This is a genomic window from Virgisporangium ochraceum, from assembly GCF_016863655.1.
Classification (GTDB): domain Bacteria; phylum Actinomycetota; class Actinomycetes; order Mycobacteriales; family Micromonosporaceae; genus Virgisporangium; species Virgisporangium ochraceum.
The window spans coordinates 1-85,141 of sequence record NZ_BOPH01000003.1 but is presented as its reverse complement, the minus strand read 5'-3'; the positions used below and the strand labels follow the sequence as shown (position 1 = coordinate 85,141).

Annotated in this window: 68 protein-coding genes, 4 tRNA genes and 2 pseudogenes; 50 read left to right on the top strand and 24 right to left on the bottom strand. The window is 70.7% G+C overall.

The features are described from left to right. Nucleotides 1–747, top strand: a 747-nt coding sequence (locus tag Voc01_RS01830; protein ID WP_203925449.1) for a VOC family protein, incomplete at its 5' end; no start/stop codon positions are given. Here Voc01_RS01830 and Voc01_RS01825 read toward each other — a convergent pair. Beyond that, a complete protein-coding gene (locus Voc01_RS01825) occupies nt 748–1,737 on the bottom strand; it encodes an aldo/keto reductase (RefSeq protein WP_203925448.1) in 990 nt (329 codons plus the stop codon). It lies immediately after the preceding gene. A gap of 27 nt (nt 1,738–1,764) precedes the next feature. Between Voc01_RS01825 and Voc01_RS01820 the strand changes: the two genes are divergently transcribed. Then, nucleotides 1,765–2,475 (top strand): DUF72 domain-containing protein, encoded by a 711-nt coding sequence (locus Voc01_RS01820; protein WP_203925447.1) that lies wholly within the window; start codon nt 1,765–1,767, stop codon nt 2,473–2,475. Here the strand turns inward: Voc01_RS01820 and Voc01_RS01815 are convergent. Further along, a complete protein-coding gene (locus Voc01_RS01815) occupies nt 2,472–4,640 on the bottom strand; it encodes a sensor histidine kinase (protein WP_203925446.1) in 2,169 nt (722 codons plus the stop codon). The two genes, Voc01_RS01820 and Voc01_RS01815, sit on opposite strands and share 4 nt — an antisense overlap. A gap of 63 nt (nt 4,641–4,703) precedes the next feature. Here Voc01_RS01815 and Voc01_RS01810 point away from each other — a divergent pair, with 63 nt between their 5' ends. Next, a complete protein-coding gene (locus tag Voc01_RS01810; protein ID WP_203925455.1) occupies nt 4,704–6,191 on the top strand; it encodes a fused MFS/spermidine synthase in 1,488 nt (495 codons plus the stop codon). 81 nt (nt 6,192–6,272) lie between these two features. On the opposite strand, the gene Voc01_RS01805 is transcribed toward Voc01_RS01810, so the two are convergent. Beyond that, nucleotides 6,273–7,196 (bottom strand): putative endonuclease domain-containing protein, encoded by a 924-nt coding sequence (locus Voc01_RS01805; protein WP_203925445.1) that lies wholly within the window; start codon nt 7,194–7,196, stop codon nt 6,273–6,275. A 176-nt stretch (nt 7,197–7,372) separates the two neighbouring features. Between Voc01_RS01805 and Voc01_RS01800 the strand changes: the two genes are divergently transcribed. From Voc01_RS01800 to Voc01_RS01790, 3 genes are all read left to right on the top strand, one after another. Further along, nucleotides 7,373–8,059 carry a response regulator transcription factor gene (locus Voc01_RS01800; protein WP_203925444.1) on the top strand — a complete coding sequence of 229 codons (687 nt, stop codon included), beginning with the start codon at nt 7,373–7,375 and terminating at the stop codon, nt 8,057–8,059. A gap of 38 nt (nt 8,060–8,097) precedes the next feature. Further along, nucleotides 8,098–9,465, top strand: a complete 1,368-nt coding sequence (locus Voc01_RS01795; protein ID WP_203925443.1) for a sensor histidine kinase — start codon at nt 8,098–8,100, stop codon at nt 9,463–9,465. A gap of 564 nt (nt 9,466–10,029) precedes the next feature. Next, on the top strand, nt 10,030–12,219 hold the full coding sequence (locus tag Voc01_RS01790; RefSeq protein ID WP_203925442.1) for an MMPL family transporter: 2,190 nt from the start codon (nt 10,030–10,032) through the stop codon (nt 12,217–12,219). Between the two features lie 63 nt (nt 12,220–12,282). Here Voc01_RS01790 and Voc01_RS01785 read toward each other — a convergent pair whose 3' ends face one another. Then, a complete protein-coding gene (locus tag Voc01_RS01785) occupies nt 12,283–12,495 on the bottom strand; it encodes a DUF3072 domain-containing protein (RefSeq protein ID WP_203925441.1) in 213 nt (70 codons plus the stop codon). Nucleotides 12,496–12,576: 81 nt separating this feature from the next. On the opposite strand from Voc01_RS01785, the gene Voc01_RS01780 reads away from it, so the two are divergent. The 10 genes from Voc01_RS01780 to Voc01_RS01735 all read left to right on the top strand — a co-directional run bounded on the left by Voc01_RS01780 (nt 12,577) and on the right by Voc01_RS01735 (nt 30,137). Further along, nucleotides 12,577–16,635: a PDDEXK-like endonuclease domain-containing protein gene (locus tag Voc01_RS01780; protein ID WP_203925440.1), complete on the top strand. Its 4,059-nt coding sequence runs from the start codon at nt 12,577–12,579 to the stop codon at nt 16,633–16,635. A 259-nt stretch (nt 16,636–16,894) separates the two neighbouring features. Next, nucleotides 16,895–17,989 carry a cyanophycinase gene (locus Voc01_RS01775; RefSeq protein WP_203925439.1) on the top strand — a complete coding sequence of 365 codons (1,095 nt, stop codon included), beginning with the start codon at nt 16,895–16,897 and terminating at the stop codon, nt 17,987–17,989. Nucleotides 17,990–17,991: 2 nt separating this feature from the next. Beyond that, nucleotides 17,992–20,676 carry a cyanophycin synthetase gene (cphA, locus tag Voc01_RS01770; RefSeq protein WP_203925438.1) on the top strand — a complete coding sequence of 895 codons (2,685 nt, stop codon included), beginning with the start codon at nt 17,992–17,994 and terminating at the stop codon, nt 20,674–20,676. 60 nt (nt 20,677–20,736) lie between these two features. Beyond that, complete coding sequence (locus tag Voc01_RS01765; RefSeq protein WP_203925437.1) at nt 20,737–22,353, top strand: serine/threonine-protein kinase; 1,617 nt, start codon at nt 20,737–20,739, stop codon at nt 22,351–22,353. A gap of 129 nt (nt 22,354–22,482) precedes the next feature. After that, the gene (locus Voc01_RS01760) at nt 22,483–23,715 is read left to right on the top strand and encodes an FHA domain-containing protein (RefSeq protein ID WP_203925436.1); all 1,233 of its coding nucleotides are present in this window, start codon (nt 22,483–22,485) and stop codon (nt 23,713–23,715) included. Further along, entirely contained in the window at nt 23,715–25,799 is a 2,085-nt protein-coding gene (locus Voc01_RS01755) for a RecQ family ATP-dependent DNA helicase (protein WP_203925435.1), read from the top strand. The genes Voc01_RS01760 and Voc01_RS01755 overlap by 1 nt, the downstream gene beginning before the upstream one ends. A 37-nt stretch (nt 25,800–25,836) precedes the next feature. Beyond that, entirely contained in the window at nt 25,837–26,586 is a 750-nt protein-coding gene (locus Voc01_RS01750; RefSeq protein ID WP_373873775.1) for a DUF8832 domain-containing protein, read from the top strand. Nucleotides 26,587–26,653: 67 nt separating this feature from the next. Next, a complete protein-coding gene (locus Voc01_RS01745; RefSeq protein ID WP_307781552.1) occupies nt 26,654–27,379 on the top strand; it encodes a helix-turn-helix domain-containing protein in 726 nt (241 codons plus the stop codon). Nucleotides 27,380–27,446: 67 nt separating this feature from the next. Further along, entirely contained in the window at nt 27,447–27,923 is a 477-nt protein-coding gene (locus tag Voc01_RS01740) for a hypothetical protein (RefSeq protein WP_203925432.1), read from the top strand. A 1,152-nt stretch (nt 27,924–29,075) separates the two neighbouring features. Beyond that, nucleotides 29,076–30,137 (top strand): S8 family serine peptidase, encoded by a 1,062-nt coding sequence (locus Voc01_RS01735; protein ID WP_203925431.1) that lies wholly within the window; start codon nt 29,076–29,078, stop codon nt 30,135–30,137. Nucleotides 30,138–30,144: 7 nt separating this feature from the next. Here the strand turns inward: Voc01_RS01735 and Voc01_RS01730 are convergent, their stop codons facing one another. The 3 genes from Voc01_RS01730 to Voc01_RS01720 all read right to left on the bottom strand — a co-directional run bounded on the left by Voc01_RS01730 (nt 30,145) and on the right by Voc01_RS01720 (nt 33,973). Next, nucleotides 30,145–31,278, bottom strand: coding sequence for a class I SAM-dependent methyltransferase (locus Voc01_RS01730; protein ID WP_203925430.1), 1,134 nt, complete (start codon nt 31,276–31,278; stop codon nt 30,145–30,147). A 17-nt stretch (nt 31,279–31,295) separates the two neighbouring features. Beyond that, a complete protein-coding gene (locus tag Voc01_RS01725) occupies nt 31,296–32,174 on the bottom strand; it encodes an MBL fold metallo-hydrolase (protein WP_373873774.1) in 879 nt (292 codons plus the stop codon). 167 nt (nt 32,175–32,341) lie between these two features. Beyond that, nucleotides 32,342–33,973: a DEAD/DEAH box helicase gene (locus Voc01_RS01720; protein WP_203925429.1), complete on the bottom strand. Its 1,632-nt coding sequence runs from the start codon at nt 33,971–33,973 to the stop codon at nt 32,342–32,344. 498 nt (nt 33,974–34,471) lie between these two features. On the opposite strand from Voc01_RS01720, the gene Voc01_RS53945 reads away from it, so the two are divergent. Continuing rightward, entirely contained in the window at nt 34,472–35,260 is a 789-nt protein-coding gene (locus tag Voc01_RS53945) for a ferritin-like fold-containing protein (RefSeq protein WP_203925428.1), read from the top strand. A 53-nt stretch (nt 35,261–35,313) separates the two neighbouring features. On the opposite strand, the gene Voc01_RS01710 is transcribed toward Voc01_RS53945, so the two are convergent. Further along, on the bottom strand, nt 35,314–35,541 hold the full coding sequence (locus Voc01_RS01710; RefSeq protein ID WP_203925427.1) for a DUF3107 domain-containing protein: 228 nt from the start codon (nt 35,539–35,541) through the stop codon (nt 35,314–35,316). A 90-nt stretch (nt 35,542–35,631) separates the two neighbouring features. After that, nucleotides 35,632–36,270, bottom strand: a complete 639-nt coding sequence (locus Voc01_RS01705; RefSeq protein ID WP_203925426.1) for a TetR/AcrR family transcriptional regulator — start codon at nt 36,268–36,270, stop codon at nt 35,632–35,634. A 102-nt stretch (nt 36,271–36,372) separates the two neighbouring features. Here Voc01_RS01705 and Voc01_RS53940 point away from each other — a divergent pair, with 102 nt between their 5' ends. Genes Voc01_RS53940 through Voc01_RS01680 form a run of 5 tightly spaced genes read left to right on the top strand, consistent with a single transcriptional unit; the run spans nt 36,373 to nt 44,038 of the window. Then, the gene (locus Voc01_RS53940; RefSeq protein ID WP_203925425.1) at nt 36,373–40,137 is read left to right on the top strand and encodes a hypothetical protein; all 3,765 of its coding nucleotides are present in this window, start codon (nt 36,373–36,375) and stop codon (nt 40,135–40,137) included. 33 nt (nt 40,138–40,170) lie between these two features. Further along, entirely contained in the window at nt 40,171–41,148 is a 978-nt protein-coding gene (locus tag Voc01_RS01695; RefSeq protein ID WP_203925424.1) for an alpha/beta fold hydrolase, read from the top strand. Between the two features lie 21 nt (nt 41,149–41,169). Next, entirely contained in the window at nt 41,170–41,958 is a 789-nt protein-coding gene (locus Voc01_RS01690) for a DUF3152 domain-containing protein (RefSeq protein WP_203925423.1), read from the top strand. Nucleotides 41,959–42,001: 43 nt separating this feature from the next. Continuing rightward, nucleotides 42,002–43,180, top strand: a complete 1,179-nt coding sequence (gene moeZ, locus Voc01_RS01685) for an adenylyltransferase/sulfurtransferase MoeZ (RefSeq protein ID WP_203925422.1) — start codon at nt 42,002–42,004, stop codon at nt 43,178–43,180. A gap of 51 nt (nt 43,181–43,231) precedes the next feature. After that, the gene (locus Voc01_RS01680) at nt 43,232–44,038 is read left to right on the top strand and encodes a prenyltransferase/squalene oxidase repeat-containing protein (RefSeq protein WP_203925421.1); all 807 of its coding nucleotides are present in this window, start codon (nt 43,232–43,234) and stop codon (nt 44,036–44,038) included. On the opposite strand, the gene proB is transcribed toward Voc01_RS01680, so the two are convergent. After that, nucleotides 44,035–45,123 carry a glutamate 5-kinase gene (proB, locus tag Voc01_RS01675; RefSeq protein WP_203925420.1) on the bottom strand — a complete coding sequence of 363 codons (1,089 nt, stop codon included), beginning with the start codon at nt 45,121–45,123 and terminating at the stop codon, nt 44,035–44,037. The two genes, Voc01_RS01680 and proB, sit on opposite strands and share 4 nt — an antisense overlap. 147 nt (nt 45,124–45,270) lie before the next feature. Between proB and Voc01_RS01670 the strand changes: the two genes are divergently transcribed. The 4 genes from Voc01_RS01670 to Voc01_RS01655 are packed head-to-tail and all read left to right on the top strand — an operon-like array spanning nt 45,271 to nt 48,912. Further along, complete coding sequence (locus Voc01_RS01670; protein ID WP_203925419.1) at nt 45,271–45,579, top strand: MGMT family protein; 309 nt, start codon at nt 45,271–45,273, stop codon at nt 45,577–45,579. Nucleotides 45,580–45,613: 34 nt separating this feature from the next. Next, nucleotides 45,614–46,939 (top strand): MFS transporter, encoded by a 1,326-nt coding sequence (locus tag Voc01_RS01665; protein WP_239159861.1) that lies wholly within the window; start codon nt 45,614–45,616, stop codon nt 46,937–46,939. Continuing rightward, nucleotides 46,933–48,381 carry a pyridoxal phosphate-dependent decarboxylase family protein gene (locus tag Voc01_RS01660; RefSeq protein WP_203925453.1) on the top strand — a complete coding sequence of 483 codons (1,449 nt, stop codon included), beginning with the start codon at nt 46,933–46,935 and terminating at the stop codon, nt 48,379–48,381. Before Voc01_RS01665 ends, Voc01_RS01660 begins: the two co-directional genes overlap by 7 nt. 15 nt (nt 48,382–48,396) lie before the next feature. Continuing rightward, complete coding sequence (locus Voc01_RS01655) at nt 48,397–48,912, top strand: NADH-quinone oxidoreductase subunit B (RefSeq protein ID WP_203925417.1); 516 nt, start codon at nt 48,397–48,399, stop codon at nt 48,910–48,912. On the opposite strand, the gene Voc01_RS01650 is transcribed toward Voc01_RS01655, so the two are convergent. Together Voc01_RS01650 and Voc01_RS01645 are read right to left on the bottom strand one after the other, a co-directional pair. Next, entirely contained in the window at nt 48,913–49,392 is a 480-nt protein-coding gene (locus Voc01_RS01650; RefSeq protein ID WP_203925416.1) for a Uma2 family endonuclease, read from the bottom strand. Then, the gene (locus Voc01_RS01645) at nt 49,385–49,798 is read right to left on the bottom strand and encodes a Uma2 family endonuclease (protein WP_203925415.1); all 414 of its coding nucleotides are present in this window, start codon (nt 49,796–49,798) and stop codon (nt 49,385–49,387) included. The genes Voc01_RS01650 and Voc01_RS01645 overlap by 8 nt, the downstream gene beginning before the upstream one ends. Nucleotides 49,799–49,970: 172 nt before the next feature. Between Voc01_RS01645 and Voc01_RS01640 the strand changes: the two genes are divergently transcribed. The 3 genes from Voc01_RS01640 to nuoH are packed head-to-tail and all read left to right on the top strand — an operon-like array spanning nt 49,971 to nt 53,159. After that, on the top strand, nt 49,971–51,272 hold the full coding sequence (locus tag Voc01_RS01640) for a DUF2252 domain-containing protein (protein ID WP_203925414.1): 1,302 nt from the start codon (nt 49,971–49,973) through the stop codon (nt 51,270–51,272). A gap of 26 nt (nt 51,273–51,298) precedes the next feature. Next, nucleotides 51,299–52,195 (top strand): NADH-quinone oxidoreductase subunit C, encoded by an 897-nt coding sequence (locus Voc01_RS01635; RefSeq protein WP_203925413.1) that lies wholly within the window; start codon nt 51,299–51,301, stop codon nt 52,193–52,195. Between the two features lies 1 nt (nt 52,196). Next, nucleotides 52,197–53,159, top strand: a complete 963-nt coding sequence (gene nuoH, locus Voc01_RS01630; protein WP_203925412.1) for an NADH-quinone oxidoreductase subunit NuoH — start codon at nt 52,197–52,199, stop codon at nt 53,157–53,159. A 185-nt stretch (nt 53,160–53,344) separates the two neighbouring features. Here nuoH and Voc01_RS52715 read toward each other — a convergent pair whose 3' ends face one another. The 3 genes from Voc01_RS52715 to Voc01_RS01615 form a co-directional block, all read right to left on the bottom strand. After that, complete coding sequence (locus Voc01_RS52715; protein WP_239159860.1) at nt 53,345–53,557, bottom strand: PDDEXK family nuclease; 213 nt, start codon at nt 53,555–53,557, stop codon at nt 53,345–53,347. A 588-nt stretch (nt 53,558–54,145) separates the two neighbouring features. After that, nucleotides 54,146–54,700: a Uma2 family endonuclease gene (locus Voc01_RS01620; protein ID WP_203925411.1), complete on the bottom strand. Its 555-nt coding sequence runs from the start codon at nt 54,698–54,700 to the stop codon at nt 54,146–54,148. Between the two features lie 196 nt (nt 54,701–54,896). Then, a tRNA-Tyr gene (locus Voc01_RS01615) sits at nt 54,897–54,980 on the bottom strand. A gap of 146 nt (nt 54,981–55,126) precedes the next feature. Here Voc01_RS01615 and Voc01_RS01610 point away from each other — a divergent pair. Together Voc01_RS01610 and Voc01_RS01605 are read left to right on the top strand one after the other, a co-directional pair. Then, nucleotides 55,127–55,621, top strand: a complete 495-nt coding sequence (locus tag Voc01_RS01610; protein WP_203925410.1) for a YajQ family cyclic di-GMP-binding protein — start codon at nt 55,127–55,129, stop codon at nt 55,619–55,621. 50 nt (nt 55,622–55,671) lie between these two features. Continuing rightward, the gene (locus Voc01_RS01605) at nt 55,672–56,361 is read left to right on the top strand and encodes a VWA domain-containing protein (protein ID WP_203925409.1); all 690 of its coding nucleotides are present in this window, start codon (nt 55,672–55,674) and stop codon (nt 56,359–56,361) included. Nucleotides 56,362–56,628: 267 nt separating this feature from the next. Here the strand turns inward: Voc01_RS01605 and Voc01_RS01600 are convergent, their stop codons facing one another. From Voc01_RS01600 to Voc01_RS01575, 6 genes and pseudogenes are all read right to left on the bottom strand, one after another. Beyond that, entirely contained in the window at nt 56,629–58,029 is a 1,401-nt protein-coding gene (locus Voc01_RS01600) for an NADH-quinone oxidoreductase subunit N (RefSeq protein WP_203925408.1), read from the bottom strand. Beyond that, nucleotides 58,019–59,470 carry a complex I subunit 4 family protein gene (locus tag Voc01_RS01595; RefSeq protein WP_203925407.1) on the bottom strand — a complete coding sequence of 484 codons (1,452 nt, stop codon included), beginning with the start codon at nt 59,468–59,470 and terminating at the stop codon, nt 58,019–58,021. Before Voc01_RS01595 ends, Voc01_RS01600 begins: the two co-directional genes overlap by 11 nt. Further along, complete coding sequence (locus Voc01_RS01590) at nt 59,467–61,317, bottom strand: NADH-quinone oxidoreductase subunit 5 family protein (protein ID WP_203925406.1); 1,851 nt, start codon at nt 61,315–61,317, stop codon at nt 59,467–59,469. Before Voc01_RS01590 ends, Voc01_RS01595 begins: the two co-directional genes overlap by 4 nt. Next, nucleotides 61,314–61,640 carry an NADH-quinone oxidoreductase subunit NuoK gene (gene nuoK / locus Voc01_RS01585; RefSeq protein ID WP_203925405.1) on the bottom strand — a complete coding sequence of 109 codons (327 nt, stop codon included), beginning with the start codon at nt 61,638–61,640 and terminating at the stop codon, nt 61,314–61,316. The genes Voc01_RS01590 and nuoK overlap by 4 nt, the downstream gene beginning before the upstream one ends. Before the next feature lie 8 nt (nt 61,641–61,648). Further along, nucleotides 61,649–62,143 (bottom strand): annotated as a pseudogene (locus Voc01_RS01580) (NADH-quinone oxidoreductase subunit J family protein); the annotation flags it as partial. After that, nucleotides 62,143–62,637, bottom strand: a pseudogene (locus Voc01_RS01575) (NuoI/complex I 23 kDa subunit family protein); the annotation flags it as partial. The pseudogenes Voc01_RS01575 and Voc01_RS01580, both read right to left, overlap by 1 nt. On the opposite strand from Voc01_RS01575, the gene Voc01_RS01570 reads away from it, so the two are divergent. Further along, nucleotides 62,591–62,782 carry a hypothetical protein gene (locus Voc01_RS01570; RefSeq protein ID WP_203925402.1) on the top strand — a complete coding sequence of 64 codons (192 nt, stop codon included), beginning with the start codon at nt 62,591–62,593 and terminating at the stop codon, nt 62,780–62,782. The pseudogene Voc01_RS01575 and the gene Voc01_RS01570 overlap by 47 nt on opposite strands. A gap of 27 nt (nt 62,783–62,809) precedes the next feature. Here the strand turns inward: Voc01_RS01570 and Voc01_RS01565 are convergent, their stop codons facing one another. After that, a complete protein-coding gene (locus Voc01_RS01565; protein ID WP_307781551.1) occupies nt 62,810–63,568 on the bottom strand; it encodes a DUF899 domain-containing protein in 759 nt (252 codons plus the stop codon). Between the two features lie 65 nt (nt 63,569–63,633). On the opposite strand from Voc01_RS01565, the gene Voc01_RS01560 reads away from it, so the two are divergent. Next, entirely contained in the window at nt 63,634–64,176 is a 543-nt protein-coding gene (locus Voc01_RS01560) for a GntR family transcriptional regulator (RefSeq protein WP_203925400.1), read from the top strand. On the opposite strand, the gene Voc01_RS01555 is transcribed toward Voc01_RS01560, so the two are convergent. Next, nucleotides 64,177–65,436, bottom strand: a complete 1,260-nt coding sequence (locus tag Voc01_RS01555) for a TerD family protein (RefSeq protein WP_203925399.1) — start codon at nt 65,434–65,436, stop codon at nt 64,177–64,179. An 85-nt stretch (nt 65,437–65,521) separates the two neighbouring features. Then, entirely contained in the window at nt 65,522–67,396 is a 1,875-nt protein-coding gene (locus Voc01_RS01550; RefSeq protein ID WP_203925398.1) for a PAS domain S-box protein, read from the bottom strand. Nucleotides 67,397–67,580: 184 nt separating this feature from the next. On the opposite strand from Voc01_RS01550, the gene Voc01_RS01545 reads away from it, so the two are divergent. The 17 genes from Voc01_RS01545 to Voc01_RS01465 all read left to right on the top strand — a co-directional run bounded on the left by Voc01_RS01545 (nt 67,581) and on the right by Voc01_RS01465 (nt 85,083). After that, entirely contained in the window at nt 67,581–67,943 is a 363-nt protein-coding gene (locus Voc01_RS01545; RefSeq protein WP_203925397.1) for a hypothetical protein, read from the top strand. Nucleotides 67,944–68,375: 432 nt separating this feature from the next. Next, complete coding sequence (locus Voc01_RS01540) at nt 68,376–70,904, top strand: putative bifunctional diguanylate cyclase/phosphodiesterase (RefSeq protein WP_203925396.1); 2,529 nt, start codon at nt 68,376–68,378, stop codon at nt 70,902–70,904. A gap of 90 nt (nt 70,905–70,994) precedes the next feature. Then, a tRNA-Thr gene (locus Voc01_RS01535) sits at nt 70,995–71,067 on the top strand. 14 nt (nt 71,068–71,081) lie between these two features. Continuing rightward, nucleotides 71,082–71,154: transfer RNA gene (locus tag Voc01_RS01530), tRNA-Met, on the top strand. Between the two features lie 61 nt (nt 71,155–71,215). Continuing rightward, nucleotides 71,216–71,383, top strand: a complete 168-nt coding sequence (rpmG, locus tag Voc01_RS01525) for a 50S ribosomal protein L33 (protein WP_203925395.1) — start codon at nt 71,216–71,218, stop codon at nt 71,381–71,383. 89 nt (nt 71,384–71,472) lie between these two features. Beyond that, complete coding sequence (locus Voc01_RS01520; protein ID WP_203925394.1) at nt 71,473–71,919, top strand: MaoC family dehydratase N-terminal domain-containing protein; 447 nt, start codon at nt 71,473–71,475, stop codon at nt 71,917–71,919. A 1-nt stretch (nt 71,920) separates the two neighbouring features. Then, nucleotides 71,921–72,328, top strand: a complete 408-nt coding sequence (locus Voc01_RS01515; RefSeq protein WP_203925393.1) for a MaoC family dehydratase — start codon at nt 71,921–71,923, stop codon at nt 72,326–72,328. A 109-nt stretch (nt 72,329–72,437) separates the two neighbouring features. Then, a tRNA-Trp gene (locus tag Voc01_RS01510) sits at nt 72,438–72,510 on the top strand. A gap of 140 nt (nt 72,511–72,650) precedes the next feature. Then, nucleotides 72,651–73,199 carry a preprotein translocase subunit SecE gene (secE, locus tag Voc01_RS01505; protein ID WP_373873772.1) on the top strand — a complete coding sequence of 183 codons (549 nt, stop codon included), beginning with the start codon at nt 72,651–72,653 and terminating at the stop codon, nt 73,197–73,199. A 105-nt stretch (nt 73,200–73,304) separates the two neighbouring features. Beyond that, complete coding sequence (gene nusG, locus Voc01_RS01500) at nt 73,305–74,072, top strand: transcription termination/antitermination protein NusG (RefSeq protein ID WP_203925451.1); 768 nt, start codon at nt 73,305–73,307, stop codon at nt 74,070–74,072. An 82-nt stretch (nt 74,073–74,154) separates the two neighbouring features. Continuing rightward, complete coding sequence (gene rplK, locus Voc01_RS01495; RefSeq protein WP_203925392.1) at nt 74,155–74,586, top strand: 50S ribosomal protein L11; 432 nt, start codon at nt 74,155–74,157, stop codon at nt 74,584–74,586. A 64-nt stretch (nt 74,587–74,650) separates the two neighbouring features. Beyond that, nucleotides 74,651–75,370 carry a 50S ribosomal protein L1 gene (gene rplA, locus Voc01_RS01490; protein WP_203925391.1) on the top strand — a complete coding sequence of 240 codons (720 nt, stop codon included), beginning with the start codon at nt 74,651–74,653 and terminating at the stop codon, nt 75,368–75,370. 320 nt (nt 75,371–75,690) lie between these two features. After that, the gene (gene rplJ, locus Voc01_RS01485) at nt 75,691–76,239 is read left to right on the top strand and encodes a 50S ribosomal protein L10 (protein WP_203925390.1); all 549 of its coding nucleotides are present in this window, start codon (nt 75,691–75,693) and stop codon (nt 76,237–76,239) included. Between the two features lie 21 nt (nt 76,240–76,260). After that, the gene (gene rplL, locus Voc01_RS01480) at nt 76,261–76,647 is read left to right on the top strand and encodes a 50S ribosomal protein L7/L12 (protein WP_203925389.1); all 387 of its coding nucleotides are present in this window, start codon (nt 76,261–76,263) and stop codon (nt 76,645–76,647) included. Nucleotides 76,648–77,227: 580 nt separating this feature from the next. Further along, entirely contained in the window at nt 77,228–80,656 is a 3,429-nt protein-coding gene (gene rpoB, locus Voc01_RS01475; protein WP_203925388.1) for a DNA-directed RNA polymerase subunit beta, read from the top strand. Nucleotides 80,657–80,742: 86 nt separating this feature from the next. Beyond that, nucleotides 80,743–84,657: a DNA-directed RNA polymerase subunit beta' gene (locus Voc01_RS01470; RefSeq protein ID WP_203925387.1), complete on the top strand. Its 3,915-nt coding sequence runs from the start codon at nt 80,743–80,745 to the stop codon at nt 84,655–84,657. 75 nt (nt 84,658–84,732) lie between these two features. Continuing rightward, complete coding sequence (locus Voc01_RS01465) at nt 84,733–85,083, top strand: hypothetical protein (RefSeq protein ID WP_239159858.1); 351 nt, start codon at nt 84,733–84,735, stop codon at nt 85,081–85,083. Nucleotides 85,084–85,141 lie beyond the last annotated feature (58 nt).

Below are 85,141 nucleotides of genomic sequence, written 5' to 3'. Positions count from 1 at the left end.
GGTCCACTATGGTCGGTTGTCGTGGCGATCGCGACTTTCAAGGACCTCTGCCTCGACGCCGGCTCCGGCGACGGCGACGCGCTGGCGCTGGCGACCTTCTGGCGCAAGGTGCTCGGCGGCAGGGTGGTCGACCTCGGCGACGGATCGGCCCGCGTCGACACCGGCGCCGGCATCCCGCTGTGGGTCGACCCGGTGCCGGAGAAGCGGAGCAAGGGCACCCGGGTGCACCTCGACGTGCGGCTCCCGGCCCGCGACCCGAAGCCGCTCGTCGCGGCCGGCGCCACCCTCCACCGGTCACCCGGCGGCGACATCAAGTGGTGGCTGCTCACCGACCCCGAGGGCAACGAGTTCTGCGCGTTCCCCCCGAAGCGGGGCGTGCCGACACCGCTGAAGCGGCGCGCGCTGGCCGCCGTCTACGAACTCGTCGTCGGCGCCAGGGACCCGGCGGCACAGGCGATCTGGTGGACCTCGGTACTCGGCGGCACCGCCCGCACCGGCGACGGCGACGCATACGTCGAGGGCGCCGCCGGAATGCCGTGGCAGTACCTCGTGTTCGACAAGCTCCCGTGGCGCAAGCGCGCCAAGAACCGCATGCACTGGGACGTGACGCTCACCGACCCGACCCCCGACAGGCTGGTCGCCGCCGGAGCCACGGTGCTCCGCGCCCCCGGCGACCGCATCTCCTGGTGGGTCATGGCCGACCTCGAAGGCAACGAGTTCTGCGCCTTCGCACCGAAGGGGAACTAGCTACCAGCGGTCGTGGACCCGCGGGCGGACCAGCTCGTCGTAGACCCGCGCCACCGCCTCCACCGTCGAACGGTCCAGCGGCGCGAGCGCGGCGGCGGCCGCGTTGCCCGTCGCCTGCTCCGGGGTGCGCGCACCCGGAATCACCACCGACACCCCCGGCTGGTCGAGGATCCAGCGCAGGGCGAACTGCGCCGTCGTGGCGCCGTCGGGGGCCAGCGACCGCAGCCGGCGGACCGCTTCGAGACCCGTGTCGTACGGGACCCCGGAGAACGTCTCGCCGACGTCGAACGCCTCGCCGTGCCGGTTGTAGTTCCGATGGTCGTTCTCGGCGAACTCGGTGTGCTCGTCGTAGCGGCCCGACAGCAGCCCGCTGGCCAGCGGCACGCGGGCGATGATGCCGACACCGGCGTCGACGGCCGCCGGCAGCACCCGCTCCAGCGGCTTGAGCCGCAGCATGTTCAGGATGATCTGCACGGACGCCACCCCGGGCCGGGCGATCGCGCGGAGCGCCTGGTCGCTCGTCTCGACGCTGACGCCGTACGCGGCGACGGCCTTCTCGGCGACGAGCGTGTCGAGGTCGTCGAACACCCGGTCGGAGTCGAACACCGGGTCGGGCGGGCAGTGCAGCTGCACCAGGTCGAGCGTGTCCACACCGAGGTTCGCCCGCGACCGGTCGGTCCACTCCCGGAACTTCGCGAGGGTGAAGTTCGCGGGATCCAGCGCCTCCCGGCGTCCCATCTTGGTCGCGACCGTCACCGCCGACGAACCGAACCCGCCCGCGGACCGGAACCGGGCGATCAGCTTCTCGCTGCGACCGTCGCCGTAGACGTCGGCCGTGTCGATGAACGTCACCCCGCTGGCGACGGCCGCCGCCAGCACCTCGAACGCCGCCTCGTCGGTGACCTCGCCCCAGTCGGCGCCCAACTGCCACGCCCCGAGACCCACCACACCCACCGACCGGCCGGTTCGGCCGAGGATCCGTTGTTCCATCCCTCAAAACTAGGGTATTGGCACGGTGTGATCGTCCTCGGCACCTCGGGATGGCAGTACCGGGACTGGCGCGGCCGGTTCTACCCGGACGGGCTGCCCCAGAAGAAGTGGCTGGAACACTACGCGGAGCACTTCCGCACGGTCGAGATCAACAACGCGTTCTACCGGCTGCCGGAGCGGACGACGTTCGAACAGTGGCGCGAGCGCACACCGGCCGACTTCTGCTTCGCGGTCAAGATGAGCCGGTACCTGACCCACATCAAACGGTTGAAGGAACCGGAGGAGCCGATCCAGCGGTTCTTCTCCCAGGCCGACGCGTTGGGCCCGAAGCTCGGACCGGTGCTGTTCCAGCTGCCGCCGAACCTGAAACGCGACACCGGCCTCCTCGACGCGGCGCTCCAACTCGTCCCGAAGGGCGTGAAGGTCACCGTCGAGCCGCGGCACGACTCGTGGTGGGTCGACGACACGCGCCGGGTCCTCGAACGGCACGACGCCGCACTGTGCTGGGCCGACCGGCACAGCCGCCCGCTGACTCCACTGTGGACGACGGCGTCGTGGGGATACCTGCGCATGCACGAGGGCCGGGCGAAACCCTGGCCCCGGTACGGCCGCACCGCGCTGCGCTCCTGGGTACGGCGGACCGCGGAGCTCACGTGCGTCCACGTGTACTTCAACAACGACCCCGGCGGCGCCGCGATCACCGACGCCCGCGCCTTCGAGGCCCTGAGCTCGCGTTAAGCGAGCGGTAGCCGCACCCGGAACGTGCTGCCCGGGCCGGGCCGGTCGAGCAGTTCGAGGGTGCCGTGGTGGGCCTCGACGATCGCCCGCGAGATCGCCAGGCCGAGCCCGCTGCCCGGCACGCCCGCGCTCTTCGCGGCGCGGCCGCGGAAGAACCGGCCGAAGAGGTTCGACCGCTCCTTCACCGGGATTCCGATGCCGGTGTCGGCGACCTCGAGCACGGCCAGGCCGCCGGCGGTCTCCAGCCGCACCACCACCGAACCCGTGCCCGGCGTGTAGGTGAGCGCGTTGCCGACCAGGTTGTCGACGGCCTGCCGCAGCCGGGGCACGTCGGCCGCGACCCGGATACCCGGCGCGATCTCCGTCGTGACCGGCGGCGGTGCGCCACGGCCGCTCCACGACTCCTCGACCGGTGCATCTCCCCGGGCCGCCGTCGCGCGACCGGCCGCGTCGCGGACCACCCCGGCGACGAGGTCGCTGATGTCGGTCGGGTTGAGCTGCACCCGGGCGTGCCCGGAGTCGAACGCGGCGAGGTCGAGCAGGTTGGCGATGATGCCGCGCAGGGTGGCGGCGTTGCGCTGCACCACGGCGAGCATCGTGCGCGCGTCGTCGGGGAGGTCCGGGTCCTCGATCACCAGGTCGGTGTAGGCGGAGATCGAGGTCAGCGGCGTACGCATCTCGTGACCGACGAGCCCGATGTACTCGTCCTTGCTGCGGGCCAGCGCCTGGGCGAGCTCGGCGGCGCGCCGGCGCTCCAGGTAGGTGGCCACGTGCGCGGCGACCTCGGACAGCAGCCGCGCCAGGTCCTCGCGCTCGTCGTCGACGACCGTGTCGGCGAACAGCGTGAGCACCCCGAGCACCCGTTCGGCGCTGCGGATCGGCACCGCCAGGTTCGCGCCGTCGCCCGTGGCCCACACCGGCCGGCCGCTCTCGCTGGCCCGCCGGGCCAGCGCGTGGCCGGGAGCGGGTGGATTGCCGGTCGCGTGGCCGTGCGGGGCGAGGCTGGCCGTCGCGCAGCGGCGCAGGTCGGAGCCTTCACGAAGCCACAGCTCGGCCCACGGCCAGCCCAGGGCGCCGACGACGAGGTCGAGGACCTCGCCGCCGGCCTCCTCCAGCGTCGGATCGTCCTCCAGTACGCGGGCGACGGCCATCTCGCAGTCCTTGAACCGGCCGGCCCGCACCATCCCGGTGACCTCGTGCACGGCCATCACCGCGCCGAGCACCTCACCGTCGTCGGAGCGGAGCTGGCGGCCGTTGCACAGGTAGTACCGGTCCGGCTCGCCGTCGAGGCGGATCATCATCGGCTCGCTGTGCACGAGTTCGCCGTGCAGCGCCCGCACCAGCGGCAGCTCCTCGGTGCGCATCAGCCGGCCGTCGACGTGGTGGGCGTGGTGCCGGCCGGGCCACTTGTCTGGCGTCTCGTGCTCGACGTCGCCGGTGATGCGACGCATGTGGCGGTTGAACATGATGAGCCGGCCGTCCTGGTCACAGGCGACCACGGCGGTGTCGAGCGAGCCCAGCAACGCGTCGAGGAAGGCCCGGCTGCGGGCGGCCTCGCGGATCGCGTCCATGAGCGTCCGGTCGTGCCGGCTGTCGGTCGTGACCGGCCCGTCGGCACCTTCCGGCGCGAACCCGGCGGCGTGGCGCGCGAGCCCGGCGGTGTCGCGAGCGAGCCCGGCCGTCTCGCGTGCGAAGCCGGCGGCCTGCGCGGTCGTGTGGGCCGCGTCGTGCTCGGCGAGCATCGCGGTGACCACGCTCGCGGCGTCACTGACGGCGTTGAGCTCGGCGGTGGTCCACTGCCGGGCGACCTGGTCGGCGACGCAGACCGCGCCGACCGCGGCGCCGGCGAGGTGCACAGGGAACCCGGCGTACGCCACGACCCCGGTGGGCTTGTCGGTGTCGTGGACCACCAGGGGCAGGTCGGCGTTGACCACGTGCTGGCACAGCGACTCCGACAGCGGCAGGTCGCGCTGGCGCACACCGTGGGCGGCGACCAGGTACTCGCGGTGGTCGTCCAGGAGCGAGATGGCGCCGATCGGCGCGTGACCACCGCTCGCGACGAGCCGGGCGAGCCGGTCGAGGGGGACGTGCGACCCTTCGAGCAGCACGCGGGCGCGTTCGACCGCCGCGAGCCGGGACGGCCGGCTGAGCACGACGTCGGACACGGTTGCCTCCTCTCGGCCATGTCCATTATGGTGGTTTTGACTCTTTAGCGGAGGCGCTTCCGGCTGAACCGTCGCTGTCAGCCCGTCCGCGTAGCATCGGCCCCCGTGCCTCTTCACCCGCGCCTCGCCGGTGCCCTGGTGTTCTATTCGAGCGGCGCCGTGCTGGTGCTGGAGATCGTCGGCCTGCGGCTGGTCGGGCCCTATGTCGGGGTGACGCTGCAGACCAGCAGCGCCGTGATCGGCGTGGCCCTGGCGGCCATCGCGTATGGAGCGTGGACCGGCGGCTGGCTGGCCGACCGGATCGACCCGCGCCGGCTCCTCGGCCCGGCAATGCTCGCCGGAGCGGTGACCACCGCCGTCACGGTGCCGGTGGTGCGCTACGCGGGCGAGTTCCTGCGCGGCACCGACGCGGCGAACGTCGTGATGCTGGCCCTGCTGGCACTGTTCCTCCCGGCCGCCCTGCTGTCGGCGGTGACCCCGCTGGTGATCAAACTGCAGTTGGACGACCTGGCGGTGACCGGCCGCATCGTCGGCCGGCTGTCGTCGGTCGGAACGCTCGGCGCGATCACGGCGACCCTCGGCACCGGGTTCGTGCTGGTGCGCTTCCTGCCGTCGAGCGTGATCGTCCTGCTGGTGGCCGCGGTCACCGCGGTGATCGGGCTGTGGCTGTCGTTCCGGTTCGGGCTGTGGGTGTCGCGGCGCGGCCGGGTCTCGATGGCCGTGATCGGGCTGGGCGCCGCCGGGCTGGCCGCCGTGGCGCCGACGCCGTGCGACGTGGAGACCGCGTACCACTGCGCCTCGGTGACCACCGACCCCAACCGTCCCTCGGGCCGCACGCTGTGGCTCAACTCGGCCCGCCACTCGTACGTCGACCTCGACGACCCGAAGCACCTCGAGTTCGCCTACGCCCAGTGGATCACCGCGGTGGTGGCCCTGCGGCCCCCGCAGGACGTGCTGCACCTGGGCGGCGGCGGGTTCACGCTGCCCCGTTACTACGCAGACACCGTCCGCGACCAGGTCGTCCTGGAGCTCGACGAGGGCCTGGTGGCCCTCGACCGCCGCGAGCTCGGCCTGGTGACCGGCCCGTCGTTGCGGGTGCATACGGGTGACGGGCGTGCGCTGCTGGCCCGGGAGGCCACCGACTCGCGCGACCTGCTGATCGGCGACGCGTTCGGGCACCTGGTGGTGCCGTGGCACCTGGCGACCGTCGAGCTGACCCGCGACGTGCACCGCGTCCTACGCTCCGACGGGGTGTACGCCCTGAACGTCATCGACGGCCCGGGCCGCCGGTTCGTGAGGGCGGAGGCGGCCACCGTCGCCCAGGTGTTCCGGAACGTGCTGGTGATCTCGCCACCCGAGGCCCTGGCGGGCAGCCGGAGCGCCAACTTCGTGATCGTCGCCTCGGACGCGCCCCTCGATCTCGCCGCGATCACGGACGCGGTGGCCCGGGTACCCGAGCCGGCCGCGGTCGTGGAAGCGAGGTCGTGGGCCGGCAACGCCATGATCCTCCGGGACGACCACGCCCCGGTAGACCAACTCCTATCCTCCTAACCCCCGCTTTCCGCGATCTTGGACGTTCGTACATCGAAATCGATGTACGAGCGTCCAAGATCGCGGAAAGAAGGGGGTGGGTCAGGGGGTCCAGCCGGCTGCTACCAGGGCGGCGTGGAGTTGGGCCGCGACCTTGGCCGGCTCGTGGATCAGGGCCCAGCCGGGGAAGCGGAGTACCCGGTCGCCGGTGATCCAGAGGTTGTTCTGGCGCTGCATGTCGGCCCACCAGGTGCGGACCTCCAGGTGCCACGAGCCGTCCACCTCCACGTGCAGCCGGTATTCGGGCCAGTAGGCGTCGAGGTAACGGTCGCGTCCCGAGGCGTCGGCCCGGTGCACCTGCCGGTCGGGCGCGGGAAGGTGGTGCCGGCGGCACAGGGTCACCAGGTTGAGCTCGGTGAGCGCGTGGGAGCCGCCGCTGGCGAGGGCCGCCGTCTCGAGAACCAGGGCACGCCGGCGGCTGCGCGGCATCACGCTCAGCACGGCCTCCAGTTCGCCCGGCGCTACGCGCCTCTGCTGGAAGGCCGCGGCCACGATCGCCCGTGCGTCGTCGTCGGTGGCTGCCCAGGCTGCGGCGTCGACCACCGAACGGGCGACGGTGGTGCGCGGTGGCGAGCCGACCCACCGGACGTGCTCGGGCGGCAGCGCGGCGGTGCGGTGGACCCGCACCCCGGTAGCCGACCTGACCCGGCGACCGGCGGGGATCAGGACATCGATCGCCGGCCTGTCGTAGCCGCGCAGGCCTTCCAGCGTCGCGGCCGTGGTGCCGGCCAGCACCCCGTCGCGCCCGGCGCGGAGGACGGCGGCCCACAACTGCTGCTGCCGGGTGAGCGGACCGGAGTGCGCGACGACGACTCCCCATGCGGGCCGCTGCCACTGCCCGCCCCGGAGCCGGTTGGCCGCCGCGCCCCGGCCGAGGTGATCGCGGGCCTGCGCCCAGCTGATGACATCGTTCTGCTGGAAACGCAGCCAGTCGATCTCGTCAGCGTCCGGCCGGGGAAGTTCCATGCCGCCGCACTCCGCCGGCCCGCCCGGCAGGCCCGCCACCCCAGGTGGGAGGCCTGTGGACAACCCTCCCGATCTTGGACACTTGGGCATCGAAATCGATGTACGAACGTCCAAGATCGCGGGGGAACCCGGCCCAGGAGTCCCACGCGCAACATGGGGACAGTACGGTGACAGCCATGGCGACGGTGTTGCTCGTCGAGGACGATCACGTGGTGCGGGGTGCCCTGCTGCGCTCGTTGACTGACCTGGGGCACACCGTGTACGCGGTCGGCACCGCTCTGGAGGCGTTACGGCGGGTGGCTTCCGACGCCCCCGACTGCGTCGTTCTCGACCTTGGACTGCCCGATCTCGATGGCGCCGACGCGCTGCGCATGATCCGGGGCGTCTCCGACGCTCCGGTGATCATCGCTACCGCGCGTGACGACGAGGCGGAGATCGTCCGATTGCTCAAGGCGGGTGCCGACGACTACATGGTCAAGCCGTTCACGAGCGCGCACCTCGACGCGCGGATGGCGAGCGTGCTCCGGCGGACCGGCCGAGGGGTGAAAGAACCACCCAGCGTGCTGGAGGCCGGCGGCCTGAAAGTAGACCTCGCGCAGCGGCAGGCGTACCTTGACGGCGCGCCGTTGACCCTGACGCGCAAGGAGTTCGATCTTCTGGCCTACCTGGCCGCCCGGCCCGGCCGGGTCGTCTCCCGTCGAGAGCTTCTGGAGGAGGTATGGCGTCAGCCTTCGGTGGGGGAGGACCAGACGATCGACGTTCACCTGTACTGGCTCCGCCGCAAGCTGGGCGAGAGCGCGGCGGCCCCGAGATACCTGCACACCGTGCGGGGGGTCGGGGTTCGGTTCACGGCACCCGACTGAGGGCCGCGCTGGCGTACGTCAGCGTCGCGGTCACCTCGATGGTGGCCATCGCTTTCCTCATTCCGCTGGGCCTCGTCGTGCAGCAGCTCGCGGAGGACCGCGCGGTCGCCGACGCCGAACGGATCGCGGCCGCCGTCGTGGCCGTGCTGGTCGTCCGGCCCGACCAGGCCGCGGTCAACACCGCGGTGACCACCATCAGCGGCGACGCCGAGGGACGCGTCGCGGTGCACAACTCCCCGTCGGTGCAGATGGGTACCGGTCGGGCCCGCACCGCCGAGATCGACCAGGCCGACGACGGCAGCGAGATGCTCACCGTCGACGTCGACGGTGGTAAGGCGCTGCTCGCCCCGGCCCGGCTGTCCGACGGCACCGTCGCCGTCGTGGAGGTGTTCGTCCCGGAGGACGAGCTGAACAAGGGCGTGGCACTGGCCTGGTTCACCCTGTTCGCGCTGGCCGTCGGCCTGGTGGCGGCGTCGGTGTGGGTCGGCGACCGGCTCGCCCACAAGGTGGTCGGCGCGGCCAAGTCGTTCGCCCAGGCCGCCCGGTCGCTCAACGACGGGCAGCTGGGCGTGCGGGTGCAGCCCGGCGGTCCCCTCGAACTCATGGAGGCCGGGCAGGCGTTCAACTCGATGGCCGAGCGCGTCCTCGCCCTGATCAAGGCCGAGCGTGAGCTGGTCGCGGACCTCTCGCACCGGCTGCGGACCCCGCTGACCGCCCTGCGCCTCGACGCCGAGCCGATCACCGGCCCGGCCGGCGAGCGGGTCCGGCGCTCGATCAACAACCTCGAGGTCGAGGTCGACCAGCTCATCCGGTCGGCCCGGCAGCCTCCGGCCAACACCGGCGAGATCACCAAGGTCGGCGCCGACGGCCTGCCCGTGGGTGCCCGGTGCGACGCCAGCGAGATCGTCCGCGAGCGCATGGTGTTCTGGTCGGCGGTCGCCGGCGACCAGGGCCGCACGTGCAAGCGCGTCGGCGCGACGCTGCCCGCACCGGTCCCGGTGTCGCGGGCCGACCTCGCGGCCGCGCTCGACGCGATCCTCGGCAACGTCTTCCGCTACACGCCGCAGGGCACGCCGATCGAGGTCGCCGTCACCCGGCGGGACGGCTGGGTGGCCGTCCGCGTCGACGACGGCGGTCCGGGCATCCCCGACCCTGAGGCGGCGATGCAGCGGGGCGTGAGCAACAAGGGCTCCACAGGTCTCGGGCTCGACATCGCGCGCAGGCTCGCCGCGGGCGTCAACGGCGCCGTGAACATCGGGCGGAGCCGGTTCGGTGGCGCGAGCGTCGTGGTGCTGCTACCCGACGTGGAGGCGCCGCCGCGTCCCACGAGCCGCTTCGGCCTGGTGGGACGGCTGTCGCGCGAGCCCGGCAGGCGGCGCGGACGCCACCAAGGTGTCCCTCGTTAAAAGTCCTTATTAGGTCTCGTTTAAGAGGCTCGAACAGCGGTCGCACAAGCCCTAACGTCATCGGTGTTCCCATCGGGCACACCGGTTTCGCCCCCTGTCCCGCCCCGTTGAAACCGGATGTGTTCAGTTGCGACGGCGCGGGCCGGCTCGGCCCCGGCCCACGCCGTCGCTCTGGATTTCCCGATGGGAAACCACAACGTTTCTCGGTGGTGTGCCGTGTAGGGGCCAGCAAGAACATGGCGCACAGCCACAGAGCGAGGCCGGCCCGGTGTACCTGCGAACATCGGGCCGGCCTCGTTCTATGTGGTCCCAGCGGTGGCGGGCGGTGCACTCCACCGGGAACGCTTCCGGGCTGATGGGGGCCAGACCGGTCGGCGTCCAGAACAACGATGCCCAACTTCCGTGGCAGCAAAGGTCCGTCAGGGTTGCAGTCAGGGTTCCCCTGAGCCGGATCGGACAAATCGGGTCGGGGAGCGGGCGGGGTTCGTCCCGGATGTATCAGCAGCCCCAGCTCCCTAGCGTCATTCCTGTCAATTTTCGAAGGATGACGGTAGGGGGGACGCCGTGGAACGGCGACCGGTGACTGTGCGGGTGGCCCGCTGGAGCGCCACCCACCCGTGGCGCGCGATGGCGATGTGGGTCGCGTTCGTGGTGATCTGCTTCGTGGTCGGCGGGGGTGTCGGGCTCAAGGAGGCCGAGGACGACCTCGGCATCGGCGAGGCGGGCCGCGCCGAGCAGCTGTACGACCAGGCGAACTTCGACGACCCGGCGGTGGAGAACGTCATCGTCACCGCGAAGTCCGGCCAGTTCGACCAGGCGGCGGGCACGAAGGCCGCGAACGACGCGATCCAGAAGTTCACCGGCCGCACCGACGTCGCCACGGTGGAGGGCCCGGTACCGGCGCCGAACGGCTCGGCGCTGCTGGTCAAGATCACGATGGCGGGTGACCCCGAGACCGCGACCGACCGGGTCGCCGCGCTGCAGGCCGTGACGGCCGAGGTGCAGCAGGCCAACCCCGACGTGCGCGTCGAGCAGACCGGTGGTCCGTCGATCAACAAGGCCCTCGACGAGACGCTCGGCGAGGACTTCAAGAAGGCGGAGTTCCTCAGCCTTCCGGTGACCATCGTGATCCTGGTGATCGCGTTCGGCGCGCTGATCGCGGCGGGGGTGCCACTGCTGCTGGCGATCTCGTCGGTGGTCGGCGCGATGGGACTGTCGACGCTCGCGTCGCACCTGATCCCCGCGACCGACACGACCAACAGCGTGATCCTGCTGATCGGTATGGCCGTCGGCGTGGACTACTCGCTCTTCTACGTGCGCCGTGAGCGCGAGGAGAAGGCCAAGGGCAGAGCGCATCTGGACGCGGTGGAGATCGCCGCGGCGACCTCCGGCCACGCCGTGGTGGTGTCGGCGATCGCGGTCATCATCTCGATGGCGGGCCTGTTCCTCGCCCAGGACACGGTGTTCTCGTCGCTGGCGGTCGGCTCGATCCTGGTGGTGGCCGTCGCGATGCTCGGGTCGCTCACCGTGCTGCCGGCGATGCTCGCGAAGATGGGCCGCTGGCTCGACAAGGGCCGCATCCCGGTGCTGTGGAAGCTCACGAACCGGCAGGGTCCGCCGCGGTTCTGGCCCGCGGTGCTGAAGCCGGCACTGAAGTACCCGCTGGTGACGCTGCTCGTGTCGGCCGGGGCCCTGGTGGCGCTCGCGATCCCGGCGATGGACATGAAGCTCAAGTTCCCCGGTGAGGAGGACCTGCCCCGCGACACGGCGGCCATGCAGGCCTACGACCGGCTCACCGCGGCGTTCCCGAGCACCGGCACCAGCCACCAGATCGTGGTGAAGGCCTCGCCGACCGACGCTGACGCGGTCCGCTCGGCTCTTGACGCCCTGGTGGCGCGGGCCGCGACCGACGGTGAGTTCTCCGTTGCCGAGAAGCCGGAAGTGAAGTTCTCGGCCGACCAGCGGATCGCGGTGCTCGACCTTCCGGTGCCGTTCCACGGTGGCAGCCCGCAGGCCGAGCACTCCCTGCAGACGCTGCGGAACGACCTCGCGCCGGCGACGATCGGCGGCGTGCCCGGTGCCGAGTACGCGGTCGGCGGGTTCGTGGCGGCGAACGCCGACTACGCCGAGCACATCCGGTCGAAGCTGCCGCTGGTGATGGCGTTCGTGCTGTTCCTGACGTTCTTCGTCATGGTGGCGACGTTCCGGTCGGTGGTCGTCGCGCTGACCTCGATCCTGCTGAACCTGCTCTCGGCGGCGGCGGCCTACGGCCTGCTGGTGGTGGTGTTCCAGAGCACCTGGGCGGAGGGGATCCTCGGCTTCCACTCGATGGACGCGGTGGTCACCTGGTTGCCGCTGTTCCTCTTCGTGGTGCTGTTCGGCCTGTCGATGGACTACCACGTGTTCGTCGTCAGCCGGATCCGCGAGGCGGTGCTGGGCGGCATGTCGACCCGCGACGCGGTACGGCACGGCATCACGACGTCGGCCGGCACCGTGACCAGCGCGGCGATGGTGATGGTCGGGGTGTTCTCGATCTTCGCCACGCTCAGCACGATCGACATGAAGCAGCTGGGTGTCGGTCTCGCCGCGGCGATCCTGATCGACGCGACGCTGATCCGGGCGGTGGTGCTGCCGTCGGCGATGGCACTGCTCGGCAAGGCGAACTGGTGGGCGCCCCGCTGGATGCAGCCGAAGGCGAAGCCGCGGCACGCGGCACCGCCGGCCCCGGAGGAGCGGGTGCTCGAACGGGTCTGACGGGGTCCTTATCGGGGGGATGGGTGCCGGTGGCGTTCTCGCCACCGGCACCCGCTTGTGTATCTACTGCCCGCGGCCGGTGGCCTGCTGCAGTTCCTCGATCTTCGCGGAGGCCTCGGCCTTGGTGAGGTCGTGCGGCGCTTCCTCGCCGGCCTCCCTGGCCAGGGTGCCCAGGTAGGACTCCTGGGGCCCGGTCATCGGCTCGTCGCCCGTGACCCACTGATCCGGGTCTTTCTCCGCCGGCCGGCCACTATCGGTGACGTCGTTGCTCGCCATCGTGACTCTCCCTTCTCGAACGCGTGTCCGATACCCCCGGAAGGGGCCGGTCAATCGCTTTAACCCGTTAGGCTCGCCCGAGTGGAGGACGGCAGGACCGCGATGGTGGCGGCCGCGGTGGCCCGGTGGAGCGAACAGCTCATGGACGTCGCGGGCCGCAACGCCCTGCTGCACTACCGCGACCTGAAGGTCGGCACGCTCGACCTCGCCGGCGCCGACCCGGTCGCCCGGGGTGCGGTGGCCTCCGGCCGCTCGGTCCCGTTGGCCCGGCTCTTCCGCGACCCGCAGGCGCACGCCGACGCGGTCAAGCGCGCCCGAGCGATCCGCAACAAGGCCCGTGAGCTGCTCGAAGAGCGCGGTATCGAGACGTGTTACCTGGCGCTGGGCAGCGCCACCTGGACCAACCCGAAGGGCGGCGCGGTACCGGCGGCGCCGGTGCTGCTGCGGTCGGCGGTCCTGCGGGCGCACGGCGCGGCCGAGGAGGACTTCGACCTCACCGTCACCGCCGACGCCGAGGTGAACCCGGTGCTGGTGCACGTGCTCGGCACCGAGTACGACGTGCGGTTCGACGCCGAGCAGCTCGCCGACCTCGAACCGGCCGAGGCGTTCGAGCGCATCGCCAAGGAGGCGGCCGGCCGGGTGCGCGGCTTCGCCGTCTCGCCCCGCGAGGTGCTGGGCACGTTCTCGTACGCGAAGCTGCCGATGGTCACCGACCTCGCCGCGGCCGCACAGGCCCTCGCGGCCCACGACGTGGTGGCGGCGATCGCCGGCGATCCGTTGGCGCAGGGCGCGGTGCGGATGCCCGCAACCCCGAGCGACCCCGACGGGATCGCGCCGTCGGCGGAGTTCCTCGTGCTCGACGCCGACTCGTCCCAGCACGCCGCGATCGACGCGGTGCTCGCGGGGCAGCACGCGGTCATCAAGGGCCCACCGGGCACCGGCAAGAGCCAGACGATCGCGAACCTCGTCACGTCGCTGGTCTCGCGGGGCAAGCGGGTGCTGTTCGTCGCCGAGAAGCGGGCCGCGATCACCGCGGTGACCGACCGGCTGCACCGCCGCGGGCTCGGCCAGCTCGTCATGGACGTGCACGACGGAACCTCGGCGCGCCGGCGGATCGCCGCGGAGCTGAAGAACGCGTACGAGTCCGCGGCGCGCACGGCGTTGCCGGACCTCGCGGCCCTCCACCAGACGCTCGTCGACCGGCGCGGGCGGCTGGCCCAACACGTGATCGCGCTCCACGAGCCACGGGAGCCGTGGGGCGTGAGTGTGTTCGAGGCGCAGTCGATGCTCCTGTCACTTCCTCCGTTCCCGGTGCGGCTGCGCGGTCCGGCGCTGATGGGTGTCACCGAGGTGACCGCGCGGCAGGTGCGTGAGGCGTTGCGGGAGTACGCGTCGCTCGGCGGGCTGGCGCCGGCGGCGTCGCCGTGGCACGAGTCGACCGTCCACAATGGAGAGCTGGCGCAGGAGGCGTGGCTCGCGGCCGGCCGGCTGTCCAACGCCAGCCGTGCCCTGGAGCCGGTGTTCGCCGCGCTCGAGTCGGTCGGGCTCGCGCGGCCGCAGCGGTTGGTGGAGCTGCGGTCGGCGCGCGCCCTCGTCGACGGCGTGTCGGCCACGCTCCTGCGGTTCGACCCCGCCGTGTACGACGAGCCGCTCGCCGACCTGGTCGCCGCGTGCGCCGATCCTGCCTGGCGGCGCTCCAACGGCGTCCACATCGGATGGTGGAAGGCGCGGCGGCTGCGCCGGCGCGCGGCCGCGTTGGGTCGGGCCGAGATGGACCGCGACGAGCTGTTCCGCGGCCTGGGCGCGGCACAGGCACAGCGCGAGCGCTGGCCCTCCACCCCGACGCTTCCGGCGGAGTGGGACGCGGTGCGCCGTGTGCACGACCGGGTCGAGACCGACGTCACCACGCTCGACGGGTGTCTGCCCACAGTGGACCTGACGACGCTGGCGTGGCCGGACCTCACGGCGTACGCGGCGCGGCTGGCGGCCGACGACCGGGCCCTGCGGCGGCAACCGCAACGGCTGCAGCTCGCGGCGCAGCTGTCCGACGCCGGAGTGCAGGAGCTGGTGGACGCGCTGCGCACCGAGGATGTCAATCCGGTCGATGCGTTCGACGCCGTGTGGTACGCGTCCATCGTGGAGCATGTCGGCTTCGCCGACGCGCGGATCGGTGGGTTCGACGCCGCGGCGCAGGAGCGGATCGTGTCCGAGTACCGCGACGCCGACGCGTCACACCTCGACTCGTCGGCGTCGCGGGTGCTGCGGGCGGTGGCCGAGAACGTCGTCACCGTGCGGGAACGCCACCGCGACCAGGACCGGCTGGTCGAGCACCAGGCGTCGCTGAAGCGGCGGCACCTGCCGATGCGGCAGCTGTTCGCCACCGCGCCCGACGTGCTCACCGCGCTCAAGCCGTGCTGGGCGATGAGCCCGCTCGTGGTCTCGCAGCTCCTTCCCGCCGACGGGCAGTACTTCGACGTGGTCATCTTCGACGAGGCCAGCCAGGTGACCCCGGCCGACGCCGTCCCCGCGATCCTGCGCGGCCGGCAGATCGTGGTGGCCGGCGACGAGCACCAGCTGCCGCCGACCGCGTTCTTCTCCGCCGCCCCCGACGGCGACGGCGCGGTGGGCGTCACCGCCGACGGCTCGATCGACCTGTCGCTGACCAGCGGGTACGAGTCGATCCTCGACGTGCTCACCGCGCTGCTGCCGGCGTACACGCTGCGCTGGCACTACCGCAGCCGCGACGACCGGCTGATCGGCTTCTCCAACGAGTGGATCTACGGCCGCTCGCTCGTGACGTTCCCCGGCACCTCGTCGGCGGGCCGCCTGACCCACGTCCTCGTCGACGGCGTGTCCGCGGACGACGAGTCCACGCCGTCCGAAGTGGACCGGGTCGTGTCGCTGGTGCTCGAGCACGCCGCCGCGCGTCCCCGCGAGAGCCTCGGCGTGATCGCGATGGGCATCACGCACGCGGAGCGCATCGACCGGGCCCTGCGCCAGGCCCTGGCCGGCCGCCCCGGGCTCCACGGCTTCTTCGCCGAGAACGCGGCCGAGCCGTTCTTCGTCAAGAACCTCGAACGCGTGCAGGGCGACGAACGCGACGCGATCATCCTGTCGGTCGGGTACGGCAAGACCCCCGACGGCCGCCTGCTGTACCGCTTCGGGCCGCTGCTCACGGCCGGCGGCGAGCGCCGGTTGAACGTCGCGGTCACCCGGGCCCGGGGACGGATGACGGTGGTGAGCTCGTTCTCCGCGTCCGAGATGGACCCCGACCGCAGCACCGCACGCGGCGTGACCCTGCTGCGCGAGTACCTCCGGTACGCCGCGTCGAACAGCGTCACCGACGCCGCCACCGGTGACCAGGCCCCGCTGACCCCGTTCGAACGCGATGTCGCCGACCGGCTGACCGCGGCCGGTGTGCCGGTGGTGCCGAGGTACGGGCTGAGCGGCCAGCACATCGAGTTCGCGGTCGCCCACCCCGACCACCCGAGCCGCATGATCTTCGCCGTGGAGACCGACGGCCCCGCGTACCGGGCGGCCGGCACCGTCCGCGACCGGGACCGGCTCCGGCCGGGACAGCTGCAGCGCCTGGGGTGGCGGGTGCACCGCATCTGGTCGGTCGACTGGTTCACCGACCCCGAGGCGGAGGTGGCACGGGCGGTCGCCGCCTACCGCAGGGCCCTGGCCGACCCCGTGCCCGTCGAGCCGGTGCCCGCTCGGGTCGAGCCGCACGACGTGGACGGACCGGAGCCGGTCACGGACGTCGAGCCCGAGGAGTCCGCGGAACCGCTACCCGTCGTGGTGGCGCAGCCTCCGGAGCCGTCCGCGGAGCCCGCGGAGCCGACCGCAGAGCCCACGCAGCCCACCACGGAGCCCACACAGCCCACCACGGAGCCGACGGCACCGACGGCGGGCCGACCCCGTACCGCCCGGCCCCCGGTCCCGGCCGGCCTGCCGATCGCCGGCTACCGCCACGCCGACCTGGTGGCGCTGATCCGCTGGATCGAGTCAGACACCCTGCTCCGCACGGAGGACGAGGTCCTCGAAGAGGTCATGCGCGAGCTCGGCTTCACCCGCAAGGGCCCTAGGATCCGCGAAGCCATCACCAGAGCCCTGGCCGCCGCCCGGGCCCTCCGCTGACGCCTCCCTCCGAGGCCCACCCGCCCGTGGATCTTGCAGTTGTGGCCGGGGGGTAAAACGCCCATAGGCGCCCATATGGGCAGCCAAGACTGCAAGATCGCGGCGAAACATGAGTGGGCCGCCGCGAACGGCTGACATCGCCCGCGCTCGGGGTGCACGATTGGGCAAAGCGGGGCAAGGAGGGCGGATGCCACAACGTTCACCGGGTCGGGGTCGTGGCGACTCAGTCAGGCCGCTGTACGCGGATCCCGCACCTCCGATGACGTCGCGGCGACAACCGGCCAACCCGGGGCTCGCGCCCAAGCCGAACCGGCCCGCCCCGCCGGGCCAGGACCAGGTCGCGCCGCACCTCGGGCAGCCCGGTAGCGGGACGGCCCCGCGTGCCGTTCCGACCGCGCAGCCGCAGCAGGGGCCGTACCAGGCGGCCTCGCACGCGCCGGCCCGCGCGCCGCAGAAGGTGATCAGCCTGGCCCAGCAGCTCGCGGCACGGCCCGCGCAGCTGCGACCGGTCGCGGTACCGCCGCCGGTGGTGCCGGAGGAGACCACGGCCGGGTCGCTGCTGGTGATCGGCGGCGCCGAGCAGATGACCGCGCCGTCGGACACGATCCTGGGCAGGTTCGTGGAACTGGCCGGTGGCCGGTCCGCGCACATCGTGGTGATCGCGACGGCCAGCAGCGAGCCGCACGTCCGGGAGGTCGAGTACCAGCGGGTGTTCACGCGGCTCGGCGCGGGCCGGGTCACGCCGCTGCGCCTCGACGACCGCGAGCATGCCAGCAGCCCGGAGGCGGCCGCGGCCATCATGACCGCCACGGGCGTGTTCTTCACCGGCGGCGACCAGCGCCGGATCACCGCCGTCCTGGGCGGGTCGCGGGTCGACTCGGTGCTGCACAGCAGGGTTGCCGAGGGCATGGTGGTCGCCGGTACCAGCGCGGGCGCCGCGATGATGTCCGGCACGATGATCATCGGTGGCACGGAGGCCAGCGTCAGCACCGACGCGGTCCGTACCGCCCCCGGCCTCGAGTTCCTGCCCGGCGTGCTCATCGACATGCACTTCGCCAGCCGCGGGCGGCTCAACCGGCTGCTCAGCGCCGTCGCCATGTACCCGCACGAGCTCGGGCTGGGCATCGACGAGGACACCGCGATCCTCGTCACCGGCGACCGGTTCGAGGTGCTCGGCGCCGGCTCGGTCACCGTGATCGACGCCGGCCCCGCGGCCCGCATCGGCACACCTCTCGACGGCGACGGGCCCATCGCCGTGTACGGCATGCAGCTGCACGTGCTGCCCGCGGGCCACCAGTTCCACCTGACCGGGCGACGTCCCCTGCCGCCCGGCGTCCACCCCGAGGGGGCCTGAAGATGCGCATCGAAGCCACCCGCCGCCTGCGCGGTCCGAACGTCTATCTGGACCGGCCGGTCATGATCGCCCGGATGTACATGGAGGACCTCGGCGGTCGCGAGACCCACGAGCTTCCCCAGTTCAACCACACGCTCCTCACCACGCTGCCCGGTCTCGCCGACCATCACTGCGCGACCGGGGGGCCGGGCGGCTTCGTCTACCGGCTGGAGCACGGCACGTACTTCGGGCACGTCACCGAGCACGTGGCGATCGAGCTGTCGGTGCTGATCGGTCGTGAGATCAACTTCGGGCGGACCGTGGCCGCGCCCCCCGGGTACGACGTGGTGATCGAGTGCCCGGTGGAGGAGCCGCCGGACTGCCGCATCGGCGAGGACCTGCTGCAGCTCGCCGCCGACATCGTCCTCGAGATCATCGAGGGGTCGACCGCGCCGGCGGTCGCGGAGCGGCTCGCGCCGATCGCCGAGCGCTGGGAGAACGCCCGACCGGGCCCGACCACGTCGGCCATCGCCGCGGCCGCGTTCCTGCGCGGCCTCCCGGTGGAGCGGCTCGACGACCTGAGCCTGCTGCGGATCGGCTACGGCCGGCACCGGCGGCTGGTCTGGGCCGCGATGACCGACTCGACCTCGGCCATCGGGGTCGACATCGCCGGCGACAAGCAGCTCACCCGGCGGCTGCTGGCCGATGCCGCCGTGCCGGTTCCGCCCGGCGGCATCGCGACCACCGCCGAACAGGCGCTGGAGATCTTCCGGACCATCGGCGAGCCGGCCGTGGCCAAGCCGCGGCACGGTCGGCAGGGCAGCCACGTGCACCTCGGCCTGCGCACCGCCGACATGGTGCGGGCGGCGTTCCAGAGCGTCGTCTCGGCCGGCGAGAGCGAGGTGCTGATCGAGCGGCAGTTCGCCGGACGCGACTACCGGGTGCTCATGGTGCACGGCCAGCTGGTCGCGGCGGCCGAGCGGGTGCCCGCGCACGTGGTCGGCGACGGCATGAGCTCGATCAGCCAGCTCGTCGCCGTCGCGAACCGCGACCCGCGTCGCGGCGACGGCCACACCCGGTCCCTCACGAAGCTCAGCATCGACGACGCCCAGCTGCGCCGGATCGGCTACACCGCCGACGCGGTACCGGCCGACGGCGAACTGGTGTGGCTGCGCGCCAACGCGAACCTCTCGACCGGTGGCACCAGCCGTGACGTCACCGCGAGCGTCCATCCCGACGTCCGTGACCTCTGCGCCCGCGCCGCCGCGCAGATCGGACTGGACATCGCCGGCGTCGACCTGCGGCTGCCCGACATCTCCGCGCCGATGGCGCCGGACCGGCCGGCGGCCGACACCTGCGGAATCATCGAGATCAACGCGGCGCCCGGGCTGCGCATGCACCTGGAGCCCGCGGAGGGCCCGCCGCGGCCGGTCGCGACCGCGATCATGGACGCGCTGTACCCGTTCGACGCCACCGGCCGGATCCCGATCGTGTCGATCGCCGGCACCAACGGGAAGACGACGGTCGCCCGGCTGGTCGCGCACACGCTGTCGCGCTCGGGCCGGCACGTCGGGCTGACGACCACCGACGGCATCTACCTGAACGGCCGGCTCGCGCAGGCGGCCGACGCCAGTGGTCCCCGCTCGGCCCAGGTGGTGCTCGGTGACCCGGGCATCGACTGCGCCGTGCTGGAGACCGCCCGCGGCGGGCTGCTCCGTCAGGGTCTCGGCTACGACTGGTCCGACATCGGGGTGATCACCAACCTGTCGCCCGACCACCTCGGCCAGGACGGCGTCGAGACCATGGACGACATGGTCCACGTCAAGTCGCTCATCGCCGAGCGGGTGCGTGACGGCGGGACGCTCGTGCTCAACGCCGACGACGCGCTGGTACGCGACCTCATCGTGCGGCCACGGATCCGGGCGGCCCACAAGAACCTGGTGTGGTTCGGGCTGGACGCGCGGTCGCAGCTGATCGAGCGGCACGTGTCGAACGGCGGCACCGCGTACGTCATGTCGGACGGGTACCTGATGGAGCGGGCCGGCACCGTGACGACCCGGCTGCTCCCGGTCACCGACGTTCCGGGCGGGTTCGCCGGCGCCGCGCGGTTCGCGGCCGCGAACGCGCTCGCCGCCGCGGCCGCGGCAAGGGCGATGGGACTGGCGGTGAGCGAGATCGGCGAGGCGCTGGCCTCGTTCGACGCGGCGCACGACAACCCCGGCCGGGGCCAGTTGTTCGAGGTCGGCGGCGTGCACCTGCTGGTCGACTACGCACACAACCCGGCCGCGATCGCGGCGGTCGCCGGGCTGGTCGAGACGATCTGGGGCACCGAGCACGCGGTCGCGGCGGTCACGCTGCCGGGCGACCGGCGCGACGACCTGATCGCCGACTGCGCCCGTGCTGTCGCCGACGGCTTCCACCGGGTGGTCCTGTACGAGGACTGCGACCTGCGTGGCCGCGCCCACGGCGAGGTTGCGGAGATCGTCCGCGGCGAGATCGCGGCCCGGCGGCCGGAGCTCGCTGCCACCACGGTCACGACCGTGGCCGAGGCGGTGCCGGTCGCGCTGGCGATGGCGAACCCGGGCGACGTGGTCGTGATCCTGTACGAGGCACTCGGTCCGCTGCTCGAGGTGCTCGACACGCTCGGCGCACGCGCGGTCACCCAGCCGCGCGAACTCGCCCGGCTGCGGGCCGTCTCACACGTGTAGGTGCGAATCGAGACCATCGAGGTTGTGTAGGGCACCGGTCCCGGGGGCACGACAGATCCCATGGATGGGCTGGACTGCCTCGCGGGCCGGTACCGGCTGGTCGAGCGCCTCGGCGCCGGCGGCATGTCCGTGGTGTGGCGCGGCCATGACGACGTGCTCGGCCGCCCGGTCGCGGTGAAGCTGCTCGCGCCGAAGTTCTCCACCGACCCCGCGTCCCGGGAACGCATCCGCGCCGAGGCCCGCGCCGCCGCCCGGCTCAACCACCCGTACATCACCGACGTCTACGACTACGGCGAGTCCGAGGTCGACGGCCGCACCGTCCCGTTCGTGGTGATGGAGCTCGTCGAGGGCGAGCCGCTCGACGAGCTCCTGTCCGGGGGCGCGATGCCGTGGCGGGCCGCCGTCGAGCTGTGTTCGCAGGTCGCCGCCGCGCTCGCGGCGGTACACGAACGCGGGCTCGTGCACCGCGACGTGAAGCCGGCCAACATCATGCTCACCGCCACCGGCGCGAAGCTCGTCGACTTCGGTATCTCCGCCGAGGCCGGCGACACGTCGGAGAAGCCCGGCCAGGTCTACGGGACGCCCGCCTACCTCGCGCCGGAGCGCCTCGACGGCGGACCGGCCGACGCCGCGAGCGACGTGTACGCCCTCGGACTGGTGCTGTACAAGGCGTTGACCGGTGACCTTCCGTGGGACGCCGACACCACGACGCAGATGCTGCGGGCACACTGCTACGTCGATCCCACGCCGTTGCCGAAGATCGCGGGCCTGCCGGCCGTCGTGGCGAGCATGTGCCGGCGCAGCCTGTCGAAGCGGCCGACCATGCGGCCGTCGGCGGAGGAGATCGCCCGGACCCTCGCGTCGGTGACCGGTCTGCGGATCCCGGTCGTCACGCTCCCGGCGCGAGCGGACGCGAGCGCGGGTTCGCCGTCGGGCCTCCTGACGCAGACGCAGGCATTGCGCGTCCCCTTGCGCCTGAAGCTCTCCACGACGGTGGCCCGCCTTCGCGCGGCCCTACCACTTTCTGGGCCGCTCATGCGGCGGCCGCGACCGACCGCGGCCGGTGTGGGTGTGCTCGGCGTTGCGGCGGCCGTGGCGGCGTTCGGCGCGGTGTCGTGCGGCGGACCCGACACACCCGTCGCGCCGACCGCGCAGGCCGCCGTCGGCGCGGGTGCGGGAGACGCGGAACCGCCGGCGCCGCAACCGGGATGCCGGGTCGAGTACCGGACGCGCGTGGACACCGGTGGACAGTTCATTGTGGACCTGACGGTCGCGAACACCGGTTCTGCGGCGCTTCCCCAGTGGGCACTGGCGTTCGACTACGGCGGCGACCAGAAGATCCTGTCGGTGACCGGCGCTCAGTCCACACAGGACGGTGGCGCTGTGCGGCTGGACTCCTCGACGCCACTGGACGCCGGTGCGACCGCGACGGTGTCGCTGGTCGGCTCGTACGCGACCGGAAACCCGATGCCGAGCGGATTCGAGCTCGCCGGGTACCCGTGCACCCAACAGCTCGTCGGTGCCGCGGCACCGCCGCCGGTGGTGGTGACGGGTGGCGAAAAGACACCCGGCGGTCCCGCCGCCGGTGGACCCGCCGGCCCCGCCGCCGGTCCCAAGCCGGGCAAGGATCCCGCGCACGGCAATTCCGGCCCGGGAAAGGGCAAGAAGGACAGGTAACCGATGACGACGACGATGGCGATGGGGACGACCGACCGCTGACTGAACGTCCGACCCCTCCATGGGGAGCGTTTCCTCGTTTCCCTCGACCGCCTAGGGTGTTTGATGGCGTCGACGGGAGGAGGAACCGTGCGGTTCGAGGTCAGCCGGGTGATGGACACGGTCGAGCAGCGCCTGACCACTGATATCACGCTGGCGCAGGCGGTGGTTGATCTCGCCGACGTCGCACGGTTCCAGGAACTTGACGGTGGTAGACCGGTCAACCTGCTGCGGGTCGGCATGGTGCTCGACGCGTTGGCGCAGTACCTCCTCGACGGCGCCGCGATGTTGTATCCCGTCGCCGGTCGTGAACTGATCTCCGATCAGGCGCTCACGTCGAAGGAACGCATGGTGCTCGGCCGTTGGCTCGACAGCGGCCGCATCGAGGCGGTGCCGATGGTGGGCGACCGCGTGATCGAGGTCGCCGACTTCACCGGCATGCCGGTGATCGCCCGCCGGAACTACCGTCAGTACGCAGACCGGTTCCCGTGGCTCGGCGACAGCCCCGAGCGGGTGCTGCGGCTCGACCGGCGGCCCGGCAAGGCCGTGCTCATCCCTGGCGCCGAGCCCGACTCGGCACCCACGGGGAACGTGCGGAGCGTGGGCCGCTACGCCACCACCGCCGCGACGCCCGACACGGGCGACCGCGTGTTCCAGCCGCGCGCCCGCCAGCCCCAGACCAGGGTGAGCACCCGCGCCATCGAGCCGGCGGCCTCGCCCAGCAGCCTCGGCGCCACCCTGCTGGCCCGGTCGTGGCGGTGCTCGGAGGACCTGTGCCCGAGCTTCGGCGCCGACCGTGAGCTGGGCGAACCGGTGCCGCGGCTGCTCAAGGGCGTGCCGTCGTGCCCGCGGCACGAGCGTCCGCTCACCGATGCCGGCTCGCGGCCGGCCGAGTACCCGGTCGCGGTGGTGATCGAGGACACCGTGCGGCTGCGGTTCCCGGTCACGGCCGCCGCGCCCGTCCACGTGGGACGCGACGCCGACATCTCCCTGAAGCTGTGGCTGCACGAGGGCGCGTCGTCGTGGATCGCCGACCGGCATCTGACGCTGGAGATCATCGACAGCGGGCTCGTGGTCACCGGCGTCGGCGAGAACGGCACGGTGGTCTGGCACCGCGGCGGCCCGGGCGAGGCCGGCGAGTCGGTGCGCCTGTACGAGGGCCAGCGGTACGCGCTGGGCCGGCACGACAGCATCGAGCTGTACACCGGGGTCGAACTGGTGCCGGGCAACCGCCGCGTCGTCGGCGGGCCGGTGTCGGCCCGCGACGTGCTCTCGGTGCTCGCCGACGCGCCGACGGTGGCGCTTCGGGCACACTCGTCCTGATGACTTCTCTGCACGACTCCGCTCTGCACGACTCCGCCAGCGCTGTTCTTCGGCGTCTGGCCGGCGACTCCGCCGAGCTGCGGCCCGACCAGTGGGCGGCGATCTCCGCGCTGGTCTCCGAGCACCGGCGGGTGCTCTGCGTACAGCGCACCGGGTGGGGCAAGTCGGCGGTCTACTTCATCGCCACGTCGCTGCTGCGGGCACGGGGCGCCGGGCCGACGGTGATCGTCTCGCCGCTGCTGGCGCTGATGCGCAACCAGGTCGACGCGGCCGCCCGCGCCGGCATCCACGCCCGCACGATCAACTCGGCCAACCTCGACGAGTGGGACGACATCTCGGCCGCCGTCGCGGCGGGGACCGTGGACGTGCTGCTGATCAGCCCGGAGCGGCTGAACAATCCAGACTTCCGCGACAATGTCCTGCCGAAGCTGGCCTCCTCGGTGGGCCTCCTCGTGGTCGACGAGGCACACTGCGTCTCGGACTGGGGTCACGACTTCCGCCCCGACTACCGGCGGCTGCGGTCGCTGCTGTCCGGCCTGGCGCCCGACACTCCGGTGCTGGCCACCACCGCCACCGCCAACAGCCGGGTGACCGCCGATGTGGCGGAGCAGTTGGGTGACGCGCTGGTGCTGCGCGGGTCGCTCGACCGGGAGTCGCTGCGGCTGGGCGTGCTGCGCCTGCCGTCGCCCGCCCACCGGCTGGCGTGGCTCGCCGACCACCTTCCGTCGCTGACCGGCTCGGGCATCATCTACACGCTCACCGTCGCGGCCGCCGCCGACACCGCGGCCTTCCTCCGCGCCCGCGGCATCGCCGTGGCCGCCTACAGCGGACAGTCGGAGGACGCCGACCGGCGCGCTGCCGAGGACGACCTGCTCAACAACCGCATCAAGGCGCTCGTGGCCACGTCGGCGCTCGGGATGGGCTTCGACAAGCCCGACCTCGGTTTCGTGATCCACCTCGGCGCGCCGGCGTCTCCGATCGCCTACTACCAGCAGGTCGGGCGCGCGGGACGGGCCGTCTCCTCGGCCGACGTCCTCCTGCTGCCGGGGCCCGAGGACGAGGCGATCTGGCGGTACTTCGCGTCGCTGGCGTTCCCTCCGGCGGACCAGGTGCACAACGTGCTGTCCGTGCTGTCGGACAAGCCCCTGTCGACGCCGGCGCTGGAGGCGCGGGTCGAGCTCAAGCGCAGCCGGCTCGAGCTGATGCTCAAGGTGCTCGACGTCGACGGCGCGGTCCGCCGGGTCCGGGGCGGCTGGGTCGCCACCGGAGCGCCCTGGGAGCACGACTCGGCCCGGTACGCCCGCATCGACGCGGCCCGCGTCGCGGAGCAGGACTCGATGCGCTCGTACGCGCAGGGCTCCGTCGGCTGCCGGATGGAGTTCCTGCGCCGCTGCCTCGACGACCCGGGCGCGGCCCCGTGCGGGCGGTGCGACGGGTGCGCCGGCGAGTGGTATCCGACGTCCGTTTCTCCTGCCGCTCTCGATGTCGCTTCGTCGCACCTGGGGCGGACGGGTGTGGAGATCGCGGTCCGCAAGATGTGGCCGACGGGTCTCAACGCCGTGGGCGTGCCGTTGTCGGGGAAGATTCCGCCGTCGGAGCAGGCCGCACCCGGCCGGGCGGTGGGCCGGCTGTCCGACCTCGGGTGGGGAGACCGGTTGCGGCGCGCGGTCAGCGCCGACGCGCCGGTGCCCGACGAGGTGTTCTCCGGCGTGGTGTCGTCGCTCGCGGCCTGGGCCCGCGGCGACGACGCCTGGCCGGCGCGTCCCACGTCGGTGGTGTTCGTGGCGTCGCGGTCGCGGCCGTCGCTGGTGACGTCGTTGGCGTCGCGGATCGGTGCGGTGGGACGGCTGCCCGTGCTCGGCTCGGTGGAGGTCATGGCGACGCTGTCGTCGAGTGTCAACAGCGCCCAGCGGGTGCGGGGACTGTACGACTCGATCGCGTTGCCGGCGCTGTCCTTCGACGGCCCTGTGCTGCTCGTCGACGACTTCGTCGACAGCGGGTGGACGATGGCGATGTGTGCCCGGGCGCTGCGGCTGGCCGGTGCGCCGATGGTGCTGCCGTTCGCGTTGGCACTGAACGGGTAGACCCGTGGATCCCGTCGCCCGGCGAGGGGCCGTGTTCATGGTCGGTGTGCTGCTGGCGCTGTTCTGCGGGTACTTCGTGGGGAAGGGGTCGGTTCCCCGTCCCGCGCCCGCGCCGGCCGACCACGCGCATGCGGGTCCCGAATATTCGTTGGCTCTCGAAGCGTCGGACTTTCCTCTGGGCTCCGCCCGCGACCTGCGGTTCCGGGTGGTCGGTGCGGCCGGCGAGACGGTGACGGACTTCGCGGTCAGGCACGACGAGCGGATGCACGTGGTGGTCGTGCGGTCGGATCTGACCGGGTACCAGCACCTGCATCCGTCGATGGGTCCGGACGGGACGTGGTCGGTTCCGCTGACGCTGGGCGCGCCGGGTACGTGGCGGGTGTTCGCCGACTTCGCCGCTGGCGGGGTCGATGCCGTTGCCGGTTCGTTCGTGTCGGTGGCGGGTGCGTTTTCGCCGGTTCCGCTGGGCCCGGCCATTTTGGGCATTTCGGGTGTTTCGGTGACCGTCGAGGGTGGCTTGCGTGCGGGCGGCACGGAGCCGCTGACCCTGCGGGTCTCGACCGGACCGCTGGCCCGGTATCTCGGTGCGTACGGGCACCTCGTGCTGGTGCGGACCGGCGACCTGGCGTTCGTGCACGTGCACCCGGAGGACGCGGCCCGCGCGGACGGGCGCGAGGTGCGGTTCTGGGTCACGCCACCCGGTCCCGGAACCTACCGTGCGTTCTTCGACTTCTCGATCGGCGGCGTCCTGCGGACGGCCGAATTCACGCTGAACTGCACTTTGTAGTAACCCGTCACCGGGTTATCCACAGCTCTCAAGTCACCCTGGTGCGGCCGGTCTGCCGCGGTGCACGATGTCCCGCATGTCGACGGCCAGCCTGGCTTCGAGGCTCGGGTGGAGATTCCACAACGAGCGCCTGCGTCGGCGCATGAGCCAGGCTCGCGTCGCCGAGATCCTGCACGTCAGCCAGCAGTGGGTGTCCCAGGTCGAGCGCGGTGTCCGGGCACCCACCGCCGACGTCATCGAGCGCCTGTTCGCGATCCTCGACCTGAAGGTGACTGTCGACGTGGAACCCATCGGCCCCGACCTGGTAGCCCTCGACGACGAGATAGACGACGTCCTGTCGCTGTCCGACGACGACCGCCTCGCCGTCGTCGACTCGTTCCACCTCGCATTCGACGAGTTGGCGACGGTCCCGTGGGTCCTGTCCGGCCGGCTGGGCGCGTTCGTCCAGGGTGCGCCCGTGCGCGTGGTCCGGCTCGACCTGGCCGTGGCCGAACCCGACCTCGACCTGCTGGCGGCGGTCTTCGACTCCCGTTCGTGCGACCGCTGGAACGAACGCCTGACGGACTACTACGGAGCCGCCGTGCACCCACGCCTGCCGGGCCCGATGCGCTGGCTTCTGGGTCCGAACGAGCTGTGGCTCGAGGTCACCAACCGTCTGCCCCCGTCGATCACCGTCGCCGCGGCCGGCCGCTACCTCCCCGTCCGCCCCCTGGCCGACATCGAAGCCCGCTATCCCAGCGTCGCCCAGATCATGCGCCGAACCCGTACCCGCACCCGGGTCATCCACAGCTAGCAATCACCTAGTTACACACGGCCGACGAATCGGCTAGATTTGGCGCCGCGGATCTGGGGAGGCTCGCATGCCAGAATTCGACGACCCGGCCAGCTCGGTCCCCGGGCTGACCGCCATCGACGTCGACGTCAGTGGCCTGGACACGTTCGCCGGCTCCATCGAGGGTGAGCTCCGGGCCAACTACGAACCGCAGGCCATCGGCCTGATGAGGATCTACCAGACGGGTTCCTACTTCGGAATGGGCCACGAGAGCCCCGACGTGCAGGCTGCCCGTGAGCGCTACACGTCCTGCCTGCAGGCGGCCGTGAACCAGTTGGCCGGCTACGCCAACGCCACACAGATCCTGGTCGAAGCCGCCCGTATGGTCGCGACCCGCTACCGGGGCACCGACGCCATGACCGCCGCCAGGTACCTGGAGGTCCAGGCCGCCCTGGACGAAGCCCGTGCGGCTGCCGCCGCCGCGGTCTCCGCCGCCGACCGTGCCGCGACCGGCCAGCCGGATCCGCTCTCTGTCCCCTCGGGTGGGCAGGTGCGCTTTGAGTGAGGGAACCTGGGCCGGCCGCAGCGTGCCCCAGATGTGGGCCTCCGCCCAGGCCGCCGACACCCAGACCGCGTGGCAGCAGGTCAACGCCTGGCGGCGAACCCACGACCTGCTCCTCCATCACGCCGGTCGCCTGAAAGCCTGCGCCGACGAGCTGAGTTACGCGTGGCCCCCGGGCAAGAGCCCCGCCGCCCAGGCCTTCATCGAGCACATCACCCAGCTGAGGACGGCGATCCTCCAGGCCAGCCTCGATGCGGCAACCAACTACTCGGCAATCGCCGGCGTCCTGTCCAGCCTGTCCTCCGCCAAGGCCGACATGGCTGAACTGATGCAGGAGTGGGAGTCCTACGCGAATGCGCCTACGGCTGAACAGGCCCGCCGCGTTTCACTGGGTGACTCGAATTCCCCGGAGGGTCTGAACGCACGTGCCCGAATCCGCATGTCCCAGAACGACCAGGAAGTCCTGGAATCTTCCCGGCGGCTCGTTCAACTATCTCCGCCAGGTGAGCAGCCGATCTGGACCAAGGATCCGATAGGCGGCGCATCACAGAGCGCTGCGCAGTCGGGGAACGGTCGGAGTAAGCGGACGGCTGCGATGACAACGCGATTGACGCCGCCTTCTGTTGAGTCAACCGGCGCGATTGATGGTCATCCGGGCCTCGCCGGGTCTACGGTATCGCCGAAGCCGGTGGGATCCTCGGATTCGCTCCCGGCAAGGGTGGAACCGAGTGCCTTGCCGGGTGCGGCGCCGTCGTCGATTTCTACCGTCGGTCCCAGGGGTATGGGTTCGATACCCCTTCCCTCGGCTCAGCCAGAGATTGGAAGGGTGGCACGAGTCGGTGGCAGCGCCGGGCACGCTGCAAGCGGAACGGCGCCGTTCCCTCCAGTCACGGGCCTAGGCCGGCCACAGGCAAAGGTCAATCCTGTTGGTGGTGTGATAGAGGCAAATCGGTCAGCGGTACCAGCCTCCGCGTTTCCGTTGATGGGAGGTGCTCGCGGTGGAGCTGGTGACCGTCATGTTCCCCCAGCGCCACTGACCATGGTGTGGGAGGTGCCGGAGGACGTTAGTCCGGTCATCGAGCCAGCGGCAGAAGTGCCCTTTGACCTTGGGCCAGGCGTGATCGGAATCGATCGGTGATCGCAGCGTTTCGTTTCATGTCGCTCTGGATTGTCACGTCGGTGGCCGTTCAGCTGTTATCGCCAGGTGCTGCAGCCGCAGACAGCATTAGAGATGCGCAATGGCACTTACCGTTTCTCCGGATAAGTGAGACACATTCGATCTCATTGGGTGATCGCGTGACGGTTGCCGTGGTTGATACCGGAGTTGATGCCTCACATCCTGACCTGGCCAATGCGGTCGGTAGTGGATCGGTCGTGAATGGTGTCGGGGATGGCCGTACCGATTCCAACGGACATGGGACCTCGATGGCTGGACTGATAGCCGCTAGGGGACAACAAGATGTAGTCGGTGCATTAGGTGTGGCGCCACGCGCCGTCATCATTCCGATCGCGATTCCTGACTACGGACCATCATCCGTTTCGGCTGGTATCGATCAAGCGGTGGTGATGGGCGCAAAAATAATCTGCCTAGCGCTGACGTCTAGCGATGATCGTTTGCTGGAGACCGCCATACAGCGGGCATTGCAGGAGGATATCGTTGTTGTAGCCGGAGTTGGTAACCGGCCGAGCGTAGGCGTTCAGGTACCCGCGAACTATGCAGGCGTCGTTGCGGCGGTTGGTATTGATCAAGCCGGAAATCACGCAGATATCTCAGTGGCAGGTCCCGAGGCAATGCTCGCGGCGCCAGCGGTGGATATTGTTTCTACAGATAGAGCACGCGGTTACGCTAAGGGCACCGGGACAAGCGCATCTACGGCAATTATTGCTGGGGTGGCTGCTCTCGTGCGTTCGAGATTTCCTGAACTCAAGGCGACAGAAGTTGTTCACCGGATGACAGCGACGGCGATCGACCGGGGACCCCCAGGGCGCGACAGGGAATACGGATTCGGGATCGTCAACCCCGTGGCCGCACTCACAGCCGACGTGCCACCGCTTTCCGCGGAATTATCTCCGAGTCCAAGCCGCGCGGTCGGCCAATCGGATCCTCCCGCTGGCGGTGCCGGGGGTCTTGGCGCTTTGGTGGCGGCCCTCGTCGTCGTGGCAGGGTTGGCTACCGTGGTGGGGGCCGTGGTGCTACTGAGCCGCCGTGCTAGATAGATGAGCCTTATCGGAGAAGTTCCTCCAACCGAGGCATCACCCCCCACGACTTTGTCAGCCCCTCGTACTCGGCACGCTGCGCATCCGTAGCCGCCACCCCCGAATAAGAAGCCCGAATCAACAGATTCCGGGGCGTATGCACAGAGTCCACAAACTCGACAACCTCCACCCTGTACCCCCACAGCCTCAACAAAGAAGCCCGCAAACCATCCGTCAACACATCCGCGAACCGTTCCCTCAAAATCCCGTAACGTGTCACCAACCCATAAGGCTCCGGCGCTTCCCCCCGCCGCAGTTGGGCAGCCACGTCGTGATGACAGCAAGGCGCGGCCAGGACCCACTTGGAACGCCAGCCCACCGCCCGGGCCAGGGCTTCGTCGGTTGCGGTGTCGCAAGCGTGCAGCGCCAGTACCAGATCGGCCCCGTCCACCGGGGCATCCAGGATGGTCCCAGCGACGAACGTGACCCGGTCACCCCAACCCAGGGACTCGGCCACCTTCGAGTTCCGCTCTCGCTGGTCGTCCCGGACGTCGACCCCGGTGACCGTCACGTCCAGACCGAGCCCGGAAAGGTACCGGTAGGTGGCAAACGTCAGATACGCGTTCCCGCAGCCGAGATCGACGATCCGCAACGGGGAGAAGGAGAGGTCGACCGTGGCTTCCAGGGAACGCAGGAACGCGTCCACCTGGCGGCGCTTCGCCGCGGTGGCACCGAGGACGGTGAACAGCGGGTCGTCGGGGGCGATCAGGTGTGAAGGGGACCGGTCGTGAGCGGAGGCAGGAGAACAAGAAGAGGAGGAGGAGACGTGGACCTGCGCCTCACCGCGCTTGGTGACCCGCAACTGCAGGGTCTCCGTCGTCGTCTCGACGTGCCAGTTGCCGAACGGCTCCGCCAACAGCGCGTCCACGGCGGCGGACAGTTCTTCTCCCGGCAGCACGTTCCGCACCGTCGGCCGGCTGCCGTCGTTCGTCATCACCTGCACGCGTTGGCCGGCCTTCAGCGTCACCGGACGAACCTCCGCACGCACGAGGCCCGCGGGCAGCCCGCGACGCCGGCCGGCCGCCACCGCGCGGACCAGATGATCAGCGTCCAGCAGTCGGTCGCGGACACGCAGCAGGGCGGCATCGAGGGCTTCAGGCATCCGTCAAGCGTGCCAGGTCACGGAGACAGGGCCCGCGACTCACCCACCGCCAACGTCCAGAGATCATCCGGGGGACGGCCTGCCTCGGCCCACGCGCGCTGGGCCTCCGCCATCGGGGCCAGCAACGGCTCCGCGGACAGCACGAACGTCCCCCAGTGCATCGTCGCCATGCGGGGAGCGCCCAGGTCGACGCATGCCTGGACCGCCTCCGCGGGGTTGCAGTGCATCGGGCGCATGAACCAGCGGGGCTCGTAGGCCCCGACCGGGAGCAGGGCGAGATCGATGTCCGGATGCCGGGCGCCGATCTCGCGGAACCAGTGTCCGTAGCCGGTGTCGCCAGCGAAGTAGATCTTGGAGCCCGAAACCGAGGAGCCCGAAACCGAGGAGCCCGAAACCGAGGAGCCCGGAACCGAGGAGCCCGGAACGGAGAAGATCCATCCACCCCAGAGGGTCTTGCACGTGTCGGTCAGCCCGCGACGGCTCCAGTGGTGCGCGGGCACGAACTCGACGGTCACCCCGTCGAGCGGGCGGGACTCCCACCAGTCCAGTTCGACGACGTCGCGGAAGCCGCGCGACCGGAACCACGCGCCGAGCATCGCGGGCACGAACACCGGCGTGTCGCGTGGGAGGCGCCGGATCGTCGGCGCGTCGAGGTGGTCGTAGTGGTTGTGGCTGATGACCACGGCGTCGATTTGCGGCAACGCCTCCCAGGGCAGCCCCGGCGGGGTCACCCGGGCCGGCGTGCCCGGGATGCGCCGCGACCACACCGGATCGGTCAGGATCACCTTCCCGCCGATCTGCACCACGTACGTGGCGTGCCCCACCCAGGTCACGCCGGTCTCCAACGAAGGGAGCGACCCGGACACGGAACGCGGAATGCGAACGGCATCAGCCATCGACACCGGAGCCGACCGGCGCTCGCGCATCATCCGGAACACTGCGGCTGGACCGGGCAGCGGCTCGGTGAGCCGGTCGGCGAACGTCGCCGGCCAGTCGCGGCCGCCATGGGTACGGCGCCGGCGGGCGAGCTCGCGCCCGACCCGCCGGGGATCGAACGCGCCGCTCACTCCTGCGGCGGCGGGGCCGCCACGCGCCGCCGCCTCCGCCGGGCGCGGGGTGCGGCCGCCTCGGCCGCGCCACCAGCGCCCGCTGCGGCTGCGTCGCCAGCGGCGCCAGTGCTCGCGGTGCCGGCGCTCGCATCGCCAGCGGCGGGGGCGCCGTCGGTGGTCACGGCCGTCGCCGTCTCGCTGCCGTCGAGCTTGCGCCTTCTGCGGTTACGCGCTTTGCCCTCGCCGGCTACGGTCGATCCTTCCGGTAGCGGGTCGGCGGCTCTGCGGGTCCCGGAACGACCCGGACGCGAGCGGCGACGCCCGCGACCGGCCTTGCCCTCGACATCCTCCAGAACCTCGGCGGACAGCCCGGCGCGCGTGCGGTCGGCCGTGGGCAGGGTGGCGCCGGCGTCCTCCGGGATGTCGAGGTCGCTGAACAGCCACGCCGAGGTGTGGTAGGTCTCCGGCGGCTCGGGCTTGTCGAGCTGGAGCGACTTGTCGATCAACTGCCAGCGGGCGAGGTCTTCCCAGTCGACGAACGTGACCGCCACACCGGTGGCGCCGGCCCGGCCGGTGCGCCCGATGCGGTGGACGTAGGTGTCGGCGTCCTCGGGGCAGTCGTAGTTGATCACGTGGGTGACGCCGGTGACGTCGAGGCCGCGGGCCGCCACGTCGGTCGCGACCAGAATGTCGATCTTGCCGGCCCGGAAGGCGCGGAGGGCCCGCTCGCGGGAGCCCTGACCCAGGTCGCCGTGGACGGCGGCCACCGCGAACCCGCGGAAGTCGAGCTCCTCCTGGAGCCGGTCGGCGGCCCGCTTGGTGCGGGTGAACACCATCGTGAGACCGCGCCCGCGCGCCTGGAGGATGCGCGTGACCACCTCGACCTTGTTCAGCGAGTGGGTGCGGTACACGAGCTGCTCGGTGAGCGGCGACGGGCCGGTGTTCACGTCGTGCCCGGCGTGCACGGTCATCGGCTGGTGCATGAAACGCCTGGCCAGCGCCACGATCGGGTCGGGCATGGTGGCCGAGAACAGCATCGTCTGCCGCTCGGCGGGCAGCATGGCGAGGATCTTCTCGACGTCTTCGAGGAAGCCGAGGTCGAGCATGCGGTCGGCCTCGTCGAGCACGAGGGCCCGGACGCCGTCGAACTTGAGCTGCTTGCTCTTGGCCAGGTCGAGCAGGCGGCCGGGGGTGCCGACCACGATCTCGACGCCGCGGGTGAGCGCCGCGGTCTGCGGCTCGTAGGCCACGCCGCCGTAGACCGGAAGCACCCGCACACCGCGGGTGGCGCCTGCCGCGGCGATGTCGCGCGCGACCTGCAGGCCGAGCTCCCGGGTCGGTACGACCACGAGTGCCTGCGGGCGGCCGGTGGCACCCTCGGCGGGCGAGATCACCCGTTCGAGGAGCGGAATGCCGAAGCCGAGGGTCTTGCCCGTGCCGGTCGGCGCCTGGCCGATGAGGTCGGCGCCGCGCATGCCGATCGGCACGGCGTACTGCTGGATCGCGAACGCGCGCTCGATGCCGGCCGCGGCCAGCGCGGCGACGGTCTCGGAGCGAACGCCCAGCTCGGTGAAGGTGGGATCGTCGGAACGGACGGGAGCGTCAGCCGCCAACGCTTCGGCGGCCTCTGTCGGTTCGATCGTCATGGAGTTGTCGGGGTGTCTCTCTCGCGGGAGCGCCCGACCGGTATCGGTGCGCTCGGTTTTCGCCGGCGCGCGCTGTGCAGCGCTGCTTTCACGCGGCGCCACCCGTGGTACAGGTGGGCGGCACTGCGCCGGAGGGCCGCGGGGCGCGGCCCGGTTCGACAGGCGCGGGGTTCCCGCCGGATGCGGGCCCTCTCGCGCGGCACCACGCCTCACGATGGAGCAGGCGCGGTACGAGCATTTCTGCACATGGTACCTGGCCAAACCGATCAACGTGGCATCGCCGCGCGGATGGGGGAGCGCTCTCTGGGGTGCGGGTCGGTGAGCAGAGGGGTGCAGACGGGGTAGCGCCCGCTATGGGACCGCGGCAGCGGGCGAAACGGGGCAACCCGCTGCTCCCGGCACCCCGACGTGGGTCGGCACCGGCACCTGCCGGACCGGAGACCGCTCCGACAGGTCGCGCCGCGGGCCGACGCGTGGGCCGGGCGGTAACCTGCGCACGTGGCCGAGACCCAACCCCCGCCGCCGGAGGCCCGCGACACCGCCGAGGCCCCCGCGACCCCGGAGGCACCAGCGACCCCAGGGGCATCCGAGGCATCCGCGGCGCCCGACGCATCCGCGACCTCCGAGGCATCCGCGCCCGCCGAGGACCCGTCGGGCGGGGCGGCGGTGATCGAGCTGCTCGGGCTCCTCGCCTACGCGGAGCTGGTCGCCTTCGACCGGATGGCCGCCGACGCCCGCCTCGCGCCCGACCTCACCCGCCGGGCGATCCTCAGCGAGATGGCCGGTCGGGAGATCGACAACTACTGCCGGCTCGCCGACCGGCTGCGGGAGCTGGGCACCGACCCGGAGGCGGCGATGTCTCCCTTCGTGGGTCCGCTGCAGGAGTACCACGCGAAGACCGAGCCCAACGACTGGCTCGAGGCGCTCACCAAGGCCTACATCGGTGAAGGGCTCGCCGACGACTTCTACCGCGAGATCGCCGGCTTCCTCCGCTCGCCCGACCGGGAGCTGGTGCTCGACGTGCTGCACGAGTCGCGCTTCGAAGAGTTCTCGGCCGAGGAGATCCGGGCGGCCATCGCCGCCGACCCGAAGGTGGCCAACCGGCTGTCGATGTGGGCGCGGCGACTGTCGGGGGAGGCGCTGTCGCAGGCGCAGCAGGTCGCGGTGGCCCATGCCGACCTGGTGGCCCTGGTGATGGTGGGCGTCGGCGACCAGGCGGCCAGCCTGTTCAAGCGGCTCACCTCGGCACACTCGGCCCGCATGACCTCGGTGGGGCTCAACAACTGACCAGAACGGGCGGCTCCCGAGGGAACCGCCCGTGTATGGACACCCGGACAGGGTCAGCTCACGGTGAAGCCGACCTTCCGGGTCACCGCCTCCGCGATCTCGACGTACGCGACCTTGCTGACGGGCACGATGATGCGACGGCCCTTCTCGTCGACCAGGTTGAGGACCCCGTCGTCGTCGGAGAGCGCCTCGGTCACGGCCTTCTCGACCTCTGCCGGCGTCTGACCGCTTTCCAGCACCAGCTCGCGGGCTGCGTACTGGACGCCGATCTTGACCTCCAAGGTCTCCTCCTATGTGCTGCGTTAACTCGCGTGATGACTGCCGGTAGCAGGTTAGCGCGGTATCAACCGGTTACCGCGCACAAGGACAGGTCAGGGCTGTTCGCCGTACATCGGGAAACTTGCGATACCGCGCCAGGCCAGCGCCGCGACCAGCTTCTCGGCCTCCGCCTTGTCGACCTGACGGCCGCCGGAGAGCCAGAACCGCGCGGCGGTCTCGGCCGCCCCCACCAGGCCGGCGGCCAGCAGTTCGGCCCGCGCCCGGCTCACACCGGTGTCCGCCATGATCGTGTCGGTGATGACCGCGATGCAGCCGCTCTCGACCCGGTCGACCCGCTCGCGCACGGCATCGTCGTTGCGCAGGTCCGACTCGAAGACGAGCCGGAACGCCTCGCTCTCGTGGTCGATGAAGTCGAAGTAGGCCGCCATCGCGTTCCGGACCCGCTGCTTGTTCTCCGTGGTGGCGGCCATCGCCTCGTGCATGCGGGCCAGCATCGCGTCGCAGTGGGTGTCGAGGAGCGCCAGGTAGAGCTCGAGCTTCCCCGGGAAATGCTGGTACAGGACCGGCTTCGACACGCCCGCCCGCTCGGCGATCTCGTCCATCGCGGCAGCGTGGTACCCCTGCGCCACGAACACCTGCTGAGCTGCGGCGAGCAGCTGCTTCCGGCGCGCGGAACGGGGCAACCGCACCGGTCTGCCGGGCGCCTGCGAGCCGCTGGTCGCGGAACTCATGTCACCCTCCCGATCCGCCAAGCGCACCGTTTGGCCGCTGTAGCAACTTACCCACTCTCCATGCACACGGTAGCCTCACGGCAGGCGACCAAGGAGCGCACGGTGGATGATCGAGAGCGGGCACCCGACGGGCACAACCACGTCGGTAACGGTGCGCTCGCCCGGGCAGCCGCCCGAAACGGGTCGAACGGTGCCGATCCGGTGCTCGAGGAAATGGTGTCGACCTGGCGCCGCCGGGTCTCCGGAAATCCCCCGGACGAGGAGACCGGCGCCGATGAACCCCCGGTCGCCCGCGGTCGCGCGGAGGTGCCCGGCCCGCCGTTCGCGAACGACCCGGCCGACGTGAACCGGGTGCCGTTCATCCCGCACCAACAGATCCCCCACCAACAGGTCCCGCAGCCCCAGGTCCCCCAGCCACAGGTCCCCCAGCCACAGGCACCGCAGCCCCAGGCATCGCAGCCACAGGTCCCGCAACCTCCGCCGAACCCGCAGCCGCCAGCGTACGAACCGCCGGCGTTCCAGCCGCCGACGTTCCAGCCGCAGACGTTCGAGCCGCCGACCTTCGAGCCAACGACGTTCGAGCCAACGGCGTTCCAGCCGCCCGGCCCCCAGCCGCCGCAGATGCCGCCGCAGCCGCAGTTGCCGCCGCCGCAGCCGCGCCACCAGGACGAGTCGGCCCACCACTTCCCGAGCGTCTCGGACCACCAGGCCGCGCCCGACGGGGACGCCGAGCCGCCACGCCGGTCCGACCGGCACAGCTACGACGAGCGGATCCGCTACCAGCGCCCGTTCCGGTTCCGCCAGCGCTCCGACGAGGGTCCCCAGCACGGCCGGGCCGAGGCCCAGTTCGGACCGGCGGAGTTCGGACCGCCGGAGTACCGGCCACCCGAGCCGGGCCGCCCCTGGCAGCCCGAGCACCGCAACACCGGCCCGGAGTTCGGGCACCACGCTGCCGCGCCGGGGATCGCACCCCGGTCGCCGGCGCCGTTCGGCATGCCCGAGGTTCCCGTGTCGCCGGCCTCACCCGTGTCGCCCGCTCCGCCGGTGTCGTCGGCCCCACCGGTGACCTCGGTGCCGCCGGCCCCGCCCGTGACCTCGGCCCCGCCGGTGACTTCAGCGCCGCCGGTGTCGTCGGCCCCGCCGATGACCTCGGCCCCGCCGGCAAGGCCGGCCGAGGGTGGCGTCACCCCGCCGGCAATGCCGGCCGACGGTGGTGTCACCCCGCCGTACGGTGTCGTGTCGCCGGCGGCACGGAGCAATCCGTTCGAGCCGCCCCCCGCGGTCGACCCGTACGCGGCCGCCCCGTCGGGTGAGACGACCTTCGGCGGACCCGCCTACCCGCCCGAGCCGACCACCGCTTTCGGCGGCGTGGCGGAGGCGCCCGCCGGGCACCGGGCGACCTCACCGGAACCCACGACCGCGTTCGGTGGCCACGCCCGGCCCGCGTCGGCGGAACCCGCCGCGTCGTACGAGAGTTCGGGCCGTCCGATCCACCGCAACGACGGCAGTCACGGCGCCACGGTCGATCCGCCCCGGTTCGCCGGGCGCCGATCGGTGCGGCCCACCAGTTCGCCACCGGCCCGCTTCGAGTCGCCGCACCAGGCCGCCCCGCAGCAGATCGCCCCCCACCACCAGGCGGAACCGCACCAGGCCGCGCCGCACCAGGGAACCGCACCGCACCAGGCCGCACCACACCCGGCCGCACCACATCCGGCCGCGCCGCAGCACATCGATCCGCACCAGGCGGCGCACCAGGCGGCGCACCAGGCGGCGCACCAGGCGGCGCGGCAGCCGGCCGTGCCCGCGCCGCTCATCCCGCCGTACCAGGGAACAGCGCCGCCGACCGCCGCGACGGCACCGCCGGTCGTGCCACCGCCGCTGATCCCGCCGGTGTCGCCGGCGGCCGACCGGTTGTGGGCGGGCGGACCGTGGTCCGACGGCTCCTGGGCGTCCGGAGCATCGCCGTCCGTGGGATGGCAGACGGCCCCGGTCAGCGGTGCCGGCCCCACGAGCCCGGCGTATCCGTACACGCCGGAGCCGGAGCCGACCGTCACGGGTCCGCTTCCGCCGCCGCCCCCGCCGATCCCCAGCTCGGGTGCCTTCGACGGCCCGCCGGCACCGCCCGACCTGCCGCAGCGGATCCCCATGGCGCCCGACGTGCCGACGGTGCCCGGCGGCGACGGCCCCGAAGGCGCCGTCGACGACGCGCCCGCCGACCTGTCCCGGATCGCCGACTTCTTCCGGAACGAGGAGCCGGCCGAGGAGCGCCGCGACGGCTTCGACTTCCCCGCCGTGATCGACGCCGTACAGGGTGTCGTCGGTGTCCGCGAAGCGGAGATCGTCAACATCGACGGCCGTCACACGCTCCGGCTCGACCTCTCCGACGACGCCGACCCCGGTGAGGTAAGCCGCGCCGTCGCCCGCCTGCTCAAGGAGCAGATGGGTGTCTCGGCCGAACCCGCCCGGCCTTCCTCCGGTGCCGAGGTGCCCGTCGACGCGGTCGGCCGAGCTCCAGAGGAGCCAGATGCCATGCCGGTACCGAGGCCGGTCGAACAGAACAGCGCGGCCGACACGCGCCGGGCACCGAACGCGTCGCCCGCCAGCGCCGCCGCCCGCAACGAACGCGGCGACCGCCACGAACGCGGTGAGCGCGGCGAGCGGGCCACCGTGGGCGAGGCCGTCGAGCCGGCTCCGGTCGTCGCCGCACACGAACCCGAGGTGACCGGGGACAGCACGCCGATCGCCCCACCGCACCCGGACGAGCCGGCAGCGACGTCGGAACCCGAGCCGAGCGAGCCGACCGGGATGTCGGAGCCGCCCGAGCTGACCGAGCCGACCGGGATGTCGGAGCCGCCGGAACTGGCACCGTCGAGCGACCCGGTTCCGCCGCGCCTCGCCGACCTGCCCCGCGTGGGCGAGCCACCGACCTCCGCCGACAGCGTGCGGTTCGGGTCCGTGCCCAGCCGTCCCGGGCTGCCCAGCCCACGTGCCGGCAGCCGTCCCGGCGACGGCCGTCCGCTGCGGGCCCGGCTGGCCGCCATCGAGCCCGACCTCAGCTTCGAGGCCTGGCTGGAGGCGATCCGCCCCGGCGCCACCCGACCGCCCCGCGACGCCGACGAGACCCGCGACGCCGAAGAGGCCCGCAACGTCGAAGAGGCCCGCGACGTCGAAGAGGCCCGCGACGCAGGCGAGATCCAGAACGAAGAAGCGATCCACAGCGAGGAGCACCCGGAAGCGGTAGCGGAAGAGGCCGACGGACGGGAACCCGCCGACGAGCACCACTCGCTCGTCGGCATGCCCATGGCACCCGTGTTCACCGACCCCACCGAACAGCAGCCCGAAGCCGCGGAAGAAGAAGCGGAAAAGCACGACCGCCGCGCCCTCGAACCGGCCAGCATCCACCGCGAGCCGCTGCCCGAGCTGGGCGTGCCCAACGCGCCCGCGTACCAGTTCGCCGGCTCCGGCGGCCGGGTGCGGCTCGAGCAGGTCGAGGTGAACAGCCACGGCCTCGACGCCGAGGTGCAGGTGCGGCTGTCGGCGGGCGGCACCGGTGCCGTCGGCCACGCGGTCGGTCCGGCCGTCGACGGGTACATGCTGCGGCTCAGCGCCACCGCCACGGCGGGTGCCCTCGACGCGCTGCTCACCGATCCCGACAGCGGGACCCGCATCGGCCGCTGCTACATCGAGCACGCCACCGTGGTGCCGCTCGGTACGTGCGAGATCGCCCTGGTGGTCATGCTGATCGTCTCGGGCGGGTTCGCCGAGCAGCTGAGCGGTTCGGCGATCGTGGCGGGCGACGTGCGCCAGGCCGTGGTGCGGGCGACGCTCGCCGCCGCGAACCGTCGCCTCGACGCGCTGCTGCCGTAGATCGCTCCCGGTTGGATCATGCACAGTTGATGCGTGAAGCGCGCGCTGCTGGCACCTGAATCGGATGTGAACGTCCCGGAAACCCTGCCGCCGCCGTGGCCGGGGAGACCCGTGACGATCGACGGCACCCGGACGTTCGTCCGGTACACCCCGGCCCGCGCGCAGGCCGCCGAACCCGCCCTCTACGTGCACGGCCTGGGCGGCTCGGCCAACAACTGGATCGACCTCGCCTACCTGATGGCCGACCGGTGGGACGGCCACGCGATCGACCTGCCCGGCTTCGGCCAGAGCGACCCCGGCCACCGGTACACGATCGCCGCGCTGGCCAACCGGGTGATCCGGTACCTCGAGCACTCCGACCGCGGCCCCGTTCACCTGGTGGGCAACTCCCTCGGCGGGTCGGTGTCGGTGCGGGTCGCCGGGTTGCGTCCCGATCTCGTCCGCACGCTCACGTTGGTGTCGCCGGCGATGCCGTTCCTCGACCCCAGACGGTCCGCGCAGGGGCGTTTCGCACCTTTTGTCCTGCTTCCGTTCGCGAACCGGCTGGCCGCCTGGCGGATGGGCGCGATGCCCATCGACGACATGTTCACGATGGTGATCGCCGCCTGCTTCGCCGAGCCCGAGGCGCTGCCGGAGCAGCGGCGGATCGACGCGCGCAAGGAGATCGAGCTGCGGTACTCGGTGCCGCACTACCCGGCCGCGTACGTGGGGTGCCTGCGCGGCCTCGTCACCAGCTTCCTGCGTGCCTACCTGCCCGGCGCGAACTCGCTCTGGCGCATCGCCGCGAAGGTGACTGCGCCGACGCTGGTGATCGGCGGGGCCCACGACCAGCTCGTCGACACGAGGGTGCCGGCCCAGGTGGCGAAGGCCATCCCGGACAGCCGGCTGCTGATGCTCGACAACGCCGGTCACGTGGCACAGATCGAGCGTCCGCAGATCGTCGCCAGGGCCATCCTGGGCATGCTGGGCGAGAACAGCGAAGAGCGAGCAATCAGCACCAAAAGCAACTAAACCAGCGCATGCTGGACCATCATGGGGTCGATACTGCTTCGATTCGTGGCCGCCGCGGCGGTGCTGCTGGCAGCGGGAGCCGCCGTCGGGTCCCGGCTCGGGTCGACGTTCGCGGGCAACGGAACCTCGGTCCCCGCACACCCGTACGTCGTCGCGCCCGCCAGCACCACGCCGAGCGCACCCCGGTCCACCCCTGAAAGCCCGCCACCGGCGACGCGACCCGCCAGCCGCGCCACGGCCGTGCCCACGACGGGCACCGGCGCCTTCACGGCGGCCGCCGCCGCGGGCGAGGTGCGTGGCACCGCCGGCCGCCTGCACAGATACCGGGTGACCGTCGAGGACGGCACCGGGCAGGACCCGGTGGAGGTGGCCGCGATCATCGACGCGGTGCTCGGCGACCCGCGCGGCTGGACCGCCGGCGGCCGGATCCGCCTGCAACTGGTACCCGGCGACGCGCCGGCCGACTTCACGGTGCTGCTGGCCACGGCCAGGACGAGCGAGGCGATCTGCGCCACCGGCGGCCTGCGCACCGAGGGCTACTCGTCGTGCCGGCTGCCCGGACGCGTGGTGCTGAACCTGTCCCGCTGGCTGACCGCCGTGCCGAACTACGGAGCGACCCTCGACGAGTACCGGCAGTACCTGGTGAACCACGAGGTCGGGCACCAGCTCGGCCAGGGCCACGAGGCCTGCCCCGGGCGCGGGCAGCCGGCGCCGGTGATGCAGCAGCAGACCTACGGCCTCGACGGCTGCGTCGCGAACGCCTGGCCGTACATCGGTGGGAGAAGATATTCCGGACGCGCGGTGAAGTGAAGGTCACGGCCTTTTTCGAAGCTCGCGAGGCACAATTGGCGACATGTCGTTGCCGCCGCTGGTCGAGCCAGCCGCCGAACTCACGATCGACGAGGTCCGCCGCTACTCGCGTCACCTGATCATCCCCGACGTGGGGATGGCCGGGCAGAAACGGCTGAAGAACGCCAAGGTGCTGTGTGTGGGCGCCGGCGGTCTCGGGTCGCCGGCGCTGATGTACCTCGCCGCGGCCGGCGTGGGCACGCTCGGCATCGTCGAGTTCGACACGGTCGACGAGTCGAACCTGCAGCGGCAGATCATCCACGGCCAGAGCGACATCGGGCGGCCGAAGGCCGACTCCGCGGCCGACTCGGTGCGCGAGATCAACCCGCTCGTCGACGTGATCATCCACAACGAGGCGCTCACCAACGACAACGTGCTGGAGATCTTCGCCCAGTACGACCTGATCGTCGACGGCACCGACAACTTCGCGACCCGGTACATGGTCAACGACGCGGCCGTCTTCCTGAAGAAGCCGTACGTGTGGGGCTCGATCTACCGCTTCGACGGGCAGGCCAGCGTGTTCTGGGCCGAGCACGGCCCCTGCTACCGCTGCCTCTACCCGGAGCCCCCGCCGCCCGGCATGGTGCCGTCGTGCGCCGAGGGCGGCGTGCTCGGCGTGCTGTGCGCGTCGATCGGGGCGATCCAGGTCACCGAGGCGATCAAGCTGCTCACCGGCATCGGCGAGCCGCTGCTCGGCAGGCTCACCGTGTACGACGCCCTGGAGATGTCGTACCGGAAGATCAAGGTCCGGAAGGACCCGAGCTGCGCGGTCTGCGGCGAGAACCCGACGGTCACCGAGCTGATCGACTACGAGAGCTTCTGCGGCGCGGTCTCCGACGAGGCGGCCAGCGCGGCGCAGGGCTCCACGATCACCCCGCGCGAGCTGAAGGAGTGGCTCGACGCCGGCAAATCGATCGAGCTCGTCGACGTGCGTGAGCCCAACGAGTACGAGATCGTCGCGATCCCCGGCTCGACGCTGATCCCGAAGGGCGACATCCTCAACGGGTCCGCCCTCGCCGACCTGCCCCAGGACCGCCAGCTGGTGCTGTACTGCAAGTCCGGCGTCCGGTCGGCGGAGGCGCTCGCGGCCGTGAAGAACGCCGGGTTCAAGGACGCGGTGCACGTCCAGGGTGGCGTGGTGGCGTGGGTCAAGCAGATCGACCCGTCGCTGCCGATCTACTGATGTTAGGTAAGTGACACGTGGGGCGCGGCCGGCTGGGCTAGCGTTGCCGCCATGGCTGACCTTGATGCCGCCATCGGGTACGTCGTGGCGCACGGTGACTCGGTCGACCGTGCCCGCTTGAGCTTCCTGCGGTCCGGCACCACACCCAACGTCGACGTTCTGGAGAAGGCCGAGTTCGGCGACCTGCCCAACGGGGGCTGGCCGGCGCTGTCGAGCTCGGCCGTTCCGTCGGTCGACGCCACCTGCTTCCGTCTCAGCGAGCTCGCCGACCTCGGCGCGCTGCAGCGCCCGGTGGCGCGCGCGGCCGTCGCCTGGCTCGCCCGCTGCCAGTACCCCGAGGGCTACTGGCAGGAGGACGAGTCGCTGGCGGCCGTCGCGCCGCCGTGGGCGATGCCCGGCGACCCGGAGGCGACCGTCTACCAGACCGTCAACGCGGCGTACTGGCTGGCCGTGGCCGCGCCCCAGCCGCAGGGCTACGACCAGCAGCAGGAGTACTACCAGCAGGTGGCGCTGGCCGGTGAGGCGTTCAAGTCGACGCTCAACCAGAACGGCGCGTGGCCGTCGTACCTGGCGGCCGGGTGGCTGGGCTGCGCGCTGCTGTTCCACCTCGGGTCGTACTACGAGTCGGCGCAGATCCAGGTGATCCTCGCCGAGCGCGTCGACGACATGTCGCCGGCCGACACCGCGTCGCTTGGCGCGTCGTTGCGGCGGGTCGGCATGAACCCCGACGACTGGCTGCTCCAGGCGGCGCGCCGCCGGCTCACCAACACCCAGCGCCACGACGGCGCCTGGGCGAGCGACGACGGCCCGGCCTTCGACGTCCACACCACGCTCACGGCGATCAGGGCGTTCAGCTAGAGCAGCACGAGGTCGTCGCGGTGGACGACCTCGCGCCCGTACCCCGGGCCGAGCTCCATCGTGGTGCGGCCCAGCAGCCCCGGCAGCTCGGCCGCGTCGTAGTTGACCAGGCCGCGCGCCACCGGCTGGCCGGCCGGGTCGACCAAGTCGACCGGGTCACCCGCGGCGAACCGGCCGTCGACCGACACGATGCCCGCCGGTAGCAGCGACGCGCGCCGGTCGACCACCGCGCGCACCGCGCCCGCGTCGAGCGTCAGCCGCCCGCGGGGGGCCGTGGCGTGCGCCAGCCAGAACAGCCGTGCGGCCGGCCGGGCCCGGGCCTGGTGGAACAGCGTGCCGACCTCCGCGCCGGCGAGGGCCGCGGCGGCCTGCGGCGCCGAGGTCAGCACCACGGAGACGCCCGAGTAGGCGGCGATCCGGGCCGCCTCGATCTTCGTGACCATTCCGCCCGTGCCGACGCCCGAGCGCGCCCTGCCGATGCTGATCCCGGCCAGGTCCTCGTCGAAGTCGCGGACCTCGGCGAGGCGCTCGGCCCCCGGCCTGCTGGGGTCGCCGGTGTACAGGCCGTCGACGTCGGAGAGCAGCACCAGCAGGTCGGCCCGCACCAGCGCGGCGACCAGGGCGGCCAGCCGGTCGTTGTCGCCGAACCGGATCTCCTCGGTGGCGACGGTGTCGTTCTCGTTCACCACCGGCAGCGCGCCGAGGTCGAGCAGCTTCTGCAGGGTGCGGTAGGCGTTGCGGTAGTGGGCGCGGCGCGTCACATCGTCGACGGTCAGCAGGACCTGGCCCACGACGCGGCCGTACCGGCCGAACGACTCGGTGTACGCGCGCATCAGAAGCCCCTGGCCGACGCTGGCCGCGGCCTGCTGCGTGGCCAGGTCACGCGGCCGGCGGGGCAGGCCGAGCGGAGCCAGCCCGGCGGCGATCGCGCCCGACGACACCAGCACCACCTCGGCGTCGGTGGCCGTGATCGCGTCGACCAACGAGTCGACGCGGGCCGGGTCGAGGCCGCCGGCCGCGGTCGTCAACGAGGACGACCCGACCTTGACCACGATCCGGCGCGCTGTGGTGACCTGTGCCCGCACGAGGGCCATTGTCGTCTGCGGCCCGCCGACCGCCCACCGTGGTTCCCACTGTTTGACGGCGATGTGACGGGTGCCGCAGCCGGACGGGACGACCCAGGGTCGCCCGACGGCTGTCCGCGGGATCTCCGGGTCGTACGCTCGCCGATTGTGGCTTCCAACGATGACTACGCGGAGTCCGTGCTCTCCGTCGTCGAGCGCATTCCGCCGGGCCGGGTGATGACGTATGGAGCGATCGCCGAGTACCTCGGTGCGGGCGGACCCCGGCAGGTCGGGTCGGTGATGTCGCACTACGGCGGGCCGGTGCCGTGGCACCGGGTCGTGAACGCGTCGGGACGCGTCGTGCCCGGGCACGAGCAGGAGGCGCTGCGCCGTCTCCGCGAAGAGGGGACCCCGCTGCGCGGCGATCGGGTCAACCTGCGCGAAGCGCTCTGGTGGCCGGACGAGTCGGACCGTTAGCATCCGCTCCACCATGAGCCAGCAGAGCGATCGCATGAGCGGGACCACGGGCACCCTGCCGACCCGGGTGCCGGCCGGCTACGCCTTGGGCTCGCTGGCCACCGGGGCGTTCGGGACGGTGCCGGGCCTGCTGCTCCTGCCGTACCTCACCGACACCCTCGGCATCGCCGCCGCCCTCGCCGGGGTGCTCGTGCTCGCGCCGAAGGCCTGGGACGTGCTGCTGAACCCGGTCGTGGGCCGCATCTCCGACCGGGCCGGCACCCGGCGGCCGTTCCTGCTCGCCGGCGGGCTCGCGTTGGCGGTGCTGTTCGCGGCGATCTTCGCCGGGCCGTTCCGGTCGGGCGTCCCGGCGGCCCTGTACGTGGCGTTCGCCTTCCTCACGACCGCGACCGCGTTCGCGTTCTTCCAGGTGCCGTACGTCGCGATGCCGGCCGAGCTCACCGACAGCTACACCGAGCGGACCCGGCTGATGACGTGGCGGGTCGCGGTGCTCGCCGTCGCGATCCTGGTGTCCGGCGCGCTGGCGCCGGTGATCGTCAACGCCAGCGGCGACGGGATCGCGGGCCACCGCTGGATGGGGCTGTTCGTCGCGGCGGTCATCGCGGTCGGCGTGCTCGGCGTGTACGTCGGCACCGCCCGGGCGCCGTTGAGCGTCGAGGGCGGCAGTGAGCCGTCGCTGCGCGCGCAGTTGCGGGTCGCCGCGTCCAACGACGCCTTTCGCGGGCTGCTGGTCTGTTTCGTGGTCCAGGCCGCCGGGATCGCGACGATGCTCGCCGGGGTGCAGTACTTCGCGACGCACGTGCTGAAGGACGAGGAGACCGGTCCGACCGTGCTGTTCGCCTGCTTCGTCGGACCGGCGCTGCTGGTGATGCCGCTGTGGAAGCGGGTGGGGCAGCGCTCCGGCAAGCTGCGCGGCTACCGGATCTCGTCGTCGATGTTCGCGGCGGGCGCCGCCGTGCTCCTGGCCGCACCGGTGGTGCCGGCCGTCGTCGTCTACCTGGTGACCGCGGTGATCGGCGTCGGTTACGCCGGCCAGCAGGTGTTCGGGCTGGCGATGCTGCCCGACTGCATCGCCTACGACGCCGCCCGCACCGGCCGGCGGCAGGCCGGCGTGTTCACCGGCGTGTGGACCGCGGGGGAGACGCTCGGCCTCGCCCTCGGCCCCGGGGTGTACGCGGTGGTGCTGGCGGTGTTCGGGTATGTGTCGAGCACGTCGGGAACCGTCGCGCAGTCGTCGTCTGCGAGGCTGGGCGTGCTGCTCGGGTTCACCGTGCTGCCGGCAGTGCTCGTGGCCGGGGCGCTGGTGTTCCTGCGCGGGTACGACCTCACTCCGGAAAAGTTGTCGGAGGTTCAATCGTGAGTCTGCCGGAGAGCGGACGGTCCACCGCGGAGATCCTCGCCGAGGTGGCCGCCCTACGGTCCCGGGACCTGCCCACCCACGGCGGGAAGCTGTTCGCGTACGTGTACGACGCCGCTGTCCCCGGTCTCGATGATCTCGCACTGCGGGCGCACGGCCTGGCGGCCTCGACGAACGGCCTCGACCCGACGGCCTTCCCCTCGCTCCTGCGGATGGAGAACGACATCGTCGCCGCCGCGGCGTCGCTGCTCGGGGGCGACGACACCGCGGGCAGCCTCACGTCCGGCGGCACGGAGTCGGTGCTCCTGGCGGTGAAGGCGGCCCGCGACGCGCGGCCCGACGTCACGGCGCCGCGGATCGTGCTGCCGTCGTCGGCGCACCCGGCGTTCGCGAAGGCCGGCGCGTACCTGAAGGTGGCGCTGGACGTGGTCCCGGTCGACCCGGCGACGCTGCGGGTCTCGCCGTCGGCGATCGAGGAGGCGATCGGACCCGACACCGTGCTCGTGGTGGCGTCGGCGCCGGCGTACCCGCACGGGGTGGTCGACCCGGTCACCGAGATCGCCGCGGCCGCCGCGGCGAAGAACGTGCGGTGCCACGTCGACGCCTGCTTCGGCGGCTGGATCCTGCCGTTCTGGCGCGACCTGGGCGTCGCCGGCGAACCGTTCGACTTCTCGGTGCCGGGGGTCACCTCGGTGTCGGTCGACCTCCACAAGTACGCCTACTGCCCGAAGGGCGTGTCGGTGCTGCTGCACCGCACGGCGGCGCTGCGGGAGCCGCAGTACTTCGGGTACGCCGGCTGGCCCGGGTACGGGGTGGTGAACGCCACCGTCGCGTCCACCCGGGCCGGCGGTCCGATCGCGGCGGCGTGGGCGGTGCTGCAGCACCTGGGCCGCGACGGCTACCGTTCGCTGGCCGGGTCGGCGCTGGCCGCGACGCGCGGCCTGGCCGACGCGGTGAGGGCGGTCCCGCCGTTGGCGCTTCTCGTCGACGAGCCGGAGTCGCCGGTGGTCGCGTTCCGGTCGGACGACCCCGCGGTGGACGTGTTCGTGCTGGCCGACGAGCTCGCCGCGCAGGGCTGGCACATCCAGCCGCAGATGTCGTTCGCCGGGATCGGCCGCACGGCCCACCTGACCGTCACGGCCGCGGTCGAGCCGCACGTGACCGAGTTCGCCGGTGCGCTGGAAGCCGCTGTGCGCGGGTCCCGTGAGAGGGGCCCGGCGCTGGCACCGTTCGACGGCCTGGACACGCTCGACCCCGCGACCCTGACCCCCGACGTGGTGGCGGAACTGGCCGCCGCGGTCGGCCTGGACCTGACCGCGGGCAGCCCCACGAACGGCACAGCCATGATCAACGCCGTGCTGGACGCCGCGCCGGTGCCGGTGCGGGAGAAGCTCCTCGTGGCGGTGCTCGACCTGTTGCAGCGCCCCGGCCCGGCTGAGGCGTAGGGATAGGCTCTGCTCATGAGCGTGCTGGGTGAGCCGATCCGCTTCGTGCTCAACTGGGGCCGGCGGTACTCGCTGTGGGTGTTCAACTTCGGGCTGGCCTGCTGCGCGATCGAGTTCATCGCCACCTCGATGGGCCGCCACGACTTCATGCGCATGGGCGTGATCCCGTTCGCCCACGGCCCGCGGCAGGCCGACCTGATGGTCGTGTCGGGCACGGTCACCGACAAGATGGCCCCGGCGATCAAGCGTCTCTACGACCAGATGCCCGAGCCGAAGTACGTCATCTCGTTCGGCGCCTGCTCCAACTCGGGCGGCCCGTACTGGGACTCGTACTCGGTGACCAAGGGCGTCGACCAGCTGATCCCGGTGGACGTGTACGTGCCCGGCTGTCCGCCCCGTCCGGAGGCGCTGCTCCACGGCATCCTGCGGCTGCAGGAGAAGATCGCCGGCGAGCAGGCGGGCCTGGGCGGCGGCGTGCACCGCCCCGACCCGCTGTCTCTCCAGGCGCCGCTGGTCAAGCCTCAGCGTTGATCAAGCCCTAGCCAGCCGTCCGGGGCAGATCTCGACCAGCATCGGCACATCGAACCCGACCCGCTCGTCTCCCCGTGCGGTGACCACTTCCCGGTATCCGTCGCCGACCAGCCGGTAGGCGACGAACTCGGGGATGCGCGGGTCGAGGTGCCAGTAGTGCTCGACACCGGCCCTGGCGTAGGCCGTCGGCTTCACCCAGCGGTCCCAGAGCCGGCTCGCGTCGTCGATGACCTCGACGATGAGCACCGGCGGCTCGGTCATCGGCGACTCGTCCGGTACCGCTCCCCGCCGGACCACCAGGAGGTCGGGTACGAAGGTGCGGGTCTCCTGTGGACTGAACTCCAGCCAGGTGAAGACCTCCAGGCTGCGTGGGCAGGGCCGGTCCAGCACCCGGAACAGGTTCCTGGCGGCCCGCTGGTGGAACGGGAAAGGGGTGGGCTGAACGAGAACCGCCCCGTCGATTACCTCCCGCCTAGACACGGACGAGCTCCGCCGGGCAGATCTCGACGGGGAACGGCTCGTCGAGCCGGACCCGCTGCCCGCCCGACGCCGTGGCGATCTCGACGTACGCGAGGCCGTGGCGCCGCCGTGCCACGACGTGGCGCTTTCGTGGATCGAAGGTCCAGTACAGGTCGACGCCGTTGGTCGCGTACGCCTGGGCCTTGACCTCCAGGTCGAGCTTGCGGCTGCCCTTCGACAGGAAGATCGCCCGGAGCGCCAGCTGGTGCAGGTTGATCGGTGCCGGGCTCACGACCATCTTCCCGTCGAAGAGTTCGTACCGGCGTCCGTCGTCGGGTGTGCTTTCGAGGTCGTCGACCGTCCACTCGCCGGGTAGCCAGATCGGGGCGTCGTGGATGTCTGCGTCGTCGGCCGTCACACGAGTCATGGTGCCTCCCCAGGGGTCGGAATTCATTTCCGTCAAGCCTTTCTGAGTCAGAGATGTCTGGGAACGTCCTTCGGCCAGTTTTCTGGACGATCAAGATCTGGGGATAACCCTGTGGACAACCGGGAAAGCGCTGCTCGACTACCGTGATTTCCGACAAGAGGAGGCAAGAGCCGTGACCGAAAAATCTCGCGCAGATCAGATCGTCGATGTTCTTTCGAGTGAATTCGGCGAGTTGATGGCCCGCGACCCTGGCGCCTTCCGCCGAAAATTCCGTAAGATGGCCGGCTCTTCGTTTGCCTTCTATCGGGGCAGCGCGTGCCTCTTCTACGCCGACGTCACCCACGAGAAGGACCCGTTCCTCGACGAGCGCACCAGCCGCGTCTGGATCCACGGCGACCTGCACGCCGAGAACTTCGGCACCTACATGAACTCCGAGGGCATCCTCGTGTTCAACGTGAACGACTTCGACGAGGCGTACGTCGGCCCGTTCACCTGGGACCTCAAGCGGTTCGTCGCCAGCGTCGCGCTCATCGGGTTCGCCAAGGCGCTCAGCGACGACACGATCAGCGACCTCGTCAAGGCGTTCACCGACGCCTACCTCAAGGAGATCCGGGCGATCGCGAAGGGTGGCGACGACGCGATCGGCTCGCTCACGCTCGACAACACCGAGGGCGTGATCCACCGGGTGCTCCAGGAGGCCCGGCTCAGCGCCCGCATCGACATGCTCGCCGAGCAGACCAAGGTCGAGGACTACGAGCGCCACTTCACGATGCGCGAGGGCGTGTACGAGGTCGACAAGAAGACCCGGAAGAAGGTGGAGGCGGCCTTCGCCGACTACCTCACGACGCTTCCGCCGGCCCGGCTGAACCGGCCGACCGAGTTCATCGTGAAGGACGTCGTGCTCCGCAAGGGCGTCGGCATCGGCTCGGCCGGGCTGCCGTCGTACAACCTGCTGCTCGAGGGCCACACGCAGGCCCTGGAGAACGACATCATCGTCTACATGAAGCAGGCCCAGGTGCCGGCGGTCTCCCGGTGGATCCAGGACGAGAATGTCCGGGCCTACTTCAAGCACCAGGGCCACCGGACGTGCGAGTCGCAGCAGGCGTTGCAGGCGCACGCCGACCCGTGGGTCGGCTACACCGAGCTCGACGGTGTGGGTCAGATCGTCGCCGAGGTCTCGCCGTACGCGGCCGACCTCGACTGGGCCGACGTCAACGAGCCGGAGGCGCTCGCGCAGGTGGTGAGCGACCTGGGTCGGGCCGTCGCGCGCATGCACTCGGTCGCCGACGACGAGTCGTCGCACGGCCTGGTCGACTACTCCACCGAGGAGGCGATCGTCGCGGCCGTCGACAGGGACGAGCCGGGCTTCCGCCGCATGCTCGTCGACTTCGCGCACGCCTACGGTGCCCAGGCCCGCGAGGATCACCAGACCTTCGTCGACCTGTTCCGCAACGGAAAGCTGCCCGGCCTGTAACCGCCGCCGGTCAGTACGATGCCGGAATGACGCCGGACGAGATCGGGGCAAGGCTGTCGTCGTTGCTGGGCCAGCCGCGCCCCGAACGCTCCGTCGTCGACGAGCCTTCAGGTGACGCCGGTGCGGTGACCGGAACTATAGGTACCGAAACCGGTACGGCGGCAGCGGCCCAGGGCGCTGTCGCGCGAACGGTCTCTGGCGGTGGCCCGTTCGCCCGGGCCACCGTCGACGTTCCCGTGGGCCGGTGGCGGGCCGCCGTGCAGGCCGCTCGCGACGATGCCGAGCTCGGCATGGACTTCTTCGACTGGCTCTCCGCGGTCGACGAGCAGGACGGCGGCTTCGACCTGGTGGTGCACCTCTGGTCGGTGCGCAAGCGGCACGGCGTGCTCCTGCGCGCCAGGCTGGCCGACCGGGAGGCGCCGCTGGCACCGTCCATCGTGGACCTTTATCCCGGTGCGGCCTGGCACGAGCGCGAGACGCGCGAGATGTTCGGCATCACGTTCACCGACCCGGGTGACGACCGGCCACTCCTCCTGCCCGACGAGTTCGAGGGCCACCCGCTGCGCAAGGAGTTCGTGCTGGCCACCCGCGCCGCGAAGCCCTGGCCTGGTGCGAAGGAGCCGGGCGAGAGCGGTCACGGCGGGCCGGCCAAACGCCAACCGATGCGCGCGATGGGCGTCCCCGACCCCCGGGAGTGGGGCCCGAACGCCGGCGCGCTCCCGCCCGAGCCCGAAGCCCGCCCCCCGCGGGCAGCCGGCGCTCCTGGTACGCCGCGGGCCGATCGCCCGCCACGGGCGTCCGCCGGCTCTCCTGGTACGCCGCGGGCCGATCGCCCGCCACGGGCGTCCGCTGCCGCCGACCCGCCGCGGACCTCTGCCACCGACGACCCCCCTTCGACCCCGCCCACGACGGAGAGTGAGTGACATGCCGGTCTGGGTGGAGCTGGCGATCCGGGTGCTCGCCGTGGTGGGCGCGTTCCTGACGCTGCCGCTGCTCGTGGGCCAGACCGAGCACAAGGTGATGGCGCACATGCAGGGCCGCCTCGGTCCGATGTACGCCGGTGCCTTCCACGGCTGGGCGCAACTGATCGCCGACGGTGTGAAGTTCGTGCAGAAGGAGGACATCACCCCGCGCGACGCGGACCGCCAGGTGTTCCGGCTGGCCCCGGTGATCGCGCTGGTGCCGTACCTCGTGGTGCTGCTGGTGATTCCGCTGGGGCCGAGCGGGTTGGTGGCGCAGCCGCTCGACATCGGGTTGTTCTTCGTGCTGGCCGTGGTCGGCGTCGGGGTGGTGGCGGTGCTGATGGCCGCCTGGGCGTCGGCGAACAAGTATGCGCTGCTGGGCGGCCTGCGCGCGGCGGCCCAGCTGCTCGGCTACGAGCTGCCGTTCGTGTTGGCGGCGGCCAGTGTCGCGATGGCGGCGGGCACGCTGAGCCTGTCCGGGATCGTCGACGCGTGGCGTCCGTGGTGGCTGCTCTGGCAGGCGCCGGCCCTGTTCGTGTTCTTCGTGGCGGGCCTGGCCGAGATCCGCAGGCCACCGTTCGACATGCCGATCGCCGACTCCGAACTCGTCTTCGGTTACATGACCGAGTACACCGGCCTGCGGTTCGCCTTCTTCCTCCTGGCCGAGTACGTGGGGATCGTCGTGATCGCGGCGCTGACCACGGTCCTCTTCCTGGGTGGTTGGAAAGGCCCGTTCCTGGACGCCGAACTGGGTTGGTTGTGGACGCTGCTCAAGGTGGGGGCGGTGAGCTTCGTGGTGATCTGGCTGCGGGTCGCCTATCCGAGGCTGCGCGAGGACCAGCTGCAGCGGTTGTGCTGGCTGGTCCTGGTGCCGCTGTCACTGGTCCAACTGATCCTGACGGTCGGCGTCAAGGTGGCGCTCTGACCCAGCCCCGACCCTCCGGCCGCAGCGACGGCACCGCCGCCCCGTCCCCGGCCGGATCCCGACCAGCGTCCCGAACGCGTCGACCCTGCCCTGCATGAACTCAGGGTCACCGCCGACCAGGCGGTTGACGTTGTTCCGCACCGCCTCCACGACCGCCGTGCCGTCGTCGCCCGTGGGGGCACCGCTCAACGGACGAGTGAACGGGTGTCCAGCGTGAACGGAAACGGGCGCTCGGAGGTCAGGATCTCGCCCTGCCTGGCCATGGCCCGCTCGACGTAGTGCCGGCCGTCGAGTTCGTTGAGGCGCAGGGTGAGCGAGTTGACCGGCTCGTGCTCGATGAGCAGGTACCAGCCGATACCGGCCGCTGCGTACAGGCCCATTTTGAGAACCCGATCCATGACGGCGTCGCTCGGCGGCACGATCTCGCTGATCAGCGGTAGCCGTGAGGCGTCGACGACTACTCCCTCCGGTCTACGTCGACCACGGCGATGTCCGGGCTCGCGATGCGCCGGTATGCAACCGGACGTTGATCGCCTCGTAGACGAACAAACCGGAAGGCGTTGCGGCCTCATCGAGCGCGTTGGCGATGCGGCGGGAGAGGCGCTGGTGACTCATGGTCGGCGCCGGAGTCACGACAAGGCTCCCATAGATCAGCTCGATCCGGTCTGTCGTCTCGCCCAGCGCGAAGTGTTCGTCTTCGCTCCACGGCCGACGTGGTCGACGACCTGAACGCTCATCGGCCTACACCTCCAGGAGCCGGACCACCTCACACTGCTACCAAGCTATGGGGACCTGACGGCGGTACCAACAAGATCGGCCCCTGTCCCGGAGAAGTCGAGGTCAGAGGCCGTGTGTACTGCGTGTGGCGGGTAGAGGATTCGAACCTCTGTAGCTTTCGCGACGGATTTACAGAGCGAGCGTCGAAACAGCTCTGACCTGTGGTTCCGTGCCGTCGACGCGGCATCTTCTCCGCGTATTCTCCGTGGCTACCTGGTAGGGATCGTCCGGGTGTCGAGCGTGAACGCGAACGGCTCGTCAGAGGTAAGCACCTCGCCGCTCTTCGCGATGGCGTGCTCAACGTAGTGCTCGCCGTCGAGGCGGAACAGGCGCAGCGTCAGTTGCCCTTGCTCCTGCTCGATGAGCAGGTACCAGCCGATCCGGGCGGCCGCGTAGAGCTGCATCTTCACGAGCCGGTCGGCCGCCGCGTTACCGGGCGACACGACCTCGCCCACCAGGACGACTTCGCCGGCCTCGACGACCACACCCTCGTCGTCGGTGTCGGCGACGACGAGATCCGGGATGGCGATCCGGCCGGAGGCCAGCCGCAGGTTGACGGCCTCGAAGACCCACAACCCAGCCGCAGACGCCGCCTCATCCAACGCGTTGGCCAATCGGCGGGACAGGTGCTGGTGGCGCTTGCTCGGTGCCGGGCTCACCAGCAGGCTCCCATCGAGCAGTTCGATCCGGTCGGTAGTCTCGCCGAGAGCAAAGTAGTCGTCTTCGCTCCATGGGCCGACGTGGTCGACGACCTGAACGCTCATCGGCCTACACCTCCCTGAAGCCGGACCACTTCCGCTTCTGCTGAGCGTAGCGAGCCTGAGGCCGCCGTGTCGCCCGCGAGCGCCGACACCAGAACGGCACAGCCCCGAGCGGTGAGCGTTGTGGCACTACCGGAACCGGGCCAACGAGTTCGGCCTCCGATCAGCGTTCACGCTGGTCGAAGGCCGTGGGTACTGCTGGTGGCGGGTAGAGGATTCGAACCTCTGTAGCTTTCGCGACGGATTTACAGTCCGCTCCCATTGGCCGCTCGGGCAACCCGCCTAGCCACCGCCAGACGTCCCGCGTCCGGCAGCCACGCAAGGATAACGGTATGACCCCGGGCCCGCGCAAACGGGTACCCTCGGCCGAGCCGCCCGGCGGGGCAGAAGCCGAACAGCCCGATCCACAACACGTACAGGAGCGCGAAAATGGCGTCCGCACCCTCGTTCGACATCGTCAGCAAGGTCGACCGTCAGGAGGTCGACAACGCGGTCCAGCAGACCGCCAAGGAGCTCTCCCAGCGGTTTGACTTCCGCGGCACGGGCGCGGAGATCAAGTGGGCCGGCGAAGAAGGCGTCACGTTGCAGGCCGAGACCGAAGACCGGGTCCTCGCCGCCCTCGAGGTGTTCAAGGAGAAGCTGATCAAGCGGCAGATCTCCCTGAAGTCCCTCGACGCCGGAGACCCGCGTGCGTCCGGCAAGGTGCACCGGCTCGACTGCAAGATCATCCAGGGGATCGACTCCGACAAGGCCAAGGCGATCAGCAAGAAGATCCGCGATGAAGGGCCGAAGGGCGTCCAGGCTCAGATTCAAGGGGACCAGCTGCGCGTCACCGGCAAGAAGAAGGACGACCTGCAGACCGTGATCTCCATGCTCAAGCAGGAGGACTTCGGCGTCGCCCTCCAGTTCACCAACTACCGCTAAGAGCGCGACGACCCCGGAGCCACAGGGCTCCGGGGTCGTACAGTACGACCGTGCCGATCGACCTCACGAAAGCCGCACCCTCGTTCGTCAACCTGTACAAGACCGCCCGGGTCAGCCTCGACAAGCACCGCCTGGGCGGCGAGCGGGCCGCCGTGTACCTCGTGATCGACCACTCGCGGTCGATGGGGCGGTACTTCAAGGACGGCTCGGTGCAGGCCCTGGCCGAGCGGGTCCTCGCACTCGCCGCCCACTTCGACGACGACGGCACCGTCCCGGTGATCTTCTTCGACACGACGGCCCGCAAGGCCGTCGAGATCTCGGTGACCGACTACGCCGGCTCGATCGACCGCATCAAGGCCGGCGCCGGTGCCATGGGCGCCACGAACTACGCGGCGGCGATGCGGGCCGTGATCGATGTGCACAAAGGCAGGGGACCGGCGTTCGTGGTGTTCCAGACCGACGGCGCGCCGACCTCGAAGCGGGAGACCACCGAGGTCCTCTGCGAGGCGGCGAAGCTGCCGATCTTCTGGCAGTTCATCGGCTTCGGCGACGATGAGTTCGCCTACCTGCGCCGGCTCGACGACCTGCCCGTCCCGTCGAAGCGGATCGTCGACAACGCCGGGTTCTTCCCGGCCGGGCCCGAGCCGCAGCAGCTCCCCGACGACGTGCTGTTCGACAACCTGATGTCGGAGTTCCCGCAATGGCTCGCCGCCGCCCGCCAGGCGCGCGTCCTCGAGTAGTGCTTTCTCAGGTTCCCGGGATGCCGTACGGCGCAACACATTCAGCGACACACGTCGGCGCCCGACGCCCCCTCTCCGTCGATCTTGCAGTCGTGGCCTCCCTCAAAACACGACATTTCGCCAAATAGGGGCGGCCACGACTGCAAGATCGGCGCACGCCTCGACAACGGCGCACGCCTCGACATCGGCGCGATCGCGTCGGGGTGGGCGTGGGGCGGCACCCGGTCCGCGCAGGACGGCCCCGCCACACGGGCGGCAGAAGATTTGCTACCGGAGAGCGGTGGCGTCGAAGACGACCTGGGGGGCGAAGCCCAGAACCAGGGCAGCCAGTGCCACCAGGACGAGAGCAGCCGCCACCGCCCAGTGCGGCGTCGCCGGAGCGGCGGGAACGGTGGGAGTGACGAACAGCGCCGCGCCCGCCCTGACGTAGTACGCCAGCCCCACCACCGCGTTCACCGCCACCACGACCGCGAGCCACGTCGCATCGCTGTCCACCAGTGACCGCACGACCGCGACCTTCGCGAACAGGCCCGCGATGCCGGGCGGCAGCCCCGCCAGCCCGGCCAGTGCCAGCAGCAGCACCGCCGACCGCCACGGTGCTCCCCGGCCGGCACCCGCGTAATCGGTCAGCGCACCACCGTCGAGCGACGGGCGCAGCGCGATCACCGCGCCGAACGCCGCCAGTTCCAGCGCCACGAAGAACACCGCGTACGTGAGGGCCGTCGCGCCACCGTCGTCGACGGCGATGGCGGCCAGGATGTAGCCGGCCTGCGCGATCGACGACCACGCCAGCAGCCGCACCATGCGGCGCTGGCGCAGAGCGACCAGGTTGCCGACGGTCATCGTCAGCAGCGACAGCACCACCACGGCCGCCACGGCGGTGGCGCGCTCCGGGGCGACCGCGACGTCGACCACGTACACGAGCGCGACCACGCCGCCGAGCTTCGAGGCGGTGGACAGGTACGCGGCCACCGGCAGCGGGGCGCCGTCGTAGGTGGAGGGAGCCCAGGCGTGCAGGGGCACGGCCGCGACCTTGAACGCCAGCCCGCCGATCAGCACCACGATCCCCACGACGGCCAGCGGCCGCAGCGCCGACGGTGCGGAGGCGAGGCCGGAGAAGAGGGCGGGGAAGTGCACGGCTCCGGTGGTCGCGTACAGCAGTCCGGCGCCGAGCAGCGAGATGGCCGTCGACACGACGCTGACCACGAAGAACGTCACCGCACCGTCGGCCGCCGGCAGGGTGCGGCGCAGGGCGACCAGCACGTACAGCGGCAGGGTGAGCGTCTCGAGGGCCACGATCAGCGTGATCAGGTCGCCGGCGCCGGCCAGGACGACTCCGCCGGTCATCGAGCACGTCAGCAGGAAGCAGTACTCGCCCATCGGCGCGCGCACCGTTGCCGAGAAGGCCAGCACGGCGGCGGTCAGCAGCGCGAAGACGGCCATCAGCACGGCCGAGCGGTCGGTGACCACGAACGAGCAGTGGTCGTCGACGCAGAAGGAGGTCCGCGGAGACCCGGTGCTCAGCCAGAACGCGCCACCCGCGACCGACAGCGACCCGAGGAGCCCCACCACGAGCGGGAAGAACCGGAACAGGTCGGCCAGCAGCACGAGCACCGCCGTCCCGGCGGCCAGGTAGGCCGGGATCAGCGCCACGTGGTCAATTCGCACCGGACACCACCAGCAGCAGGTTGCGAACGGGCTCGGCGGCCGGCGACAGCGCGAGCGCCGGCACCAGTCCCAGGGCGAGGGCGAGCACCACGAGCGGTCCCCAGGAGGCAAGTTCGAACCGGCGCAGCGCCGGGAGGACGCCGAGACCCGGCCCGTGGGTCACCCGCCGGAGCAGGCGGAGGAAGTAGGCCGCGGCCAGGGCGGCGCCCAGTGCGGCGAGCACGGCCGCGGCCGTCCACCCGCGTTCGACGGCCGCGACCACCGCGAACGCCTCCCCCCAGAAGCCGGCGAGGCCGGGCAGCCCGACTGACGCGATTGCCGCGAACCCGAGCAGGCCGGCGAGGCCGGGCGCGGTCTCGCGGAGGCCGCCGAGGCGGGCCAGGTCGCCGGTGTGGGCCCGGTCCTTGATCGCTCCGGCGAGGAAGAACAGGAGCCCGGTGATGACGCCGTGCGCCAGGTTGCCGATCAGCGCGGCCTGCAGGCCGGTGCTGGTGAGCGTCGCGATGCCGAGCAGCACGAAGCCCATGTGCCCCACCGACGAGTACGCGATGAGCCGTTTGAGCTCGGTCTGCGCCAGGCAGACCAGGCCGCCGACGATGATGGCCGCGACGGCGAGGGCGGCGACGAAGGGCGACGCCGCCGAGGCCGCCTCGGGTGCGGCGCCGACCGCGATCCGGAGCAGCCCGTACGTGCCCATCTTCAGCAGTACGCCGGCGAGGATCACCGACCCGACCGTGGGCGCCTCCGTGTGCGCGTCGGGCAGCCAGGTGTGCAGCGGCCACAGCGGGCTCTTCACCGCGAAACCCACGAGGAGCAGCACGAAGGCGATCCGCTGGACGTCCGTGGAGAGCCGCATGCCGGTCAGCTCGACCAGGTCGGCGGTCCCGGCCGCGGTCACGAGGGTGACCAGGCCGACCAGCAGCACCACCGACCCGAACAGCGTGTAGAGCACGAACTTCCGTGCCGCGCGCCGCCGGCCGTCGCCGCCCCAGCCGGCGATCATCGCGTACATCGGCAGCAGCACGAGTTCGAAGAACACGAAGAACAGGATCAGGTCGAGGGCGAGGAACACCCCGACGATCCCGACCTCGATCACCAGCAGCAGCGCCACGAGGTGGCGGCCGCCGCGGTCGCCGGGCACGTGCCACAGCGTGTAGAGGCAGCAGAGGAACGTCAGCAGCGCGGTCAGCACGACCAGCGGGTACGAGATGCCGTCGACTCCGAGGTGGAACCGCAGCGACAGCGCCGGCACCCACGGCAGGTCGACGGAGTGCCACGGGTTGAGCCCGGCCTCGCCACCGGTCGCGCGGTCGATCGGCAGCACCGCGGCCGCGACCACCGTGAGGAACGCGAACACCGTGCCCGCGATCCGGCCGAACAGGACGGCGGCCAGGGCGCCGAGGGCCGGCAGAACGAGTGTCGCGACGAGAACGACGTTCACCGTGCCACCTCCACGACCGCCGCCACCACGCCGAGCAGCACCGCGCCGGCCAGCGCGGCGCCGGCCGCCCGGGGCACGCCGGCGCGGTGCGCCCAGGCGAGCACCCCGCCGGCCCGTACCGCGGCCGAGCCGGTGCCGTCGACCGCGCCGTCGACGACCGCTTCGTCGCCGCGCCGCGCCCACCGCGCCAGCGCCAGCACCGGCCGGGTCACCAGCGCGTTCTGCACGGCGTCCAGGTAGAAGGCCGCCGCCAGCGCCGGCCGCGCCGGAAGGCGGTCCGCCGGGTCCGCGGCACCGCGGCGCCACATCAGCGCCGCGAGGCCCGCACCACCAAGGGCCAACAGCAATGGGACCGCGACAGCGGCGCCGAGGTGCCCGACTTCCCCGGTGCCCGGACCGAGCCGGTCGACGAAGCCGCCGGCCAGCGCGGCCAGCCCGAGCAGCGTGGCCGGGACGGCCAGCAGCAGCACCGGCCACCGCATGGCGCCCGGCGGCTCGTGGGCGTGCCGGGCCTCGGTGGTGCGGGGTGCTCCGAGGAACACGAGGAGCCACAGGCGGGCGGCGTACCACCCGGTCAGCAGGACGGTGACCGCGCCGGTGCCGTAGATCAGCCAGCCGACCCCGCCGCCCTCGTGCAGGGCCGACGCGAGTACCGCCTCCTTGCTCCAGAACCCGGCGAACGGTGGCAGCCCGGCCAGCGCCGCGAGCCCGGCCGTGGTGGCGAGGAACGTCAGGGGCATGAGCGTGCGCAGCCCGCCGGTCGCCGCGATCAGGTTCGAGTGGACCGCGTGGATCACCGCGCCGGCGGCGAGGAACAGCAGCGCCTTGAACGCGGCGTGGGTGAAGAGGTGGAACAGCGCGGTGCCGGGCGCGTGGACCGCGAGCGCGCCGGTCATGTACCCCAGCTGCGACACGGTCGACCAGGCGAGCACGCGTTTGATGTCCGTCTGTGCCAGGGCCGCCAGTGCTCCCAGGAGCATCGTGATCGCCGCCATCACGGCGAGCACCGTGAGCGCCGGGTCGGAGCCGGCGAACAGCGGGAACAGCTGCGCGACGACGTACACGCCGGCGGCCACCATCGTCGCCGCGTGGATCAGCGCCGAGATCGGGGTGGGGCCGGCCATCGCGTCGGGGAGCCAGGTGTGCAGCGGGAACTGCGCGCTCTTGCCGGCCACGCCGGCGAGCAGCAGCAGGCAGGCCAGCGTGAGGTCGAATGGCTTGTAGTCGTGGGCCAGCACCGTGTCGATGCGGAAGCTGCCGGCGTGGTAGCCGAGCACCGCGATGCCGAGCAGGAACCCGACGTCGCCGACGCGCGTCACCAGGAAGGCCTTCACCGCCGCGCCGGGCGCCTCGGGCAGCGTTCGGTCGTGCGCGATGAGCAGGTACGAGCAGACGCCCATGACCTCCCAGCCGATGAGCAGCTGGATGAGGTCGGGCGCGACGACCACGGTCATCATCGCGGCGGTGAACAGCGACACCTGTGCCGCGTAGGGTCCGTACCGCTCGTCGCCTCCCTCGGCGACAGATCTACCGTTTCGGCCGTTGTGGAGGTAGGCGACGGAGTAGATCTGCACGGCCAGCGCCACCGCGCCGACGGTCACCGCCATCAGCGTGGCCGCCCCGTTGACCCGTACCCCGAAGTCGACCGAGAGACCGGCGAAATCGGCCGCTCTGTACGCGTCCACGAAGGGGTTGTCGAAACGGACGGCGAGCACGACGGCGCTGACCAGTGCGACGGACGCCGCCGTGATCGCGAGCGCGGCGGCCGCGCGGCGCCCACGCAGCAGGAACCCGACGAGCGCCGCGAGGAGGGGCGCGAGCGGCAGGGCCGCGGCCAGGACGGTCACGCCTTGACCTCTTCCTCTTCCTCGCTGAGGGGCACCTCGTCGACGGCCACGGAGCTCCGCAGCCGGTACAGCTGGAGCACGACCGCCAGCCCGACCCCGATCTCGGCCGCGGCCAGCACGATGACGAACAACGCGAACACCTGGCCGCCGTGCGGCACCACCGCCCGCACCGTGACGTCGGCCGTGACCAGCACCAGGTTGACGCCGTTGAGCAGCAGTTCCACGGCCATGAGCACGAGGATCGCGTTGCGCCGGGCCAGCACCCCGTAGACGCCCAGCCCGATGAGGCACGCCGCGATGACGTAGGGGATCGTCGGACGCATCAGCGCGCCCCGATGTCCGGCCGGCTGACGACGATCGCGCCGACGAGGGCCGCGAGCAGCAGCACGCCCACCACCTCGAACGGCAGCACCCAGACCGAGAAGATCTGCTCGCCCAGCCGCTCGGCGGTGCCGGCCGCGGCCGGCCGCCCGACCTCGGTCCACCGGTACACGCTGGCGAACAGTGCCGCGAGTCCCAGCCCGGCGCCGCCACCGATCAGCGTGCCGGGCCACCGGACCCGGTCGAGGTCGGGGCTGGCGCCGATCGGCGCCCGGGTGAGCATGACGGCGAACAGCAGCAGTACGACCACCGCGCCGACGTAGAGCAGAACCTGCACCCAGGCGAGCAGTTCGGCACCCAGCACCAGGTAGCACCCGGCCACCGCGGCGAGCGTGACCACCAGCCACAACCCGGCCCGCACCAGGTGCCGGGTGGTGACCACGAGCACTCCCGAACCGACAGCCACGGCGCCGAGCGCGACCAGCAGCAGGTCGGCCGCGGTCACTTGGCGACCCGCTGTTCTTCCTTGGAGGGTTCGCCGTTCGGGTCGTGGGCCGGTGGCGGCGGAATGGTCTCCGCCCACTGGTCGAGCCGTTCCCTTTCGTGCATCAGGTCGCGGATGTCGTACTCGGCGTACTCGAACTCGGGCGTCCAGAACAGGGCGTCGAACGGGCACGCCTCGATGCAGATGCCGCAGTACATGCACAGCGAGAAGTCGATCGCGAACCGGTCGAGCACGTTGCGCTGGCGGGCCCGGGCGGCGCCGGGCACATGCACCTCCTCCTTGTGGGAGTCGATGTAGATGCACCAGTCGGGGCACTCGCGGGCGCACAGCATGCACACCGTGCAGTTCTCCTCGACGAGCGCGATGACCCCCCGCGAGCGGGGTGGCAGGTCCGGCTGAACGTCGGGGTACTGCCTGGTGTGCGACCGACGGGTCATCGTCTTCAGCGTGACGACCAGCCCTTTGGCAAGCCCACTGCCCGGCAACGAGTCCACGGGCTACATCCTGCTACATTTCCGCGATCTTGGATCGCCTGCGGTTGGGCGGGTCGCTACCGTCGCCGACGTGGAGACATCCTTCGACCTCGCCGCCGCCCTGTGCGGCCTCGGCGGCGTCACGCTGACGGACCTGTTCCAGTGAGGGTGTTCTCCACGGACAGCGCGACGGTCACGAGGTGACGTACTCGTCGTGGTACCTGAGGGTGGGGCTGCCGGCGCCCGCGCCCAGCGCGGTCGCGCGTCCCTTGGGTTCCTCCCACTCCTCCTGCCGGCCCAGGTAGGTGACGTCGAGCAGGTCGGACAGGAAGCCGAGGTTGTCGGTGCCGCGGGCGTAGGCGGAGTACGTGTGGAAGACCGATCCGTCGTGACGGAGGAAGCAGCTCAACCCGTGCAGGTCGAACGGCTGCTCCCAGCCGTCGAGGGAGAAGCCGCGGTCGGCCAGTTCCGGCAGGGTCAGGTAGTTGTACGAGATCGGCGCCACCGACTCGTCGAACGTCACGTGGAAGTCGTAGTTGAAGTCGCTTCCGCGCGAGGAGTACCAGGGAAACGTCCACTCCATCCGCTGCTTGAACGCCGCGATCTCGTCGTAGGGCCCACGGGAGATGGCGGCGAACGTCGTGTCGCGGGCGTTGAGGTGGGCGAGGTGCCCGATCTGGTCGAGGAAGCAGGAGCAGCTGGGGCAGGCCCGGCGCGCGTCGTCGAGCCACATCGCGTGGTAGACGACGAGCTGCCGGCGCCCTTCGAAGAGGTCGTCGAGGGTGAGCGCGGCGCCGGTCGGTCCGGTGAACCGGTAGTCCTCGTCGATGCGCACCACGGGCATCCGTCGCCGTTCGGCGTTCAGCTCGTCGCGCGTCCGGGTGAACGCTTTCTCCTTGGCCAGCAGGTTCTTGCGGGCGTCGGTCCACGTCTCGCGGTCCACGATCTCCATGTCCATCCCCGTGGCTTACCCAACGCGCGGAGGTCGCCAACGGCGGACCGTACGCTTGTGAACCCGTGAGGACTTGGTTCGCGCCCGACCGGTACAGCCGTCGCCGCCGCGAGGAGACAGGCCTGGGGCCGTTCGGGGTCGCGGTCACCGCGCAGGGCCGGGCCGCCGTGGTCCGGCCAGGATCGATGAGACGGGCGTCGGCGCCGGCCGACATCGTCGAGCGGCTCGGTCTCCGTGCGGGTGCCGAGGTGATCGTGCGGGAGAGCCTGTACCTGGTGGACGGCGAGCCGGTGCAGGTCGGTGTCACCTACATCCCGGCCGCGATCGCCGACGGTTCCCCGCTGGCCTCCGACGCCGACCTGGGCCCGGGCGGCATCTACGGCCGGTTCGAGGAGCTGGGTTGGCCGGTGGCCCAGATCCGCGAGGATCTCGTGGCCCGCCAGCCGACCCCGGCCGAGGCGGCGAGCCTGGCCCTACCTCCGCACGGCCCCGTCCTGGAGGTGACCCACACCAGCATGGACGACTGGAAGCGCCCGTTCGAGGTCACCCGCTACGTCCTGCGCGCCGACCGAGCCGGCTTCACCTACGAACTCCAGATCGACGACTAGCTAGATCCGGGCTCCCTTGGCGAGGTTGCACCTGCGGCAGAGCAGTTGCAGGTTGGCGACGCTCGTCGCCCCGCCCCGGCTCCACGGAATGACGTGGTCGAACTCCAGGTACTCCGAGGCGCTGCACTCGACGCAGGCGCCACCGTCGCGGCGCCACACGTCGACCTTGATGGCGTGGGGGATCGCGCGTGAGTCGCGCTGGGCCGGGATGGTGACGGTGGCGGTGCGCCGGCTGACCTTGAGGATGCCCGTGAGGACCGCGGCGGCGTACTCGGAGTCGGCCACCTCGTACGCGCCGCCGTGCTTGCCGGTGCCCATCACGATGACCGTCGCGTACTCGGGCCGCAGCTCCACCACCTTCGACCACGGCAGCTCGTGGCCGTTGGTCGAGATGAACCGCAGCTTGCGGTTGGAGGCGACGACCCGGCCGGCGGTCCGCTTCGTACTGCCGTTCTCGAAGGTCTTGATGTGCACCGCGGGCGTGTCCAGGTGGACCTTCTCGTCGGCCTCCAGGAAGAGTCCGCTGTCGGCCACCTCGGGCAGGAGACCCTCGCTGATGCGGGCCAACTGGAGGCCGCGGTTCATCCGGTCGCGCATCTCGTCAACGGCCGGCCCGCTGACCCCGAGCCTGCGAACGGTCTCCTCGAACTCGTCGACCTCGTGCTGTTCGATGACGTCGTCCGCGAACGCGAACGTCACCACCTGCTGCAGGTGCCGGAGCGACTCCGCCTGCGACACGACCGACGACTCGTCCTCGACGCTGATGCCGAAGTCGGTGGCCAGCCCGCTGAGCCCGCTCCGCCACCCCTGGCCGACGGCGCGGAACTTCCACCCGTCGCCGCGGCGGTACAGCTCGCCGAACACCATGGCCGACACGGGTTCGATGTCGGCCACCGGATACGAGGCCACCGACCGGGTGCCGTGCACCACCGACACGCACAGCTCGGGCACCGAGTCGAACGACCCGCTCTCCAGCGACCCCGCGACCACGACCCGGTCGACGTCCGCCGGAAGCCCCTGCAGGTCGACGGTGACGACCGCCGAGGTCGGGTCCGCCTCGGCCAGCCGCACGGCTCCGCAGGAGTGCTCCGGCTGGTTGTAGAACACGAAGTCGTCGTCGTCGCGGACCTTCCCGTCCGCGGTGAGCAGCAACGCGCAGGCGTCGACTCCCGAGCCTCTGTTCCACGAGACCCTGACCTGCACCTCGGCTGCCGGAACCGCCGTGTTGGCACCACGAACCAGCGCTGCACCGTTGGTCACTCCGTCACCACCCTCCGGCGGGAGCTTAGTAGTGCGGCCACGGTGCGTAACGGTGGCCGTTCGGGCGGTTTCGGTCGACGGTCGGTTACGCCGTGCGGGGGAGGTGCAGGGTGACGCACGTGCCCTTGCCGACCTCCGACTCCAGGGTCACCCGGCCGCCGTGGGCCTCGGCGATCGTCTTGACCAGGGCCAGCCCCAGCCCGGTCCCCTGGATGTGCTGCTCTCGGGCCAGCGACGAGCGGAAGAACCGCTGGAACAGCCGGGCCTGCTCGTCAGGTGGGATGCCGATGCCGGTGTCGCGCACCGACAGGCGGACCTCGTTCTCGTCGTACTCGCCGGTCAGGGTGATGACGCCGCCGGCGGGGGAGAACTTCACGGCGTTGCTGAGCAGGCTGAGCAACGCCCGGTTGAGGTGGGTCGCGTCGACGGGTACCGGTGGCACCGCGGCCGGCACGACCAGGTCGAGCAGCAGCCCGGTCGGCAATGCCGGCCGGACGGTCGTGTCGACGGCGGCCAGCAGGTCGGTCACGTCGATGAGTTCCGGCGCGAGCGCGAAGTCGCCGGTGTCGACCTTCGCGAACGACAGCAGGTCCTCCACCAGCGAGAGCAGCCGCGCGCCGTTGGTGTCGATGACGTCGAGCATCCGGCGCTGGATGGAGCCGAGCTCGCCGGCCTCCTCTTCCAGCAGCATCTCGGTGTAGCCGCGGATGCTGGTGAGCGGCGTGCGCAGCTCGTGCGACACGGTCGCGATGAGGTCGGTCTTCAGGCGGTCGAGCTCGCGCAGCTCGTGGTTGAGGGCCACGACCTGCTCCTCGACCTCGTGTTGCGGGGTGTCGTCGCGGATGACCTTGACGAACCCGCGCAGGTCACCGTCGTCGGCGACGGCCGCGGTGATCACCGAGTTGGCCCAGAAGGTGGTCCCGTCCCGGCGCAGCCGGGGTCCCGCGGTCTCGACCCGGCCCGCCGTGCGGGCCTCCGAGAGCAGGCGGGCGGGTAGTCCCGCGGAAACATCTTCGGGACGGAAGAAGGCCGTCACCGGGTGTCCGACGATCTCGGCCTCGGCGTACCCGAGCAGCCGCTCGGCGCTGCTGCTCCAACTGGTGACCCGGCCCTCCGGGTCGAGGGTCACGATCGCGCAGTCGCCGGCGCCGTCGAGGAGCAGCCGCTGCTGTTCCTCGGTGGACCGCAGCCTGGACTCCGCGAGACGGTGGCCGGTCACGTCACTGTTGATCTCGATGACCGCGTGCGGCCGGCCGGTCGTGTCGCGGCGCATGGCCTGACGGCTGTGGACGTGGACCGTGGCGCCGTCGGCCCTCCGTTGGCGCAGGTCGCCGGTCCACATGCCGGTGCTCCGCAGCGCGGCGTCGACCGCGCCGCGGCCGCCGTCGGTCGGGTCGGCCAGGTCGGCGGCGCGCATGCCGAGCAGTTCGGCCCGCGGGCGTCCGTACAGGGTCTCGGCCGCGCGGTTGCAGTAGGTGATCCGGCCGTCGGCGTCACGGATCAGGACCGCGTCGTGGGCGAGGTCGAGCAGGGCGAGCTGACCTTCGAGCGCCACGATGTGTGCGGCGAGCCGGCGGTCGGCGAGCTTGCGGTCGGTCACGTCGGAGATCACGGTGACCGTGCCCGCGCCGTCGGCCAGGTGGTGTGTCTCTATTCGCAGATGCCGCTCGGCGAGGGTGATCTCGTCGGTGGCCGGGTCCGTCAGGGCCGCCGGGAGCACGATCCCGCGCAGGGGCGCGCCCGTGAGCCCGAGCAGGGCGCGCGCGGTCCGGTTGACCATGGTGACCCGGCCGCGGGGGTCGAGGATGACCACACCGTCCGTAACCGTGTCGAGCGCCGCCCGGTGGAGTCGCAGCCGCCGGAGCGCGACCTGTGCGGTCGCGCCGACAGCCGCGCCGACCAGCGCGGCGACGACCCCGTAGGGACGCCCCCGCGCTGCGCGTACCGCCTCGCCTGCCATCGCCTTTCCATCGGCCGGAGGGTGCCGCATCTGATCGAACACGTGTTCTAATAGTGAAATGGACATGCGGGTCGGGTCTGGCATGAACCGTGTAGGAAGTCGGGCGAGGGTCATCTCACTAGTGCTGCGGGGCGGGGCCCTGGAGGCGCCGCCAGCAGGGGCGATGGGCGGTTGGGTGCTCGATGTGAGCGCTCTCGTGGCGTTCGTGGAGGGCAGCGAGTACGCCGCGAGCGTGCGGGCGATGGCGGAACGAACGGGTCGTACGTTGCTGGTTCCGCTGCCGGCTCTGGCGGCCGCGGCGCAGCGCCGTCCCGGCCTCGATCCGGGTGGTCGGCTCACCGCGTTGCTCGCCGAGCCGATGGTCGTCGCGGTCGACGGAGCGGCGGCGGCCGGTCCGTTGTTCGACCGTCTCGTGTCGCGCGCGTCGGGCGACCGGTTGGCCGCAATGGTCGTGCTGTTGGCTACGGAGCGTGGCTGGCCTGTGCTCACCGACCGGGGGGAGTCGCTCGCGCGGCTGCGTCCGGACCTGTTGGTGATCCCGTCCTGATAACGTGATCACGCTGTCACCTGGGGCTTCCCGCTGACCCACCGGCATCACGCGCACTCGGAGACGTCAAGAACATCCGCCGTTCGCCGTCACCAAATTGACCGAAAGGCCGAAGTGTGCGGATCGATCGGTCGGCGCGCGGCTCGGGGTTTCCCGTGCGGTTTTGCCTATGGCACGATCGGGGATACCACTAACACGGACGTACCTTGGCCACAGGAGTTGCAGCATGAAGCCACGCACTATCCGTCGGTTGGTGGTTGCTGGGCTCGCTGCGGCTGCCGTCGCTCTCGGGATTTTCGGCACCATGGCCACTTCCAGCGCGTCGGAATTCGACTGGACGGCACCGCCGGCTAGCCACACCGTGGTCCGCTAGCCCGGAAGGGCCGCGCACCGGGCGTTCGGGGAGGGTGGGTGGTTCGTCCTAGTTCCGGCGTGTCCGCTTCCCCGGTCCGAGCCTGGTTCGTCACGATTCCGCTCGCGGTCTTCGCGGCTTCGCTGACCGTCGCGGTCTTCGTCCATCAGGGTGAGCCGTTCAGTCAACGGGTGATCGGCCCGCCGTTCCTCGTGGGTCTCTTCTGCGTTCTTCTCGTGCTGCCCACGTTCGCGCCATTGCACATCAACGTCCGGCGGACGTCGGTCACCGCATCGGTCACCGAGATGCCGTACGTGCTGGCGTTGTTCTACCTGCCACCGCTCGGTGTGCTGCTGATCCGGGTGGTCGCCGCTGTCGCGGTGCAGTACGTGCGGCGGGCGGGGTGGATCAAGGGCACGTTCAACGTCGCGTCGGCGGCCGCCTGCACGGCCTGCGCCATCGCGGTCATGGTGGCGTTCGCGCAGCCGCGGGACCTCTCGCCGCGGGGCTGGGCGGTCCTCGGGGCCGCGGTGCTCGCCAGCATGGTCATCAACAACCTGGGGCTCACCGCGATCGCCGCGGTGGTGCAGGGCACGGTCGACCTGCGGCAGCTCCTCAACATCTTCGGTCCGCACGCGATCGCCACCTGCGTCAACATCACGCTCGGCCTGGTGACCCTGCTCGCCCTGGACAAGACGCTGTGGTCGGGCCTGCTGCTCGGCTGCCTGGCGGCCGGTCTCATCCTGGTGTACCGCGTCTACACGCGGTTCGTTAACCAGCACACGATCCTCGCCGAGATCCACGAGATCACCCGCGCCACGACAGCCAGCGTCACCGAGGGCCGCCTGGCCGATGTCGCGCTCGGCCGCCTGCGGAGCATGGTGCAGGCCGAGTCGGCGACCATCTGGATGCCGGCCCGCGGCCGGTTCCCCGAGGTGCTGCTCACCGCGACGCTCGACTACCGCGGTCTCCTCGACTCCGCGCCCACGCCGGCCAGCGTGCGGCGCCGGGCGTTCGAGACCGGCGAGGGGGTGATGATCGGCGAGAAGCTCCCGTCGGTCGAGGACACCAGCGACCTGCGTGCCGAGCTCCAGAGCGTGGGGATCAAGGACGTGATCGTGGTGCCGCTCCGGTCCGGAAGCGCGGTCATCGGCACGATCGAGGTGGCTGGCCGGTTGGGCCGCATGTCCCACTTCGACCGCGACGACCTGCGCGTGGTCGAGACGCTCGCGGCGCACATCGGGGTGGCCGTCGAGAACTCCCGCCTGGTCGACCGGCTGCGTTACGACGCCAACTACGACACCCTGACCGGTCTGCCCAACCGGCGGCGGTTGATCAGTGGGCTGAGCGAGGTCATCGGGTCGCGGACGCCCGGTGAGGCGGTCGCCGTCATCCAGTTCGACGTGATCAGCCTGCGCAGCGTGAACGAGTCGCTCGGCCACAAGGCCGGCAACGAGGTGCTCATCGAGGTGGCCAACCGGCTGCGTGCGCTCGCGCCGGCCGCGGCGCTGGTCGCCCGGGTCGGTGGCGACGAGTTCGCCGTGGTGATGCGGGTCGAGGGCGTCGACTCGGCGCTCACGATGGCCGACGAGATCCGCGCCGGCCTGCGCGAGCCGATGGAGTTCGACACGATGGCCGTCGACATCGACACCACCGTCGGGCTCGCCGTGCATCCCGATCACGGCGACGACCCGGAGCTGCTGCTCCAGCGCGCCGACGTCGCCACCCACGCGGCGAAGGTCACCGCCGGCTCGCAGACCTACAACGCCGGCCTCGAGTCGCGGTCGGTGCGCCGGCTCGGGCTCGCCGCCGACCTGCGGCGGGGGTTGGCGAGCAACGAGATCGAGGTCTACTTCCAGCCGAAGGTCGCCCTCGCCGACCGGCGGGTGGTGGGGGTCGAGTGCCTGGCCAGGTGGGAGCACCCGGTGTACGGGCCGGTCACCCCGGAGGACTTCGTGGCGGTGGCCGAGCACACCGGCCAGATCAGCCAGCTCACCGAGCTGGTGCTGCGGCACGGGCTGCGTCGGGCACGCGAGTGGGCCGACGAGGGTCGGGCGCTCGGCGTCGCGGTCAACGTCTCGCCCCGCAGCCTCGCCGACACCCGGTGGCCCGACCAGCTGGCCGCGCTGCTGCACGAGTACGGCGTGGCGCCCGAGCGGCTCACGCTGGAGATCCGCGAAGAGGTGCTGCTCGGCGACCAGACCCGCTCGCTGGAGGCGCTGCGCCGGCTGCGCGTGCTCGGCGTGCGCCTGTCGATCGACGACTTCGGTACCGGCTACTCGTCGCTGGCGCTGCTGCGCCGGCTGCCGATCAACGAGGTCAAGATCGACAAGCTGTTCGTGCAGGGCATGGCCACCGACGCGGCCGACCTGGCGATCGTGCGGGCGGTGGTCGACCTGTCCCGCCGCTTCGACCTCGCGGTGGTCGCGGAGGGCGTGGAGAGCGAGCTGACGCTGGCCAAGCTCGAAGAGATCGGGTGTGACCTGGGGCAGGGCTTCCTGTTCAGCCGGCCGTTGCCCGACGAGCGGCTCGACGCGTGGCTGGCGGCGCGCACCGAGGCGCAGCCCGCGAAGGGCGGCGAGGTCCGCTGGCTGCGGGCGGTTCCCTGACGTCTCGGGTAAGTCGATTTCGTGCCCGGCTGGAGGGCGTGTACTCTTACCTGGCGCGTGCGGAGGGCTCATGCCCCGAAGTCGTACGACGCCCCCTTAGCTCAGTCGGCAGAGCGTCTCCATGGTAAGGAGAAGGTCTACGGTTCGATTCCGTAAGGGGGCTCCGGGTTAACCCTCGGCGGTGTAGCTCAGATGGCAGAGCAAGCGGCTCATAATCGCTGTGTCGCCGGTTCAAGTCCGGCCACCGCTACATTTACTGGTGGCAGATTCACACCCAGAAGGTCGTTCAGAAGGTAGAGAGGCACCCCGCCGTGGCCAAGTCGACTGACATCCGTCCGAAGATCACGATGGCGTGTGTCGAGTGCAAGAACCGGAACTACATCACCAAGAAGAACCGGCGTAACGATCCCGACCGGATGGAGCTGAAGAAGTTCTGCCCGAAGTGCGGGAAGCACACCGCGCACCGCGAGACCCGGTAGCTGCACCGCGAAGCCCGGTAGCTACAGCATCGGATCTTTCCGGCCGGCCGCTCGCTGAACGCGAGAGGCCGGCCGGTATTTTTCTGGGCATGGCGCTGAACATGGCCTACGAGGGCCGCACCTTCCCTCCCACCGAGCCGTACCGGGTCGGTCGGGAGAAGATCCGGGAGTTCGCCGACGCGATCGGCGCCACCGACGCGGCGTACCGCGACCCGGCCGCGGCGCGGGCCCTCGGCCACCCCGACGTCATCGCCCCACCGACGTTCCCGATGGTGATCACGATGCCGGCCAGCCGCCTGATCACCGACGATCCCGACCTCGGCCTCGACTACGGCCGCATGGTGCACGGTGACCAGCGCTTCTCGTACGTCCGGCCGGTCGTCGCCGGCGACGAGCTCACCTGCGTGACCCACATCGAGAAGCTCACCAGCCGGGCCGGGCTCGACTCGGTCTCGCTGCGGCTGGAGATCACCACGACCGACGGCGACCCGGTGGTCACCGCGTGGTCGAAGCTCGTCGCGCGACAGGCGGTCTGAGATGGCTCTGGAACCCGGTGCCGACCTTCCGGCGCAGACGTTCGTGGTCACGCGGGCCGACCTGGTCCGCTACGCCGGCGCGTCCCTCGACTTCAACCCGATCCACTGGAGTGAGCGCATCGCCGCCAAGGCGGGTCTGCCTGGAATCATCGCCCACGGCATGTACACGATGGCGCTGGTCGGCCGCGCGGTCACCCAGTGGGCCGGCGACCCGGCGGCGGTGCGGGAGCTGAGTGTGCGGTTCACCCGTCCGGTGGTGGTTCCCGACGACGACGCGGGTGTCGAGGTCACGGTCTCCGGGCGGGTCGCGGGGGAGACCGACGACGGCGGCGTCAAGATCGAGGTGACCGCCGTGAGCGGCGGCGAGAAGGTCCTCGGAGCGGCCCGGGCGGTCGTCCGCCGCGGCTGACGGTGGCCCAGTTGGGGATATGGAGGGTCAACCCGTACACTTGTCGCCCGTGGGTTGATTGACCCTTCCTTGGCCTGTCCAGGGTCGGGTTCGATCGGTCCGCGAACCAAGGGGTGTGGCGCAATTGGCAGCGCAGCGGTCTCCAAAACCGCAGGTTGCAGGTTCGAGTCCTGTCGCCCCTGCGCCGATGATGTACACGCGTCCCGCGTGAGGTTGAGATCGACGGACCTGCGGGTCGGCGTCGCTGGCTGAAGCGCCCAGCGCGGCTGTAGTGCTCGGCGGTCGAGTCGGGACGTCCACTGCGAGGCACGGAGAGGTTGAATTGGCCGACAGGAAGCGGCGCGGCGAAGACGACCGCCTCGACGAGTTCGACGACGAGGCCGCGGTTGACGAGGACCTCGCCGACGACGAGCTGGATGACGACGACTTCGACATCGACGAAGACGACTACGAAGACGATGACGAAGACGATGACGATGATGAAGACGCGGACGAACCGGTGGCGGCCCGCTCGGGCGCGCGCGGCCGGGGCGCCAGTCTGACCAAGACAAAGAGCAAGGACAAGGTAGACGCCAAGTCCAACACCAAGCCCGGAACGAAGGGGCGGTCCACCCGCCCCGGCGACAAGAAGTCGACGAAGTCGAAGTCGGGCGACCGCCCGAACATCTTCGGCCGCTTTGTTAACTTCGTCCGGGAAGTGGTCGCCGAACTCCGCAAGGTCATCTGGCCGACCCGGAAAGAGCTGTTGACGTACACGGCCGTGGTCGTGCTGTTCGTCGCATTGATGCTGACGATCGTCGCCGGTCTCGACTGGGTCTTCGCCAAGGGCGTGCTGTGGGTCTTCGGCGATGCCGAGGCGGCGGCGGAGTAGACATAGATGACAGACACGAACGAGTACGACGACAACCGTCCGGCCGGTGGCTCGGCGGGTGTCACCACCCACGATCCGTTCGGGGAGCTGGCTGCCCGGTCCGAGATGGCCCGGTCCGAGGCGGCCGAGGTCGCCGACTCCGACGAGCCCGATGAGGTACAGCTCGGCCAGTCCGAGGGTGCCGAGCCCGAGGCCCAGTCCGAGGCTGCCCAGTCCGAACCTGTCCAGTCCGAGCCCGCCCAGCCTGAGGCCACCCAGTCCGAGCCCGCTCCCGACGAGCCCCCGGTCGACCCGGCCGCCGAGCTGCGGCAGGCGCTGCGGTTCGCCCCCGGCGACTGGTACGTGATCCACTCGTACGCGGGGTACGAGAACAAGGTCAAGACCAACCTCGAGACCCGGATCACCAGCCTCGACATGGAGGATTACATCTACCAGGTGGAGGTTCCCACCCGGGAAGAGGTCGAGGTCAAGGGCGGCAAGCGCCAGCAGGTCCAGAACAAGGTCTTCCCGGGCTACATCCTGGTCCGGATGGAGCTCACCGCCGAGTCCTACTCCTGCGTGCGCAACACGCCCGGGGTCACGGGCTTCGTCGGCGCCACCGACCGGGCCGACCGGCCCGCGCCGTTGTCGCTCGACGAGGTGCTGAAGTGGCTCGCGCCGGCGGCGCCGCAGAAGGACACGAAGAAGGCCGAGATCAAGGTCCTCGACTTCGAGGTGGGCGACTCGGTGACGGTCACCGAGGGCGCGTTCGCCTCGCTGCACGGCACGATCGCCGAGATCAACGCCGACCAGCAGAAGCTGAAGGTGCAGGTGTCGATCTTCGGTCGGGAGACCCCGGTCGAGCTCACCTTCAACATGGTCTCCAAGATCTGATCGACGGAGATTCAGCAGTTCCATCAGCCCGGTGCGTCCTGCGCCGGGCTGACCAGCCCAGAAGGAAAGACGTCACACAGCCATGCCTCCGAAGAAGAAGCTCGTCAAGACCTTCACGCTTCAGCTGCCGGCAGGCCAGGCCACTCCGGCTCCGCCGGTTGGCCCGGCACTGGGCCAGCACGGCGTGAACATCATGGAGTTCGTCAAGCAGTACAACGCCTCGACGGAGTCCATGCGCGGCGACATCGTGCCCGCGCAGATCAGCGTGTTCGAGGACCGGTCGTTCCAGTTCATCCTGAAGACGCCGCCGGCCGCGCAGCTGCTGATCAAGGCCGCCGGTGTCCAGAAGGGCTCCGGCACGCCGCAGTCGGCCAAGGTCGGCGCCATCAGCAAGGAGCAGCTGCGCGAGATCGCGCAGAAGAAGATGGCCGACCTGAACGCCAACGACATCGAGGCCGCCGAGAAGATCATCTCGGGTACCGCGCGCTCGATGGGCATCACGATCAAGGACTGATCGACCAGTAGTCATCGTGGGAGGGCGCGCGTGCGCCCGCCAGACACCACAGGAGCTTGAAGAAATGGCGCAACGCAGCAAGAACTACCGCAAGGTCGCCGAGCAGGTCGACCGCTCGGCGCTGTACAGCCCGGCCGACGCCGTGAAGCTGGCCAAGGACACCACCACCGTCAAGTTCGACCCCACCGTCGAGGTGGCGTTCCGGCTGGGCATCGACCCGCGGAAGGCCGACCAGACGGTCCGGGGCACGGTCAACCTCCCGCACGGCACCGGCAAGACCGCCCGCGTGATCGTGTTCGCGGCCGCCGCGAAGGCCGCCGAGGCCGAGGCCGCCGGCGCCGACGTGGTCGGCACCGACGAGCTGGTCGCCCGCATCCAGGAGGGCTGGCTCGACTTCGACGCCGCCATCGCCACGCCCGACCAGATGGCCAAGATCGGTCGGATCGCGCGGATTCTGGGCCCGCGCGGCCTGATGCCGAACCCGAAGACGGGCACCGTGACGATGGACGTCACCAAGGCGGTCACCGACATCAAGGGCGGGAAGATCACCTTCCGCAACGACAAGCACGCCAACGTCCACCTGATCATCGGCAAGGCGAGCTTCTCCGACGCGCAGCTGATCGACAACTACGCCGCCGTGCTGGAGGAGATCCTCCGGATCAAGCCCTCGGCCGCCAAGGGCAAGTACCTGAGGAAGGTCTTCCTGACGACCACCATGGGCCCGGGCATCCCGGTCGACCCGAACCAGACCCGCAACCTCCGCGGCGAAGAGGTTCCGGCGTAACAAGCGGTATCACGAGGGGCGGTCGGCCAGGTGCCGGCCGCCCTTCGCCGTGTCCGGAGCGGATTTGGTGCGGGGCGTCACGGTCGCGTACTCTTGCCGCGAAGTTCAATCCGAAGACCGCTGGTCCCCACGGTTCACCCCGTGGGCGAAGGTCCCGCTGCGAGGCGGGCGGCCCGCGCAGGATGGACGGTCAGCGTCACCGGCTCGCGGTTCCCACAAGTCCGCAACGCCCTGATCGCCCCGTGCGCCCTGCGCCGGGGCGTCTCTCGTTCACGGGGTCCTTCGAAGGACCAGCCCCGAGGTAACGAGAGAGGAGGGACATGACGGACAAGCCGGTTCGGGCCGACAAGGCCACCGCCGTTGCCGAGCTCAGTGACGCGTTCCGCGAGTCGTCGGCGACGCTGCTCACCGAGTACCGCGGTCTCACGGTCGCGCAGCTCAAGGAGCTCAGGCGGTCACTTGGCCAGACGACCACCTACGCGGTGGCGAAGAACACGCTGGCCAAGCGTGCGGCGTCGGAGGCGGGCATCGCCGGTCTCGACGATTTGTTCAGTGGTCCCACCGCGCTCGCCTTCGTCTCCGGTGACCCGGTGGAGGCGGCCAAGGGTCTGCGCGACTTCGCGAAGACCAACCCGCTGCTGGTGATCAAGGGCGGTGTCTTCGAGGGCAAGACGGTGACGGCGGACGAGGTCCGTCAGCTCGCCGACCTCGAGTCCCGTGAGGTGCTGCTGGCGAAGCTCGCCGGCGCGATGAAGGCGAACCTGAGCAAGGCGGCGGCCACGTTCCAGGCCCCGCTCACCCAGATGGCCAGGCTGGCCGCGGCTCTGCAGGAGAAGCAGGGCGGCGCCGCCGAGGCTCCGGCCGAGTAAGACGCGAGAAGAGGAAACACCATGGCGAAGCTCAGCACCTCCGAGCTGCTCGACGCGTTCAAGGAGATGACGCTGATCGAGCTCTCGGAGTTCATCAAGGAGTTCGAGACCCAGTTCGACGTCAAGGCCGCGGCCCCGGTCGCGGTTGCCGCCGCCGCCGGTGGCGGTGCCGCCGCTGTCCCCGACGTCGAGGAGAAGGACGAGTTCGACGTCGTCCTCGAGTCGGACGGTGGCAAGAAGATCCAGGTCATCAAGGTCGTGCGTGAGCTGACCGGCCTGGGCCTGAAGGAGGCCAAGGACACCGTCGAGGCCGCCCCCAAGGCGATCCTGGAGAAGGTCAACAAGGAGACCGCCGACAAGGCCAAGGAGAAGCTCGAGGCCGAGGGCGCGAAGGTCACCCTGAAGTAAAGATCATGCCGAATGGGGCGGGTGCCGTGAGGCGCCCGCCCTTCTTCGTCTCCGGCGGACAGTGGCGCGGTCCGTCCGATTTAATGTATTTTGTGGGTCGGGAGTTGGATCGTGCGCGGCGTGGTCGGCCGGTAACACTTGACGGGGTGACCACGGGTTAGGCACGCTGAACCAGCACTACTCTCGACCGTGGAACAGCAACCCACGCCACGGATGCGTCGGCCTTACCGCCGCCGCCGGGAGCGCCTCCGACGAGGGGCCGGCACCACGTTCGGTGCCGGAACGAGACCTCCGGAGTTGCGTCCCGCCGGTGAGCCGGACCCGCATCCGGGAGGGAATGCCAGGCCGCCACCTGCGGTTATGGCTTCTGCGGCGCGTGCCGCGGGCCTCTTTGAGGTCCGGGCAAAATAGTTGTGCACTCCGGCTTGTCAGAGCCGGGTATCGCCGCTACAGTGTTAGATTGCGCTGTCTTCCGACTTGAACCCTGCCTGCACTCGTTTAGCAACGGTTGCTCACATCAGGGCCCGTCGGTATGCACGCGAAACGGTCGTAGCACCACCGGTCCTCGGAAGGACGCATCTTGGCAGCTTCCCGCCCTGCGAAGACCATCAGTTCGTCTAGCGCATTCGCACCACGCCGGGTTTCATTCGGCCGCATCACGGAGCACCTCGAGGTACCCAACCTCCTTGCCATCCAAACCGAGTCGTTCGACTGGTTGGTGGGCAACGAGGCCTGGCAGGCCCGTTCCTCCGGTGATTCGCACGCCCGTTCCGGGCTGGCCGAGATTCTTGACGAGATCAGTCCCATCGAGGACTTCTCCGGCACGATGTCGCTGTCGTTCTCCGCGCCGCGCTTCGACGAGGTCAAGGCCTCGATCGAGGAGTGCAAGGAGAAGGATCTGACGTACTGCGCCCCGCTGTTCGTGACCGCGGAGTTCACCAACCACACGACTGGCGAGATCAAGAGCCAGACGGTGTTCATGGGTGACTTCCCGATGATGACCCCGAAGGGGACGTTCATCATCAACGGCACCGAGCGGGTCGTGGTGAGTCAGCTCGTCCGGTCTCCGGGCGTGTACTTCGACAAGACGCCGGACAAGACCTCCGACCGGGACCTGACCAACGTCAGGGTCATCCCGTCGCGCGGTGCGTGGCTCGAGTTCGACATCGACAAGCGCGACACCGTGGGTGTCCGGGTCGACCGTAAGCGTCGGCAGGCCGTCACGGTCCTGCTCAAGGCGATCGGTTGGACGGCCGAGCGGATCCGTGAGCGCTTCGGTTGGTCGGAACTGATGATGACCACCCTGGAGAAGGACCACATCGCCGGCCAGGACGAGGCGCTGCTGGACATCTACCGCAAGCTGCGCCCCGGCGAGCCGCCGACCCGCGAGAACGCACAGACCCTGCTCGACAACCTCTTCTTCAACCCGAAGAGGTACGACGTCGCCAAGGTCGGGCGTTACAAGATCAACAAGAAGCTCGAGGTCGACGTTCCGATCACCACGGGCGTCCTGTCCGAAGACGACATCGTCTCCACCGTCGAGTACCTCTGCCGGCTGCACGCCGGTGAGGAGGGCTACGAGGCCGACGACATCGACCACTTCGGCAACCGTCGTCTGCGCACGGTCGGCGAGCTCATCCAGAACCAGGTCCGCGTCGGCCTGTCCCGGATGGAGCGCGTCGTCCGCGAGCGGATGACCACGCAGGACGTCGAGGCGATCACGCCGCAGACCCTGATCAACATCCGCCCGGTGGTGGCGGCGATCAAGGAGTTCTTCGGCACCTCGCAGCTGTCGCAGTTCATGGACCAGACCAACCCTCTGGCGGGTCTCACCCACCGTCGGCGCCTCAGCGCGCTCGGCCCGGGTGGTCTGTCCCGTGAGCGGGCCGGCTTCGAGGTCCGTGACGTGCACCCGTCGCACTACGGCCGGATGTGTCCGATCGAGACCCCGGAAGGCCCGAACATCGGCCTCATCGGTGCGCTCTCGACCTTCGGGCGGGTCAACCCGTTCGGGTTCATCGAGACGCCGTACCGCAAGGTCGTCGACGGCAAGGTCACCGACCAGATCGACTACCTGACCGCCGACGAGGAGGACCGTTACATCAAGGCGCAGGCCAACGCGCCGCTGATGAGCGACGGTAGCTTCGCCGAGTCGCGCGTCCTGGTCCGCCGGAAGGGCGGTGAGGTCGACAACGTCGCCGGTGCCGAGGTCGACTACATGGACGTCTCGCCGCGCCAGATGGTGTCGGTCGCGACCGCCATGATCCCGTTCCTCGAGCACGACGACGCCAACCGGGCACTGATGGGCGCGAACATGCAGCGCCAGGCGGTGCCGCTGGTCAAGGCCGAGTCGCCGCTGGTCGGTACGGGCATGGAGTACCGCGCCGCGGTCGACGCGGGTGACGTCGTGGTCGCCGAGGCCGGTGGCGTGGTCGAGGACCTGTGCGCCGACTACGTGACGGTGCACCAGGACGACGGCCACCGTCGGACCTACCTCCTGCACAAGTTCCGCCGCTCCAACGCCGGCTCCTGCGTCAACCAGAAGCCGGTCGTCTTCGAGGGCGACCGCGTCGAGGCCGGCCAGGTCATCGCCGACGGTCCCTGCACCGACGAGGGCGAGATGGCGCTCGGACGCAACCTGCTGGTCGCGTTCATGTGCTGGGAGGGCCACAACTACGAAGACGCGATCATCCTCAGCCAGCGGCTGGTGCAGAACGACGTCCTGACCTCGATCCACATCTCGGAGCACGAGGTCGACGCCCGCGACACCAAGCTGGGTCCGGAGGAGATCACCCGCGACATCCCGAACGTCAGCGAGGAGATGCTGGCCGACCTCGACGAGCGCGGAATCATCCGCATCGGCGCCGAGGTCGTCACCGGCGACATCCTGGTCGGCAAGGTCACGCCCAAGGGCGAGACCGAGCTGACCCCGGAGGAGCGCCTGCTGCGCGCGATCTTCGGCGAGAAGGCCCGCGAGGTCCGTGACACGAGCCTCAAGGTCCCGCACGGCGAGACCGGCACGGTCATCGGGGTCCGCACGTTCAGCCGCGACGACGGCGACGAGCTGTCGCCCGGCGTCAACGAGCTGGTGCGCGTCTACGTGGCCCAGAAGCGGAAGATCCAGGACGGCGACAAGCTCGCCGGCCGCCACGGCAACAAGGGCGTCATCGCCAAGATCCTGCCGGCCGAGGACATGCCGTTCCTCGAAGACGGGACCCCGGTCGACATCGTTCTCAACCCGCTCGGCGTGCCGAGCCGGATGAACGTCGGTCAGGTGCTGGAGACGCACCTGGGCTGGGTGGCGAAGCGCGGATGGAACGTCGAGGGTGACGACGACTGGCAGCGTGCGCTGAAGGCGATCGGTGCCCACGAGTCGCCGCCGGACAGCAACGTGGCCACGCCGGTCTTCGACGGCGCCAAGGAGGAGGAGATCACCGGTCTTCTCGCCTCGACGCTGCCGAACCGCGACGGCCAGCGGCTGGTCGGTGCCTCGGGCAAGGCCCAGCTGTTCGACGGTCGTTCCGGGGAGCCGTTCCCGGACCCGATCGCGGTCGGCTACATCTACATCCTGAAGCTGAACCACCTGGTCGACGACAAGATCCACGCGCGGTCGACCGGTCCGTACTCGATGATCACGCAGCAGCCGCTGGGTGGTAAGGCGCAGTTCGGTGGTCAGCGCTTCGGTGAGATGGAGTGCTGGGCGATGCAGGCCTACGGCGCGGCCTACGCGCTGCAGGAGCTGCTGACGATCAAGTCCGACGACGTGCTCGGCCGGGTGAAGGTCTACGAGGCCATCGTCAAGGGCGAGAACATCCCGGAGCCGGGCATCCCCGAGTCCTTCAAGGTTCTCCTGAAGGAGCTCCAGAGCCTCTGCCTCAACGTGGAGGTCCTGAGCAGCGACGGCGTCGCGCTCGAGATGCGCGAGACCGACGACGAGGTGTTCCGCGCGGCCGAGGAACTTGGTATCGATCTCTCCCGCCGGGAGCCGAGCAGCGTTGAAGAGGTCTAGGCAGGCGGTTCCGGGGGCTACGGCCCCCGGGACCACCCCTGGTCAGGCTTGTACCGCGACTTGCGACGCGCAGTAAGGAATACAGAGTGCTCGACGTCAACTTCTTTGACGAGCTGCGAATTGGCCTGGCGACGGCTGACGACATCCGCCAGTGGTCGCACGGTGAAGTGAAGAAGCCGGAAACCATCAACTACCGCACCCTCAAGCCGGAGAAGGACGGGCTCTTCTGCGAGAAGATCTTCGGTCCCACCCGCGACTGGGAGTGCTACTGCGGCAAGTACAAGCGCGTCCGCTTCAAGGGCATCATCTGCGAGCGGTGCGGCGTCGAGGTCACTCGGGCCAAGGTGCGTCGTGAGCGGATGGGCCACATCGAGCTGGCCGCGTCCGTCACGCACATCTGGTACTTCAAGGGTGTTCCGAGCCGCCTGGGCTACCTGCTCGACCTGGCGCCCAAGGACCTCGAGAAGATCATCTACTTCGCGTCGTACGTGATCACCAGCGTCGACACCGAGGCGCGGCAGCGCGACATGCCGACGATCGAGAGCGAGATCGCGGCCGAGAAGCGCCAGGCCGAGAACGCCCGCGACGCCGAGATCGACAAGCGCGCGAAGAAGCTCGAGACCGACCTCGCCGAGCTCGAGGCCGAGGGCGCGAAGAGCGACGTGCGCCGCAAGGTCAAGGAGTCGGGCGAGCGCGAGATGCGCCAGATCCGTGACCGGGCGCAGCGCGAGATCGACCGTCTCGACGAGGTGCTCGACACCTTCCGCAAGCTCGACCCGAAGCAGCTGGTCACCGACGAGCTGCTCTACCGCGAGCTGCGCGACCGGTTCGGTTCGCACTTCACCGGCGGCATGGGCGCCGAGGCGATCAAGGCCCTCCTGGAGAACCTCGACCTCGACAACGAGGCCGAGCTGCTCCGCGAGACGATCCGCAGCGGCAAGGGTCAGCGCAAGATCCGTGCCCTGAAGCGCCTCAAGGTCGTCGCGGCGTTCCTCAACACGCAGAACTCGCCGCTGGGCATGGTGCTCGACTGCGTTCCGGTCATCCCGCCGGACCTGCGCCCGATGGTGCAGCTCGACGGTGGCCGCTTCGCGACGAGCGACCTGAACGACCTGTACCGCCGCGTGATCAACCGGAACAACCGGCTCAAGCGGCTGATCGACCTCGGCGCGCCCGAGATCATCGTCAACAACGAGAAGCGGATGCTCCAGGAGGCCGTCGACGCGCTGTTCGACAACGGCCGCCGCGGACGCCCGGTCACCGGTCCCGGTAACCGGCCGCTGAAGTCGCTGTCCGACATGCTCAAGGGCAAGCAGGGCCGGTTCCGTCAGAACCTGCTCGGCAAGCGCGTCGACTACTCGGGTCGTTCGGTGATCGTCGTCGGTCCGCAGCTGAAGCTGCACCAGTGCGGTCTGCCCAAGCAGATGGCGCTGGAGCTCTTCAAGCCGTTCGTGATGAAGCGGCTGGTCGACCTCAACCACGCCCAGAACATCAAGTCGGCCAAGCGCATGGTCGAGCGCCAGCGCCCGGTCGTGTGGGACGTGCTGGAAGAGGTCATCGCCGAGCACCCGGTGCTGCTCAACCGCGCACCGACCCTGCACCGGCTGGGCATCCAGGCGTTCGAGCCGCAGCTGGTCGAGGGCAAGGCGATCCAGATCCACCCGCTCGTCTGCACCGCGTTCAACGCGGACTTCGACGGCGACCAGATGGCGGTCCACGTGCCGCTGTCGGCCGAGGCGCAGGCCGAGGCCCGGATCCTCATGCTGTCGAGCAACAACATCCTCAAGCCGGCCGACGGCAAGCCGGTCACCATGCCCACCCAGGACATGGTCATCGGCCTGTACCACCTCACGCACCAGCGTGACGGTGTCGACGGCGAGGGTCGCGTGTTCGCGTCCGACGCCGAGGCCCGGATGGCGTTCGACAACGGCGAGCTGCACCTGCAGGCCAAGGTCCGGATCCGGCTGCACGAGCTGATCGGGGTCGACAACGGTGCCGGCAAGCCGGCCTGGGAGCAGCCCGAGGGCTGGGAGCTGGGCCAGTCGGCGATCGTCGAGACCACGCTCGGGCGCGTCCTCTTCAACGAGACGCTGCCGCGCGGGTACCGCTACGTGAACTACGAGATCCGCAAGGGTCAGCTGTCGGCGATCGTCAACGACCTCGCCGAGCGCTTCCCGAAGGTGGCGCTGGCCGCCACCCTCGACGCCCTCAAGGAGGCCGGTTTCCACTGGGCCACCTGGTCGGGCGTCACGATCGGCATCGAAGACGTCGTCCAGCCGCCGAACAAGAAGGCGATCCTGGAGCGTCACGAGAAGGAAGCCGAGCGGATCGACAAGCAGTACCAGCGTGGTCTGATGACCGCCGAGGAGCGTCGAGGCGAGCTCATCGAGGTCTGGACCAAGGCGACGAACGAGGTCGCCAAGGAGATGGAGACGGCCCTGCCGCAGGAGGGCCCGCTGTGGAAGATGATCCACTCGGGCGCCCGCGGTAACCTGCTCCAGCTCCGGCAGATCTCGGCCATCCGTGGTCTGGTGGCCAACCCGAAGGGCGAGATCATCCCGCGGCCGATCAAGGCGTCGTTCCGCGAGGGTCTCACCGTGCTGGAGTACTTCATCTCCACGCACGGTGCCCGCAAGGGTCTGGCCGACACCGCGCTGCGTACCGCCGACTCGGGTTACCTGACCCGGCGTCTGGTCGACGTGTCGCAGGACGTGATCATCCGCGAGGAGGACTGCGGCACCGAGCGGGCCATCCCGATGCCCATCGCCCAGCGCGACAAGGACACCGGCGAGCTGGTCCGTCTCGACGACGCGCTGGTCGTGCACGAGTTCGCCGAGACGAGCACGCACGCCCGCACGATCGCCGACGACATCAAGGACCAGAGCGGCACCGTCGTCGTCGCGCGGGGATCGGACCTCAACACGATCCTCGTCGACAAGATCGTCGCGGCCGGGGTCGACCAGATCCGGGTGCGCAGCGTTCTGACGTGCGAGTCGAAGCTGGGCGTCTGCGCGGCCTGCTACGGCCGTTCGCTGCCGACCGGCAAGACCGTCGACGTCGGCGAGGCGGTCGGCATCATCGCCGCCCAGTCGATCGGTGAGCCGGGTACGCAGCTGACGATGCGTACCTTCCACACCGGTGGTGTCGCGGGTGAGGACATCACCCAGGGTCTGCCGCGTGTCCAGGAGATCTTCGAGGCGCGGGTGCCGAAGGGTATGGCCCCGATCGCGGAGATGACCGGTCGCATCCGGATCGAAGACGCCGAGCGGTCGCGGAAGATCATCGTGATCCCCGACGACGGCAGCGAGGAGATCGTCTACGACAAGATCTCCAAGCGTGTGCGCCTGCGGGTGCACGACGGCGGCCACGTCCAGGTGGGCGAGAAGCTCACGGAGGGCACGATCAACCCGCACGAACTGCTGCGCGTGCTGGGCCCCCGGGCGGTGCAGGTGCACCTCACCCAGGAGGTCCAGGAGGTGTACCGCTCGCAGGGTGTGCTCATCCACGACAAGCACATCGAGATCATCATCCGGCAGATGCTCAAGCGGGTGACGGTCATCGACTCCGGCTCCACCGAGTTCCTGCCCGGCCTGCTGGTCGACCGGGCGCAGTTCGAGGCGGAGAACCGTCGTCTGGTCGCCGAGGGCGGCGAGCCGGCGGCCGGTCGTCCGGTGCTCATGGGTATCACCAAGGCGTCGCTCGCCACCGACTCCTGGCTGTCGGCGGCGTCGTTCCAGGAGACGACCCGCGTCCTCACCGACGCGGCGATCCACGCCCGGAGCGACTCGCTGATCGGTCTCAAGGAGAACGTGATCATCGGTAAGCTCATCCCGGCCGGTACCGGTATCAACAAGTACCGCGCGGTCCGGGTCGAGCCGACCGAGGAGGCGAAGGCCAAGGTCTACTCGATGACCGGGTACCCGGAGGCCGACTACGGCTTCGGGCCGGCCAGCGGGCACGCCGTCCCGCTGGACGACTTCGACCTGGGGTCGTTCCGCTAAGGAGCAACAGCAAGGCAACGAGGGGCGTCGCGGTCGCGGCGCCCCTCGCGCTTGTCACCGGTTAGAGTCGGACGCGTGACCCAAGCGCCGGCCCCGCAGCAACCCCTGCGGCACCCCGCCGACCCCGATCCCATGCGGTCGAGCAAGGCCACCGCGGTGTACCTGCTCGGCATCGCCGCGGTGATCACCGGCCCGTTCGTCGGCGGCGTCATTCCCGGCACGATCGCGCTGCTGCTGGCCCGGGAGGTGCGGTCGGACCTGCACGCGGCCGGCGGCTACCTGATCGGCACCAGCCGCTTCCAGCGCGGCGTACGCATGGCCTGGGCCGGCATCGTGTTCGCGATCGCGGCGATCGTGCTGCTCACCGTGCGCGGCCTGTACCTGTGGGCACAGACCGGCTCGGTCGACTTCAGCAACACGAACTAGTGTCCTGAGTCGCAGGTTCGCGCGCAGTCATGGATTGGGCAAAGCCGGCATTTAGCCT

Coding starts and splice junctions, on each gene's coding strand:
- Voc01_RS01825 (WP_203925448.1), bottom strand. CDS start 1,737: ATGGAACAACGGATCCTCGGCCGAACCGGCCGGTCGGTGGGTGTGGTG.
- Voc01_RS01805 (WP_203925445.1), bottom strand. CDS start 7,196: ATGGAACTTCCCCGGCCGGACGCTGACGAGATCGACTGGCTGCGTTTC.
- Voc01_RS01800 (WP_203925444.1), top strand. CDS start 7,373: ATGGCGACGGTGTTGCTCGTCGAGGACGATCACGTGGTGCGGGGTGCC.
- Voc01_RS01795 (WP_203925443.1), top strand. CDS start 8,098: ATGGTGGCCATCGCTTTCCTCATTCCGCTGGGCCTCGTCGTGCAGCAG.
- Voc01_RS01785 (WP_203925441.1), bottom strand. CDS start 12,495: ATGGCGAGCAACGACGTCACCGATAGTGGCCGGCCGGCGGAGAAAGAC.
- Voc01_RS01775 (WP_203925439.1), top strand. CDS start 16,895: ATGACGTCGCGGCGACAACCGGCCAACCCGGGGCTCGCGCCCAAGCCG.
- cphA (WP_203925438.1), top strand. CDS start 17,992: ATGCGCATCGAAGCCACCCGCCGCCTGCGCGGTCCGAACGTCTATCTG.
- Voc01_RS01765 (WP_203925437.1), top strand. CDS start 20,737: ATGGATGGGCTGGACTGCCTCGCGGGCCGGTACCGGCTGGTCGAGCGC.
- Voc01_RS01755 (WP_203925435.1), top strand. CDS start 23,715: ATGACTTCTCTGCACGACTCCGCTCTGCACGACTCCGCCAGCGCTGTT.
- Voc01_RS01750 (WP_373873775.1), top strand. CDS start 25,837: ATGGTCGGTGTGCTGCTGGCGCTGTTCTGCGGGTACTTCGTGGGGAAG.
- Voc01_RS01745 (WP_307781552.1), top strand. CDS start 26,654: ATGTCCCGCATGTCGACGGCCAGCCTGGCTTCGAGGCTCGGGTGGAGA.
- Voc01_RS01740 (WP_203925432.1), top strand. CDS start 27,447: ATGCCAGAATTCGACGACCCGGCCAGCTCGGTCCCCGGGCTGACCGCC.
- Voc01_RS01735 (WP_203925431.1), top strand. CDS start 29,076: ATGTCGCTCTGGATTGTCACGTCGGTGGCCGTTCAGCTGTTATCGCCA.
- Voc01_RS01730 (WP_203925430.1), bottom strand. CDS start 31,278: ATGCCTGAAGCCCTCGATGCCGCCCTGCTGCGTGTCCGCGACCGACTG.
- Voc01_RS01725 (WP_373873774.1), bottom strand. CDS start 32,174: ATGGCTGATGCCGTTCGCATTCCGCGTTCCGTGTCCGGGTCGCTCCCT.
- Voc01_RS01720 (WP_203925429.1), bottom strand. CDS start 33,973: ATGACGATCGAACCGACAGAGGCCGCCGAAGCGTTGGCGGCTGACGCT.
- Voc01_RS01705 (WP_203925426.1), bottom strand. CDS start 36,270: ATGAGTTCCGCGACCAGCGGCTCGCAGGCGCCCGGCAGACCGGTGCGG.
- Voc01_RS01690 (WP_203925423.1), top strand. CDS start 41,170: ATGGGGTCGATACTGCTTCGATTCGTGGCCGCCGCGGCGGTGCTGCTG.
- moeZ (WP_203925422.1), top strand. CDS start 42,002: ATGTCGTTGCCGCCGCTGGTCGAGCCAGCCGCCGAACTCACGATCGAC.
- Voc01_RS01680 (WP_203925421.1), top strand. CDS start 43,232: ATGGCTGACCTTGATGCCGCCATCGGGTACGTCGTGGCGCACGGTGAC.
- Voc01_RS01665 (WP_239159861.1), top strand. CDS start 45,614: ATGAGCGGGACCACGGGCACCCTGCCGACCCGGGTGCCGGCCGGCTAC.
- Voc01_RS01655 (WP_203925417.1), top strand. CDS start 48,397: ATGAGCGTGCTGGGTGAGCCGATCCGCTTCGTGCTCAACTGGGGCCGG.
- Voc01_RS01645 (WP_203925415.1), bottom strand. CDS start 49,798: ATGACTCGTGTGACGGCCGACGACGCAGACATCCACGACGCCCCGATC.
- Voc01_RS01635 (WP_203925413.1), top strand. CDS start 51,299: ATGACGCCGGACGAGATCGGGGCAAGGCTGTCGTCGTTGCTGGGCCAG.
- nuoH (WP_203925412.1), top strand. CDS start 52,197: ATGCCGGTCTGGGTGGAGCTGGCGATCCGGGTGCTCGCCGTGGTGGGC.
- Voc01_RS52715 (WP_239159860.1), bottom strand. CDS start 53,557: ATGGATCGGGTTCTCAAAATGGGCCTGTACGCAGCGGCCGGTATCGGC.
- Voc01_RS01620 (WP_203925411.1), bottom strand. CDS start 54,700: ATGAGCGTTCAGGTCGTCGACCACGTCGGCCCATGGAGCGAAGACGAC.
- Voc01_RS01610 (WP_203925410.1), top strand. CDS start 55,127: ATGGCGTCCGCACCCTCGTTCGACATCGTCAGCAAGGTCGACCGTCAG.
- nuoK (WP_203925405.1), bottom strand. CDS start 61,640: ATGCGTCCGACGATCCCCTACGTCATCGCGGCGTGCCTCATCGGGCTG.
- Voc01_RS01565 (WP_307781551.1), bottom strand. CDS start 63,568: ATGGAGATCGTGGACCGCGAGACGTGGACCGACGCCCGCAAGAACCTG.
- Voc01_RS01550 (WP_203925398.1), bottom strand. CDS start 67,396: ATGGCAGGCGAGGCGGTACGCGCAGCGCGGGGGCGTCCCTACGGGGTC.
- Voc01_RS01520 (WP_203925394.1), top strand. CDS start 71,473: ATGGCGCTGAACATGGCCTACGAGGGCCGCACCTTCCCTCCCACCGAG.
- Voc01_RS01515 (WP_203925393.1), top strand. CDS start 71,921: ATGGCTCTGGAACCCGGTGCCGACCTTCCGGCGCAGACGTTCGTGGTC.
- nusG (WP_203925451.1), top strand. CDS start 73,305: ATGGCCCGGTCCGAGGCGGCCGAGGTCGCCGACTCCGACGAGCCCGAT.
- rplK (WP_203925392.1), top strand. CDS start 74,155: ATGCCTCCGAAGAAGAAGCTCGTCAAGACCTTCACGCTTCAGCTGCCG.
- rplA (WP_203925391.1), top strand. CDS start 74,651: ATGGCGCAACGCAGCAAGAACTACCGCAAGGTCGCCGAGCAGGTCGAC.
- rplJ (WP_203925390.1), top strand. CDS start 75,691: ATGACGGACAAGCCGGTTCGGGCCGACAAGGCCACCGCCGTTGCCGAG.
- rplL (WP_203925389.1), top strand. CDS start 76,261: ATGGCGAAGCTCAGCACCTCCGAGCTGCTCGACGCGTTCAAGGAGATG.